The sequence below is a fragment of the Roseateles sp. genome, from assembly GCF_039595595.1.
Lineage (GTDB): Bacteria > Pseudomonadota > Gammaproteobacteria > Burkholderiales > Burkholderiaceae_C > Roseateles.
Map to the genome: position 1 here is coordinate 1 of NZ_JBCNLG010000013.1, position 112,472 is coordinate 112,472.

Annotated in this window: 104 protein-coding genes and 2 tRNA genes (1 of these 106 running past the window's edge); 73 read left to right on the forward strand and 33 right to left on the reverse strand. The window is 68.4% G+C overall.

The window, feature by feature from the left end; translation table 11 throughout:
* The 6 genes from ABDW61_RS16020 to nadB form a co-directional block, all read left to right on the forward strand.
* Window positions 1-2,072, forward strand: a 2,072-nt coding sequence (locus ABDW61_RS16020) for an RHS repeat-associated core domain-containing protein (protein ID WP_343640044.1), incomplete at its 5' end; no start/stop codon positions are given.
* 3 nt (window positions 2,073-2,075) lie between these two features.
* Entirely contained in the window at window positions 2,076-2,561 is a 486-nt protein-coding gene (locus ABDW61_RS16025) for a hypothetical protein (protein WP_343640045.1), read from the forward strand.
* 238 nt (window positions 2,562-2,799) lie between these two features.
* A complete protein-coding gene (locus ABDW61_RS16030; RefSeq protein ID WP_343640046.1) occupies window positions 2,800-3,207 on the forward strand; it encodes a DUF4240 domain-containing protein in 408 nt (135 codons plus the stop codon).
* A gap of 470 nt (window positions 3,208-3,677) precedes the next feature.
* Window positions 3,678-3,824, forward strand: a complete 147-nt coding sequence (locus tag ABDW61_RS16035; protein WP_343640047.1) for a hypothetical protein — start codon at window positions 3,678-3,680, stop codon at window positions 3,822-3,824.
* Between the two features lie 132 nt (window positions 3,825-3,956).
* A complete protein-coding gene (locus ABDW61_RS16040) occupies window positions 3,957-4,331 on the forward strand; it encodes a response regulator transcription factor (protein WP_343640049.1) in 375 nt (124 codons plus the stop codon).
* A 104-nt stretch (window positions 4,332-4,435) separates the two neighbouring features.
* Window positions 4,436-6,049 carry an L-aspartate oxidase gene (gene nadB / locus ABDW61_RS16045; RefSeq protein WP_343640050.1) on the forward strand — a complete coding sequence of 538 codons (1,614 nt, stop codon included), beginning with the start codon at window positions 4,436-4,438 and terminating at the stop codon, window positions 6,047-6,049.
* A gap of 53 nt (window positions 6,050-6,102) precedes the next feature.
* Here the strand turns inward: nadB and ABDW61_RS16050 are convergent, their stop codons facing one another.
* The 3 genes from ABDW61_RS16050 to ABDW61_RS16060 form a co-directional block, all read right to left on the reverse strand.
* Window positions 6,103-6,390 (reverse strand): late competence development ComFB family protein, encoded by a 288-nt coding sequence (locus tag ABDW61_RS16050; protein WP_343640052.1) that lies wholly within the window; start codon window positions 6,388-6,390, stop codon window positions 6,103-6,105.
* 178 nt (window positions 6,391-6,568) lie between these two features.
* Window positions 6,569-7,678, reverse strand: a complete 1,110-nt coding sequence (gene nadA / locus ABDW61_RS16055) for a quinolinate synthase NadA (RefSeq protein ID WP_343640053.1) — start codon at window positions 7,676-7,678, stop codon at window positions 6,569-6,571.
* A gap of 11 nt (window positions 7,679-7,689) precedes the next feature.
* Window positions 7,690-8,538: a helix-turn-helix transcriptional regulator gene (locus tag ABDW61_RS16060; protein ID WP_343640054.1), complete on the reverse strand. Its 849-nt coding sequence runs from the start codon at window positions 8,536-8,538 to the stop codon at window positions 7,690-7,692.
* A 92-nt stretch (window positions 8,539-8,630) separates the two neighbouring features.
* On the opposite strand from ABDW61_RS16060, the gene ABDW61_RS16065 reads away from it, so the two are divergent.
* From ABDW61_RS16065 to rraA, 6 genes are all read left to right on the forward strand, one after another.
* Window positions 8,631-9,875: an MFS transporter gene (locus ABDW61_RS16065; protein ID WP_343640055.1), complete on the forward strand. Its 1,245-nt coding sequence runs from the start codon at window positions 8,631-8,633 to the stop codon at window positions 9,873-9,875.
* A 188-nt stretch (window positions 9,876-10,063) separates the two neighbouring features.
* Entirely contained in the window at window positions 10,064-10,537 is a 474-nt protein-coding gene (locus tag ABDW61_RS16070; RefSeq protein ID WP_343640056.1) for a type II toxin-antitoxin system antitoxin SocA domain-containing protein, read from the forward strand.
* Complete coding sequence (locus ABDW61_RS16075; protein ID WP_343640057.1) at window positions 10,534-10,746, forward strand: hypothetical protein; 213 nt, start codon at window positions 10,534-10,536, stop codon at window positions 10,744-10,746. The genes ABDW61_RS16070 and ABDW61_RS16075 overlap by 4 nt, the downstream gene beginning before the upstream one ends.
* Before the next feature lie 130 nt (window positions 10,747-10,876).
* The gene (locus ABDW61_RS16080) at window positions 10,877-12,601 is read left to right on the forward strand and encodes a thiamine pyrophosphate-binding protein (RefSeq protein ID WP_343640059.1); all 1,725 of its coding nucleotides are present in this window, start codon (window positions 10,877-10,879) and stop codon (window positions 12,599-12,601) included.
* Between the two features lie 16 nt (window positions 12,602-12,617).
* Window positions 12,618-12,845, forward strand: a complete 228-nt coding sequence (locus ABDW61_RS16085) for an RNA-binding S4 domain-containing protein (protein WP_343640061.1) — start codon at window positions 12,618-12,620, stop codon at window positions 12,843-12,845.
* A gap of 46 nt (window positions 12,846-12,891) precedes the next feature.
* Window positions 12,892-13,416 carry a ribonuclease E activity regulator RraA gene (gene rraA, locus ABDW61_RS16090; protein ID WP_343640062.1) on the forward strand — a complete coding sequence of 175 codons (525 nt, stop codon included), beginning with the start codon at window positions 12,892-12,894 and terminating at the stop codon, window positions 13,414-13,416.
* A gap of 20 nt (window positions 13,417-13,436) precedes the next feature.
* Here rraA and ABDW61_RS16095 read toward each other — a convergent pair whose 3' ends face one another.
* The 5 genes from ABDW61_RS16095 to mfd all read right to left on the reverse strand — a co-directional run bounded on the left by ABDW61_RS16095 (window position 13,437) and on the right by mfd (window position 20,817).
* Window positions 13,437-15,290 carry an EAL domain-containing protein gene (locus ABDW61_RS16095; RefSeq protein ID WP_343640063.1) on the reverse strand — a complete coding sequence of 618 codons (1,854 nt, stop codon included), beginning with the start codon at window positions 15,288-15,290 and terminating at the stop codon, window positions 13,437-13,439.
* 119 nt (window positions 15,291-15,409) lie between these two features.
* On the reverse strand, window positions 15,410-16,129 hold the full coding sequence (gene serB / locus ABDW61_RS16100; RefSeq protein WP_343640064.1) for a phosphoserine phosphatase SerB: 720 nt from the start codon (window positions 16,127-16,129) through the stop codon (window positions 15,410-15,412).
* 117 nt (window positions 16,130-16,246) lie between these two features.
* A complete protein-coding gene (locus ABDW61_RS16105; RefSeq protein ID WP_343640065.1) occupies window positions 16,247-16,798 on the reverse strand; it encodes a type II toxin-antitoxin system VapC family toxin in 552 nt (183 codons plus the stop codon).
* 10 nt (window positions 16,799-16,808) lie between these two features.
* Window positions 16,809-17,237 carry a hypothetical protein gene (locus tag ABDW61_RS16110; protein WP_343640066.1) on the reverse strand — a complete coding sequence of 143 codons (429 nt, stop codon included), beginning with the start codon at window positions 17,235-17,237 and terminating at the stop codon, window positions 16,809-16,811.
* A gap of 112 nt (window positions 17,238-17,349) precedes the next feature.
* Entirely contained in the window at window positions 17,350-20,817 is a 3,468-nt protein-coding gene (gene mfd, locus ABDW61_RS16115; protein ID WP_343640067.1) for a transcription-repair coupling factor, read from the reverse strand.
* A 358-nt stretch (window positions 20,818-21,175) separates the two neighbouring features.
* On the opposite strand from mfd, the gene ABDW61_RS16120 reads away from it, so the two are divergent.
* The 4 genes from ABDW61_RS16120 to ABDW61_RS16135 are packed head-to-tail and all read left to right on the forward strand — an operon-like array spanning window position 21,176 to window position 34,547.
* Complete coding sequence (locus ABDW61_RS16120) at window positions 21,176-22,753, forward strand: ShlB/FhaC/HecB family hemolysin secretion/activation protein (protein ID WP_343640068.1); 1,578 nt, start codon at window positions 21,176-21,178, stop codon at window positions 22,751-22,753.
* 11 nt (window positions 22,754-22,764) lie between these two features.
* The gene (locus tag ABDW61_RS16125) at window positions 22,765-26,517 is read left to right on the forward strand and encodes a filamentous hemagglutinin N-terminal domain-containing protein (RefSeq protein WP_343640069.1); all 3,753 of its coding nucleotides are present in this window, start codon (window positions 22,765-22,767) and stop codon (window positions 26,515-26,517) included.
* Window positions 26,518-26,548: 31 nt separating this feature from the next.
* Window positions 26,549-30,643: a filamentous hemagglutinin N-terminal domain-containing protein gene (locus ABDW61_RS16130; RefSeq protein WP_343640070.1), complete on the forward strand. Its 4,095-nt coding sequence runs from the start codon at window positions 26,549-26,551 to the stop codon at window positions 30,641-30,643.
* A 13-nt stretch (window positions 30,644-30,656) separates the two neighbouring features.
* A complete protein-coding gene (locus ABDW61_RS16135) occupies window positions 30,657-34,547 on the forward strand; it encodes a filamentous hemagglutinin N-terminal domain-containing protein (RefSeq protein WP_343640071.1) in 3,891 nt (1,296 codons plus the stop codon).
* Between the two features lie 3 nt (window positions 34,548-34,550).
* Here ABDW61_RS16135 and ABDW61_RS16140 read toward each other — a convergent pair whose 3' ends face one another.
* Complete coding sequence (locus ABDW61_RS16140; RefSeq protein WP_343640216.1) at window positions 34,551-35,603, reverse strand: RNA methyltransferase; 1,053 nt, start codon at window positions 35,601-35,603, stop codon at window positions 34,551-34,553.
* Between the two features lie 177 nt (window positions 35,604-35,780).
* On the opposite strand from ABDW61_RS16140, the gene ispD reads away from it, so the two are divergent.
* From ispD to ispF, 3 genes are read left to right on the forward strand one after another with little or no spacing between them, the layout of a single operon-like run.
* A complete protein-coding gene (ispD, locus tag ABDW61_RS16145) occupies window positions 35,781-36,518 on the forward strand; it encodes a 2-C-methyl-D-erythritol 4-phosphate cytidylyltransferase (protein ID WP_343640072.1) in 738 nt (245 codons plus the stop codon).
* Window positions 36,515-37,270, forward strand: a complete 756-nt coding sequence (gene map / locus ABDW61_RS16150) for a type I methionyl aminopeptidase (protein ID WP_343640074.1) — start codon at window positions 36,515-36,517, stop codon at window positions 37,268-37,270. Before ispD ends, map begins: the two co-directional genes overlap by 4 nt.
* A gap of 34 nt (window positions 37,271-37,304) precedes the next feature.
* Entirely contained in the window at window positions 37,305-37,793 is a 489-nt protein-coding gene (gene ispF / locus ABDW61_RS16155; RefSeq protein ID WP_343640075.1) for a 2-C-methyl-D-erythritol 2,4-cyclodiphosphate synthase, read from the forward strand.
* Window positions 37,794-37,859: 66 nt separating this feature from the next.
* Here the strand turns inward: ispF and ABDW61_RS16160 are convergent, their stop codons facing one another.
* Both ABDW61_RS16160 and ompR read right to left on the reverse strand, forming a co-directional pair.
* Window positions 37,860-39,185, reverse strand: a complete 1,326-nt coding sequence (locus ABDW61_RS16160) for an ATP-binding protein (RefSeq protein ID WP_343640076.1) — start codon at window positions 39,183-39,185, stop codon at window positions 37,860-37,862.
* A gap of 4 nt (window positions 39,186-39,189) precedes the next feature.
* On the reverse strand, window positions 39,190-39,918 hold the full coding sequence (ompR, locus tag ABDW61_RS16165) for a two-component system response regulator OmpR (protein WP_279759072.1): 729 nt from the start codon (window positions 39,916-39,918) through the stop codon (window positions 39,190-39,192).
* A gap of 228 nt (window positions 39,919-40,146) precedes the next feature.
* On the opposite strand from ompR, the gene ABDW61_RS16170 reads away from it, so the two are divergent.
* Window positions 40,147-40,884 carry an SIMPL domain-containing protein gene (locus ABDW61_RS16170; protein ID WP_343640077.1) on the forward strand — a complete coding sequence of 246 codons (738 nt, stop codon included), beginning with the start codon at window positions 40,147-40,149 and terminating at the stop codon, window positions 40,882-40,884.
* Here ABDW61_RS16170 and ABDW61_RS16175 read toward each other — a convergent pair whose 3' ends face one another.
* Window positions 40,885-41,655, reverse strand: a complete 771-nt coding sequence (locus ABDW61_RS16175) for a 3-hydroxybutyrate dehydrogenase (protein WP_343640078.1) — start codon at window positions 41,653-41,655, stop codon at window positions 40,885-40,887. It lies immediately after the preceding gene.
* Between the two features lie 48 nt (window positions 41,656-41,703).
* On the opposite strand from ABDW61_RS16175, the gene ABDW61_RS16180 reads away from it, so the two are divergent.
* From ABDW61_RS16180 to phaR, 11 genes are all read left to right on the forward strand, one after another.
* The gene (locus tag ABDW61_RS16180; protein WP_343640080.1) at window positions 41,704-42,570 is read left to right on the forward strand and encodes an alpha/beta hydrolase; all 867 of its coding nucleotides are present in this window, start codon (window positions 41,704-41,706) and stop codon (window positions 42,568-42,570) included.
* Window positions 42,571-42,699: 129 nt separating this feature from the next.
* The gene (locus ABDW61_RS16185; protein ID WP_343640217.1) at window positions 42,700-44,889 is read left to right on the forward strand and encodes a bifunctional (p)ppGpp synthetase/guanosine-3',5'-bis(diphosphate) 3'-pyrophosphohydrolase; all 2,190 of its coding nucleotides are present in this window, start codon (window positions 42,700-42,702) and stop codon (window positions 44,887-44,889) included.
* A 132-nt stretch (window positions 44,890-45,021) separates the two neighbouring features.
* Window positions 45,022-45,098 (forward strand) — tRNA-Val (locus ABDW61_RS16190).
* Between the two features lie 112 nt (window positions 45,099-45,210).
* Window positions 45,211-45,287: transfer RNA gene (locus ABDW61_RS16195), tRNA-Val, on the forward strand.
* 220 nt (window positions 45,288-45,507) lie between these two features.
* Window positions 45,508-47,400 (forward strand): ATP-binding protein, encoded by a 1,893-nt coding sequence (locus ABDW61_RS16200; protein ID WP_343640082.1) that lies wholly within the window; start codon window positions 45,508-45,510, stop codon window positions 47,398-47,400.
* Window positions 47,401-47,578: 178 nt separating this feature from the next.
* Window positions 47,579-47,986 carry a hypothetical protein gene (locus ABDW61_RS16205; RefSeq protein ID WP_343640083.1) on the forward strand — a complete coding sequence of 136 codons (408 nt, stop codon included), beginning with the start codon at window positions 47,579-47,581 and terminating at the stop codon, window positions 47,984-47,986.
* Between the two features lie 152 nt (window positions 47,987-48,138).
* On the forward strand, window positions 48,139-50,250 hold the full coding sequence (locus tag ABDW61_RS16210) for a TonB-dependent siderophore receptor (protein WP_343640084.1): 2,112 nt from the start codon (window positions 48,139-48,141) through the stop codon (window positions 50,248-50,250).
* A gap of 24 nt (window positions 50,251-50,274) precedes the next feature.
* Window positions 50,275-51,471, forward strand: coding sequence for a heparan-alpha-glucosaminide N-acetyltransferase domain-containing protein (locus ABDW61_RS16215; protein ID WP_343640085.1), 1,197 nt, complete (start codon window positions 50,275-50,277; stop codon window positions 51,469-51,471).
* Window positions 51,472-51,511: 40 nt separating this feature from the next.
* The gene (locus ABDW61_RS16220) at window positions 51,512-52,543 is read left to right on the forward strand and encodes a LacI family DNA-binding transcriptional regulator (protein WP_343640087.1); all 1,032 of its coding nucleotides are present in this window, start codon (window positions 51,512-51,514) and stop codon (window positions 52,541-52,543) included.
* Between the two features lie 179 nt (window positions 52,544-52,722).
* Window positions 52,723-53,718: a tripartite tricarboxylate transporter substrate binding protein gene (locus ABDW61_RS16225; RefSeq protein ID WP_343640088.1), complete on the forward strand. Its 996-nt coding sequence runs from the start codon at window positions 52,723-52,725 to the stop codon at window positions 53,716-53,718.
* Between the two features lie 90 nt (window positions 53,719-53,808).
* Window positions 53,809-54,393, forward strand: a complete 585-nt coding sequence (phaR, locus tag ABDW61_RS16230) for a polyhydroxyalkanoate synthesis repressor PhaR (RefSeq protein WP_343640090.1) — start codon at window positions 53,809-53,811, stop codon at window positions 54,391-54,393.
* A 30-nt stretch (window positions 54,394-54,423) separates the two neighbouring features.
* Here the strand turns inward: phaR and ABDW61_RS16235 are convergent, their stop codons facing one another.
* Entirely contained in the window at window positions 54,424-54,891 is a 468-nt protein-coding gene (locus ABDW61_RS16235) for a GFA family protein (protein WP_343640092.1), read from the reverse strand.
* Between the two features lie 209 nt (window positions 54,892-55,100).
* Between ABDW61_RS16235 and ABDW61_RS16240 the strand changes: the two genes are divergently transcribed.
* The 3 genes from ABDW61_RS16240 to ABDW61_RS16250 all read left to right on the forward strand — a co-directional run bounded on the left by ABDW61_RS16240 (window position 55,101) and on the right by ABDW61_RS16250 (window position 58,360).
* Window positions 55,101-55,340: a hypothetical protein gene (locus ABDW61_RS16240; protein WP_343640094.1), complete on the forward strand. Its 240-nt coding sequence runs from the start codon at window positions 55,101-55,103 to the stop codon at window positions 55,338-55,340.
* A 71-nt stretch (window positions 55,341-55,411) separates the two neighbouring features.
* Complete coding sequence (gene rimO, locus ABDW61_RS16245; protein WP_343640095.1) at window positions 55,412-56,821, forward strand: 30S ribosomal protein S12 methylthiotransferase RimO; 1,410 nt, start codon at window positions 55,412-55,414, stop codon at window positions 56,819-56,821.
* 324 nt (window positions 56,822-57,145) lie between these two features.
* The gene (locus ABDW61_RS16250) at window positions 57,146-58,360 is read left to right on the forward strand and encodes a PLP-dependent transferase (RefSeq protein WP_343640096.1); all 1,215 of its coding nucleotides are present in this window, start codon (window positions 57,146-57,148) and stop codon (window positions 58,358-58,360) included.
* A gap of 3 nt (window positions 58,361-58,363) precedes the next feature.
* Here the strand turns inward: ABDW61_RS16250 and smpB are convergent, their stop codons facing one another.
* A complete protein-coding gene (gene smpB / locus ABDW61_RS16255; protein WP_343640098.1) occupies window positions 58,364-58,828 on the reverse strand; it encodes an SsrA-binding protein SmpB in 465 nt (154 codons plus the stop codon).
* 36 nt (window positions 58,829-58,864) lie between these two features.
* On the opposite strand from smpB, the gene ABDW61_RS16260 reads away from it, so the two are divergent.
* Both ABDW61_RS16260 and ABDW61_RS16265 read left to right on the forward strand, forming a co-directional pair.
* Window positions 58,865-59,329: a type II toxin-antitoxin system RatA family toxin gene (locus tag ABDW61_RS16260; RefSeq protein WP_343640100.1), complete on the forward strand. Its 465-nt coding sequence runs from the start codon at window positions 58,865-58,867 to the stop codon at window positions 59,327-59,329.
* Window positions 59,316-59,639, forward strand: coding sequence for an RnfH family protein (locus ABDW61_RS16265; protein ID WP_343640102.1), 324 nt, complete (start codon window positions 59,316-59,318; stop codon window positions 59,637-59,639). The genes ABDW61_RS16260 and ABDW61_RS16265 overlap by 14 nt, the downstream gene beginning before the upstream one ends.
* 111 nt (window positions 59,640-59,750) lie before the next feature.
* Here the strand turns inward: ABDW61_RS16265 and ABDW61_RS16270 are convergent, their stop codons facing one another.
* The gene (locus ABDW61_RS16270) at window positions 59,751-60,251 is read right to left on the reverse strand and encodes a DUF4124 domain-containing protein (protein ID WP_343640103.1); all 501 of its coding nucleotides are present in this window, start codon (window positions 60,249-60,251) and stop codon (window positions 59,751-59,753) included.
* 60 nt (window positions 60,252-60,311) lie between these two features.
* Here ABDW61_RS16270 and guaB point away from each other — a divergent pair, with 60 nt between their 5' ends.
* From guaB to guaA, 3 genes are read left to right on the forward strand one after another with little or no spacing between them, the layout of a single operon-like run.
* Entirely contained in the window at window positions 60,312-61,784 is a 1,473-nt protein-coding gene (gene guaB, locus ABDW61_RS16275) for an IMP dehydrogenase (RefSeq protein WP_343640105.1), read from the forward strand.
* A gap of 5 nt (window positions 61,785-61,789) precedes the next feature.
* Complete coding sequence (locus ABDW61_RS16280; protein ID WP_343640107.1) at window positions 61,790-63,097, forward strand: MFS transporter; 1,308 nt, start codon at window positions 61,790-61,792, stop codon at window positions 63,095-63,097.
* 2 nt (window positions 63,098-63,099) lie between these two features.
* Window positions 63,100-64,704, forward strand: coding sequence for a glutamine-hydrolyzing GMP synthase (gene guaA / locus ABDW61_RS16285; protein ID WP_343640109.1), 1,605 nt, complete (start codon window positions 63,100-63,102; stop codon window positions 64,702-64,704).
* Window positions 64,705-64,752: 48 nt separating this feature from the next.
* On the opposite strand, the gene ABDW61_RS16290 is transcribed toward guaA, so the two are convergent.
* Both ABDW61_RS16290 and ABDW61_RS16295 read right to left on the reverse strand, forming a co-directional pair.
* Window positions 64,753-65,256 carry a type II toxin-antitoxin system VapC family toxin gene (locus ABDW61_RS16290; RefSeq protein WP_343640218.1) on the reverse strand — a complete coding sequence of 168 codons (504 nt, stop codon included), beginning with the start codon at window positions 65,254-65,256 and terminating at the stop codon, window positions 64,753-64,755.
* On the reverse strand, window positions 65,243-65,458 hold the full coding sequence (locus tag ABDW61_RS16295) for an AbrB/MazE/SpoVT family DNA-binding domain-containing protein (RefSeq protein WP_343640111.1): 216 nt from the start codon (window positions 65,456-65,458) through the stop codon (window positions 65,243-65,245). Before ABDW61_RS16295 ends, ABDW61_RS16290 begins: the two co-directional genes overlap by 14 nt.
* Window positions 65,459-65,704: 246 nt before the next feature.
* On the opposite strand from ABDW61_RS16295, the gene ABDW61_RS16300 reads away from it, so the two are divergent.
* The 4 genes from ABDW61_RS16300 to ABDW61_RS16315 all read left to right on the forward strand — a co-directional run bounded on the left by ABDW61_RS16300 (window position 65,705) and on the right by ABDW61_RS16315 (window position 67,293).
* On the forward strand, window positions 65,705-66,091 hold the full coding sequence (locus ABDW61_RS16300) for an NIPSNAP family protein (RefSeq protein ID WP_343640113.1): 387 nt from the start codon (window positions 65,705-65,707) through the stop codon (window positions 66,089-66,091).
* Window positions 66,092-66,096: 5 nt separating this feature from the next.
* Window positions 66,097-66,444, forward strand: coding sequence for a hypothetical protein (locus ABDW61_RS16305; protein ID WP_343640115.1), 348 nt, complete (start codon window positions 66,097-66,099; stop codon window positions 66,442-66,444).
* 73 nt (window positions 66,445-66,517) lie between these two features.
* Complete coding sequence (locus ABDW61_RS16310; protein WP_343640116.1) at window positions 66,518-66,742, forward strand: hypothetical protein; 225 nt, start codon at window positions 66,518-66,520, stop codon at window positions 66,740-66,742.
* Complete coding sequence (locus tag ABDW61_RS16315; RefSeq protein WP_343640117.1) at window positions 66,739-67,293, forward strand: 2'-5' RNA ligase family protein; 555 nt, start codon at window positions 66,739-66,741, stop codon at window positions 67,291-67,293. Before ABDW61_RS16310 ends, ABDW61_RS16315 begins: the two co-directional genes overlap by 4 nt.
* 27 nt (window positions 67,294-67,320) lie before the next feature.
* Here the strand turns inward: ABDW61_RS16315 and ABDW61_RS16320 are convergent, their stop codons facing one another.
* Entirely contained in the window at window positions 67,321-68,460 is a 1,140-nt protein-coding gene (locus ABDW61_RS16320) for a DUF72 domain-containing protein (RefSeq protein ID WP_343640119.1), read from the reverse strand.
* A 48-nt stretch (window positions 68,461-68,508) separates the two neighbouring features.
* On the opposite strand from ABDW61_RS16320, the gene tadA reads away from it, so the two are divergent.
* From tadA to ABDW61_RS16385, 13 genes are all read left to right on the forward strand, one after another.
* Window positions 68,509-69,165 (forward strand): tRNA adenosine(34) deaminase TadA, encoded by a 657-nt coding sequence (gene tadA, locus ABDW61_RS16325; RefSeq protein WP_343640121.1) that lies wholly within the window; start codon window positions 68,509-68,511, stop codon window positions 69,163-69,165.
* Window positions 69,162-70,169, forward strand: a complete 1,008-nt coding sequence (locus ABDW61_RS16330) for an LD-carboxypeptidase (RefSeq protein ID WP_343640122.1) — start codon at window positions 69,162-69,164, stop codon at window positions 70,167-70,169. The genes tadA and ABDW61_RS16330 overlap by 4 nt, the downstream gene beginning before the upstream one ends.
* Before the next feature lie 135 nt (window positions 70,170-70,304).
* Window positions 70,305-72,629 (forward strand): ABC transporter substrate-binding protein, encoded by a 2,325-nt coding sequence (locus tag ABDW61_RS16335; RefSeq protein WP_343640124.1) that lies wholly within the window; start codon window positions 70,305-70,307, stop codon window positions 72,627-72,629.
* Window positions 72,629-73,612, forward strand: coding sequence for an ABC transporter permease (locus ABDW61_RS16340; RefSeq protein WP_343640126.1), 984 nt, complete (start codon window positions 72,629-72,631; stop codon window positions 73,610-73,612). The genes ABDW61_RS16335 and ABDW61_RS16340 overlap by 1 nt, the downstream gene beginning before the upstream one ends.
* Window positions 73,613-73,646: 34 nt before the next feature.
* Entirely contained in the window at window positions 73,647-75,092 is a 1,446-nt protein-coding gene (locus ABDW61_RS16345) for an ABC transporter permease (protein WP_343640128.1), read from the forward strand.
* A 10-nt stretch (window positions 75,093-75,102) separates the two neighbouring features.
* Window positions 75,103-77,028: an ABC transporter ATP-binding protein gene (locus tag ABDW61_RS16350; RefSeq protein ID WP_343640129.1), complete on the forward strand. Its 1,926-nt coding sequence runs from the start codon at window positions 75,103-75,105 to the stop codon at window positions 77,026-77,028.
* A 532-nt stretch (window positions 77,029-77,560) separates the two neighbouring features.
* Entirely contained in the window at window positions 77,561-80,245 is a 2,685-nt protein-coding gene (locus ABDW61_RS16355; RefSeq protein WP_343640131.1) for a TonB-dependent receptor, read from the forward strand.
* Window positions 80,246-80,353: 108 nt separating this feature from the next.
* Window positions 80,354-81,055, forward strand: a complete 702-nt coding sequence (locus tag ABDW61_RS16360) for a 2OG-Fe(II) oxygenase family protein (protein ID WP_343640133.1) — start codon at window positions 80,354-80,356, stop codon at window positions 81,053-81,055.
* A 576-nt stretch (window positions 81,056-81,631) separates the two neighbouring features.
* Window positions 81,632-82,270: a hypothetical protein gene (locus ABDW61_RS16365; RefSeq protein WP_343640134.1), complete on the forward strand. Its 639-nt coding sequence runs from the start codon at window positions 81,632-81,634 to the stop codon at window positions 82,268-82,270.
* 101 nt (window positions 82,271-82,371) lie between these two features.
* Window positions 82,372-83,226, forward strand: a complete 855-nt coding sequence (locus ABDW61_RS16370; protein WP_343640135.1) for a MotA/TolQ/ExbB proton channel family protein — start codon at window positions 82,372-82,374, stop codon at window positions 83,224-83,226.
* Window positions 83,227-83,251: 25 nt separating this feature from the next.
* Complete coding sequence (locus ABDW61_RS16375) at window positions 83,252-83,680, forward strand: biopolymer transporter ExbD (protein ID WP_343640136.1); 429 nt, start codon at window positions 83,252-83,254, stop codon at window positions 83,678-83,680.
* 12 nt (window positions 83,681-83,692) lie between these two features.
* Window positions 83,693-84,124, forward strand: a complete 432-nt coding sequence (locus tag ABDW61_RS16380; protein WP_343640137.1) for a biopolymer transporter ExbD — start codon at window positions 83,693-83,695, stop codon at window positions 84,122-84,124.
* Between the two features lie 84 nt (window positions 84,125-84,208).
* Window positions 84,209-85,459, forward strand: a complete 1,251-nt coding sequence (locus ABDW61_RS16385; RefSeq protein WP_343640139.1) for a hypothetical protein — start codon at window positions 84,209-84,211, stop codon at window positions 85,457-85,459.
* A gap of 97 nt (window positions 85,460-85,556) precedes the next feature.
* Here the strand turns inward: ABDW61_RS16385 and ABDW61_RS16390 are convergent, their stop codons facing one another.
* The 7 genes from ABDW61_RS16390 to ABDW61_RS16420 form a co-directional block, all read right to left on the reverse strand.
* Window positions 85,557-86,315: a 3-hydroxyacyl-CoA dehydrogenase gene (locus tag ABDW61_RS16390; RefSeq protein ID WP_343640140.1), complete on the reverse strand. Its 759-nt coding sequence runs from the start codon at window positions 86,313-86,315 to the stop codon at window positions 85,557-85,559.
* 153 nt (window positions 86,316-86,468) lie between these two features.
* On the reverse strand, window positions 86,469-87,122 hold the full coding sequence (gene adk / locus ABDW61_RS16395) for an adenylate kinase (RefSeq protein ID WP_343640142.1): 654 nt from the start codon (window positions 87,120-87,122) through the stop codon (window positions 86,469-86,471).
* A 231-nt stretch (window positions 87,123-87,353) separates the two neighbouring features.
* Window positions 87,354-88,112 (reverse strand): 3-deoxy-manno-octulosonate cytidylyltransferase, encoded by a 759-nt coding sequence (gene kdsB / locus ABDW61_RS16400; RefSeq protein ID WP_343640143.1) that lies wholly within the window; start codon window positions 88,110-88,112, stop codon window positions 87,354-87,356.
* A complete protein-coding gene (locus tag ABDW61_RS16405) occupies window positions 88,109-88,312 on the reverse strand; it encodes a Trm112 family protein (protein ID WP_343640144.1) in 204 nt (67 codons plus the stop codon). Before ABDW61_RS16405 ends, kdsB begins: the two co-directional genes overlap by 4 nt.
* Window positions 88,293-89,348, reverse strand: a complete 1,056-nt coding sequence (lpxK, locus tag ABDW61_RS16410; protein ID WP_343640146.1) for a tetraacyldisaccharide 4'-kinase — start codon at window positions 89,346-89,348, stop codon at window positions 88,293-88,295. The genes ABDW61_RS16405 and lpxK overlap by 20 nt, the downstream gene beginning before the upstream one ends.
* A 22-nt stretch (window positions 89,349-89,370) precedes the next feature.
* Window positions 89,371-89,784 (reverse strand): biopolymer transporter ExbD, encoded by a 414-nt coding sequence (locus ABDW61_RS16415; protein WP_343640148.1) that lies wholly within the window; start codon window positions 89,782-89,784, stop codon window positions 89,371-89,373.
* Complete coding sequence (locus ABDW61_RS16420) at window positions 89,781-90,479, reverse strand: MotA/TolQ/ExbB proton channel family protein (RefSeq protein WP_343640150.1); 699 nt, start codon at window positions 90,477-90,479, stop codon at window positions 89,781-89,783. Before ABDW61_RS16420 ends, ABDW61_RS16415 begins: the two co-directional genes overlap by 4 nt.
* Between ABDW61_RS16420 and ABDW61_RS16425 the strand changes: the two genes are divergently transcribed.
* The 3 genes from ABDW61_RS16425 to ABDW61_RS16435 all read left to right on the forward strand — a co-directional run bounded on the left by ABDW61_RS16425 (window position 90,466) and on the right by ABDW61_RS16435 (window position 92,872).
* Window positions 90,466-90,696: a hypothetical protein gene (locus ABDW61_RS16425; protein ID WP_343640152.1), complete on the forward strand. Its 231-nt coding sequence runs from the start codon at window positions 90,466-90,468 to the stop codon at window positions 90,694-90,696. The genes ABDW61_RS16420 and ABDW61_RS16425 overlap by 14 nt on opposite strands.
* Before the next feature lie 168 nt (window positions 90,697-90,864).
* Complete coding sequence (xseA, locus tag ABDW61_RS16430; protein ID WP_343640154.1) at window positions 90,865-92,172, forward strand: exodeoxyribonuclease VII large subunit; 1,308 nt, start codon at window positions 90,865-90,867, stop codon at window positions 92,170-92,172.
* Window positions 92,173-92,287: 115 nt separating this feature from the next.
* A complete protein-coding gene (locus ABDW61_RS16435; RefSeq protein WP_343640156.1) occupies window positions 92,288-92,872 on the forward strand; it encodes a Fe-Mn family superoxide dismutase in 585 nt (194 codons plus the stop codon).
* A gap of 104 nt (window positions 92,873-92,976) precedes the next feature.
* Here ABDW61_RS16435 and ABDW61_RS16440 read toward each other — a convergent pair whose 3' ends face one another.
* Window positions 92,977-93,453: a DUF192 domain-containing protein gene (locus ABDW61_RS16440; RefSeq protein WP_343640157.1), complete on the reverse strand. Its 477-nt coding sequence runs from the start codon at window positions 93,451-93,453 to the stop codon at window positions 92,977-92,979.
* A 35-nt stretch (window positions 93,454-93,488) separates the two neighbouring features.
* On the opposite strand from ABDW61_RS16440, the gene ABDW61_RS16445 reads away from it, so the two are divergent.
* The 8 genes from ABDW61_RS16445 to ABDW61_RS16480 all read left to right on the forward strand — a co-directional run bounded on the left by ABDW61_RS16445 (window position 93,489) and on the right by ABDW61_RS16480 (window position 100,981).
* Complete coding sequence (locus ABDW61_RS16445) at window positions 93,489-95,828, forward strand: cation-translocating P-type ATPase (protein ID WP_343640158.1); 2,340 nt, start codon at window positions 93,489-93,491, stop codon at window positions 95,826-95,828.
* An 18-nt stretch (window positions 95,829-95,846) separates the two neighbouring features.
* A complete protein-coding gene (ccoS, locus tag ABDW61_RS16450) occupies window positions 95,847-95,993 on the forward strand; it encodes a cbb3-type cytochrome oxidase assembly protein CcoS (RefSeq protein WP_343640159.1) in 147 nt (48 codons plus the stop codon).
* Between the two features lie 76 nt (window positions 95,994-96,069).
* Window positions 96,070-97,530, forward strand: a complete 1,461-nt coding sequence (ccoN, locus tag ABDW61_RS16455) for a cytochrome-c oxidase, cbb3-type subunit I (RefSeq protein WP_343640160.1) — start codon at window positions 96,070-96,072, stop codon at window positions 97,528-97,530.
* Between the two features lie 25 nt (window positions 97,531-97,555).
* On the forward strand, window positions 97,556-98,182 hold the full coding sequence (ccoO, locus tag ABDW61_RS16460; RefSeq protein ID WP_343640161.1) for a cytochrome-c oxidase, cbb3-type subunit II: 627 nt from the start codon (window positions 97,556-97,558) through the stop codon (window positions 98,180-98,182).
* A gap of 12 nt (window positions 98,183-98,194) precedes the next feature.
* On the forward strand, window positions 98,195-98,371 hold the full coding sequence (locus ABDW61_RS16465; RefSeq protein ID WP_343640162.1) for a cbb3-type cytochrome c oxidase subunit 3: 177 nt from the start codon (window positions 98,195-98,197) through the stop codon (window positions 98,369-98,371).
* Window positions 98,364-99,266 carry a cytochrome-c oxidase, cbb3-type subunit III gene (gene ccoP, locus ABDW61_RS16470; RefSeq protein WP_343640163.1) on the forward strand — a complete coding sequence of 301 codons (903 nt, stop codon included), beginning with the start codon at window positions 98,364-98,366 and terminating at the stop codon, window positions 99,264-99,266. The genes ABDW61_RS16465 and ccoP overlap by 8 nt, the downstream gene beginning before the upstream one ends.
* Window positions 99,253-100,671 (forward strand): cytochrome c oxidase accessory protein CcoG, encoded by a 1,419-nt coding sequence (gene ccoG, locus ABDW61_RS16475; protein ID WP_343640164.1) that lies wholly within the window; start codon window positions 99,253-99,255, stop codon window positions 100,669-100,671. Before ccoP ends, ccoG begins: the two co-directional genes overlap by 14 nt.
* Before the next feature lie 31 nt (window positions 100,672-100,702).
* On the forward strand, window positions 100,703-100,981 hold the full coding sequence (locus ABDW61_RS16480; RefSeq protein WP_343640165.1) for a hypothetical protein: 279 nt from the start codon (window positions 100,703-100,705) through the stop codon (window positions 100,979-100,981).
* Between the two features lie 7 nt (window positions 100,982-100,988).
* Here ABDW61_RS16480 and fnr read toward each other — a convergent pair whose 3' ends face one another.
* Window positions 100,989-101,735: a fumarate/nitrate reduction transcriptional regulator Fnr gene (gene fnr / locus ABDW61_RS16485; protein WP_343640219.1), complete on the reverse strand. Its 747-nt coding sequence runs from the start codon at window positions 101,733-101,735 to the stop codon at window positions 100,989-100,991.
* A gap of 108 nt (window positions 101,736-101,843) precedes the next feature.
* Here fnr and hemN point away from each other — a divergent pair, with 108 nt between their 5' ends.
* From hemN to icd, 3 genes are all read left to right on the forward strand, one after another.
* Window positions 101,844-103,295: an oxygen-independent coproporphyrinogen III oxidase gene (hemN, locus tag ABDW61_RS16490; RefSeq protein WP_343640167.1), complete on the forward strand. Its 1,452-nt coding sequence runs from the start codon at window positions 101,844-101,846 to the stop codon at window positions 103,293-103,295.
* Window positions 103,296-103,314: 19 nt separating this feature from the next.
* Window positions 103,315-104,037 (forward strand): sulfite exporter TauE/SafE family protein, encoded by a 723-nt coding sequence (locus ABDW61_RS16495; protein ID WP_343640168.1) that lies wholly within the window; start codon window positions 103,315-103,317, stop codon window positions 104,035-104,037.
* Between the two features lie 107 nt (window positions 104,038-104,144).
* Entirely contained in the window at window positions 104,145-105,398 is a 1,254-nt protein-coding gene (gene icd / locus ABDW61_RS16500; protein ID WP_099862086.1) for an NADP-dependent isocitrate dehydrogenase, read from the forward strand.
* Between the two features lie 155 nt (window positions 105,399-105,553).
* Here the strand turns inward: icd and ABDW61_RS16505 are convergent, their stop codons facing one another.
* Entirely contained in the window at window positions 105,554-105,835 is a 282-nt protein-coding gene (locus tag ABDW61_RS16505) for a cold-shock protein (protein ID WP_343640171.1), read from the reverse strand.
* Window positions 105,836-106,013: 178 nt separating this feature from the next.
* Between ABDW61_RS16505 and clpS the strand changes: the two genes are divergently transcribed.
* Together clpS and clpA are read left to right on the forward strand one after the other, a co-directional pair.
* A complete protein-coding gene (gene clpS / locus ABDW61_RS16510; RefSeq protein ID WP_343640173.1) occupies window positions 106,014-106,382 on the forward strand; it encodes an ATP-dependent Clp protease adapter ClpS in 369 nt (122 codons plus the stop codon).
* Window positions 106,379-108,703: an ATP-dependent Clp protease ATP-binding subunit ClpA gene (gene clpA, locus ABDW61_RS16515; protein WP_343640174.1), complete on the forward strand. Its 2,325-nt coding sequence runs from the start codon at window positions 106,379-106,381 to the stop codon at window positions 108,701-108,703. The genes clpS and clpA overlap by 4 nt, the downstream gene beginning before the upstream one ends.
* A gap of 96 nt (window positions 108,704-108,799) precedes the next feature.
* On the opposite strand, the gene ABDW61_RS16520 is transcribed toward clpA, so the two are convergent.
* The 5 genes from ABDW61_RS16520 to ABDW61_RS16540 form a co-directional block, all read right to left on the reverse strand.
* Window positions 108,800-109,591, reverse strand: a complete 792-nt coding sequence (locus ABDW61_RS16520; protein WP_343640175.1) for a M90 family metallopeptidase — start codon at window positions 109,589-109,591, stop codon at window positions 108,800-108,802.
* Window positions 109,588-110,415 (reverse strand): UDP-2,3-diacylglucosamine diphosphatase, encoded by an 828-nt coding sequence (locus tag ABDW61_RS16525; protein WP_343640176.1) that lies wholly within the window; start codon window positions 110,413-110,415, stop codon window positions 109,588-109,590. Before ABDW61_RS16525 ends, ABDW61_RS16520 begins: the two co-directional genes overlap by 4 nt.
* A complete protein-coding gene (locus ABDW61_RS16530) occupies window positions 110,412-110,915 on the reverse strand; it encodes a peptidylprolyl isomerase (RefSeq protein WP_343640178.1) in 504 nt (167 codons plus the stop codon). The genes ABDW61_RS16525 and ABDW61_RS16530 overlap by 4 nt, the downstream gene beginning before the upstream one ends.
* A 12-nt stretch (window positions 110,916-110,927) precedes the next feature.
* Complete coding sequence (locus ABDW61_RS16535; RefSeq protein ID WP_343640180.1) at window positions 110,928-111,497, reverse strand: peptidylprolyl isomerase; 570 nt, start codon at window positions 111,495-111,497, stop codon at window positions 110,928-110,930.
* Between the two features lie 68 nt (window positions 111,498-111,565).
* Window positions 111,566-112,099, reverse strand: a complete 534-nt coding sequence (locus ABDW61_RS16540; RefSeq protein ID WP_343640182.1) for a tetratricopeptide repeat protein — start codon at window positions 112,097-112,099, stop codon at window positions 111,566-111,568.
* A 203-nt stretch (window positions 112,100-112,302) separates the two neighbouring features.
* Between ABDW61_RS16540 and cysS the strand changes: the two genes are divergently transcribed.
* Window positions 112,303-112,472 carry the 5' portion of a cysteine--tRNA ligase gene (cysS, locus tag ABDW61_RS16545; RefSeq protein WP_343640184.1) on the forward strand. Its footprint extends 1,228 nt past the window's final position, so the window shows 170 of its 1,398 coding nt (coding positions 1-170); its start codon is at window positions 112,303-112,305; its stop codon lies off the right edge, out of view.

A 112,472-nucleotide genomic window follows, 5' to 3' on the forward strand; every position in this document is an offset into this window, starting at 1 on the left:
ATCCGACCAAGGTGATCAAGGCCAAGGGCGTGTCCGGCTTTGGCTTTGCGACATCCAACGCGTACGACGCACTCGATCGCGTGAAGACCAACACCGATGCCCGCAACGGCGTGACGACGCTGGGCTATGACGGGCTCGATCAGCTCAAGCAGGTCACGGATCCAAGGCAGCTCGTGACCTCCTACCAGCGCAACGGCCTGGGCGACCTGAACCAGCTCACCAGCCCCGACACCGGCACCGCCAACAGCACCTTCGACGCGAACGGCAACCTGCTCACGCGGACCGACAGCCGCGGCGTGCTCGGCACCTACGTCTATGACGGCCTGGACCGGATGACCTCGGCGGTCTACACGAAGAGCGGCCAGACGACGGTGAGCTACTCGTGGACCTACGACCAGACGGGCGCCACCTTCGGCGCTGGCATTGGCCGCCTGACGACGGCCACCAGTCCGGCCGGGAACACGAAGTACGGCTACGACGGTTTCGGTCGAGTCATCAGCGTGATCCAGACCGTTGGGTCTGTCGTGCTCACGACGCGCTACGGCTACGACCTCGCAGGGCACATCACCAGCATCACGTATCCCTCGGGACGCGTGTTGACCATCGCCTATGCCAACGGCGTGCCGGTCGGCATGAGCCTGGCCAAGGACGCCAGTAGCACAGCCAGCCCGCTGATCAGCCAGATCCAGTGGATGTCCTTCGGCGCAGTCCAAAGCTGGCAGATGCAGCTGAACTCCGGAGCCAAGCTGCAGGAGCGGGTCTACGACCAGTACGGACGCCTCGTCCGTTATCCGCTGGGCTCGGTGGTGCGCGACATCACCTACGACGCAGCCGACCGCATCGTCAGCTACACGCACCTGGACGCGACGACGGGCCAGGTGACCGCCGAAGCCCAGGCGATGAACCAGAGCTTCAGCTACGACGAGATGGGCCGGCTCACCGGCATCGTCACGCCCGCCAACTCCTGGACCATCGGCTACGACGCCAATGGCAACCGGACCAGCGTCAAGCTCAACGCCGCGACGCGGACCTACACGACGGCCAGCAACAGCAACCGGCTCACGAGCATCGCCAACCCCACGCGCAGCTTCGGCTACGACGCGGCGGGCAACACGCTGAGCGACACGGGCCTCGCCTACACGACGACGTACCGGCTGGACAACCGGCTGGGCACGCTCACCAAGAACAGCCTGACGACGACCTACCAGTACGACGCCGGCGGACGGCGGGTGCACAAGGAGCACAGCGCGGGACTGCGGGACTTCGCGTACGACCAGCAGGGGCATCTGCTGGGCGAGTACAACACCGCAGGGGTCGTGCAGGAGTTCGTCTGGCTGGGCGACACGCCGGTGGCGGTGATCGTTGGATCGGTGGCGTCCCCGCTGCCTCTGCTCGCGTACTCGGATCATCTGGACGCACCGCGGGTGCTCATCGACAAGACCGGTGCCGCACGCTGGCGCTGGATCAGCGAGCCCTTTGGCACGACACAGCCGGAGCAGGCGCCGGCGGGGCTCTCGCCGATCACGTTCAATCTGCGCTTCCCGGGGCAGTATTACGACAGTGAGTCGGGGCTGAACTACAACTACTTCCGGGACTACGATGGAACGACTGGACGGTATGTTCAGAGTGATCCAATAGGGCTGGATGGTGGCATCAATACGTATGCGTATGCTCTTTCGTCCCCTTTGATTTACTGGGACCGGTTTGGTCTGCAAACCTCACTACAAGCCTGTTATTCGAGTCCTGCAAATGCTGCGGAATGCAACGCTGCTGGAATGACGCCGCGGCCCATCGTTTTACCGCCGCCGATTGTCTTTCCCGACGACTGCAATGATCTATGCCGACAAGCCATCGTTGACGCTTCAAATGCATACTGGAAACTGACTACAAAGCGCTTGCCGCAATATGAGACAGGTGGAACCCGGGGTAGAGATCCGGGTCATGCCAAGGCGGTCAAACAGCTGCAAGTCGCTTTGCAGAAAGCAACTAATCGTGTGCGACATCATTGCAAAACGCTACCTGCTCAGTTGCCGGAGTGGGAACGGGCGGCCAAAGAACCCATACCAGAGTAAAGCATGCTGAATATCTCCTTGTGGACCTCATTTGAGCAGCAACTCAGCGAGAAGGACGTTGCCGACATCGATGGTCGTCTGGCCTTTCTTCGGGATATTCTTGAAGACGCGGCGCGACAATACGACGTTGAAGACGTTCGTTCAGAGTTGGATCTCAATCTCCATATCTACCTCGCCTACTTCGAGGCGGCAGGCAATGAGGAACTCAGCGCTTGGCAGATTCACCAATCGTGGTTTGACTATCACAAGTCCGGGAAAGGGGCTAATCCCGAACTCTTGCGCGTACTAAAGGCGGCGTACCAGCGACCAAAGACTACTCTTCGCGCGGAGATCGATGTTTTCCTGGAATGCTTGAACTTCGAAGATCTGATTCATGGGGAGGCAGACGCTGTGATCTGGATGTCATTTCTAGATTACTCCGCGTCCAAATTGCTCTGCAGACTGAGTGCAGATCGAATGGAGCCTCTTTTCGGAGGGGCTGAGAAATGAGCGCCACTGCCACGGCTCTTGTTGTCGATGGCTAGGCTCGCTGCCCACTCACCTTCACGTCGGTCCACGAGTACTCGACCCGTTCTGAATGCGAGAGTGCGGAAACTCGCGAGATCGTGGCACTTCGACCTTTTGGCAAAGATCGGAAGAACCCGGATAGTGCGACTGTTCGTTATGGCAAGTATAGAGAGTGGTTCTCCAGAGTGTGCTTCGAATGCCATTGAGCAAAGGAGTTGACGTGTTTGATCATCTTTGGGGTCGGCTCGGAAAATGCGCGAGAACCACTGAGCTTCCGGATTTGATCTGTTTGGAAGTTGAGTTCGATCAACTGCCGAAGCATGAGCGAATTGAGGTCGCCAGGGAGTTCGGAGAAGCAGTTTCAATGCTTGACGACCCGGCCGTTTGGACTGTTGGCGGTTTGGTTTTTGGTCAGCCCTTGGGGGATGACTCGTTCAAGGATTTCAGACGATGGTTGATACTGCAAGGCATGGAAGTCGCAGTTCAAGCAAATAATGCCCCGGATGGTTTGGCAAGCACTTTCAACTTGAAGGCAGGCGACGATCGGATCTTCTTGGAATCCATGGCATGGCTGGAGGCTCCCACGTCTGAATTGGCTTCGAGATCAGAGCATTCAACAGCTACGTGAACAACCCCCGATCTATGCCAGATGCAGACGCCGGCTCCCAAAACCTTCGCGGCCTTTTCGACGTCCTTTCGGACCGATCATTTAGATGTCGCCGACATAAACCATTTTTCAATTGAAGGACTCGGTATCCTGAAAGTTGGAGATCGAATTGGACCACTTTCGAGGCGTCCGGCGAGGTATTTCAGCAGCCTGCTAGGTCGGTCAAGCTCTTTTCGCCTTTTGCGCCAACTCCTTCACCGCGTAAATTCGCTGACTGACATGGCTCGTGAAATGGGATTGATGTTTCTCCCCCCGGAGTACTTGCCTGTCAGCCGCCTCAAAGCAGAGGCTAGCGCCGCGAGGCCGCAGCCCTCGTCAAAGCCGAAGTTGCCCGATGAAAACTCGATCTTGAGCGGATGCGGCCGGCCGCCCACACTGCCGCCTCCCGTCCACTCCCGCATCGAGTCGCCTTGAACGAGCTCAGTTCCCCCGTGATCGCCGGCCTTCTGTTCACCCTCACGCTGGCCCTCGTCGCCCTGATGGCCTGGAAGGGCGGCAGCGAGCGGCGCGACGTGACCTTCCTCGCCTCGGCCGCCAGCGTGGGGGGCCTGTGCTCCGCGATCGCCGCCGCCTTCTGACGCGCGCGAACCTCGCACCGCAGGTCCGCAGTCGATACGCCCCGTTGCGATCTCGACGCCCCTGACGCCTTCCGGCCCTTCGCCGCCGCGCCAGAATGCGGCGATCGATCCAGCGTCATTGAAAGGGAGGGCATGCGAGTTCTGCTCGTCGAGGATTCCGAGTTCGTCCGCACGCAATTCCTGCGGCTCTTCGAGGGCCTGTCCTTCGTCGATGTCGTCGGCTACGCGGACAGCGAGGAAGACGCCGTGCAGGCGATCGCGGCGCTCAAACCCGACGTCGTCCTGGTCGACCTGAACCTCCCGGTCGGCTCCGGCATGCATGTGCTGCGCCGCGCCCGCCAGGGCGGCTACACCGGCAAGCTTTGGGTGCTCAGCAGCCGCGATCCCGACTTCTATCGCACGCTCTGCGAAAAACACGGCGCCGACGGCTTCTACGACAAGGCGCATGAACAGCTCAAGCTGCTCGACGACCTGCGCGTGCTGGCCGGGGAACGGCCGGTCTTCTAGCCCGGCCACGGCCGTCAGCGAAGGGCGGCCCCGGCGCCGCCGGTTCGCCGCTCGTAGAATCCGCGGCTTCCTGGCGATGACGCCCCGATGACCGGGCGATGACGATGACAGCAGCTGTTCGGACCGATGCCGCGCTGGCGCCCGTGGTGATCGTGGGGGCCGGCCTGGCCGGATTGACGGTGGCCTTGCACCTCGCCGACCGCGTGCCGGTCATCGTGCTGGCCAAGCGCGAACTCACCGAGGCCGCCACCGCCTGGGCCCAGGGCGGCATCGTCGGCGTGCTCGGCTCCGACGACAGCATCGACAGCCATGTGCGTGACACGCAGGAAGCCGGCGCCGGCCTCGTCGACGAGGCCACCGCCCGCCACATCGCCGAGCGCAGCGCCGACGCCGTGGGCTGGCTGGTCGCGCAGGGCGTCCCCTTCACGCCCGACGAGCGCGGCCCGCTGGGCCTGCACCTGACCCGCGAGGGCGGCCATGCGGTGCGCCGCATCGCCCACGCCGCCGATGCGACCGGCAAGGCCATCCACGACGCGCTGCTGGACAAGGCCCGCGCCCATCCCAACATCGAACTGCGCCAGCGCTGGATGGCGCTGGACCTGATCACGTCGCGGCACGTGCAGCGCGACGAGCCGTCACGCTGCTACGGCATCTACGCGCTCGACATGGACGCGCAGCGCGTCGAGGCGATCGCCGCGCGCGCCGTCGTGATGGCCACCGGCGGCGCCGGCAAGGTCTACCGCTACACGACCAACCCGGACACATCGACGGGCGACGGCATCGCGATGGCCTGGCGCGCCGGCTGCCGCGTCGCCAACATGGAGTTCATCCAGTTCCACCCGACCTGCCTGTACCACCCGCAGGAACGCAGCTTCCTGATCACGGAAGCGCTGCGCGGGGAGGGCGGTCATCTGAAGCTGCCCGACGGCACGCGCTTCATGGCCGCGCATGACGACCGCCTCGAGCTGGCGCCGCGCGACGTGGTGGCCCGGGCCATCGACTTCGAGATGAAGAAGCACGGCCTGGACCATGTGTGGCTGGACGCCACCCACCTGGGCGAGGCCTTCCTCAAGGAGCACTTCCCGACCATCCACGCGCGCTGCCTGGCGCTGGGCATCGACATCGCGCGCCAGCCCATCCCGGTGGTGCCGGCGGTGCACTTCACCTGCGGCGGGGTCGTGTCCGACCTGCACGGCCGCGCGGATCTGCCGGGGCTCTACGCCGTCGGGGAGACCGCCTACACCGGCCTGCATGGCGCCAACCGCCTGGCGAGCAACTCGCTGCTGGAATGCGTGGTGCTGGGCCGCGGCTGCGCCACGGACATCCTGGCCCAGCCCGAGCCCGAGCCCGCGCCGCTGCCAGCCTGGGACGAGAGCCAGGTGGAAAACGCCGACGAGCAGGTCGTGATCGCCCACAACTGGGACGAGCTGCGGCTGCTGATGTGGAACTACGTCGGCATTGTCAGAACGACCAAGCGGCTGGAACGCGCGCTGCATCGCATCGACCTGCTGCGCGCCGAGATCGACGACTACTACGCCAACTTCCGCGTCAGCCGCGACCTGCTCGAACTGCGCAACCTGGTCGACTGCGCCGAGCTGATCGTGCGCTCGGCGCTGCTGCGGCATGAAAGCCGCGGGCTGCACTACAGCCGCGACTATCCGCGCACGCTGCCCGCCAGCCTGCCGACGGTGCTGGTGCGCAACGGCAATACGCGTTGAAGACGCGATGACGGCGCGATGACGCCGCGCTCAGGACGCGCCGACGACGCGCGCTAGCGCTGCTTGGTCCGCAGGTCGGTGCGGGCCTGCACGAAGTTGAAGGCGTAGCCGACGGCTTCCTTGATCGCGGCGTCGACGTCCAGCCGTTCCTGCTCGGTCAGGTAGAACGAGTAGTCGACCTCGTGCCGGATGTAGCGCGGCGGGAGCCGGTTCAGGGCGACACAGGCGACGTCGACCAGCAGCTCGTTGTTGCCGTCGATCGCGGGGTAGTCCTTGGAGGTGGCCAGCACGGTGGCGAAGACTTCGCGTTCGTGGTGGTTGTAGAGCGAGGAGAAGTCCATGGGCGGGTCCTGCGGATTGACCGGGGATGGTGACCGGGGATGGGTCACAGCATCGCGCGCCCTCGCGCAAATGAAAAGCCCCCCGGCGACCCTTGTTCGCGTGGGGGGAGCGCGGGGAGAGGCCCGAGAGAGCGGAGACAGGCCTCCGCAGAGAGACCGGAGTGCGGGCCAGCCGCCTTCAGGCGGCGCCGATGCCCGGCACCATCGCACCGGCCTGCGCCTTGCACGCCTTCAGCCGCGCCGTGAAATCCAGCATGCGCTCGATGCACGACAGCGCCTGGGCCCGCGTCGGCTCCTCGACGAAGATCTCGCCGGTGCCGCGCTCCAGGCAGTCGACGATGCCCTGCAGCCCGTTCATCGCCATCCACGGGCAATGCGCGCAGCTCTTGCACGACGCGCTGTTCCCCGCCGTCGGCGCCTCGATCAGCACCTTGCCCGGCGCCATCTGGCGCATCGCATGCAGGATGCCCTTGTCCGTCGCCACGACGTACTCGCGCGCCTTCCCCTCGACCACTGCCTTGATCAGCGCCGAGGTCGAGCCCACCACGTCCGCCTGCGCCACCACCGCGGCCGGGGATTCCGGATGGACCAGGATCATCGCGTCCGGATGCTGCTCGCGCAGCAGCTCGAGCTCCAGCCCCTTGAACTCGTCATGCACGATGCACGCGCCGTTCCACATCAGCATGTCGGCGCCGGTCTGCTCCTGGATGTAGCGCCCCAGGTGCCGGTCCGGTGCCCACAGGATCTTCTCGCCGCGGGCCTTGAGCTCGGACACGATCTCCAGCGCGCAGGAGCTGGTGACCATCCAGTCGGCGCGCGCCTTCACGGCGGCGCTGGTGTTGGCGTAGACGACCACGGTGCGATCCGGATGCGCGTCGCAGAAGGCCGCGAAGTCCTCGGCCGGGCAGCCCAGGTCGAGCGAGCAGGTCGCGTCCAGGTCGGGCATCAGCACGCGCTTCTCGGGGCTGAGGATCTTGGCGCTCTCGCCCATGAACCTCACGCCCGCCACGACCAGCGTCCGCGCCGCGTGATCGCGCCCGAAGCGCGCCATCTCGAGCGAATCGGAGACGATGCCGCCCGTTTCCTGCGCCAGGTCCTGCAGGTCGCCATCGACGTAGTAATGGGCGACCAGCACCGCCCCCTTGGCCTTGAGCAGTTCGGCCGCGCGGGCCTTGAGTTGTTGGCGCTGGCTGGGCGTCAGCGGCGCCGGCACCTTGGCCCAGGCGTGGGCGGTGCAGGTGGCGCCATCCGCGTCCTGGCGGTCGAAGTCGTACAGAACCTGATCCATGGGCGCGGATTCTAGGTCTGGCCGAAAAACCGGCTTGGCGGCATGCCGACCGTCCTCGTGACCATCGCGGTGAAGGCGCTGGCGCTGGCATAGCCGAGCTCCGCCGCGATCAGCTGCATCGGCTTCCTCTGCGCCGCCAGGCGCAGCGCCTCGGCCAGCAGCGCCTGCTGGCGCCACTGCGCGTAACTGCTCCCCAGCTCCTGGCGGAACAGCCGCGAGACGGTGCGCGCGCTGGCGCCGACCTCGGCCGCCCAGTCGTCCAGGCTGGCGTGGCGCATCGGCGCGGCCAGCACGGCCTCGCACAGCTTGCGCAGCCGCTTGTCCGACGGCAGCGCCACGCCCAGCTGCAGGCTGCGGGCGCGGCCGATCTCGTCCAGGATCAGCCGGCCGATCCAGACCTCGCGGTCCTTGACCGCGTCCTCGTTCTGCAGCTCCTCGCGCGCGAGCTGCAGCACCAGCTCGCGCAGCAGCGGCGAGACCTCGAGCACCCGGTTCTCCGCCCACACCGCCTCGTCGCCGGGCGCGGTCCACAGGTAGAGCGTGCGCAGCTCGCAGCGCTCGACGGCGGTGACGGCGTGGACCACGCCGGGCGGGATCCACACCGCGCGCGAGGGCGGCACCAGGAAGGTCGCCCGGTCGGTGCTGACCCGCACCACGCCCGAGACCGAGAACACGAGCTGGCCCCAGGTGTGGAAATGCGCCTGGATGTCCATGTTCCCGTCCATCGAGCGCGACTTGGCGCGCACCGGCCGCTGGCTGCTCGGCGCGTAGCGGCGCGGGTCCAGCGGCGGCACGCTGGCGCGGCCGGGCGGGTGGATCAGGCCCGAAGGGGGGCGGCGCGAGGCAGCGGTGCGTCTCATGGCGGAGCTGTTGCGGAGCTGGTGGCGGAAATTCGACAGAACTTGTCCGGCTATCGTAATTCCGTCGCGGCGGCCCTGTCACCATCTCGGCCATGAACACCGCCACCACCACCGCGGACGGCCTCGCGCCGAATGCCGCGCAGAGCGCCAAGCGAGACATCCAGACCATCAGCCTGATCGGCCTGGCCCACGGGACCTCGCACTTCTTCCACATGCTGCTGCCGCCGCTGTTCCCCGTGTTCATGCGGGAGTTCGGCCTGAGCTATTCGGAGCTGGGCCTGCTGGTGACGATCTTCTTCGTCATCTCGGGCGTGGGGCAGGCGCTGTCGGGCTTCCTGGTCGACCGCACCGGCGCGCGGCCGGTGCTGTTCGTGGCGCTGGGCTGCTTCGTGCTGGCGTCGCTGGCGGCGGGCACGGCACAGGGCTTCGCGGGGCTGGCGCTGGCCGCGGCGCTGGCGGGGCTGGGCAATTCACCGTTCCATCCGGTGGACTTCACCATCCTGAACAAGCGGGTCTCGCAGCAGCGGCTGGGGCATGCGTTCTCGGTGCACGGCATCACCGGCAACCTGGGCTGGGCGGTGGCGCCGGTGCTGCTGATCTCGATGCACGAAGCGACCGGCCAGTGGCGGCTGGGCTATGTGGCGACGGCGTGCTGGGCGCTGTTCGTGATCGCGCTGCTGGCCTTCAAGCGCGACGCGATCGACGACAGCCAAGGCTCGTGGGGGCATGAGAAGGCGGGCGCGAAGGCGCCGGCCGGAGAGCACCCGATGGCCTTCCTGAAGCTGCCATCGGTGTGGCTGTGCTTCTCGTTCTTCTTCTTCACGACCTCGGCGCTGAGCGCGATCCAGAGCTTCGCGTCGCCGGCGCTGTCCGCGATGTACGGCGTGAGCCTGGCGAGCACCGCCTTCGTCGTGACCGGCTACATGCTGGCGGGCGCGGCGGGGATGATCGTGGGCGGCTTCCTGGTGGCGAAGTCGCAGAACCTGGAGCGCAACATCGCTGGCGCGATGTTCGTGGCGGCGGCGCTGCTGGCGCTGACGGCGACGGGCTGGCTGCCGGCCACGGCGGCGCTGATCGCGGCGGCGACGGCGGGCTTCGGCACGGGGCTTGCGGGGCCCTCGCGCGACATGCTGATCAAGCGCGCGGCGCCCCCGGGCGCGACGGGGCGGGTGTATGGCACGGTGTACTCGGGGCTGGACACCGGCTTCGCGGTGGCCGCGCCGGTGTTCGGCGCGCTGATGGACCGGCAGTGGAGCAACGCGGTGTTCTTCGGCGCGTCGATCGCGCTGCTGATGGGCATCGCGGCGGCGAGCCTGGTGAGGCAGGGGAAGCGCTGATCGAGCCACCCGATCGGGCCATTGAAACAAGCGATCGGATGACTGGGACAAGGAGTCATCCGCCGCAGCGAGATGCATCGAGGTCGGTCGTTTCGCTTGCATCGCGTCGCCGGCGCAACAGTGCGATGACCTTCGCGGGGGAGCGCATGGCGAGCGCCTAGAGTAGTCGGCTCCGGAGGTTGCCGACCATGCCCTATCCCCCTGCGATCGTTGCCAATGCCGTTCTCTATCGGGCGCGCCAGCGCGGCCTGCCCATCAGTCACCTGAAGCTGCAGAAGCTGGTGTTCTTCACGCATGCGTGGTGCCTGGCCATCGACGGCTCGCCAGCAGTCGATGAACGGCCGGAAGCATGGGAGTACGGTCCGGTTTTCAACTCGCTGTATCACCGGCTCAAAGGATGTGGTCATGAGGCCATCAAAGCGTTCATCGAGACCGTCGACTCGAGGTCAAACGCCTATGCCGCGCTGATGCCGTCGCCGGCACACGGCGCCTTCTGGCGCATCCTGGATCAGGTCATGGATCGTTACGGAACGCTGACCGCGCTGCAGCTCTCGACCCTGAGCCACGAGCCCGGCGGGCCATGGGCGCAGGCGAGGAAGGTGAACCAGGCGGTCATCACCGATGAGGCCGTCAGGCAGTTCTATCGGGGGATGCTGAAATGATCGACCTTGTCCCGGAAGCTTCAGGGGACCCGGTGCCGCCGGTCATCATTCCCCCGGTGGATGGCCCGGCCGGCATTGAACTGAACAGGTTCGATCCCTCGGTCCTTGACTACAAGATCAAGCGCGCCGGCACCTTCGGCGGATTGAGCGTCGCGGGTGTGCTCTACACGGTACCAAGGGCGTTGCCGGCAAGTCCTGACCCTGAATGACTTGCACGAGGGATCGCGGCGGCGAATCCCACCGATCGAGGCCGGTCCGCTTCGCGCGGCGCGTCCGCGCCGCAACAAGGGACATGGGGTTTGCTTGCAATGGGCGGCGTGCTCGCTACAGTCGGCGGCCATGGACCAGCACCGCACCGTCTCCCGTCCCGCCGGTCACGCGCTTGTCGAGGCGCTGATCGAACAAGGCATCACCGATGTCTTCGGAGTCCCCGGAGAAAGCTATCTGGCCGTCCTCGACGGCTTCCATGAGCACCGCGAACGCATCCGCTTCGTGGCCTGCCGGCAGGAGGGCGGCGCCTCGTTCATGGCCGAGGCCCAGGGCAAGCTGACCGGCCGCCCCGGCATCTGCTTCGTCACCCGCGGCCCCGGCGCCACCAACGCCAGCATCGGCCTGCACACGGCCTTCCAGGACTCGACGCCGATGATCCTGTTCATCGGCCAGGTCGCCTCGGACCAGCGCGACCGCGAGGCCTTCCAGGAAGTCGATTACCGCCAGATGTTCGGCCCCGGCACGCTGGGCATGGCCAAGTGGGTCGGCGAAGTCCAGGACCCGCATCGCCTGCCCGAATACGTGGCGCGCGCCTTCCACACCGCGACCCAGGGACGCCCCGGCCCCGTGGTGCTGGTGTTGCCCGAGGACATGCTCACGCAGCCCACCGGCGCACCCGTGCTGCCGCGCGCCAAGCCGGCCGTGGCCTGGCCCGCGCCGGCCGATCTCGTCGAGCTGCAGGCCCGGCTCGAAGCCGCGCAGCGGCCGTTCGTCATCGCTGGCGGCGGCGGCTGGACCGCCCAAGCCTGCGCCGCGCTGCAGGACTTCGCCCATGCCTGGCAACTGCCGGTCGGCTGCGCCTTCCGCTTCCAGGACCTCTACGACAACCGCGACCCGTTCTACGCCGGCGACGTCGGCATCGGCATCAATCCAGCCCTCGCCAGGCGGATCGGCGAGTCGGACCTGATCCTGGCCATCGGCCCGCGCCTGGGCGAGATGACCACCGGCGGCTACACGCTGCTGAAGGCCCCGCGGCCGGCCCAGCAGCTCGTGCACATCCACGCCGGGCCGGAGGAACTGGGCCGCGTCTACGCGGCCGACCAGATGATCCAGGCCAGCATGAGCGGCGCCGCGCTCGCGCTGCAGCAACTGCACCCGCCCGGCGGCGGCGAGGACCTGCCCTGGCTCGAATGGGCCCGCGCGGCCCATGCGGACTACCAGCGCAACCAGCAGGCGCTGCCCGTCGGGCCCATGGACCTCGCGGAGGTGATGCACCTGCTGGATCGGCTGCTGCCGGCCGACACGATCTTCACCAACGGCGCCGGCAACTACAGCGGCTGGCTGCACCGCTTCCATCGCTACACCGCGCTGCACCAGGGCGGGCGCACGCAGCTCGCGCCCACCAGCGGCGCGATGGGCTATGGCTTCCCGGCGGCGGTCGCGGCCTCGTTGCTGCAGCGCGAGCGCTGGGTCGTCAACATCGCCGGCGATGGCGACTTCCTGATGACCGGCCAGGAAATGGCCACGGCGATGGCCCACGGCGCGCGGCGGCTGATCTGCCTGGTCGTGGACAACGGCAGCTACGGCACGATCCGCATGCATCAGGAGCGTGAATACCCCGGCCGCGTCAGCGGCAGCGACCTGCACAACCCCGACTTCGCCGCGATGGCGCGGGCCTTCGGCTGGCAGGCGTTCAGCGCGTCCCGCACCGAGGAGGTCGAGCCCGCGCTGCGCCAGGCGATCGTGCTGCAGTCGCCGACGCTGATCCATCTGAAGCTGCCGGTCGAGATCTCCACCAGCCGCGCCACGCTCAGTAGCATCCGCGACGCGGCGCTCAAGAGACAAGGCAGCTGACGGAGAATCGGCGGCTATGTCCGCATCCGCCATTCCCTTCGCCCTGCGCGGCGACTTCATCGAACTCGACAAGCTGCTCAAGGCCACCGCGCTGACCGGCAGCGGTGGCGAGGCCCGGCACTTCATCTCCGAAGGCCAGGTGCGCGTCGACGGCCAGATCGAGCTGCGCAAGACGGCCAAGATCCGCGCCGGCCAGGTCGTCGAGTTCAATGGCGAGCGCATCGAGGTGCAAGCGCCCGCCTGAGCCCTCGCTCGCGCCACACCGTCCTCGATCCTCCAGGAGTCTCCAGATGACCACGCCCGTTCCGTCGATCCGCTTCTCCACCTGCGATCTCTGCGACTCCTTGAAAGCCGACACCAGCGGCGACACCCGCTGGCTGCCCGGCAGCCGCTATCGCAGCTACGGCGCGTTCGCGCGCTTCGCCGGACCGGTGGCGACGGTGCGCTGTCTGGACGACAACACGCAGGTGAAGGCCGCGGTCGAGAGCTTCGGCGCCGGCCGCGTGCTGGTGGTGGATGGCGGCGGCTCGCTGCGCCGCTCGCTGGTGGGCGGCAACCTGGCCGCCAGCGCCGCGAAGAACGGCTGGGCCGGCGTGCTGGTGCATGGCGCCGTCCGCGATCTCGAGGAGTTGCGCGCCACCGCGCTCGGGCTGTTCGCGCTCGGGCATGTACCGATGCCCACGGAACGCCGCGATCAAGGTCTGGCCGACCTGCCGGTGCAGATCGAGGGCGTCTGGATCCGCCCGGGCGATTGGCTCTACGCGGACGAGGACGGCATCGTCATCGCGCCCAAGCCGGTGCATCCGGCGGGGTGATGGCGGCCCGCCGCCCTCGATCACTCGCCCGGCGCCGGCGCTCGCTCGCGCATCCAGCCCGCGAGCGCCTCCGCCGCCATCGGTCTGCCGAACAGCCACCCCTGGGCGTCGTCGCAACCCAGGCCGACCAGGATCTCGCGCTGGCCCTCGGTTTCGACGCCTTCCGCGACCACCGTCAGTCCGAGTGAGCGCCCGATGCCGATCACGGCGCTCGACAGCGCGCGGTCATCGGCGTCGTGTTCCAGGTCGCGCACGAAGCTCTTGTCCAGCTTGAGCTCGGTCACCGGCAAGCGCTTCAGGTAGCTCAGGCTCGAATAGCCGGTGCCGAAGTCGTCCACCGACACGCCGACGCCCATCTCATGCAGTTGCTGCAGTTGCTCGCGCGGGCGGCTGGTGTCGTCGAGCATGAGGCGCTCGGTGACTTCCAGCGTCAGGTCGGACGCGGCCAGTCCGTGACGGGCCAGCAGCGCGCGCGCGTGCGCCGCGACGTCGTCCTGGTGGAAGCGCTGCGGCGACACGTTGACCGACAGACCAGGCACCGCCACGCCGGCCGCGCGCCACTGCGCGAGCTGCGCGCAGGCCTGCTCCAGCACCCACGCGTCGAGGGCGTTGATCAGGCCGCTCTCCTCGGCCACCGGGATGAAGCGGTCCGGCGGCACCCAGCCGCGCTGGGCGTCGTGCCAGCGCAGCAGCGCCTCGACGCCCACCAGCCCCCGGTCCGAGAGACGGACCTTGGGCTGGAAGTGCAGCTGGAGCTGCTGCTGCGACAGCGCCTGGCGCAGCGCCGCCTCGATGTCGAGCCGCTCATCCAGCGCCTGGTTCATCGCATGCAGGAAGAAGCGCGCACAGTCGCGGCCGGCGCGCTTGGCCTCGTACATCGCGATGTCGGCGTTCTTCAGCAACTGGTCCAGGTCCTGGCCGTCCTTGGGGAAGGCGCACACGCCGATGCTGGCGGTCATCTGCACGCGGGCATGGCTGCCGTCGAGCGGGATCGGCGCCTCGAGCGCGGCGCGCAGCTTGCCGGCGACATGCATCGCATCCTCGGCGCTGCAGCCCGGCAGCAGCGCGACGAACTCGTCACCGCCCAGGCGCGCCAGCGAGTCGCTGTCGCGCAGCGCGCCCAGCAGACGCCGCGAGATGTGCCGCAGCACCTCGTCGCCGACCGCATGCCCCAGCGAGTCGTTGACGGTCTTGAAGCGGTCGATGTCCAGCAGCAGCAGCGCGGCCGGCGAACCGGCGCGCGAGGCCAGCAGCAGCGTCTGCCGCGCGCGGTCGGCCAGCAGCGTGCGATTGGGCAGGCCGGTGACGCCGTCGAAGTAGGCCAGGCGCTCGATCTCGCGCTGGTGGCGGTCGTGCATGAAAGCGATCTGGCACAGCTGGGCGCAGGCCTGCACCATGCGGCGGTGGAAGGGGGCCGCGCCGCGCGGCTCCCGGTAATAGAGCGCGAAGGTCGCGACCACCTGATCGGCGCCCAGCAGGATCGGCGTCGACCAGCAGGCGGCCAGGCCGTGTGGCAATGCGAGCGCGCGGAAATCGGCCCAGAGCGGATCGCTCGCGATGTCGGTGACCTCGACCGGCTCGCGGCGCCAGGCGGCGGTGCCGCAGGAGCCCGCCTGCGGGCCGATCTGGAAGCCGTCCAGCGCGGCGCTGAATACGGCCGGCAGGCTGGGCGAGGCCAGCGGATGGACGCGGCCGTCCTCGTCGACCGACAGCACTGAGCAGATCACCTCGGGCGCCAGCCGCTCCACGGCGCGGCAGAGCAGGTCCATCACGGCCGTCAGCGGGCGCCCGAGGGCGACGGCCTCGAGCACGTCGCGCTGCAGATGGTCGATGGACGCCTGCTCGTCGGTTCTGGTCGCGTGCTGTTCCCGCATCGCTGCTCCCTGTGATCCCGCGGAGCATGGCAGGGTTGGCGCGCCGCTTCAAGAGTGGCGGCCGCCTTCAGCGGCGCTGGATCCCGCGGCTGGCGTGAGGATTCCGCGCGCCAGCCGGCTCAGCGCAGGACGTCGAGCAGCCGGTCCAGCCCGCCGTCGTTGATCGCGACCATGGCCTGCTCGCGCACCTTGGGCTTGGCGTGGTACGCGACCGAGAGGCCCGCCGCGCCCATCATCGGCAGGTCGTTCGCGCCATCGCCCACCGCGATGCACTGCGCCGGCGTCGCGCCGATGCGCTCGGCGCAGGCCAGCATCATGCGGCGCTTCTCCTCGCCGTCGCAGATGTCGCCCCAGTCCTGCATCACCAGGCCGCCGGTCAACTTGCCGTCGACGATCTCCAGCTCGTTGCTGCGGACGAAGTCCATGCCGAGCTCGGCCGCGACGAAGCGCGTGAAGTAGGTGAAGCCGCCCGACACCAGCACCAGCTTCAGGCCCGCCGATTTCAGCGCCGCGCAGAGCTCGCGCGCGCCGGGGTTGAATCTCAGCCGGTCGCGCAGCACTTGCGCCAGCGCGTCCTCGCCAACGCCCTGCAGCAGCGCCAGCCGGCGGCGCAGGCTGTCCTTGAAGTCGGTGATCTCGCCGCGCATCGCGGCTTCGGTGATCGCGGCGACCTCGGCCTTGCGGCCCGCGGCGGCGGCGATCTCGTCGATGCACTCGATCGTGATCAGCGTCGAGTCCATGTCGAAGGCGGCGAGCTTGAAGTCACGCAGCGCCAGCGGCACGGTGAAGCCCTGCAGGACGAGCGGGGAGAGCGGGGCGGGGGACGTTGAGGAGGTCATGCGGACGGCAGGCGGCAGGAGGCGGGCAGGGCTTGAATGCGGAAGGTCCCCGCCAGCGGTCAGCATGACCGGTCAGCGGGGACGGGCGGGAGCTTAGCGCAGTCGCCGAGGCGAGCGTCAGCGCGCATGGGCCGTGGCGTAGCTGGCACCGGGCGCGCAGATCGTCCAGGCGGCTGCCGGCACGTTCAGGCCAAGGCCCGCGATGTCCCGCTGCGAGCGATACACGGCAGCCGGCTCGGCGACACCGTCCCGCCGGTGAACGAACCCGGCGACATTCCAGGACTCCAACTTCAAACCCTCGATGCGCGACAGCGCCTTGTCGTCGCTCACCAAGGTGGCGTCGAGCGCCATCGCATGCGCAGCGATCGCGATGTCGAACTGCTCCTTGGGCATGCCCCGCCGTTCTTGCGAGGCCTTGATGCCAGCGAAGAGATCGGAGAACCACAGGTCCGGGCTGAGGTACTCGACTCGGATGCGGCGCATCAACTCACGCAGACGCAGCTCCTTGCCTGGCGAGGGATTCTTCTCAAGCCCGGCAAAGACCTCCGCCTGAACGATCACGCTGATGGCGATCTGTCCTCGCAGGGCTGCGAATCGCTCTTCGCAGTAGACGCGCTGCGCCCGCTCTTGAGGATCCATCATGTAGCTCAGGATGTTGGTGTCGAGCATGTAGAGCGGTTCAACGTGTGCCATGTTGCACCTCCCAGGCTTCGAATCGCGCGCGTCGGATGCGCTCGACTTCAGGGCCGTCTTCCCAATCGTCGAGTCCGCCCACGCGGGCCCGCACCGGCTTGCCGTAGTTCTCCGGCAGATACGGGCAGGTCTCGCAGCCTTCGCGCGCATGCACGATGAGGCGCGCGATGCGCTTGCTCTCGCAGATCGTGCGGATGAACGAATTCGGGTCCGTCAGCCGCTCGTCCGGCGGCAGATGGCGGCAGTCGAAGCAGGTCATCGCGTAGGCGCATCCCCGCGCCTTGGCTGCGATCTCGGCGTCGCGCTCGGCCTCCCAGGCGTCATCCTCCGCGTCTTCCCGCGCCTGACGGGCCGCCGCGGCCTCGATCGATTCAGCGACGTCGATCAGCGGTGAAAGTGGCGTGTGCTGATGCATCGGCATCTCCAGCAGTTGAGAAGCCGTCAGTCTAGGAAGCGGTTCGATCCGGGTCACTGACCCGGACGCGTGGATCTGCGTGGCGTCTTCCAGCAGTTCAAGCGATGACTGATCAAGGCTGCGACAAAGGAGCGCCCAGCAGCCGCAGCACCTCGCGCACCGCATGGGCGCGGTCCTTGGGATCGGTCAGCGCCTTGTCGATGCGCAGCTTCTCGTTGCCCACCAGCTTGATGTTGCGGTTCTTCTGCACGAGCTCGATCACGCGCATCGGATCGATCGGCGGATTGGGCCGGAAGTTGATGTTGATGACGCTGGGCGCCGCGTCGATCTTCATCACGCCGTAGGGCTTGGCCAGCACCCGCAGCCGGTGCGTGTCGAACAGCGTCTGCCCCTGCGCCGGCAGCTTGCCGAAGCGGTCGGTGATCTCTTCCAGCATCGCGTCGATCTGCTCGGCGCGGTCGGCCGTGGCCAGCCGCTTGTACAGCGACAGCCGCTGGTGCACGTCGCCGCAGTAGGCATCGGGCAGCAGCGCGGGCGCGTGCAGGTTGATCTCCGTCGTCGCCGACAGCGGACTGAGCAGGTCCGGCTCGCGGCCGGCCTTGAGCGAGCGCACCGCCTCGGACAGCATCTCGTTGTAGAGCTGGAAGCCCACCTCCATCATGTTGCCGCTCTGGTGCTCGCCCAGCACCTCGCCGGCGCCGCGGATCTCCAGGTCGTGCATCGCCAGGTAGAAGCCCGAGCCCAGTTCCTCCATCGCCTGGATCGCTTCGAGCCGCTGCGCCGCCTGCTTGGTCAGTCCCTCGATGTCGGGGACCATCAGGTAGGCATAGGCCTGGTGGTGCGAGCGCCCGACGCGGCCGCGCAGCTGGTGCAGCTGCGCCAGGCCGAACTTGTCGGCGCGGCTGATGACGATGGTGTTGGCCGAGGGCACGTCGATGCCGGTCTCGATGATGGTCGAGCACAGCAGCAGGTTGTGCTTGCCACCGACGAACTCGCGCATCACGCGTTCCAGCTCGCGCTCGGGCATCTGGCCGTGGGCGACGACGATGCGCGCCTCGGGCAGCAGCTCCTGCAGCTTCATGCGGCGGTTCTCGATGGTCTCGACCTCGTTGTGCAGGAAGTAGACCTGGCCGCCGCGCTTGAGCTCGCGCAGCACCGCCTCGCGGATGGTGCCGCTGGTCTCGCTGCGCACGAAGGTCTTGATCGCCAGGCGCCGCTGCGGCGCGGTGGCGATGACGCTCAGGTCGCGCAAGCCCTCCAGCGCCATGCCCAGCGTGCGCGGGATCGGCGTGGCGGTCAGCGTCAGCACGTCGACCTCGGCGCGCATGGCCTTCATCGCCTCCTTGTGGCGCACGCCGAAGCGGTGCTCCTCGTCGATGACGAGCAGGCCCAGGCGCTTGAACTTCACGTCGGCCGAGAGCAGCTTGTGCGTGCCGATGACGATGTCGATCGAGCCGTCGGCCAGGCCCTCCATCGCCGCCTTGATCTCCTTGGCGGAGCGGAAGCGGCTCATCTCGGCGACCTTGACCGGCCACTTGCCGAAGCGGTCGGCGATGTTCTGGTAGTGCTGCTCGGCCAGCAGCGTGGTCGGCGCGAGCAGCGCCACCTGCTTCCCGCCCATCACCGCGACGAAGGCCGCGCGCAGCGCGACCTCGGTCTTGCCGAAGCCGACGTCGCCGCACACCAGCCGGTCCATCGGCTTGGGGCTGATCATGTCCTGGATGACGGCGTGGATCGCGGCGCGCTGGTCGGGCGTCTCCTCGAAGCCGAAGCTCGCGGCGAAGGCCTCGTAGTCGTGCGGCGAATAGCGGAACGCATGGCCCTCGCGCGCGGCGCGGCGGGCGTAGAGGTTGAGCAGCTCGGCGGCGGTGTCGCGCACCTGCTCCGCGGCCTTGCGCTTGGCCTTGTCCCACTGGCCGGAGCCCAGCTTGTGCAGCGGCGCCTCTTCCGCGCTGACGCCGGTGTAGCGGCTGATCAGGTGCAGTTGCGCGACCGGCACGTAGAGCGTGGCCTTGTCGGCGTACTCCAGGTGCAGGAACTCGCTGGGGCCATCGCCAAGATCGATGTTGATCAGGCCCAGATAGCGGCCGATGCCGTGGTTGGTGTGCACCACCGGGTCGCCGACCTTCAGCTCCGACAGGTCCTTGATCAGCGCGTTGACGTCGCTGACCTGCTCCTGCTTGCGGCGCCGGCGCGTGGTCGGCGTCGTGGCGAACAGCTCGGTCTCGGTGAAGAGCTGGATCTGGCGGCCCTCGTCGGGCTCGTTCCAGAAGAAGCCCGCGGCCAGCGGCGCGGCGGTGATGGCGAAGCGCTCATCGCGGTTGGCTTCGAACTCGGCGAGGTCCTTGACCGAGGGCGGATCGATCCGGTTGTCGCGCAGCAGCTCGAGCAGGCTTTCGCGGCGGCCCTCGCTCTCGGCCAGCAGCAGCACGCGGAAGGCCGTGTCCTTCAGATGGGCCGCCAGCCGCGCCAGCGGCTCCTGCGCGCCGCGCTCGACGCTGACGTCGGGCAGCGGCCGCGCGTAGTCGACCGGCTCCTGGCCGCGCACCGACAGCACCGCGTGGCGGTGCGTCGCGGTGAAGAACTCCTCGGGCCGCAGGAAGATCTCCTCGGGCGGCAGGATGGGCCGGTCCGGGTCGTGCTGCAGGAAGCGGTGGCGCTCGCGGGTGTCGGTCCAGAAGCGCTGCAGCGCCTCGTCGACCTCGCCGTGCAGCGCCAGGCCAGTCTCGGCGGGCAGGTAGTCGAAGATGCTGGCCACCTGGTCGAAGAACAGCGGCAGGTAGTACTCGATGCCGGCGGTGGCCAGCCCGGTGTCGATGTCCTTGTACAGGCGCGACCGGGTCGGATCGCCGTCCATCTTCTCGCGCCAGCGCGCGCGGAAGGCCTTGCGCGAGGCCTCGTCCATCGGGAACTCGCGCCCCGGCAGCAGGCGCACTTCGGGGACCGGATAGAGCGAGCGCTGCGAGTCCGGATCGAACACGCGGATGGAGTCGACCTCGTCGCCGAACAGGTCGACGCGGTAGGGCACGGGCGAGCCCATCGGGTACAGGTCGATCAGGCCGCCGCGCACGGCGTATTCGCCGGGCGAGACGACCTGGCTGACGTGCTGGTAGCCGCCCAGCGTCAGCTGCTGCTTCAGGCCGGCCTCGTCCAGGCGCTGCTTCTGGCGGAAGTTGAAGGTGGTGGCGGCCAGGAAGGACGGCGGCGCCAGGCGCGTGAGCGCCGTCGAGGCCGGCAGCAGCACGGCGTCCAGGTCGCGCTCGGCCACCGGCTTGCCGCCCGCCTGGATCAGCCGCCACAACGTGGCCAGGCGCTCGGAGATCAGGTCCTGGTGAGGACTGAAGCTGTCATAGGGCAGGGTCTCCCAGTCGGGGAAGACGGCCACGCGCAGCTCGGGCGCGAAGAACTTCAGCTCGTCCTCCAGGCGCTGCGTGTCGCCGGGCTCGGCGGTGACGATCAGCGTGAGGCGTCCCGCGTCGCGCTGCTGCCGCGCGAAGCGGGCGAGCAGCAGCGCGTCGGCGGAACCGAGGGGACGGGAGACGGTGAAGCGTTTGCCGGGGGAGATCGTGGACAGCTGCATGGCGCACAAATGAGGACAGCCCCGGGAAGGGGCCTCGGGGAATTGTAGGGAGATGGCAAGGCCAGGTCCTGACAGCAGCGCGCGGGGCGGCGCGAGCGCTGATGGTCCGCGTCCTGGCCGGGGGCGGCGGTGCGGGCAAGACCTGTCCCCGAACGCGGGCGGCGGTTCCTGATGGGAAGCGGGAGCGTCGCGACTCCGATCAGCGATCTGGCGCGGGAAACGCCCTGCTCGCGGTGATTGGCGGTTGCGGCGGCGCTCCGAAGAATGCCGGGCTTCCTTGATCTCACGCCTGTCGAGCCTGAAAACGATGATCCGAGCATTTCCGCGTCCGATGTCCCCGCCCGCGCTTGCGGCTTTCATGCTGTGTGCCGCGGGCCCCTGGGCGCAGGCCAGCGCCGCGCCCGCCGCGGACGCCCAGGTCGGCGAGCGGCCCGGCCCGCAGGCAGCCCGCGCCGCGGAGCGGGTCGCGCCGCGCCTTCGCATCGAGGGCGTGACCGTGACCGACGCCGGCGAGCTGACCCGCGCGGGGCAGGCGGCGCTCGATGAAGACGCCGGCCCGGGGGCGATCGAGGCGCTCGCGCGCGTCATCGAAGCCAAGGTGCGCCAGGCGGGGCGTCCGTTCGCGCGGGCCTATGTGCCGGCGGGCGGCGCCATGGGCGGCATCGTTCGCGTGGTGGTTGTCGAGGGCCGCTACGGCCGGGTGGATCTGCGCGGTGGCGCGGCCGGCGACGCGGCCCAGTGGTTCGATGCCCTCCAGCCGGGGCGTCCGATCGGCGACGAGCTGGCGCGGCAGGTCGAGGCCGTGTCGCGCCTGCCCGGCGTGACGGTCACGGCGGGGCTCGGACCTGGCGACGAAGCGGGCGAGGGCGATGTCGACGTCACGGTGGAGCAGGCGCGGCGCTGGGCGCTGGACCTGCGCGCGGACAACCACGGCAATCCGTACGCGGGGCGCTGGCGCGGCAGCGCGGCCGGGCATGTGAACGGGCTGCTGCGCTTCGGTGACCGGCTGACGGCGAGCGCCGGCGGCAACAACGGCCGCGGCTGGGAGGGCGCGGCCTCGTACCAGACGCCGCTGGGCCGGCGCGGCGCGCGCGCGGCGCTGTCCGCGAGCCGTCATCACTACCAGCTGGGCGGCGAGTTCGAGCGGCTGGGCGCGCAAGGTCAGGTGGAGGCGGGCGGCGTGACCGTGACGGTGCCGCTGACGACGCGCGCGCCGGCGCGGCTGACCTGGCAGATCGGCGCGGAGGCGCGGCGCATCACCAACCGGCAGACGGCGGTGGGGCTGTCGGACCGCAGACGGGCGCTCGCGGTCACGACGGGGCTGCAGACGGTGCTGTTCCCGTCCGCGGGCACGGTGGCCTGGGGCGGCCTGTGGATGGAGATGGGCCACGTGCGGCTGAAGGACGCCTCGGCGGCGGCCTTCGATGCGAAGACGGTGCGCGCCGCGGGCGAATACCTGGTGCTGTCGGCCGACGCGGCGCTGTTGCGGCAGTGGGATGCCTGGGGACTGCTGCTGCGCGGCAGCGGGCAGATGTCGGACAAGAACCTGGACGCGTCCAGGAAGTTCTCGATCGGCGGCGCACGCAGCGTGCGGGCCTGGCCGCTGGGCGAAGCCTCCGGCGACGACGGCGCGCTGGCGCAGACGGAGCTGCGCTACCGGTGGCGGGGCTTGGAGCCGTTCGCGTTCGCGGACATCGGCCGGGTGCGTTTCAACCACACGCCGTGGGAAACGGGCTTGCAGGGCGCGCGGGCGAAGGCGGCGCCCACGGGCCGGACACTGGCCGGCGCGGGCCTTGGCCTGCGCTGGCAGCGCGGGCACTGGAGCGCCGAAGGCACGGCGGGATGGCGCCTGGGCTCGGCGGCGCAGCGCGTGTCGACCTCGGATCCGAAGGGCCGGCAGCCGCAGCTCTGGATCAGCGTCGCCTATTCGCTGTGAGGAGCGCGGTCATGAAGACATCGATGCATGCGCTGCTGCGCGCGGTCGCGGCGGGCATGGCCGCGGCGGGGTTGCTGACGGTCACGGGGCCGGCGATGGCGCAGGCCACGCCAGCGGTGGCGGCGGTGCTGCCACAGGATCACCACGTCCGCTCGGGCCTGGCGGACGTCCGGACCGATGGCAAGACGATGACGATCGAACAGGCCTCGATGGCGGCCAAGCTGGATTGGAAGCGCTTCGACATCGCCGAGGGACACACGGTGCGGATCCAGCAGCCGGGGCCGGACGCGTTCATCGTCAACCGGGTGACTGGCGACGCGGCAAGCAAGATCAGCGGGTCCCTGATCGCCAATGGCGGCGTCTACGTGGTCAACCCGCATGGGGTGGTGTTCGGCAGCACCGCGCAGGTCAATGTCGGCAGCCTGCACGCGTGGGGGGCGCCGCTCGCCGACGCGCAGATGGACGGGGCAGGGCTGCCGGCGCTGCCGGCGAGCGCAGGCTCGAAGGTCGTCCACTCGGGAGCGATCGTCGTGCGGGACGGCGGCGTGGCGGCCCTGGTCGGCAAGGACCTGCGGCTCAAATCGGGCAGCAGGATTCATGCGCCAGGCGGCCGGGTGGAGTTGCACGTGCCGCGTGGTCCCGGATCGAGCCAGGGCTCGCTGGTCATGAAAGAGGGCGCGCGCATTCACGCCTTTGGCGGAGCGGTGCAGGTGGACGCGCCAGGAGCCAAGGTCACGCTGGGCCGGGTGGAGACCCATGACCTCACGGTCAGACTGGACGCCCCGCCCCTGGTCTCGATCGCCACGAAGGACTACGACGGCAAGCGTCTGGTTGGTGACCTCAAAGAGGAAGACGGCCTGCAGTTCACCAGTGACAGCACGCTCCGGCTGTCCCTGTTCGCCACCAGCCCCGAGCCGGGACGTCAGGGCGGCGTGTATCGATTGGAGTTTCGCGACTGGCTCGGCACCGTGGAATCGGACCTCGTGTCGGATTCCTTTCGGAGCAGAGTGACCATCGAGGAGCCCGATGACGGCGCGCGGGCGCGGATCGATCTTCCCGTTTTCGACAAGAAGCTGGTCGGCGAGGTCAGCGTCGGGGACGCGGCCGGCCAGACGATGACGATCGAGCAGAAGAGCGACTACGCGGTGCTCGACTGGAAGTCGTTCAACATCGCCGAGCACGTCCGGGTGAAGTTCGTGCAGAAGGACGCCGCCTCGACGATGGTCAATCGCGTCTTCGACACGGAAGGCAGCCAGATCCACGGCAGGCTCGAAGCGACCGGCAAGGTCTTCGTGTTCAACCCGAGGGGCGTGCTGCTCGGCCGGACCGCGCAGGTGCAGATCGGTGGCGGCGGGTTCCTTGGCTTCGCGTTGAGCGACGAGCAGGCGATGGCATCGGACCAGGCGTGGGATCTCTCCAGCGATTCGATGAACGCCGATGTCAGGAACGAAGGCACGGTCACGATCGCGAACGGGGGCGTCGCGATACTGGCCAGTCCATCTTCGCTTGTTCAGTCGGGGCTGATTCACACACCGCAGGGCACCGTGAACTTGGCCGGTGGGACGTCCGGACTGTCGATCGATGGACGGGAGATCGAGATATCGGGCGCCAACCAAGGACGTCTGATACATCGCGGACGGACGATTGCTCCCGGCGGGACCGTGAAGCTCTGGGGCATGGGTGAGGCCGGACTCGAGGCTTCGGGATTGATCTCCGCGGAGTCGGGCAAGGTGAGCCTCTCCGCTTGGACATGGATCGGACTGTCCAACGTGAATGCCAAGACGCTGGAGATCGATGTCCCGCTGACGGCCGGCTTCGATGCCAAGGACAAGGTCTACGACGGCACGATCCTGGCCGACGTGGAGAACGAGACGTTCGAGGGGATCACGCTGAACGAAGGCAGCAACCTCACGCTGCACAAGACCTATCGCTTCGACAGCGCGGAGCCTGGCGAACGCGCCGTCACCCCTCACGTCGAGATCTCCGGCTTCGGCGGCACCCCATTGCCGCTGAGCGTGCGCGTTGCCGACGGAGCAGAGAACACGGCCCGCATCGAGCGCAGACCGCTCCCCGTGCAGAACCCGTACGTCCAGGCCTCCGGCGGCGCCCAGCCCGAAGTGACGGACAAGACCATGACCATCCGCCAGACCGAGCCGCTGATGTTCATCGACTGGGAGTCCTTCGATGTCGGCGCGGGTCACGAAGTGAAGTTCGAACAGTCCTCGCCGGACTGGTGGGCGATCAATCGCGTCGCCGCCCCGTCGCAGATGACGATCACGGGCAAGGTCCACGCCGATGCGGGATTGATGTTCCTCGTTCCCGGCGGCGCGGAGATCCATCGCGGAGCCACGGTGAGCGCCGGCCGGTTCGTCATGACGACGATGACGCCGGAAGGCGATTCCCTTCGCAAATGGACGAGCTCATTGCCGTTGTCTGGCGGTGACGATGCGTCGATCCGCAACTTCGGGACGATCCAGGTGAAGGAGGGCGGCGTGGTGACGCTCGCTTCGTCCAAAGAGCTGGAGCAGGACGGAACGATCCGGGCGCCCAAAGGTGCCGTCCATCTCGCGGGCGCCGACCGCATGGCGATTGACCGCGATGGCCGCGTCCTGGTGGTCGCGGGCGTCAGGAGCCACTTTGGCCATGAAGGCGATACGTCGGCCAACGATGGCCGGATCGCGATCTGGGGAGCTTCCCTCCAACTCGACGGCACGATCAAGGCAGGCGGGACGGGCGAGATTCGTCTGATGGGAGGCCATCGCGGATGGACCTCGATCGCCGCCTCCCTCGAGCCGGGTGCCAGGATCCTGCTTTCCGACGTCGTGGCGAGGATCGACCACGCCCGTGAGTCTGACGAGAGCGACTCCATCAATTCCGGCACTGTTGCCACATGGCTGGACGAAGGCATCGACGTCGAAATCGCGTCGACCCTCGATCCCATCGATGCCTCCGGCCCGATCACGGCCAAGGCCGATGCGAAGGGGACGCTGACGCTCGCGAGTCCCGGCCTCAAGCTCGGTGCCCTGCGCGTGCCCAAGCTCGTGATCGACGCGCCGCTGGTGGTGGGCTTCGACGCCCTGGACAAGCGCTTCGACGGGACCACCGCGGCCAGCGTCACCAACAAGTCGTTCGGCAACATCGAACTGCTGCCTGGCAGCGGGCTGCGGTTCGTCGACCGCTACGAGTTCGACAGCCCCGACGTGGGCGATCGGCTGGTGTCGGCGAAGGTGTTTCTCGCCGGCCATCACGATGACGCGCAGAGCGAGCTCCAGGTGGCGGCACCGGGCGAGGCGGAACTGCAGCGGCACCGCGCGCGCATCCTCGCGGTGGAGCCGGCACCCACGCCGCAGCCGAAACCGGATCCCACACCGCGTCCAGAGCCCACACCGGAGCCGAAGCCCGATCCGAAGCCAGAGCCGGAGCCAGAGCCCGAGCCTCAGCCTCAGCCTCAGCCTCAGCCTCAGCCTCAGCCTCAGCCGGGGCCCGAACCGGCCCCAGGCCCTGAGCCGAAACCGGATCCTGCGCCAACGCCAACGCCAACGCCAACGCCAACGCCAACGCCGCCCAGCCCTTCACCGCGTCCGGCGCCCGTGCCCGGGCCGCAAGCACCGGCCGTTCGCGCCGCCATGGCCTGCGAGCAGGGCCGCGGTGCGCAGGGCCACCAGGCCTGCGATGCAGCGCGGCGGCCACAGCCGCCCAGCGCCGGTCCGGCGCTGATGGACCGCGGCATCCGTGTTCCGGGCGGCTCGCCGTCATCGCGTTGACGGGCGCTGCCCGATTCAGGAGAAGCAGATCATGAGTTTGAAGAGGAAGTCCGCTTTGCCCAGCCTGGTCGCGGCGCTGGCTGCCGCAGGCCTGCTCACCGTCCCGCACAAGGCGATGGCGCAGGCCACGCCCTCGGTGGCCGCGGTGCTGCCGCAGGGCCACCACGTCCGGTCGGGCCAGGTGGAGGTCCGGAGCACCGGCACGACGATGACGATCGAACAGGCGTCGATGGCGGCCAAGCTGGACTGGAAGCGCTTCGACATCGCCGAGGGCCACACGGTGCGGATCCAGCAGCCGGGGCCGGACGCGTTCCTCCTCAATCGCATCACCGGCGACACGGTCAGCGCGATCAACGGGTCCTTGATCGCCAATGGCGGCGTGTACCTGGTCAACCCGAATGGGATCGTGTTCGGCAGTACCGCGCGCGTGGATGTCGGCAGCCTGCTCGCCTGGGGAGCGCTGCTTTCCGACGCGGAGATGGATGCCGCCCGGGCCCCAGAGCTGCCGGAGCAGCCTCGCTCGCAGGTCGTCAACCGGGGGACGATCATCGTGAGGGACGGTGGCGTGGCGGCGTTGGTGGCCAAGGACCTGCGTTTGGCCTCGGGCAGCAGCATCCGGGCACCGGGCGGCTTGGTGAACCTGGCGGCCACGGACCTCGGCGAGCCCGGCTCGGGCTCCGGCTCGCTGCTGATGGAGGAGAACGCCCCCATTCATGCCTTTGGCGGGGAGGTGGAGGTGTACGCGTCGGGGAAGGTCACGCTGGGGCGAGTGCAGACCCATGACTTCGTGATCAACAGGCGCGACATTCCCCTGCCGTCGGCCAGCGCGAAGGGCTACGACGGCGGGCGATTCGTGCGCGGTCTCGGGAACACGGAGGCGCTCTCGTTCACCAGCGACAGCACGCTGCAGCTGTCGCTCGTCGCCAGCGGCTCCGAACCTGGACGGCATGTCGGTGAGCCTCGGCTTGAGTTTCGGGACTGGCTCGGCGACGTGCGCGCGGATGTCGTGCCCGAGCGCGGGCGCAGCGCGGTGACGGTCGCGCCGCCCAGTGACGCTGAGCGGGCGCGGATCGATCTTCCCGTGTTCGACAAGAAGCTGTTGGGCGAGGCCAGCGTCGGCAGTGTGACCGACAAGACGATGACGATCGAGCAGCACAGCGACTACGCGGTGCTCGATTGGAAGTCGTTCAACCTCGCCGAGGACTTCGGGGTGAAGTTCGTGCAGAAGGACGCCTTCTCGACGACCGTCAATCGTGTCTTCGACACGGAAGGAAGCCGCATCCACGGCAGGCTCGAGGCGAACGGCAAGGTCTTCGTGTTCAACCCGAACGGCGTACTGCTCGGCCGGACCGCGAAGGTGCAGATCGGTGGCGGGGGCTTCCTCGGGTTCTCGCTGAGCGACAAGCAGGCGATGGATCCGACGCAAGAGTGGCATCTCTCTAGCGGGTCCGAGCGCGCCGACGTCAGGAACGAGGGGACGATCACGATCACCGGCGGCGGTGTCGCAATGCTGGCCAGCCCGTCTTCGCTCGTTCAGGCGGGGCTGATTCACGCGCCGCAAGGGACCGTGAACCTGGTCGGCGGGACCGCGGCGATGTCCATGGCGTCACAAGGCGCCACGGTGGCCTTGACCGAGTTCGGCGAGGGCGGTATCTGGCATGTCGGACGCACGCGCGCGCCGGGCGGTACGGTGCGAGCCTTGGCCAGGGCTCCTGAAGTGGTGGCATCGGGGCTGATCGACATCAGCGATGGCGGACAGCTGGAGGTCCGGGGCTTCTACGGAGGAATCCTTGATGCGCACGTCCGCCCCGGCGCCGGGATTTTCGTCGAGGGCTACGGGTGGCATGTACCGATCGATCCGGACGGCCTTGGTCGCGGGCAGATTTCCGCCAAACGGATTTCGTCGTGGCTGGAAGCCGGCAGCCACGTCCACATCTCAACGTGGGGCGAGACGCTCAGCGTTGGTGCGCCCATCCATGCCACCGGCAGGCGCGGAGCCCGGTTGACACTGGCCAGCGGTGGCGATCGCGCCATCCTTGTGGATGCGGACATCAGCCTCGGACAGGGAGACCTGAGCTTCGCGTCGGAGGGAGAGATTCGCATGGCACCGGACGCCGGCATCTCCGCGAAGTCGGGCAAGGTGCGCTTCGCCGCGAAGAAGGATGTTTCCCTGTCGCGCGTGAAAGCCAAGGCGCTGGAGATCGATGTCCCGCTGACGGCCGGCTTCGATGCCAAGGACAAGGTCTACGACGGCACGGCCTGGGCCGAGGTGGAGAACGAGGTTTTCAACGGGATCACGTTGAACGAGGGCAGCGACCTCGCGCTGCACAGGGCCTATCGCTTCGACAGCGCGGAGCCTGGCGAACACGCCGTCAAGCCGCACTTCGAGATCTCCGGCTTCGGCGACGCTCCGTCGCCGCTCAATGTGCTCACCGCGGAGGGAGCGAAGAACACGGCCCGCATCGAGCGCAGACCGCTGCCCGAGCAGAACCTTGAGGGCGTGTTCTTTGGCGGAGATGGGCCGTCCGTGACGGACAAGTCCATGACCATCCGCCAGACCCAGGCGCTGATGTTCCTCGACTGGAAGACCTTCGACGTCGGCGCCGGCCATGAGGTGAAGTTTGAACAGTCCCAGCCGCACTGGTGGGCGATCAATCGCGTCGCCGGTTCGTCGCAGATGACGATCACGGGCAAGGTCAACGCCGGTGCGGGACTGATGTTCCTCGTGCCCGGAGGCGCCGAGATCCATCACGGAGCGGAGGTGACGGCCAGCCGGTTCGTCATGACGGCGATGGCGCCGCATGACGATGAGCTCCGCCAATGGACGGGCCCATTGACGCTCGCCGGCGGTGGCGATGCGTCGATCAGGAACTTCGGGACGATCCAGGTGAAGGAGGGCGGCGTCGTGACGCTGGCATCGTCCAATGAGCTGGAACAGGGCGGAACGATCAGCGCGCCCAAAGGCGCCGTTCATCTCGCGGGCGTCGACCACATGACGATCCAGCGCGACGGGCGCGTGCTGAATTTCCGCGGCATCGGCGGCGCGCTCTCCCACCTGGGCGAGACGTCGGCGAAAGAGGGCGATATCCGGATGTTTGCCTCCGACGCCGCATTGGAGGGCACGATCGATGCAGGCGAGAAGGGCGACGTGCATCTGATCGGAGTAGGCGAAGGGTGGTCTTCGTATGCCACCTTGAACCCGGGCCGCCGGATCGCGCTGACCGACGTCGTTGCCGGCATCGGCGAGGTCGGGCAGTTCGTCGATATCAACGACGAGGTCCTTGCATCCACGAGAGTGTCCCGATGGCTGGACGACGGCGTCGACGTCGAAGTCGCGTCGACCATCGAGCCGCTCGACGCCTCCAGGCCGATCACGGCCAAGGCCGATGCGAAGGGGACGCTGACGCTCGCGAGCCCCGGCCTCAAGCTCGGTGCCCTGCGCGTGCCCAGGCTCGCGATCGATGTGCCGCTGGCGATGGGCTTCGACGCCCAGGACAAGCGCTTCGACGGGACCACCGCAGCCAGCGTGACCAACAAGTCGTTCGGCAACATCGAACTGCTGCCTGGCAGCGGGCTGCGGTTCGTCGACCGCTACGAGTTCGACAGCCCCGACGTGGGCGATCGGCTGGTGTCGGCGAAGGTGTTTCTCGCCGGCCATCACGATGACGTGCAGAGCGAGCTCCAGGTGGCAGCACCGGGCGAGTCGGAGCTGCAGCGCCACCGCGCGCGCATCCTTGCGGTGGAGCCGGCACCCACGCCGCAGCCGAAACCGGATCCCACACCGAGCCCGGACCCCACACCGGAGCCGAAACCCGATCCAAAGCCGAAGCCCGATCCGGAGCCGAAACCGGAGCCGAAACCGGAGCCGAAACCGGAGCCGGAGCCGGAGCCGGAGCCGGAGCCGAAACCGGATCCTGCGCCAACGCCCAGCCCTTCACCGCGTCCGGCGCCCATGCCCAGGCCGCAAGCACCGGCCGTTCGCGCCGCCGTCGCGTGCGAGCAGGGACGCGGCGTGCAAGGCCGCCAGGCCTGCGACGCCGTGCGGCCGACGCAGCCGCCCAGCGCCGGCCCGGCGCTGAGGGATCGCGGCATCCGCGTTCCGGGCGGCGCACCGTCACCGCGTTGAGGAGCTCTCCCCAATGAAGGACATGCAGATCATGAAGCTGAAGAACAAGGCCGCGTTGTCCGGCCTGGTGGCGGCGTTGGCCGCCGCGGGCCTGCTGACCCTGCCGCGCGGGGCGGCGGCGCAGGCCGCCGCGGCATTGCCGCAGGACCACGCCGTCCACGTCGGCCGGGTCAGGGTCGAGACCGCCGGGACGACGATGACGATCGATCAGACCTCGATGGCGGCCAAGCTCGACTGGAAGCGTTTCGACATCGCCCGGGACCACGCGGTGCGGATCCTCCAGCCGGGGCCGGACGCGTTCATCCTGAACCGGGTCACCGGTCCCGACCCGAGCCGCATCGATGGCGCGCTGAGCGCCAATGGCCGGGTGTACCTCGTCAATCCGAACGGCATCCTGTTCGGGGCCGGATCGAAAGTGGACGTGGGCTCGCTGTTCGCCGCGGGCAGCCGGCTCGACGACGCGGCGATGAAGCGCGAGCGCGTGCCCGCGCGGCTCGGAACGCACACCGCGCAGGTGACGCACGCCGGCCTCATCATGGTCAGGGACGGGGGCGTGGCCAGCCTGCAAGGCTCACAGGTGGAGATGAAGACCGGCTCGTCCATCGAGGCTTTCGGCGCGGCCGTGAAGATCGCCGCGGACGAATCGGCGACGCTGGGGCGCTTGAACACCCACAGCCTCGAGATCGACGTGCCTTGGCGCGTGAAAGTCCTGCCCGGGAGCAACAGCGAGGAGGGCGGCTCCGGCGGCTCGCCGATCCTGCAGATGTCGGGGCTGCATTTCACCGCGGACAGCACGCTGGGTCTGGACCCGCGGTCCCGGCCTCCCAGGCGCGGCACCTGGGAGACCTGGCGGGATCTGCTGCGGGTCGATTTCAAGGACTGGCTGGGCGAGGTGGCTGTGAAGCAGCACGCCGTCGTGGACGCCCACTCGATGAAGGACGCGCCCGGCCCATCGGCCGAGGCGCCCGGCCACTCGGTCCCCGATCTGCCGGTGCTGGACAAGGAACTGATCGGCGGGATCGAGGTCCGCAGGTCGGGCGACCGCACGATGACCGTCACCCAGAAGGCGCGCCATGCCGTCCTGGACTGGAAGTCCTTCAACGTCGGCGAGGACCACCGGGTCATCTTTCAGCATGTCGGCGCGCGGGGCGAGGTCCTGCCGGGCTCGGGGTGGACGGCCGTCAACCGCATCGCCGACACGCAGGGCAGCCGCATCCACGGCAGACTCGATGCGGCGGGCACGGTCTTCCTGTTCAACCCGAATGGCCTGCTGTTCGGCCGCACCGCGCGCGTGCAGGTCGGCGGCGGCGCGTTTCTGGCCTTCTCGCTGCGCGACGATCAGGCGAAGCAACCCTCGGTGCCGTGGGATGTCTTGAACCCGCTCAGCAAGGCCGAAGTCAGGAATGAAGGCGCGATCACGGTCGCCAGGGGCGGCATCGCAACGCTGGGCAGCCCGTTCTCGCTCGTGCAGAACGGCTTGATCGACGCGCCATCCGGCACGGTGAATCTGGCGGTCACGACCTCGCCGACGATCGGCGCGAACGGCAATGTGATCGGTGTGCATCCCACGCTGGAGGGCGGCCGGCTCGTGCATCGCGGGCGCACGCTCGTGCGCCGCGGCCGCGCGTTCGTCTACGGAGCCGGCAACGATCTGGAGCTTTCCGGGCTGGTCGATGCGACCGCCGCGCAGCTGGACGTCTTCGCCCGCCGCGATGGTCTGCTCAATGGGCAGATCCGTCCCGGCTCGACGATTGCGATCCGGGGCCACTTCTGGCACATCCCGAAAGACCCCGAAGCGCGCGGGCCGCGGGAGATCGCCGCCAGAAGCATCGAGTCGTGGCTGGATGCGGGCAGCGACGTGGTGATCGAACCGCGGGGCGCGATCGAGGGGGCGATCCATGCGACCGGCGCGCCCGGCAGCAGGCTGACCCTGGATGCCCGCCACGCCGACACGGGAGAGTCCCCGGACATCGAGCTCAAGGCCGACGTCCGGCTGCGGGAGGGCGACATCCGCCTGCGGTCGGGACGCGGCGCGATCAGGATGAGCGCCGGCACCACGCTCGCGGCGGACAAGGGCGTGGTGGCCCTCGATGCGGCGGGCGGGCTGGTGCTCGGCAGCGTGAAAGCGAGCACGCTCGACATCAAGGCCCCGCTGGTGCTCGGCTTCGAGGCCATGGACAAGGCGGGCGATGGCACCACGCGGGCGGAGGTGCGCAACGAGACCTTCAGCGGCCTGGATCTGCTCGAGGGCAGCAACCTGACGCTGCACAAGACCTACCGCTTCGACAGTCCCCAGTACGGCGAGCGCGCCGTCACGCCGAGCGTCTCGGTGACCGGTTTCAACGGCGATGCCGAGTTGCCGCTGACGCCGGAACTGTCGCCGTCGACGCGGGACATCGCGACCATCGCGCATCTGCCGGTGCTGGACAAGGTCGTTGCCGGCGGCACGGCGCCCGAGGTGTCTGGCAAGACGATGACCATCCGCCAGAGCAGCGATCTGATGCTGCTGGACTGGAAGTCCTTCGAGGTGGGCGAGGGGCATCAGGTGCGCTTCATCCAGTCCCAGCCGCATTGGTGGGCGATCAACCGGGTCGCCGAGACGGCCGGGACGAAGATCTCGGGCGAGGTCCATGCCGATGCGGGCGTGATGTTCCTGTCGCCGGGAGGCGCCGAGATCCATCGCGGCGCGACGGTGACGGCCGGCCGCTTCGTCACGACGACGATGAAGGCCGACGATCCGGACCTGCTCGCGTGGCGCTCGACGCTCCGGCTGAGCGGCGAGCGATCCACGCCGATGAGTCACCTCGGGACCATCCGGGTCAAGGAACAGGGCGCCGCGATCCTGGCGGCGACGGGCACCTTGCACGTGGACGGAACGATCGAGGCGCCTCGCGGTGAGGTCCATCTCGCGACCACCGAGCAGGGGAGGATCGACCGCGAAGGCCGCTTCGCGGCGAGCGAGCGCAGGAGCCACCTGATTGTTCACGATGAACGCGCGAGGACCAGCGCCCCCGATGGCACGGTCTCGTTCTGGGGCAGCAGCATCGGACGCCTGGACGGCACCGTCGAGGCGGACGGCACGGGCGAGATCCACGTCCGCGCAACGGGCGCGCGCTGGGATCTGCCGGGCCAGATCAAGCCGGGAGCAAAGCTTCGGCTGGTCCGCGCCGTCGACAGGCTGGAGGTGCCCGAAGGAGACGGCGCGATCGGCGCGGCGAGGGTCTCCGAATGGCTCGAGGCCGGTGTCGACGTCCAGATCGAGAAGCCCGACGGGACCTTTCTGACGATAAAGCCTGAGCCCGGGCACGAAGCGGAATCCGAAGCGGAACCCGAAGCGGAATCCGGACCGGAATCCGGACCGGAATCCGGACCGGCACCCGTGCCCGAGGAGAAGTCTGCCCCTGAGCCGGCGCCAGAGCCCGGGCTCAAGCCCGATGCAGCCGCTGATTCCGAAACCGATCCGAAGCCGGACCCTGTGCTCAAGCCCGAGCCGGAGCCGGAGCCGGAGCCGAAGCCGGAGTCTGTGCTCAAGCCGGAGCCTGGGCCTGAGCGTGCACCGGCTGCGACCTCCGCAGGAGATCCGATGAACGCGGCGCGCCCGAACGAAACGGAACGCCGGCCCGTGATCGAGCCTCAGACCCGGCCAGACATCAGACCGGACATCAGACCGGACGTCGGGACGGAGGTTGCGCCGGACATCGCGCCGGACGCGGTGCCGGCGACGCCGCGCCAGCGTGCGCTGGCGCCCAAGGCCGTCGAGCGCCTCGCCTGCGAGGAGCGGCGCGGGATGGCGCCGCAGGACCGCTGCGACCGCGCGCCGATGCCGGTGCCCCAGGCGCAGCGCCCCGCGCTGTCCGATCGCGGCGTGCGGCTGCCGGCGGAGCCGCCGCGCCTGCCGCGATGAGCCTCATCCCGCCGGCGCGATCGGGATCGCCCGGCGGGCGTCCCGCATCGGCGCGGGCGTCGACAGGCTGCGCGCCCGCAATTGCCCGCAGCCGCCGTCCACGTCCTGGCCGGCGGAGTCGCGCAGCTTCGTCAGCACGCCGCGCTCATGCAGCCGGCGCGCGATGTCGCGGGCCTGGTCCCAGGCCGGGCGCGCGTACGGCAGCTCCGGCACGCTGTTGTAGGGAATCATGTTCAGCACGCCGTACTTGCCCTTGAGCAGGTCGACGATGCCGTCCAGCTCGTCCTCGCCGTCGTTGACGCCCTCGATCAGCGTCCACTGGTACTGGATCGGATAGCCGGTCGAGCGCGCGTAGCGCTCGCCGAAATCGACGATCTCGCGCGGCGTGAGCCGCGGGGCGCGCGGCAGCAGCTCGCGCCGCAGCTCGGGCTTGGTGGTGTGCAGCGACAGCGCCAGCGCCGGCTTGACCGGACCTTCGGCCAGGCGCTCGAACGCGCGCGGATCGCCGACCGTGGAGAACACCAGCTGCTTGTGGCCGATGTTGCCCTCGGTGCCCAGCAGCGCGATCGCCTCCAGCACCGCGTCCAGGTTGTGCGAGGGCTCGCCCATGCCCATGAACACGACCTTCCTGACCGCGCGCTCGCGCCGCGCCAGCGCCACCTGCGCGACGATCTCGGCGCTGCTGACCTGGCGCAGCAGCCCGTCCTTGCCGGTCATGCAGAAGCGGCAGCCCACCGCGCAGCCGACCTGGCTGGACACGCACAGGCCGTCGCGCGGCAGCAGCACGCTCTCGACGGTCTGGCCGTCGGTCAGCCGCACCAGCAGGCGCGCGGAGCCGTCCTCGCCGGGGTGACGCTCGGCCAGCGTCGCCAGGCCGTGCAGCTCGTCCATCAGCGCCGGCAGCGCGTCGCGCACCGCCAGCGGCAGGTAGTGCTCGAGCTTGCGCCGGCCTTCGGTCAGCGGCTTGGCCTGGACCCAGTGGCGCAGCACGCGGCCCACGTGGGCGTCGTTCGCGCCGAGCGCGCGCAGGCGGTGGTGGAGGTCGGAGAGGGCGATCACGGCGGCGATGGGCAGAGGAGGGAACGGTGGAGAGGGAAGGGCGAAGAGGGAACGGTGGAGAGGGAAGGGCGAAGAGGGAATGGTGGAGAGGGAAGGGCGAAGAGGGAATGGTGAGAAGAGGAGGGAGGGGGAAGGACGGATTTTGGCCGAAGGCCCTCCCTACAATCGCGCCCCATGACTTCCTTTCCGATCGGCCCCGCGGGCCTGCAGCCCCGGTGCTTCGCGCTGGTGCCCGCCGCGGGCGTCGGCAGCCGCTCCGGCGCCGGCCAGCCCAAGCAGTACGTGCCGCTCGCCGGCCAGGCGCTGATCGCGCACACGCTCGCAGCGCTGGCCGCCGTGCCTCGCATCGAGGCCACGCTGGTGGTGCTCTCGCCCGAGGACGATCAGTTCGAGTCCGCCGTGCCCGGCTTCGCCGGCGAGCGCGGCTGGATCGCGCGATCCGGCGGCGCGACGCGCGCCGACTCGGTCGCCGCCGGCCTGCAGGCGCTGCGCGAGCGGGGCGTCCAGGCGCATGACTGGGTGCTCGTGCACGACGCGGCGCGCTGCCTGGTGCGTGCCGAGTGGATAGACGCGCTGATCGACGCCTGCGCCGACGACGAGGTCGGCGGCCTGCTCGCGCTGCCCGTGGCCGACACGCTCAAGGACGCCGTCAGCGCGGGCGAGGGCGGTGCGCGTGTCGCCGCCACCGTCGACCGCCGCGGCAAGTGGGCCGCGCAGACGCCGCAGATGTTCCGGCTTGGCCTGCTCGCGCCGGCGCTGGCCGGGCCGCTGGACGGCATCACCGACGAGGCCAGCGCCATCGAGGCCCTTGGCCATGCGCCGCGCCTGGTCGAGGCGTCCATGGAAAACTTCAAGGTCACCTATCCCGCCGACTTCGCGTTGGCTGAACGCCTGCTGAGGAGCCGCGCATGACCATCGAATCCGACGACGACATCCAGGGCCTGAAGGCCGTCGGCGAGGCCGTCGCCACCGTGCTGCGCCGCATGCTGGACGCCATCCGGCCCGGCATGACCACGCGCGAGCTCGACGACATGGGGGCGCGCTGGCTGGAGGAATTCGGCGCGCGCTCGGCGCCGCGCGTGATGTACGACTTCCCCGGCGCCACCTGCATCAGCATCAACGAACAGGCCGCCCACGGCATTCCCGGCGACCGCGTGATCAAGAAGGGCGACATCGTCAACGTCGACGTCTCGGCCGAAATGAACGGCTACTTCGGCGACACCGGTGGCACGCGCATCGTGCCGCCGACCACGCCGACGAAGACGCAACTGGTCTTCGCCGCGCAGTACGCGCTGGAGCAGGCGATGAAGGAAGTGAAAAGCGGCGCGCGGCTGAACCGCATCGGCCACGCGATCGAGCGCGTGGCCAAGGCGCACAAGTTCAAGATCATCGAAAACCTGTGCAGCCATGGGGTGGGGCGCTCGCTGCACGAGGAGCCCAAGACCATCCCCGGCTACTACGACCCCAGCGACACGCGCATCCTGGAGGAGGGCATGGTGATCACCATCGAGCCCTTCCTGTCGACCAAGAGCCGCTGGGTCGACGAGCAGGCCGATGGCTGGACCCTGTCCGGCGTGAAGGGCAACCTCTCGGCGCAGTTCGAGCACACGATGATCGTGACCCGCAACGGGCCGATCGTGGTGACGAACGCGCTGCCGCACTGACGGCTCTCTCATTCGTTTTCAGATCGACGATTCCATGGCATTGAATTTCCGCATCGGTGAAGGCTGGGACACCCACCAGCTCGTCACGGGCCGCCCGCTGATCCTGGGGGGCGTCACGATCCCGCACACGCATGGCCTGCTGGGGCATTCGGACGCCGATGCGCTCGCGCATGCGATCACGGATGCGCTGCTGGGCGCCGCGGCGCTGGGCGACATCGGCAAGCTGTTCCCCGACACGGCGGCCGAGTTCAAGGGGGCCGATTCGATGGTGCTGCTGGCCGAGGCCTATCGGCGGGTGAAGGCGCTGGGGTGGGAGATCGGCAACGTGGACAGCACGATCGTGGCGCAGCATCCGAAGATGGCGCCGCACATTCCGGCGATGCGGGAGCGCCTGGCGCAGGTGCTGGGCATCGACGCGGGGCAGATCAACGTGAAGGCCAAGACGGCCGAGAAGATGGGGCCGGTCGGCGAGCTCAAGGCCATCGAGGCGCGCGCGGTCTGTCTGCTGGTGCGCGGCGGCTGACCGCGTCAGCTCTCGCGCAAGAACTCCTTTGCCCCGCTGGGACGAGGGAGTCCTGCCGCGCGGCGCTCAAACGCTCGCGCGCTTGAGTCTGAGCTGCGCGACGAAGCCGCTGTCGTCCGCATTGGCCAGGCGCAACTGCGCGCCCAGCCGCTGCACCGACTTCTCCACGATCGCCAACCCGAGCCCCGCGCCCGTGGCCGCGGTCCGCGCCGTGTCGCCGCGATAGAACGGCGTCGTCAGCTTCGCCAGCTTGTCCGGCGGCACGCCCGGGCCATGATCGCGCACCGTCAGCAGCACCCAGGCGCTGTCCGCCTCCGCCGTGACGTCCACCCGCGTGGGCTCATCGTCGTGATGCCCGTAGCGGCGCGCGTTCTCGAACAGGTTCAGCAGGATCCGCCCCAGTTCCGTCGGGTCCGTCCAGATGCGCAGCGCCGCCGACAGCCTCACGCTGATCTGGATCTGCTGCGGATCGCGGAAACCCTGCGCCTCGCGCTCCACCAGCTCGCGCAGGTTCAGCGCCTGCAGCTGCAGCTCGCTGGGCCGCGCATAGTCCATGAACTTGTTGATGATCGCGTCGAGCTGGTCGATGTCCTGCGCGATGTAGGTCCGCGCCTGCTCGTCGTTGACGCTCATCTCCGCCTCCAGCCGCAGCCGCGCCAGCGGCGTGCGCAGGTCGTGCGAGATGCCCGCCAGCATCACGCTGCGGTCCTCTTCCATCTTCGCCAGCTCGCGCGCCATCCGGTTGAAGCCCATGTTGACCTCCCGGATCTCGCTGGTCAGCGTGCTCTCGTCCAGGCGCGAGTCGTACTCGCCCTCGCGGATGCGGCTGGCGGCGATCGACAGCTCGCGCAGCGGCTGGTTGATCAGCCGCGCGATCGCGGCCGCGCCCAGCAGCGACGCGCCCAGCGCGATCGCGATCCACCACCAGTTGCTCGAGAAGTTCGCCTGCAGCGGCGCCGGATTGGTCTGCAGCCAGAACTGGTCCGGCCCGACGTCGAAGCGCACCCACAGCCCGGGCACGCCGTTCAGGCCGCTGGCCAGCACCGTCTGCGGCCCCAGCCGCGACACCAGCTCCTTGCGCAGCCGCTGCGCGAAGGGCGAGTTCTCGTACGGCAGCCAGCGGTCCGTGGCCTCGGCCACTTCGACCGACACGGCCTCGCTGCGCGCCAGCGACTTCACGACGGCGACGCGGTTGATCGCGTCGGTGCTCGAGAGCGCCACGCGCGACAGGTTCACCAGGCCGGCGAGCTGCTGCGCCGCCTCGAGCGCCTTGGGCTCGGCCTCCAGGGCCTTGAAGGTCTGCTGCCAGGCCAGCACGCCCGCCGCCAGCAGCAAGGCCAGCAGCGCGAAGGTGCGCCAGAACAGGTTCAGCGCCAGACGCGGGGGAGTCACGGGATCAGGCCGCCTCGTCCGGAACGAACACGTAGCCCACGCCCCACACCGTCTGGATGAAGCGCGGCTGGGCCGGATCCTCTTCCAGCAGCTTGCGCAGGCGCGAGACCTGCACGTCCAGACTGCGGTCGAAGGGCTCGAACTCGCGGCCGCGGGCCAGCATCGCCAGCTTGTCGCGCGACAGCGGCTGGCGCGGGTGGCGCACCAGGGCCTTGAGCATCGAGAACTCGCCCGTGGTCAGCGGCACCGGCTCGCCGTTCTTGGCCAGGCGGCGCAGCGCCAGGTCGAACTCGAACGGACCGAACTGGACCGTCATCGGCTCTTTGGACGGCGCGCCCGGCGCTTCCGGCGGCGGGCGGCGGCGCAGCACCGCGTTGATGCGGGCCAGCAGCTCGCGGGGATTGAACGGCTTGGCCAGGTAGTCGTCCGCGCCGACCTCCAGGCCGACGATCCGGTCCACTTCCTCGACCTTGGCCGTCAGCATGATGATCGGCGTGTTGTCGCCCGCGGCGCGCAGCCGGCGGCAGATCGACAGGCCGTCCTCGCCCGGCAGCATCAGGTCCAGGACGATCAGGTCCACCGTCTCGCGCGTCAGCTGCTTGTTCAGCGCCTTGCTGTCCTCGGCGAGCAGGACCTCGAATCCTTCCTGGGCCAGGTAGCGGCGCAGCAGGTCGCGGATGCGGGCGTCGTCGTCCACGACCAGGATGCGGTTGGGGCGGGTTGGGCTTTGCATGGCGGCCACTCCTGAATTTGTAACAGCGGCACTGTAAGGGCAGTTTTTCGACCCGTTTGCGGGATGCAGCAGTCCTTACGGGATGGTTACATCTTTTGTAACAGCGCCACCAAACAACCACAAGTGATGAACGGATGGCTAACGAATGGGACGCGGAGGCTGTCTGCCGTGACGGATGTCTCACCCGTTATGCTGATCCCTTCTCAGGACTTTCCCCTAGGAGCCTCCATGATCCGAACCTCCAAGAAGCTCGCCCGAACCCTGATCGCCGCCGGCGCGGTGGCCATGGTGCCCGCGCTGTCGTACGCCGATCCGGCACGCACGGACCTGCTGTCGCTGAGCGCCTCCGCCACCACCGAGGTGGCGCGCGACCTGCTGCAGCTGCGCTTCTCCACCACCCGCGAGGGCAAGGACGCGGGCGCGGTCCAGAACGAGCTCAAGCAGGCGCTCGACGCCGCGCTGACGGAGGCACGCAAGGTCGCCAAGCCGGGGCAGGTGGACCTGCAGGCGGGCAATCTGTCGATCTATCCGCGCTACGGCCAGCCGAAGTCCAGTGCCAGCGCCGCGCCGCAGATCACCGGCTGGCAGGGCAGCGTCGAGCTGCTGGTGCAGGGCCGCGACATGGAGGCGATCTCCAAGCTGAGCGGCCGGATCCAGTCGCTCTCCATCGCCAGCGTCAGCTACGGGCTGTCGCGCGAGGCGCGCGAGAAGGCCGAGGGCGATGTGGTGGCCCAGGCGATCGCCAGCTACAAGGCCAAGGCGGCCGTGTACGCGCAGCAGTTCGGCTACGCCGGCTACCGGATCGGCGAGGTCAGCGTGAACGCCGACCAGCCGCCGATGCCGATGATGGCCGCGGCGCCGCGCTTCAAGGCGATGTCCGCGAGCGCCGACGAAGCCCTGCCGGTCGAATCCGGCAAGGCGACCGTGACGGTCAACGTCAGCGGCAACGTCGTGATGACGCGCTGATCACTGCGCGGTCCAGCCGCCGTCCATCGCCCAGGCCTGGCCGCGGACGTTGACGGCGGCGTCCGAGCACAGGAACACCGCCAGCGCGCCGAGTTCTTCGGGCGTCGTGAACTGCAGCGAGGGCTGCTTCTCGGCGAGCAGCTGGCGCTTGGCCTCGGCGGGGTCGAGCTTCTCACTGGCGGCGCGGGCGTCGATCTGCTTCTGCACCAGCGGGGTCAGCACCCAGCCGGGGCAGATCGCGTTGACGGTGACCGGGACGGTGGCCGTCTCCAGCGCCGCCGCCTTGGTCAGGCCGACCAGGCCGTGCTTGGCCGCCACGTAGGCCGACTTGCCGGCCGAGGCCACCAGCCCGTGCGTCGAAGCGATGTTGATGACGCGGCCCCAGTTCTTCTTCTTCATGCCGGGCAGGGCCAGGCGCATGGTGTGGAAGGCCGAACTCAGGTTGATGGCGATGATGGCGTCCCAGCGCTCGGCGGGGAACTCGTCGACATTGGCGACGAACTGGATGCCCGCGTTGTTCACGAGGATGTCGCAGCCGCCGAACTCCTGGTCGATGTAGGCCATCATGGCCTCGATCTCGGCGGGCTTGCTCATGTCGGCGCCGTGAAAGCCGACCTTCACGCCCTTGGCCTCGACTTCGGCCTTGGGGCCCTCATGGTCGCCGAAGCCGTTGAGCACGATGTTCGCGCCCTGTTCGGCCAGGGTCAGGGCGATGCCCAATCCGATGCCGCTGGTCGAGCCGGTGACCAGGGCCGTCTTTCCTTTCAACATGCCGCGTCCTCTTCAGGGTTGTTAGGATGGGTGCAAAGGATACGAGCGATGTCTGAACCCTTGTTGAAAAAAGTCCAGGCGCTGAGCCCGTGCGGCCTGCACCGGGTCGCCTATTGGGAGTGGGGGCAGTCCGACAACCCGCGGGTGCTGGTGTGCGTGCACGGGCTGTCGCGGCAGGGCCGCGATTTCGACGTGCTGGCGCGCCGGCTGAGCGGCCGCTACCGGGTGATCTGCCCGGACGTGGTGGGCCGCGGGGAGTCCGACTGGCTGGGCGATCCGCGCAACTACCAACTGCCGCAGTACGTCTCGGACATGGTCACGCTGCTGGCGCGCACCGGCGCGGCGCAGGTGGACTGGCTGGGGACCTCGATGGGCGGGCTGATCGGTCTGGCGCTGGCGGCGATGCCGTTCAGTCCGATCCAGCGGCTGATCCTCAACGACGTGGGACCGACGATCGAATTCGTCGCGCTGCAGCGCATCGCGGGCTATTTGGGCAGAGCGCCCCAGTTCGAGAACTGCCAGCAGGGCGCCGACTACCTGCGCGGCATCTCGGAGGGCTTCGGCCCGCACACGGACGAGCAATGGCTGGCGCTGTCGCGGGCGATGTTCAAGCCGGACGGCGACCGCTGCCGGCTGCATTACGACCCGCGCATCGGCCAGGGCCTGGCCGGACTGACGCCGGAGCTGGCCAAGGCCGGCGAGGCGCAGCTGTGGGCGGCCTATGACGCGGTGCGCTGTCCGACGCTGCTGCTGCGCGGCGGCGAGTCGGACCTGCTCACCCGGGCCACCGCCGAGCTGATGACGCAGCGCGGCCCGCGCGCCGAGCTGCATGAGTTCCCCGGCGTCGGCCACGCGCCGACGCTGGTGCAGGAGAACCAGATCCAGGTGGTGGAGCGATTCCTCGACCGCGGATGACGTCCCGGCGGCCGCCAGTGCCGCGTGGACACGGATGAACGACGAATGAAGACGGAATTGGGGCTGCGGCAGGACCAGGCGGCGCCCATCGTGGCCCTGCTGGACGGGGACCTGCCCAGCCGGCTGCCGATGGCGCAGCCGCGTGCCGCCGAAGCGGCGGACCCGGTGCATCGCGCGCGCGCCTTCGCGGAGCCGCTGCTGGCCGGGCATGTGCTCGGCACGGGCGAGCCCGCGCTCGATCACGCGGATGGCGTGGCGGCGATCCTGGCGGGCGTTGGCGCGGCGCCGTCGATGCAGGCGGCGTCCTACCTGGTGTATGCCGGGGACTATCTGAACAAGCCCGAGGAGATCGTCGCCAAGGCCTTCGGCGAGAGCGCCGCGAGCCTGGTCGCGCACACGCGCCGCCTGGTGCAGATCCAGCGCGCGGCGCGCGAGGCGCAAGTCGAGGAGCAACGCCGGCAGGAGCAGACCGAGCTGGTGCGCAAGATGCTGTTGGCGTTCTCGCGCGACTTGCGCGTGGTGCTGCTGAGGCTGGCGTCACGGCTGCAGTCGCTGCGCTGGTTCGCGGCGACGAAGACGGCCTGTCCGCGCGAGCTGGCGGCGGAGTCGCTGCAGGTCTTCGCGCCGCTGGCCAACCGGCTCGGCATCTGGCAGATCAAGTGGGAGCTGGAGGACCTGGCCTTCCGCTTCCTGGAGCCGGAGCAGTACCACCAGCTCGCCAAGGGCCTGCACGAGAAGCGCGTCGAGCGCGAGCAGTCGGTCGAGGCGGTGCGGGCGGCGCTGGAGCGCGAACTGCAGTTGCTGGGCATCGACGCGCAGGTGCAGGGGCGTCCGAAGCACCTGTACAGCATCTGGAAGAAGATGCGCGGCAAGGGCCTGGCGCTGGAGCGGGTCTTCGACCTGCGCGCGATGCGCGTGATCGTGCCGGAGGTGGCCGACTGCTACGCGGTGCTGGCGCGGCTGCACGAGCTCTACAAGCCGGTCGATGGCGAGTTCGACGACTACATCGCGCGGCCCAAGGCCAATGGCTATCAATCGCTGCACACGGTGGTGATCGCGGCGGACGGCCGGCCGATGGAGGTGCAGATCCGCACGCGCTCGATGCACGAGCACGCCGAGCACGGCGTGGCCGCGCACTGGGCCTACAAGGAGGCCGGCACCAAGGGCTATGCCGGGGTGACGGCGGCGGGCGAGTTCGAGGAACAGGTCGCGCAGGCGCGCAAGGCGGTGCTGCGGCAGCTGCTGGCCTGGGAGCGGGACTATGTGGCCGAGACCGGCCCGGCCTTCGACGACCGCATCTATGTCTTCACGCCGCAGGCCAACGTGGTCGAGCTGTGCGCGGGGGCGACGGCGGTGGACTTCGCCTACGCGGTGCACACGGACCTGGGGCATCGCTGCCGCGGGGCGAAGGTCGACGGCCAGATGGTGCCGCTGAACACGCCGCTGCAGAGCGGGCAGACGGTGGAGATCGTCGCGCTGAAGGAGGGCGGTCCATCGCTGGACTGGCTCAATGCCGAGCTCGGCTATCTGCAGAGCCCGCGCAGCAAGGCGAAGGTGCGGGCCTGGTTCAACGCGCAGGTGCAGTCGCACACGATCGCCAAGGGACGTGAGCTCGTCGAGAAGCTGCTGCAGCGCGAAGGCAAGACGGCGATCAAGCTGGAGGATCTGGCGGCGCGGCTGGGCTTCAAGAACGCGGATGCGCTGTTCGAGGTGGTGGGCAAGGACGAGTACTCGCTGCGCAACATCGAGACGCTGCTGCGCCCGCCGGTGCAGGAGGCCAACGAGGAAGAGCTGCTCGTCCAGAAGCACACGAAGGGCGAGGTCGGGGAAGGGCGCACGCCCAAGGGCGGGGTGCTGGTGGTGGGGGTGGACTCGCTGCTGACCAGCCTGGCGCGCTGCTGCCGGCCGGCGCCGCCGGACGCGATCACGGGGTACGTGACGCGAGGCAAGGGCGTGGCGATCCATCGCAGCGACTGCGCGAACCTGCGGCAGATGGCGCAGTCGGCGCCGGAGCGAGTGATCGCGGTGGCCTGGGGCGAGCCGGCGCCGGACCGTGCGGGCAAGGGCGCGATGTACCCGGTGGATCTGGTGGTCGAGGCCACGGACCGGCCGGGGCTGCTGCGGGACGTGCTGGAGCTGTTCGCGAAGGACAAGCTCAAGGTGGTCTCGGTGAACCAGCAGAGCGGCAAGGGCAAGCCGGCGCGCAATGACCTGTCGCGGATGAACTTCACGGTGGAGGTGAGCGATGCCCAGCGGCTGCAGCAGACGCTGGTGGCGGTGTCGCAGGTCTCGGGGGTGAGGAGCGCGCGGCGGCGGTGATGCGGAGCGCGTTGCCGGTTCCGTTGGAAGCGTGTGGTGGCGCGAAGGAGTGGACGTTGGTGCGTTTATCGCTCTTTTTCTTGCGGATTCATCGACGGGACGCGGAATCCGGCATATACTGCGAGGCTCTTCAGGCGCGTAGCTCAGTTGGTTAGAGCACCACCTTGACATGGTGGGGGTCGTTGGTTCGAATCCAATCGCGCCTACCAGAATTGGTAGGCAAGTCCTTCGGGACACCTCAGAAGATCGCCCGCTTCAAAATGAAGATCGGGCGATTTGTTTTCCGGACCAGTGGATTGACCACCATTGGCCGCGTATTTCAGGCGCGTAGCTCAGTTGGTTAGAGCACCACCTTGACATGGTGGGGGTCGTTGGTTCGAATCCAATCGCGCCTACCAAAAGGACACCCCGGGTGAGTCGGAAGACTCTCCGGGGTTTTTTGTTTTGCGTGTGTGCTTCCCCTTGCTTGCCCGCGACAAGGCTTTGGTCAATCGCCCGGAATTTTTCCAACATGTCGCCACCCGGGAGGCGCGGGCCAATGGTAAAACTGGGCGCTTGAGCCCAGCAGTTGTCGCTTCGGACAACTTCAATCATCCTGAGAAATCACGGGAGTGAACTTTGGACATTGAGACCACCAGTGCCATCAGGCTGTTCTTTCCCAATCCCTCCATCGTCCTCGTGTACTTCGAGGCGATTGCGAACGCTCTGGATGCTGGGGCGACTGAAATCGGGATCGACATCTCGATCGATTCTTTCGGCGCTCCCGAGACGCTCAGTATCGCGATCAGCGATAACGGTGCTGGATTCAATGAAGAGAATTTCGCGCGCTTTCGCACGCTCCTGAAGCCCAAGGATCGGTTCCACAAGGGCGTTGGACGCCTGGTCTACCTCAATTACTTTGAAAATGTCGAGGTGATCAGCGAGTGGGGCGACTCGCGCAGGGATTTCGTGTTCAAGGATGGATTCTCCGGAGCATCGAATCTTCGCAGGATCGATTCACCGAGGAATACCGGGCTGACTACGCTTCGATTCCTGAAGTTCTTGAAGGATAAGGTGAAGTCTTATGACGATCTGCGCCCTTCGAGTCTCAAGGACCGGATCATCTTCCATTTTCTGCCTTCACTGAATGCACTGCGGTCGCGGCAAGTTCCATTCAAGATCACGCTCGATCTCAAGACGAGGGAGAGCAATGCCCAGCGGGAATTCATTTCAAGTCAGGTGCGGATCACTGCCGAAGACCTGCCGGAATTCCAGCACCTCGCGCTGAGGGACGATAGTCTGGATCCGTATGCGCCGATCGACATGCATTACATCATCCGCAAGACTTCGGTGGCGGGTGATCTCATGACGGCGGTGAGCATCGATGGACGAGCGATTCCCGTCAATCTGTTGTCGGCGTCCGCCGTGCCCTTCGGTCATTCGGCCATATTTCTGTTCTCGTCGTCGCTTGTGGGCGTCAGCACCGATACCTCTCGCCAGAAACTGGTGCTGCCGGAGAGCGTTTCAGAATCGGCGTTCTATGGCCTGTTGCGGCGCGGCATTGGAAGCGTGCTCGCCGATGAAATTCCCAAGATCGCCGAGACCAATCAGCGGACGCGGAAAGAGTTCGAAGACCGGTTTCCGCACCTGTTCGGATTCTTCGACGAATCCGTGGTGGGTCTCATCGACAAGGAAGATGCGCTGAATACTGCGCAGCAAAAGTTCTTCGGCGTGCAGAAGGAGATTCTGCAATGCAGCCATCTCAGTGACGCCGCCTATGCGCGGTCGCTGGATATATCTTCCAGGACGCTGACGGAATATATTCTGTATCGCGAGAAGATCATCGAAAAGATGAGGAGCATGACCCCTCACAATTCGGAAGAAGAGATCCATGGCTTGATTGTCCCGCGCTATCGGGAATTTGATGGCCGGCAACTCTCGGATGAGGTGTATCGGAACAACGCGTGGTTGCTCGACGATAGGTTCATGACCTTCCGGACGATTCTGAGCGAGGCTCGCATGGAGGCGGTCATCGACGCCATCCTTCTGGAAGGCGAGGCGCCGACCGAGAGTGGCCGGCCCGATATCGCCATGATCTTCTCCGCGGATCCGAAGGACGCCGGACCGGTCGATGTCGTCGTCGTCGAACTGAAGAAGAAAACCGACGATGAAAAAGAAAATCAATATGCGGTGAGTCAACTGCTTGATCGAGCGGACAAGCTGGCTCGCTATTGCCCTAATATTCAGCGCATTTGGTACTACGCGGTCGTCGACGTGAGCCCGTCTTTTGCGAGGAGTCTCCGTCAGCAGAAATGGATTCCACTCTTTTCGAAAGGGAAGACGTATTACCAGGAGTTCATGACCTATCGGGAAGACGAAACGGTCGTGCCGACGCCGATATTCATACTGACCTTTGATGCCGTGGTCGCGGATGCGCAAGCAAGGAACCATACCTTCCTGGAAATCCTGAAAGCGGCCATCCGGCGAAATTCGAGGCCGCTGATGAAAGAGGGCGCGCCAAAGCTCGACTAGAAAGGCGTCCCGTCATGCAGGCAAGACGGCCTGGCTCGCGCGGCTCATGCCGAACGTGACATGCCCTTGCATCCCGGAAACTCGCTCAAACTCGCGCAGAATCCGGGACTTCGCGAGCGCCGCCGCCATCGCGCCGCCTGGCTTCTCCCCGATGTCTCGATCCCCTCCATCGCGCCGATTGCGTTCCACCTGGCTGCTGCTGTTCGTGCTGGCCTGCGCCCTGCTGGGCCGGCCGCTGCATGAGGCATGGCACCTGGCGCAACCGAACGGCGCGCCGGCTGGCGTCCTGGCGATGTCGCCCGGCGCCGCTCTGGCCGTGCAGGTAGCCGGCGACGAGGACCGCCATGATGGCCGCGATGACGACGGCGATGAGGACTTCGACGAGCGGTCCGCCAGCAAGGACGGCATGAAGGCGGACGGCTGCGCGTGGTGCCTGTTCCACGCGCAAGCCGCTGCGCCCGGAGGGACGCCGCAAGCGCTGCTGGCCCATGCCGAGGCGAGTCCGCCGCCCGCCGCCTTGCCCTGCGGATGGGTCCGCTCCCGCGACTGGACCGTCGCGAAGCCGCGAGGCCCGCCGGCCGCCTGAACCGCCGCGCGCATCAGGCGCGCCTTCGTTCATCCGGTTCACCTCGCCCAAGCCGCGTCGACCTGCCGTCACGCGCGCCCGGCCGTCACTCCCTGTCCGTCATGTCTGCTTCTCCCGCTCCGCGCGCCTTTGTCGCGCGCTCGTCTTCGTCCATGTCGGTGAAGACCGTCCTCCTCCTTGAACTGGCGCTCGCCGCGGCCGGCCTCCAGGCCCAGGAGAACCCCCTCGCCGCGCCCGCCGCCGATGCCGCCCTCGACGCGGTCACCGTCGACGGCGCCCGCCAGCCCTATCGCACGCTGGTCGTCACCGGCGCGATGAAGACCGATACGCCAGCGCGCGATCTCCCGCAGAGCGTGCGGGTCCTGTCCAGCGCCTTGCTCTCCGACGCCGGCGTCACCCGCCTCGATCAGGCGCTCGACCTGGCCAGCGGCATCGCGCGCCAGAGCAACCTCGGCGGCCTGTGGGACAGCTACGCGATGCGCGGCTTCACCGGCGATCCGAACTTCGGCTCGGACTACATGGTCAACGGCTTCACCTCCAGCCGCGGCTACAACGGCCTGCGCGACACGGTGAACACCGCGTCGGTGGAGGTGCTCAAGGGGCCGGCGTCGGCGCTGTATGGCCGCGGCGAGCCCGGCGGCACCGTCAACATCACCACGAAGAAGCCGCTGTTCACGCCCGCGTACGCGCTGCAGGTCTCGGCCGGCAGCCACGACTTCTGGCGCACCACGGCGGAGGCGACCGGCCCGCTCGGCGAGCGCGTCGCATACCGCCTCGGCGCCGCGCGCGAGGGCAGCGCCAGCGACCGCGACCACGTCCAGGCCCGGCGCTCGATGATCTCGCCGTCCTTGCTGTGGATGGCCGGCGACGACACGACGGTGAGCTACGAGCTCGAGATCGCGCGCCAGAAGGCAACCTTCGATCGCGGCGTCGTCGCGGTCGGCGGCGAGCTCGGCCGGGTGTCGCGCCACGCGTTCTACGGCGAGCCGGACGATGGTCCGATCGCGACCGAGAGCACCGGGCATCAGCTCTTCGTCCAGCATCAATTGAGCGACGACTGGTCGCTGCAGACCGGCCTGAGCTATCGCGAGAGCTCGCTGGCCGGCACGGCGACCGAGGCCCGCTTCGTGCAGGCGGACCAGCGCACGCTGGCGCGTCAGCGCCGCGCGCGCGACTTCTCGGCGAACGACCTGTCCGCCCGCTTCGAGGTGCTCGGCACGGTGCGCGCGGCCGGGCTGCGGCATCACCTGCTGGCCGGGGTCGATGGCTACCGCTTCGTCGACCGGCGGCAGCAGCTGCGCGTCGCGACGTCGACGCCGATCGACCTCTTCGAGCCCGTGTACGGCGCCGCGCCCCCGCCGATGTCGCTCAGCGCCTGGACGCGCGAGACGCAGAAGGCCCATGCCGTCTACGCGCAGGACCAGATCGACATCGGCGAGCGATGGAAGTTGCTGCTGGGCCTGCGCCACGACCGTTACGACCAGTCGGTGCTCAATCGCCGCAGCGGCATCGCGACCGATCAGTCGCTGGGCGCAACCTCGCCGCGCGCCGGCGTCGTCTACCAGCCCAGCGCCACCGTGTCGCTGTACGCCACCGCGTCACGCAGCTTCCGGCCCAACAGCGGCGTGAGCCGCGACTACACGGCGTTCCCCGCGGAGCAGGGGCGGTCGCGCGAGATCGGCGCCAAGTACGACACCCCGGGCGGCCGCCTGTCCGCGACGCTCGCGCTCTACCGCATCGAGAAGAACAACGTGCTGACGCCCGATCCGCAGGCGCCGAGCGAGTTCTCCGTCGCCGCCGGCGAAGTGCGCAGCCAGGGCGTGGAGCTCGATGTCGGCGGAGAACTGACCCGCGGCCTGCGGCTGTCCCTCGCCTATGCGTTCACCGACGCGCGCGTGACCGAGGACAACAACGTCTTCCTCGTCGGCCGGCAGCTCGCGAACGTGCCGCGGCACAGCGCGAACCTCTTGTTGGTGCAAGGCTTTGCGCTCGGCGGCGGCCAAGCGACGGCGGGCGTCGGCTTGAACGTCGCCGCCCGCCGTGAAGGGGCAGTCGCGCCGCTCGCCGCGAGCGACGATTTCACGCTGCCCGGCTACGCGACGGTGAAACTGCTGGGCAGCTATCGCGTCGACCGGCACTGGCTGGTGTCGGTCGACGTCGACAACCTGTTCGACAGGACCTACTACGCCAGCTCGTACAGCCAGGTCTGGGTCGCGCCGGGAATGGGGCGGCGCATGGTGGCGTCGATCCGCTACGGCTTCTGAACGCGGACTGCCCCGATCAACACGATGAATGCGATGAATGCGATGAACACGGCGGATCCGGCCGTCGCGGTGCGCGCGGCGCGGATCGCCTCGATCGATGCGCTGCGCGGGCTGGTGATGATCGTCATGCTGCTCGACCATGTGCGCGAGACCTTCTTCCTGCACCTGCAGGTCACCGACCCGATGACGCTGCCCGGCACGCCGGCCGCGCTCTTCTTCTCGCGGCTGGCCGCGCATCTGTGCGCGCCGGTGTTCGTGTTCCTGACCGGGCTGTCGGCCTGGCTGTACGCGAACCCGGACGGCGCCGCGCCGCGTGACGTCCGCGGCTTCCTGCTCAAGCGCGGCCTGCTGCTCATCGGTCTGGAGCTCACGCTGGTGAACTTCGCCTGGGCCGGCCGCGTCGACGTGATCTACCTGCAGGTGATCTGGGCCATCGGCTTGAGCATGCTGGCGCTCGCGCTGCTGTCCGGGCTGCCGCGCTGGGCGCTCGTCGCGGCCGGCCTCGTGATCGCCGCCGGGCACAACGCGCTGGCGGGCGTCGTGGTGCCGCCCGACAGCCCTTGGCACGCGGCATGGACGCTGATGCTGCATCGCGACTGGCTCATCGCCGACGGCCCGCTGCGCGTGCGCGTGAGCTATCCGGCGTTGCCGTGGGTGGGCGTGATCCTGCTTGGCTTCGCGATGGGGCCGCTCTTCGCGCGGGCTCAGGATCCGCGCCGGCGTTGGCGCGCGCTGCTGGCGCTCGCGATGCTCTGCCTGTCCGCGCTCGCCGTGCTGCGCGGATTCAATCTCTACGGCGAGCACGCGCCCTGGGTGCGCGGCGACTCGGCACTCGCGACGGCGATGTCCTGGCTCAACTTCACGAAGTACCCGCCGTCGCTGGACTTCCTGCTGCTGACGCTGGGCCTGGGCCTGATGCTGCTTGTCGCGCTGGAGAGGCCGGGCGGCGCGTTCGCGCGGTGGTGCGTGCGATGGTGCGCGGTGTTCGGCGGCGCGCCGATGTTCTTCTACCTGCTCCACCTGTACGTCTTGCTCATCCTCTACCGCACGCTGCTCGCGGTGCTCGGTCCCAACCAGGGAACGCGGCTGGGTGTCGACGCGGACTGCTTCCCGCTGATCTGGCTGATCTGGATCGCGCTGGTGCCGCTGCTGTACCCGCCGGTGAAGGCCTTCGCCGCCTACAAGCGGCGCACGCAGCGGGCCTGGGTGAGCTACTTCTGAGGAAAACCCGGCGAGGGCCGCCCCTATGATCGGCGCCCATATGTCCGAGACCGAGAGCTTCCCTCGTCCCCGCCGCCGCAAGGGCAGCGGCGCCGTCACGCTGCGCGACGTCGCGCAACTCGCGGGCGTGGCGCCGATCACCGCGTCGCGGGCGATCAACACGCCGTCGCAGGTCTCGGCCGAGGTGCGCGAGCGTGTCACCGAGGCGGTCCGCAAGACCGGCTACGTGCCCAACCTGCTGGCGGGGGCGCTGTCGTCGATGAAGAGCCGCATGGTGGGCGTGGCGGTGCCGACCATCGCCGGACCGGTGTTCCTCGACACCGTGCAGAGCCTCACCGAGGCGCTGTTCGAGGCCGGCTACCAGGTGCTGCTCGGCCAGACCGGCTACGACAACGCGCGCGAGGACGCCTGGCTCGACGCGATGATCGGCCGCCGTCCCGATGGGCTGGTGCTCACCGGCACCAGCCATTCGGAACAGGCCCGCACGCGGCTGCGCGCCGCCGGCGTGCCGGTGGTCGAGACCTGGGACCAGAGCGACGATCCGATCGACATGCTGGTGGGTTTCTCGCATGTGGCGGTGGGCCGCCAGGTCGCCGCCTGGCTGCATGAGCGGGGCTATCGCCGGCTCGCCGGCGTCGCCGGCAGCGACGAACGCGCGATGCGCCGCTTCCACGCGTTCCAGGAACAGGCGGGCGCGCTCGGGCTCGCCGATGTGCCGGTTGCCAGCGTCGCGACGCCGACGACGCTCGGCGGCGGCAGACGCGGATTGGCCGAGTTGCTCGCGCGGCCGCAGGGCATCGACGCGGTGTTCTGCAGTTCCGACTCGCTCGCGCTGGGCGTGCTCATCGAGGCGCAGGCGCGTGGGCTGCGCGTGCCGCAGGACCTCGCGATCGTCGGCTTCGGCGACCTGGCGCTGGCGCGCGACCTCGAGCCCGCGCTGACCACCGTGCGCATCGACGGCCTCGCCATCGGCCGCCAGGCCGCGCGCTTCATCCTGGATCGCGCCGGCGGGCCCGTCGAGCGGCGCGCCATCGACATCGGCTTCGAGCTGATCCAGCGCGCCAGCGCCTGATCGCCCACTGACGCGCCTTCGGCACCGCGGCCGCGCGCCGCGCGTCCCGGTGTAATCCCTCATCCGCGCCGTCTTGACGCTCAATGCGGTACCGATACCATCGCCGTCACTACGAAGATGGTATCGGTACCACGCCGCCTTGGCGGGGCTGGATGCCGTCCTGGATGGAGACAAGCGAGATGAATTCGGTGAAGCGGGGCCGCGTGCGGCTCGTGGCGGGCGCTGCGGCGGTGCTGGCCTTCGGATCGATGGCCATGGCGGCGCAGGCCGCCGACAACTGGCCCAGCCAGCCGGTGAAGCTGGTGGTGCCGTTCGCGCCGGGCGGCACGTCGGACGTGCTGGCGCGCGAGATCGCGGCGCGGCTGCAGGTCGCGCTCAAGCAGACCATCGTCGTGGACAACAAGGCGGGCGCGGGCGGCGTGCTCGGCGCGGACAGCGTGGCCAAGGCCGCGCCGGACGGCTACACGGTGCTGCTGGGCACGATCGCGACGCACGCGATCAATCCGTCGCTGCTGCCCAAGGTGCCGTACAAGGCCGACAAGGACTTCGCGCCGGTGATCCTGCTGGGCAAGATCTCCAACGTGCTGCTGATCGGGCCGGGCTCGCAGGCCAAGACCGTCAAGGACATCGTCGCCGCCGCCAAGGCCAGGCCGGGCGACCTGACCTTCGCGTCGGCGGGGCAGGGCACCTCGCAGCATCTGTCGGGCGAGATGTTCCGGCTGCTGACCGGCGCGCAACTGACGCACGTGCCCTACAAGGGCAGCGCGCCAGCGATCCAGGACGTCATGGGCGGTCAGGTGCCGATGAGTTTCGAGACCGTCACCGTCGCGCTGCCGCAGATCAAGGCCGGCAAGGTGAAGGCGCTGGCGGTGACCTCGGCCCGGCGCAGCGCGCAGCTGCCCGACGTGCCGACGCTGGCCGAATCTGGCGTGCCGGGCTTCGACGTGTCGAGCTGGCAGGCGCTCTACCTGCCGGCGGGCACGCCGGCAGCGATCGTGAACCGGCTCAATGCCGAGGTGCAGAAGGTGGCCGCGCAGCCCGAGGTGAAGGCCAGGATGGAGGCGCTGGGGCTGGAGTACACGCCCAATTCGCCGGCGCAGTTCGCCGAGTTCCAGAAGGCCGAGCAGGCCAAGTGGGCCAAGGTGATCAAGGACGGGAACGTCAAGCCGGACTGATCCGTCTCCCGCACAGCAAGGGAAATCACTCGGCGGGGCGCTCGCCGGGCGCCTCCTAGAATGGGTTTCGAGACCCTCAGAGGAGACAGCATGGTGACGGCCCGACGCGGGAAGAACGCCCCTGGCAGCGACGATCCCGCGCAGCCCAAGGGGCCGCGGGTGCTGAAGAAGTACCCCAACCGGCGGCTCTACGACACCCAGACCAGCAGCTACATCACCTTGGCGGACGTCAAGAAGATGGTGCTGGAGGCGCAGGACTTCGAGGTCCGCGACGCCAAGTCGGGGGAGGAGCTGACGCGCTCCATCCTGCTGCAGATCATCCTGGAGGAGGAGATGGGCGGGATGCCCATGTTCTCCACGCCGCTGCTGGCGCAGATCATCCGGTTCTACGGCCATGCGATGCAGGGGCTGATGGGGGCCTACCTCGAGAAGAACCTGCATGCGTTCGCGGAGATGCAGGCGCGCTTCGCCGAACAGAGCAAGGGCGCGGGCTTCGATCCGCAGCTGTGGTCGCAGTTCATGAGCGGCCAGGCGCCGATGATGCAGGGGCTGATGGGGAACTACCTGGAGCAGTCGCAGAAGCTGTTCCTGCAGATGCAGGAGCAGTTCCAGAACGCCGGGACGATGTTCCCTGGCATGCCCGGGGTGCCCGGCTTCACGCCGCCGAAGAAGTGAGCGCCTGAGCGCCGGGCCGGCGCTCGCTGGCTACAGCCCATGCCGCCGGTGCCAGTCGGCGAGCGACTCGTCCGGGAACTGCTCGAAGCGCGGGTCGCCGGGCTTTCCTTCGACCTGGACCCAGGGCGCCTTGGAGTCGAGCAGTCCGTGCACGTTCTCGGGCGGCTCGGGCAGCGGGGTGTCGATCGCGCTCGCGTGCGGGTGGATCAGGTCGGGCCAGCGCTCGTCGTACATCCAGAGCGCGGTGCCGCAATGGCAGCAGAAATGGCGCTGGCCGGGGCTCTTCCTGCCGTCGATGACGGCGTGGTAGACCTTGAGGTCGTCCTTCCCCTGAAGCAGCTTGAAGCTGCGATGGTCCGCGCCGATGTTGATCGCATAGCCGCCCGTGCCGGCGGTCTTGCGGCAGATCGAGCAGTAACAGCGCAGGTAGGGGCAGGGCTCGGTCGACTCGACGGTGAAGCGGACGCGGCCGCAGTGGCAGGATCCTTCGAGGTGCATGAGAAACCTCCATTCCGATCGACTTCGGCAGCAAGCGGCATGCCGCATTCGGAAGGTGAGGGGGCATCGATGCACCGCGCCGCTCCGCTGACCTATGGACGGCACAGGAGTACCGAATCCAGGGGCTGGTGGGCTGCGGCGTGCAAGTGGAGGTGAGGCGCGAGTCTCGGGAGCGAACCTAACATCCCGCAAAAGTTGAAAGGCAACTGATGACGTTGAAGCTGAACTTCAGCCGGATCGCCAAGGAATCCGCCATCGATTTCTTCGCGCCGCTGACCGCCATGTACAAGGTGCTGACTTCCGATCTGGCGACGGCCTCCGCAAACAGGCGTCCGGAATGCGACGATCACGCGGTGAAGGTCAAGGCCCACGGGCGACGCGCTGCACGACCTGCGGCGAACAGGTCTCTGGCCACCTCGGCGGTGCTCAGGGGCCAGGCAAAGGGCTGAAAAGGTTCGATTCGAGGGACTGTCGTAGAATGCCGCCCCAGCTCCCAGCCAGGCCCTCCGGCGGAATTCAAATGGAATCAACAACTTACGACCCCTCCGCCGCCAGGCAGGCCACGGCTCCCAAGATCGGCTTCGTCAGCCTGGGCTGCCCGAAGGCCCTCACCGACTCCGAACTGATCCTCACGCAACTGCGCGCCGAGGGTTACGAGACCTCCAAGACCTTCGCCGGCGCCGATCTGGTGATCGTCAACACCTGTGGCTTCATCGACGACGCGGTCAAGGAATCGCTCGACACCATCGGCGAGGCCCTGGCCGAGAACGGCAAGGTCATCGTCACCGGCTGCCTCGGCGCCAAGGCCGGCGCCAAGACGGACAACATGGTCCGCGAGATCCACCCCAGCGTCCTCGCCGTCACCGGCCCGCATGCGACGCAGGAAGTGATGGACGCCGTCCACACCCACGTGCCCAAGCCGCACGACCCCTTCATCGACCTCGTCCCCGAGGCGCGCGGCGTCGCCGGCATCAAGCTCACGCCCAAGCACTACGCCTACCTGAAGATCTCCGAAGGCTGCAACCACCGCTGCAGCTTCTGCATCATCCCCAGCATGCGCGGCGACCTGGTCTCGCGCCCGATCGGCGACGTGCTCTCCGAAGCCAAGGCGCTGTTCGAATCCGGCGTCAGGGAACTGCTGGTCATCAGCCAGGACACCTCCGCCTACGGCGTCGACGTCAAGTACCGCACCGGCTTCTGGGACGGCAAGCCGGTCAAGACCCGCATGTTCGACCTCGTCGCCCAGCTCGGCGAGATCGCCAAGCCTTACGGCGCCTGGGTCCGACTGCACTACGTCTATCCGTACCCGCATGTCGACGAGGTGCTGCCGATGATGGCCGAAGGCCTCATCCTTCCGTATCTCGACGTGCCGTTCCAGCACGCCCACCCGGACGTGCTCAAGCGCATGAAGCGCCCCGCCAACGGCGAGAAGAACCTGGAGCGCATCCAGCGCTGGCGCGAGATCTGTCCGGAGCTGGTCATCCGCTCGACCTTCATCGCCGGCTTCCCTGGCGAGACCGAAGCCGAATTCCAGTACCTGCTCGACTTCATGCGCGAGGCCCAGATCGACCGCGCCGGCTGCTTCGCCTATTCGCCGATCGACGGTGCGCCGGCGAATGCGCTCGAGGGCGCGCTGCCCGACGAGGTCCGCGAGGAGCGCCGCGCGCGCTTCATGGCGGTGGCCGAGGAGGTCTCGATCGCCAAGCTGCAGCGCCGCATCGGCGCGACGATGCAAGTGCTGGTCGATTCCGCGCCGGCGCTGGGCCGCAAGGGCGGCGTGGGGCGCTCCTACGCGGACGCGCCGGAGATCGACGGCACCGTCCGCCTGCTGCCGCCCGAGAAGGCCAGCAAGCAACTGCGCGTCGGCGAGTTCACGCGCGCCCGTATCGTCGGCGCCGAGGGCCACGACCTGATCGCGCTGCCGATCTGATCGCTCATCGGCGCGACGCGCGGGCCGCGGGGCGATCCACGAGGCCCCAGCCCTCGTCGTCGCCCGCGTCCTCGGGCGCCTCCACGACGCCCCATTCGTCGTCCGGCGCCGCGCGGACCGTCACTGGCGCCCACGGGAACGGGGCGATCGGCTTCGGAAGTCGCGAGCGAGGACGGCGAGGGCGGCACGGGGAGGAGGGAGGACGGACGAATCATGGACATGAAGAGCACCTGGTCGGAAGTGAGCGGCACAGGTCCGGGGAACGGACCCTGCTCGGTCGCCCCGGCAGAATGCATGGTTCCGTCCATCGAACGAAAGTTGCCTGTGACCAAGCCCGGCCCGTCCACCGCTTTGATCCATCACCCGTTCCGTGCGCCCGAGGGCTGGGACGCCGTGCCGGTGCCCGTGCACAAGGCGTCGACGATGCTCTTCAAGGACACCGCGCAGCTGAACACGCCCAAGACCCGCGACGGCATCAGCTACCGCTACGGACTGCCCGGCACCCCCACGACCTACACGCTGGCCGCGCGCATCGCGACGCTCGAACACGCCGAGCACTGCGTGCTCACGCCCAGCGGGCTGGCGGCGATCACGCTGACCAGCCTCGCGTTCCTCAAGCCCGGCGACGAGGTGCTGCTGCCCGACAACGCCTATGGCCAGAACCGGCACATCTCGGGCAGCCTGCTGCGCCGGCTCGACATCTCCCACCGCTTCTACGATCCCCTCGATCTGCCCGCCTTCCAGGCGCTGCTGTCCGAGCGCACGAAGCTGGTGTGGATCGAGGCCGCCGGTTCGGTGACGCTGGAGTTCCCCGATGTCATCGGCCTGCTGAAGGCCAGCCGCGCGCACGGTGGCGTGCGCGTCGCGCTCGACAACACCTGGGGCGCCGGCCTCGCGTTCAACGCCTTCGACCTGCTGCCCGACGCCGAGCCGGGTCTGGGCGTCGACCTCTCGATGCAGGCGCTGACGAAGTACCCCTCCGGCGGCGCCGACGTCCTGATGGGCGCGGTCTGCACGCGCGACATCGCGCTGCATCGCGAGCTCGTCGCGATGCACGAGAACCTGGGCTACGGACTCGGCCAGAACGATGTCGAGGCCGTGCTGCGCGGCCTGCCGACGATCGCCCTGCGCTATCGCGCGCAGGATGCCGCCACGCGCGAGCTCGCCCGCTGGATGGCCGCCCGGCCCGAGGTCGCGAAGGTGTTCCATCCGGCGCTGCCGGACTCGCCCGGCCACGCCCATTGGCGGCAGGTGAGCCCCGAGGGCGCCGCCTGCCTGTTCTCGGCGCTGTTCAAGCCGGCGTTCAGCCCTCAGCGCATCGACGCCTTCGTCGACGCGCTGCAGTGCTTCGGGATCGGGTATTCGTGGGCCGGGCCGATGAGCCTGGCCGTGCCGCATGACATGAGCCGCAGCCGCTCGCTGGGTCTGCCGTGGACGGCCGAGGAGGGCGGCACGCTGGTGCGCTTCGCCATCGGACTGGAGGACGTCGAGGATCTGCGCGCGGACCTGGCGCGCGCCCTCCAGACGCTGGCCGGTTGAGCCTCAGTCCTTCGCCGGCCCCGAGACCTTGTGCCGCATCAGGCGGCCCTTTTCGCGCTCCCAGTCGCGCTTCTTCTCGGTCTCGCGCTTGTCGTGCTGCGCCTTGCCCTTGGCCAGCGCGATCTGCGCCTTCACGCGGCCGTTCTTGTAATGCAGGTCCAGCGGCACCAGCGTGAAGCCGCGCTGCTCCACCTTGCCGATCAGCCGGCGGATGTCGGCGCGGCTCATCAACAGCTTCTTCGTGCGATCCGCTTGCGGGTGCACATGCGTGGAGGCCGTGCGCAGCGGATTGATCCGGCAGCCGATCAGGAACAGCTCGCCCTCGCGGATCATGACGTAGCCGTCCGGCAACTGGACCTGGCCGGCGCGGATCGCCTTGACCTCCCAGCCTTCCAGGACGATGCCGGCCTCGTACTGCTCTTCGATGTGGTACTCGAATCGGGCCCGGCGGTTTTCTGCGATCGACATGCGCTCTCCTACAATCCCGCCATTCTAAGAACCGCCATGAAGCACGTCCGGAAGACAGTCCTCCTTTGGTACTCGCCGCGCGAGATGTACGACCTGGTCACGCAGGTCGAGCGCTATCCGGAGTTCCTGCCCTGGTGCTCGGCCGCCGACGTCCTGGAGCGCCACGACAACGGCATGACCGCCAAACTGTCGCTGCACTACGCCGGGCTGCGCCACGCCTTCACGACTCGCAATTCGCATGAGCCGGTCGAGCGCGTGCGCATGGAACTGGTCGACGGCCCGTTCTCGATGCTCGACGGCGACTGGCATTTCCTGCCGCTGAACCGCCCCGGCACGCCCCCGGGCGACGAGCCCAAGGCCTGCAAGATCGAGTTCGAGCTGCGCTATGCGTTCTCGAGCTTCGCGCTCGAGGCCGTGGTGAGTCCCGTGTTCGATCGCATCGCCAACACCTTCGTCGACAGCTTCGTCAAGCGGGCCGAGCAGGTCTATGGCGCCCGCTGATCTGTCCATCGAGATCTTCTGGAGCCCCGCGCCCGGCGAGTTGCGTGAGCAGCGCCTGACGCTGAGCGGCGGCGCGACGCTGCGCGATGCGCTCCAGGCCAGCGGCTGGTTCGAGGCGATCGATCTGGAGGCGCTCAAGGCCGGCATCTGGGGCCGGATGCAGCCGCTGGAGACGCCGCTGCGCGAGCGCGACCGCGTCGAGGTCTATCGGCCGCTGACCGTGGATCCAAAAGAGGCGCGCCGTCAGCGCTATCAGGCCACGGGGCGGCGCATCGTCACGCGGCACCGGCCGCTCGGGCGCAAGGCCTGAGCAGGCGCCGCATCCCGCGGCGCCAGGAGAGCAGGGGAGCTCATCGGCTGCTCACCCGCTCACCCGTCATGCGCTCACATCACTTCACGTTGCTTGCAATTCACTTGCAGTTCATTTGCAGTTGGCCGTGATGACCGCCTGCATCTGACGCGTGCGATCGGCCCGCATCGCGTCGGTCATCGGTTGCGACTCGCCACCGGGGGTGCCCGCGCGCAGCCGCACGCCCGACTCCAGCAGACGCATCTGGTTCTGTGCTTCGCGGCAGTTCTCGGCCATCGCGTCGTTGCGCGCCTTGTCTTCCTGCGCCTTGCGCTCGCGCTCGATCTTGTCGCGCGAGGACGCCTCGCTGGCCGGCCGGCCCGGTGCGGACGCGGCCGACGCGGCGCCCGAGGCACCCGTGGCCATCGGGGTTGCCGCGATGCGCGTCACGTTGGACGGGCGCTGCAGGATGTCCTTGTCCGCGACGTTGAGCGGCGGCGGGCGATCGCTGTATTGCACGCGGCCGTCCGCGTCCTTCCACTTCCATTGGGCCTGCGCGAGCGGCGTCAGCGCCAGCAACGCCAGCGCGCAGATGACGCCGGCAGAGCGTCGCGGGAGAGGGTGAATCTTCATGGGCGTGGAGTGTACTGCCGCGCTTCTCTATAATGCGCCTTTGCGTCTGGAGCTTCCCTCATGCGCCTACTCGGAAAAGCGCTCACCTTCGACGATGTGTTGCTGGTGCCGGCGTTCTCCCAGGTGTTGCCGCGCGACACCAGTCTGGCCACGCAGTTCACGCGTGGCATCCGCCTGAATCTACCGCTCGTGTCCGCCGCGATGGACACCGTCACCGAAGCGCGGCTGGCGATCGCCATCGCCCAGGAGGGCGGCATCGGCATCGTCCACAAGAACCTGACCCCGCAGCAGCAGGCGTCGGAAGTGGCCCGAGTCAAGCGCTACGAGTCCGGCGTGCTCCGCGACCCGATCACGATCACGCCCCAGACCACCGTCCGCCAGGTCAAGCAGCTCAGCGAGCAGCATGGCATCTCCGGCTTCCCGGTGCTCGAGGGCAAGAAGGTCGTGGGCATCGTCACCGGCCGCGACCTGCGCTTCGAGACCCGCATGGACGCCCCGGTCAGCGAGATCATGACCCCGGCCGAGCGCCTGATCACCGTCAAGGAAGGCGCCTCGCTGAACGACGGCAAGGCGCTGATGCACAAGCACAAGCTCGAGCGCGTGCTGGTGATCAACGACGCGTTCGAGCTGCGCGGCCTGATGACCGTCAAGGACATCACCAAGCAGACCAACTTCCCCAACGCCGCCCGTGACGACCACGGCAAGCTGCGCGTCGGCGCCGCCGTCGGCGTGGGCGAGGGCACCGAGGAGCGCGTCGACCTGCTGGTGAAGGCGGGCGTCGACGCGATCGTCGTCGACACCGCGCACGGCCACAGCAGCGGCGTGATCGAGCGCGTGCGCTGGGTCAAGAAGAACTACCCGCAAGTGCAGGTCATCGGCGGCAACATCGCCACCGGCGCCGCGGCGCTGGCGCTGGTGGAAGCGGGCGCGGACGCGGTCAAGGTCGGCATCGGCCCCGGCTCGATCTGCACCACCCGCATCGTGGCCGGCGTCGGCGTGCCGCAGATCGCGGCGATCGACTTCGTCGCCACCGCGCTCAAGGGCACCGGCGTGCCGCTGATCGCGGACGGCGGCATCCGCTACTCGGGCGACATCGCCAAGGCCATCGCCGCCGGCGCCAGCACGGTGATGATGGGCGGCATGTTCGCCGGCACCGAGGAAGCCCCGGGCGAAGTGATCCTGTACCAGGGCCGCAGCTACAAGAGCTACCGCGGCATGGGCTCGATCGGCGCGATGAAGGCCGGCTCGGCGGACCGCTACTTCCAGGAAAACGACGAGACGACCAATCCGAACGCGGACAAGCTGGTGCCCGAGGGCATCGAGGGCCGCGTCCCGTACAAGGGCTCGATGGTTGCGATCGTGCACCAGATGGGCGGCGGGCTGCGGGCCTCGATGGGCTACTGCGGCTGCGCCAGCATCGCGGACATGCACGAGAAGGCCGAGTTCGTCGAGATCACCTCGGCGGGCATCCGTGAGAGCCACGTCCACGACGTGCAGATCACCAAGGAAGCGCCCAACTACCGTCTGGAGTGACGCCCTTGTCCGACCCGGCGCAGCGCGACGGCTCATCCGTCGCAGCCTCGACCACGCATGGCGGCCGCAAGGCCGCCATGTCGTTCATCCTGATCGCGGTGCTGATCGACATGGTGTCGATCGGCCTGATCATCCCGGTGCTGCCGCCGCTGGTCGGAACCTTCACGCACGGCGAGACCGAGCACACGCTGGCGCAACTGGCGGTGGCCTTCGCCTTCGGTCTCGCGAATTTCTTCGGCTCGCCCATCCTGGGCGGGCTGTCCGACCGCTTCGGCCGCCGCAAGGTGATGCTGATCGGGTTCAGCGGGCTGGCGCTCAGCTTCTTCGTGACGGCGCTGGCCGACGCGCTGTGGATGCTGGTCGTGGTGCGGCTGTTCTCCGGCGCGATGCAGGCCAACGCCGCGGTCGCCAACGCCTACGTGGCCGACATCACCCCGCCCGCGGACCGCGCCAAGCGCTTCGGGATGCTGGGCGCGGCCTTCGGCATGGGCTTCATCCTGGGGCCGGTGATGGGCGGGCTGCTGGGCAGCATCGACCTGCACCTGCCGTTCCATGTCGCGGGCACGCTGGCGCTGATCAACTGGCTGTACGGTTTCTTCGTGCTGCCGGAATCGCTGGCGCCGGAGCACCGCCGCCCCTTCGACTGGCGCAAGGCCAATCCGGTCGCGGCGCTGGGCCGCTTGCGGGCGCTGCGCGGCGTGGGCCCGCTGATCTACGTGATCGCCTGCTCGGGCCTGGCGCAGCTCGTGATCCAGACGAGCTGGGTCCTCTACAACCAGCACAAGTTCGGCTGGGGGCCGCGCGAGAACGGCCTGTCGCTGTTCGCCGTCGGCGTGATGTCGGTGCTGGTGCAGGGTGTGCTGCTGCAGCCGTTGATGCGCTGGCTGGGACCGCGCCGGCTGGTGCTGATCGGGCTGGTGACCTCGGTGATCACGAACGTCGTCTGGGGCCTGGCGACCGAGGGCTGGATCATGGTCGGGGCGATCTTCCTGAACATCGCGGGGGTCGCCGCGGCCCCGGCGATGCAGAGCCTGATCTCCAACGCCGCCGACGCCCGCACGCAGGGCGAGACCATGGGCGCGGTCGCCGCGATCAACAGCCTGATGGCGGTGATCTCCCCTGTCGCTGGCCTGGGCCTGATGGCGCTGGTGGCGGAGCTGCCGAAAACCGACTGGCGCCTTGGCGCCCCGTTCTATCTGTGCGCGCTGCTGCAGCTGGCCTCGTTGGTCTTCGCGTGGCGCCACTTCAGCATGGGGCCGCCGGCACAGGCCGCCGCGGCCCACCAAGAATCCCCAAGCATCGCTAGAAGCTGACCATGCACGACAAAGTCCTCATCCTCGACTTCGGCTCCCAGGTGACCCAGCTGATCGCGCGCCGCGTGCGCGAAGCCCACGTCTACTGCGAGATCCATCCCAACGACGTCAGCGACGATTTCATCCGCTCGTTCGCGCCCAAGGCGATCATCCTGTCGGGCAGCCACGCGTCGACCTACGAGGATCACGAACTGCGCGCGCCGCAGGCGGTGTGGGACCTGGGCGTGCCGGTGCTGGGCATCTGCTACGGCATGCAGACGATGGCGGTGCAGCTGGGCGGCAAGGTCGAGTGGAGCGATCACCGCGAGTTCGGCTACGCCGAGGTCCGCGCGCATGGCCACACCAAGCTGCTGGCCGGCGTGCAGGACTTCTCGACGCCCGAGGGCCACGGGATGCTGAAGGTCTGGATGAGCCACGGCGACAAGGTCACCGCGCTGCCGCCGGGCTTCGTGCTGATGGCCTCGACGCCGAGTTGCCCGATCGCCGGCATGGCCAACGAGGAGAAGGGCTACTACGCGTTCCAGTTCCACCCGGAGGTGACGCACACGGTGCAGGGCGCCGCGATGATCACGCGCTTCGTGCGCGACATCGGCGGTTGCCGCGGCGACTGGATCATGGGTGACTACATCGAAGAGGCCGTCGCGAAGATCCGCGAGCAGGTCGGCGACGAGGAAGTGATCCTGGGCCTGTCGGGTGGTGTGGATTCGTCGGTGGCGGCGGCGCTGATCCACCGCGCGATCGGTGACCAACTGACCTGCGTGTTCGTCGATCACGGCCTGCTGCGCCTGAACGAAGGCGACATGGTCATGGACATGTTCGCGGGCAAGCTGCACGCGAAGGTGATCCGTGTCGACGCGAGCGAGCTGTTCCTCGGCCAACTGGCGGGCGTGACCGACCCGGAGCGCAAGCGCAAGATCATCGGCGGCCTGTTCGTCGACGTGTTCAAGGCCGAGGCGGAGAAGCTCAAGGCCAGCGGTCAAGGGCACAAGGGTGCGACCTTCCTGGCGCAGGGCACGATCTACCCGGACGTGGTGGAGAGCGGTGGCACCAAGACGAAGAAGGCCACGACGATCAAGAGCCATCACAACGTGGGTGGTCTGCCGGAGCAACTGGGCCTGAAGCTGCTGGAGCCGCTGCGGGAGCTGTTCAAGGACGAGGTCCGCGAGCTGGGTGTCGCGCTGGGCCTGCCGCCGGAGATGGTCTACCGCCATCCCTTCCCGGGCCCGGGCCTGGGTGTGCGGATCCTGGGCGAAGTGAAGAAGGAGTACGCGGATCTGCTGCGCCGCGCCGACGCGATCTTCATCGAGGAGCTGCGCAATACGCGCGATGAGGCGACGGGCAAGACCTGGTACGAGCTGACGAGCCAGGCTTTCACGGTGTTCCTGCCGGTGAAGAGCGTGGGCGTGATGGGCGACGGCCGGACCTACGACTACGTCGTCGCGCTGCGCGCGGTGCAAACCAGCGACTTCATGACGGCGGACTGGGCGGAGCTTCCCTACAGCCTGCTCAAGCGCTGCTCGGGCCGGATCATCAACGAGGTGCGCGGCATCAACCGCGTGACCTACGACGTCTCCAGCAAGCCGCCGGCAACGATCGAGTGGGAATGATCGCTCCTCCCAATGAACAAGGGCCCTACGGGCCCTTGTTGGTTACTGCTATTGCACTGTTGGTGTCAGCTGCTTCGCGGTCGGCCAGCGCTCCCATCGCCCAGTGGTGTCGGGCGCTGCAACGGCACTGCCTGTCGCAGCTCCTTTGGCGAAAAGCCTGACCAGCGGAAGGCTTTTGAAATGAGCGTCGCAGGCGAGAACTTCTGCGCCGAGTCGCTGCGCAGTGGCATAAATCACCGCATCCGCAGTCGCGAGCTTGTGTTCCAGATTGGCCCTTGCCGCGAGCGCTGCGGTTTCGGAATCGAGCAGTTCCACTTGACAGTCTTCCAGCGATTCTTCGAGCCGCTCGCGTTCTTCTTCCGTCAGTTCGCGCAAGGCCCATTTGGAGAGTTCAAGCTGCACGATTGTCGGAACGATGCAGTGTTCCCTGGCTGGGAGCACAGACGCAATCCGTTGCCCCAGGGCGGTTTGGGAGAAGCACTCGATCCACGCAGACGTATCAATCACGATCTGACTACCCGGAACCTCCGGATGCGTGCTAGTAGCGGTCATTGCGATCACGGTATCCCTCCGTATTGGCGCCCTTGGCAATCCCGAAGAGGTCTTGCGGCGTGACGTGCGGGCAGATGAAGATGCCGTTGCCCCGGCGGATGAACATCAGCTTTTGACCGGACTTCCACTTGAGGGTGTCCCGAAGTTCCTTCGGTAATTCGATGCGGTGGCGGGGAGAAAGTTCTCCGGTTGGTGCGGGCATGTGTCCTCCGTGGCGATCGGTGAAGTGAAGAGCCGCCGATTCTTCTCTTCCAGTTCTCCTCGAACCACGACCTCGACGAGTGGCCGGCATGCCGTGATTGCCCAGGACCTGCGTCCCTCCGACTCTCATGAGCCGTTGAAGTTCGCCATCGCCGTGAGAAGGGGCTTGGCCCTTGCTGACACGCGATGTCAGCGCCGCTCTCCAGAATCGCGCGATCACTTCGACCGCCCGATCCGGGAGACCGCCATGGCCGACGATCACCCCATCTACGAACTGCGCCAGTACAAGATCGCCAAGGGCCAGCGCGAGCGCTTCATGCGGCTCTTCGACGAGGCTTTCGTCGACTCGCAGGAGGCCGTTGGCATGCGGCTCTACGGGCAGTTCGCCGACCTCGACGACCAGGACCGGTTTGTCTGGATCCGCGGCTTCGACGACATGGCCTCGCGCCAGCGCGCGCTGACCGAGTTCTACACGGGCCCGGTCTGGCAGGCTCGCCGCGGCGAGGCGAATCCGCTGCTCGTCGACAACGACAACTCCTGTTGCTGCGTGGCGCCGGCGGCGCGTCGTCGCCCGCACGCATCGACATCGCACGCGAAGCCAGCCGCGCGTCGCCCGGCCGCGCGCCGGGACTGATCGCCTTGCAGCTCTGCCATCTGTGGAAGGACCCGGCCGATCCGGAGGACGGCTTCGCGGCCTTCTTCGAGCGCGAGCTCACGCCGGTGATCGAGGCCGCCGGCCTGCCGGTGATCGGCAGCTTCGTCCCGGAGCGTTCCCTCAACAACTTCCCGCGCCTGCCGGTGCGCGAAGGCGAGAAGGTCTTCATGTGGATGACGCGTGCCGCCGATGCCGACGACTGGGCGCTCAAGTGGAGCGCGTGCCGCCATTCCCCCGCTTGGCGCGCGCTGGAGCCGCGCTGGCGCGACGCCCAGGAGCGCGCGCCGCAGATCCTGCGGCTGCGACCGAGTGTCGCCTCGGTCCTGCGCTGAGGGCCGCGCGAGCGGGCATTCCGCGCCAGCGTGGCTATGCTCCTGGCCATCCCTTCGTTTTCCGGACGTCTCCATGCGCAGCGCCTTCTCCATCCTCGCCCTCGTGATCGTGCTGACGATCGTGATGCTCAGCGCGAAGAAGCAGATGGAGGCGATGAAGCCTCGCGCGCCGGCGGCCTCCGCCGCGGCGCCGGGCTCGGCCGCGCCGGCCTTGCCGCAGCCCGAGGCCGTCGGCCGCCAGGTCCAGGACCTCATGAAGCAAGGCGAGCAGCGCGCCTCGGGCGCCGACAGCCAATGACCGTTCACGCGCTCTTCTTCTGCCTGCGGCCCGACCCGGCCACCGCGGCGAGACTGAGCGAGGTCTCCGCCGACGTGGCACGGCGTTTCGGCCTGCGCCTGCGGCCTCCCCGCACCGAGCGCCTGCACGTGACGCTGCATCACCTCGGCTGGTATGACGACCAGACCGACCAGGCCCAGGCGATGGCCGAAGTGCGCCGGCTCGCCGAAGACGCCGCCGCCACGCTGCGGCAGGGGCCGGTCCGCGTCGATTTCGACCAGTTGCTGAGCTTCACGCGCAAGCCGCGCAACCTGCCGCTCGTGCTGAGCGGCGGCGCGCGCCTGGATGGCGTGCGCGCGATGCGGGCCGCGCTCGGCGAGCGGCTCCAGGCCGCCTGCCTGCGGACCGATCCGCACTTCACGCCGCACCTGACGCTGTTCTACGACGACTTCGCCGTCGAGCCGCAACCCTTCGTCGTCCCGGGCTGGACCGCGACCGAGTTCCTGCTGCTGGACAGCCTGCAGGGCCAGTCGACGCACGTCGACCTGGCGCGCTGGCCGCTGGCGGCCTGAAGCCCCGAAGGGGCAGGCGCGCGGCGATCAGGCGGGATCGACGATCTCCCGCGCCAGCGCGCGCAGGCTCAGCGGCGCCGAACCCTCGGCGTGATTCGACACCGTCACGTAGACCGGATGACCCGCGTCCGCCGTCGCGCGGATCACCTTCGCCAGCACGGCGCGCGTCTGCGGATCGGGATCCATCATCTCGGCGTACTCGCCGTACTTCTTCTCCGCGTCCTCGTAGCCGAAGGGGCCATGAATGCGGTGCAGGTTCCAGCGACAGACCAGCGGCCCGGGCCACATCGCCCGCAGCAGCGGCAACTGCTCCTGGATGGGCGGCAGCTTCGGATGCAGGCCGAGGCAGTAGCGCGTGCCGGTCTCCTTCAGCACCGCGACGAAGTCCGGCGTCAGCCATTCCGGATCACGGACCTCGACCGCCACGACCGCCTCGGGCGCGACATCGCGCAGCGAGGGCAGGGTGGTCAGCATCGCGTGCAGCCGGTCGAGCTGCTCGGGCATCCGGTCCAGCATCGCCAGCGGCAAGGGGCTGAGCTGGAACACCAGCGCGCCGATGCGCGCGCCCAGTCCCTCCATCGCCGGCTCGAGGAATTCCTGGATCGCGAGCCGCGGATCGAGGAAGGCCGTGTTGGCCTGACGGCCGCGCCCGTCCTCCGCGCGCACCTGCGCATCGGTGATCACGCTGGGCGCCTTGACCGTGAAACGGAAGTCCTCCGGCACCTGCTGCGCGTAGCGCTCGTACTGGCTGGCGGTGAGCGATTGGTAGAAGCCGCGGTCGATGCTCACCGCGCGGTGCAGCGGCTGCTGCGCATAGGCGTTCAGGCCGTTGCGCGACAAGTTGGACTCGCCATGCCGGCCCGCCCAGACGATGCCTTGCCAGCCCGGATAGCTCCACGACGAGGTGCCGAGCCGGATCCGCGGCGACAGCGCGGCCGCCAGCGCGATCTGCGACTCGTCCACCGGCTGCGGCTGGATGCCGGCGCGGCGGCGCTTCGGTCCGGGCCCGGCCGCCGCGGCATCGCCGTCGGCATCTTCGTCGCGGTCGAGCTCGCGGCCGTCATGGCCGTCGGCATCTTCATCCCGCCCGGCGGTGGAGGGCGCCGGCTGCGCCGGCAGCAACTCGCCGAAGAGGTCGTCCTGATGAGCGTCATGCGCCTGTTCCATGGGGCGGCAGCATAGCGGGCGCGGCTACACTGCCGCGCGAGCTCCGCCATGACCACCGAGTCCCCCCCGATCCTTCCCGCCGACGACTACGCGATGCGGCTTGCCCTCGATCAGGCCCAGAACGCCTGGCTCGTCGGCGAGGTGCCCGTCGGCGCCGTCATCATGCGCGCCGGCCAGGTGATCGCCACCGGCTACAACCGCCCGATCACGACGCACGACCCGACCGCCCACGCCGAGATCGTCGCGCTGCGCCACGCCGCGCAACTGCTGGGCAACTACCGGCTGCCCGAGTGCGAGCTCTACGTGACCCTGGAGCCCTGCGCGATGTGCGCGATGGCGATGATGCATGCGCGGCTCAAGCGCGTGGTCTTCGCGGCGCCCGATCCGAAGACCGGGGTCGCGGGCTCGGTGCTGGACCTGTTCGCGCAGAAGCAGCTGAACCACCACACCGCGCTGCACGGCGGCGTGCTGGCCGAGGCCTCCGCGAAGCTGCTGCGCGAATTCTTCGCCGAGCGCCGCGAGGCCGCGCGCCAGGCCCGCGATGCGCGCCGCCGCGCCGGCGGGCAGACACCGGGCCTGGAGGCCGACGGCCTGGCCGCAATGGCCGCGCTGCCCGAGGTCCAGGAGTTCCCCGAGATCCCGGTCGGCGACGCGCACTACCTCCCCTTGAATGTCGATCCCCCGCAGGACGACCCGCAGCGATGAGCTCCCTGACCCTCTACACCCCTTCCGGCGTCCTGGCCCAATCGCAGCCGCTCAAGCGCGCGGCCAAGCGGCTGACGGCGCTCGGCTTCGACGTGACGATCGACGAGACCGCGCTGGCGAAGCATCAGCGCTTCGCCGGCGACGACGACACGCGCCTGGCCGCGCTGCACCGCGTCGCCGAGGCGGCGCCCTCGGTGGCGCTGGCCACGCGCGGCGGCTACGGCCTGACGCGGCTGCTCGACCGCATCGACTGGGCGTTGATGGCGCGCAGCGTGGAGCGCGGCACCCGCTGGGTCGGCCTCAGCGATGTCACCGCGCTGCAACTGGCGCTGCTGGCCCACACGAAGCAGACCAGTTGGGCCGGTCCGATCGCCTGCGATGACTTCGGCCGCGCTGAGGCCGACGGCGGCGTCGACGAGATCACGCGCGACTGCTTCCTCGAGGCGATGGACGGCTCGCTCGAGGCCATCGGCTTCCGCACCGAAGCGGGCCTGGACGGCGTCGAGGCGCGCGGCACGCTGTGGGGCGGCAATCTCGCGGTGCTGTGCTCGCTGCTGGGCACGCCCCACTTCCCGAAGATCAAGGGCGGCCTCCTGTTCCTGGAGGACGTCAACGAGCATCCCTACCGCGTCGAGCGCATGCTGCTGCAGCTGTGGCAGGCCGGCGTGCTCGACGCGCAGAAGGCGGTCATCCTGGGCAGCTTCAGCGGCTGGAAGAAGTCGCCACTGGATCGCGGCTATTCGATGAAGAGCTGTGTCCAGGCGCTGCGCGAGCGCGTCAAGGTGCCCATCCTCACCGGGCTGCCCTTCGGGCACGTGCCGACCAAGGTCTGCCTGCCGGTCGGCGCGAAGGCCGAGATGATGGTCGAGGGCCGCGACGTGATCGTCGCCTGGGGCCATGTCGGCCCGGGGCACGACCACGATCATGCGCACGGCCATGACGACGCTCCTCACGGCCACGATCACGCCCACGATCGCGGTCACGACGGTCACGATCACCGCTGACCGTCGTCACGCGCGGGCGGCGAACGGGGCCGCTATGATGCGCCCCGGCATCGGCCGGCCCCCACGAGAGGCCCGGCCTTGGCAACAATCTGGCAATGCCGCATCCGGACGATGCGGCGTTTGCTTTTTGGAAGGATGACGATGTCGTCGGGGCTGTGGAACGCGTCGCTGCACGCGGCTGGAGGCTGGCGCGGAGCGTGGGCACCCCTGGCGCGCCGGATCGCGCGGCTGAGCGCGGGACTGCTCGCCGCGGCGCTGCTCGCGGCCTGCAACAACAGCCCTTATCCGGCCGGCGCGGCCAAGGACAACACGCTCTACCTGTCCTTCGACGAACGCTCGCCGCGCTACCTCGATCCGACCGCGTCCTACACGGCGCCCGAGTCGGTCTACACCTACCAGATCACCGAGCCGCTCTACGGCTACCACTACCTGAAGCGGCCCTACGCGCTGATTCCGCGCGCGGCCGCGGCAGTGATCAAGCCCTACTACCTGGACGCCGCCGGCAAGCGCCTGCCCGACGACGCGCCCGCCGAGCAGATCGCCCTCAGCGTCTACGACGTGCCGATCCGCCCCGGCGTGATGTACGCGCCCAGCCCCGCCTTCGCCAAGGACGCGCAGGGCCACTACCTCTATCACCACCTCACGGCCAAGGACCTCGGCGACAAGCGCTCGCCGTGGCAGTTCGAGCATCAGGGCACGCGTGAGCTCGAGGCCGCGGACTTCGTGTTCGCGCTCAAGCGCCACGCCACCACCCGCGTCGAGGCGCCGATCTTCGGCCTGTTCTCCGAGCACGTGCTGGGCCTGAAGGAGTACGGCGCGCTGATCCGCGAGGAGAACGCCAAGCTGCTCAAGGGCCTGCCGGAGAACTCGCCCGACAAGCCGTTCCTGGACTTCCGCCGCTGGCCGCTGGCTGGTGCCGAGGCGGTCGACAAGCACCTGCTGCGCGTGCGCATCAAGGGCAAGTACCCGCAATGGTCGTACTGGATGTCGACGACCTTCATGGCGCCGATCCCGTGGGAGGTGGACCTGTTCTACGCCCAGCCCGGCATGGCCGAGCACGGCCTGTCGTGGAACCAGTGGCCGGTGGGCACCGGGCCTTACATGATGACGGAGTACCAGCAGGACCGCCGCCATGTGATGTCGCGCAACCCGAACTACCGCAAGGACGACCTGTACCCCTGCGAGGGCATGCCCGACGACGGACCGGCGGGCCGCCTGGCCGACTGCGGCAAACCGATGCCCTTCATCGACAGGATCGTCGCCACGCTGATCAAGGAGCGGGTGCCGCGCAAGGAGATGTTCAAGCAGGGCTACCTCGACATTCCCGACCTGGAGCGCGGCGACTGGGGCGTCGAGTTCTACGCCGACGCCAGCGACTCCGCCGAGACCGAGGCCTTCTTCAACAAGCGCGGCTTCATGTTCCCGCGCTCGACCGATCCCAACAACTGGTACCTCGGCTTCAACATGCTGGATCCGGTGATCGGCAAGGGCGCAACGCCCGAGGACGATGCCCGCCACCGCAAGCTGCGCCAGGCGCTGTCCATCGCGATCGACTGGGAGGAGGGCTACGGCCGCATCTTCAAGAACCGCGGCGGCGTCACCGCTTACGGGCCGGTGCCGCCGGGCGTGTTCGGCTCGCGCGAGGCGCAGCCGGGCTTCTTCAATCCGGTCACGCACCGGCTCGTGAACGGCAGGATCGAGCGCCGTCCGCTCGAGGACGCGAAGCAGCTGCTGGCCGAAGCCGGCTACCCCGATGGCCGCGACGCGAAGACCGGCCAGCCGCTGGTGCTGAACTACGACTTCATGCGCACCGTCACGCCCGAGGTGAAGGCCGAGAACGACTGGCTGGTGAAGCAGTTCGCCAAGCTGGGTATCCAGCTCGACGTGCGCGCCACCGACTACAACCAGTTCCAGGAAAAGGTCCGCCAGGGCAAGCACCAGGTCTTCTGGTGGGGCTGGTTCGCGGACTATCCGGACGCCGAGAACTTCCTGTTCCTGCTCTACGGCCCGAACAGCAAGTCGCTGCATGAGGGCGAGAACTCGGGCAACTACGAGAACGCCGAGTTCGACCGCCTGTTCAAGCAGGTGCAGGTGCTGGACGACGGGCCGCAGAAGCAGCAGGTGATCGACCGCATGGTGGCGATCACGCAGCAGGACGCGCCCTGGGCCTTCGGCTACTGGGCCTGGACCGGGCAGGCGTATCAGAGCTGGGTGCACAACGGCAAGCCCAGCATCGTGATCCGCGATCCGGTGCGCTTCTACCGCATCGATCCGGCGCGCCGCGCGCAGTTGCAGGGCGAGTGGAACCGCCCGGTGTGGTGGCCGCTGCTGGTGCTGGTGATCGGCGCCGGCGTGATCGCCTGGACCACGCGCCGCAGCTTCCGCCTGCGCGAGACCGCCACGGCGCGCGGCACCGCCGCGGCCATCCCCGCAGAGAACGCCCCGCGCGGCGCCGACTGATGCTCAAGTACCTCGCACGGCGGCTGGCCTACGGGCTGGCCATCCTGGTCGGCGTGAACCTGCTGACCTTCTTCCTGTTCTTCACCGTCAACACGCCCGATGACATGGCGCGCCTGAACATCGGCGGCAAGCGCGTCTCGCAGGTGCAGATCGACAAGTGGAAGGCCGAGCGCGGCTACGACAAGCCGCTGTACTGGGACGCGTCGCGCCAAGGCGCCCAGCGGCTCACGCACACGGTGTTCTGGGAACGCTCGGTGTCGCTGATGCTGCTGGAGTTCGGCCGCTCCGACGCGCGCCAGGCCGTCGACATCGGCCACGAGATCAAGACCCGCATGGGCGTGAGCCTGCAGCTCGCGGTGCCGATCTTCGTGTTGCAGCTGATCATCAGCGTCGCCTTCGCGCTGCTGCTGACCTTCTTCCGCAACTCGCGCATCGACTTCTGGGGCGTCGTGCTGTGCGTGCTGATGCTGTCGATCTCCAGCCTCTTCTACATCATCGTCGGACAGTTCTTCTTCTCGCGGGTGCTGCGCCTGGTGCCGATCAACGGCTACGAGCCGGGCCTGGACGCGCTCAAGTTCCTGGCGCTGCCGATCGCGCTGTCGCTGCTGTCGCGGCTGGGCGGCGAGGCCCGCCTGTACCGCGCGATGCTGCTCGAGGAGGTCGGCAAGGACTACGTCCGCACCGCCCGCGCCAAGGGCCTGTCGGAGCCGGTGGTGCTGATGCGCCATGTGCTGCGCAACGCGCTGATCCCGATCATCACGAGCGCGGGCGCCTATCTGCCCTACGTGTTCCTGGGCAGCCTGGTGTTCGAGAGCTTCTTCGGCATCCCGGGTCTGGGCGCCTTCGTCATCGATGCGATCACCGGCCAGGACTTCGCCATCGTGCGCACCATGGTGTTCCTGGGCGCGGTGCTCTACATCGCGAGCAACGCGCTGATCGACGTGGTCTACACCTGGGTCGATCCGCGCGTGCGGCTGACCTGACGCGGCCTCGCGCCGATCCGACAAGAGATTCGACATGGGATTCAAGGTCGTCATCCTCTGGACCGACGTGGCGCTGTGGGCGATGTTCGCGGCGCTGGTGTTCTACATCGCGCGGCTGATCCGGCGCCCGCATCTGCGCGCGAACTGGCAGCGCGTGCTGCGCGATCCGGCCGCGCTCAGCGCCGGCGTGGTGCTGGCGCTGTTCCTGGGCCTCACGGCGCTGGACAGCCTGCACTTCCGGCGCGCGCTGGCGGACAGCCCGGCCGGCCAGCAGTTCTACGAGACCCGCACCGAATCGGTCCTGGACCTGCTGCTGGCGCGCCAGATCGAGATGCGCGAGACCAGCTACTCCGCGCCGCTGGCCTATCAGGGCTTCACGCTGGACAGCGTCGCCCACGGCAGCGAGATCGTGCGCGAGTTCCCGCGCCTGGCCTTCGGCGGCGCGCATCTGCAGGATCCGGCGCGCGACTGGTCCGGCGACGTGACGCGGCGCGCGCTGACCGGCCTGGCGCTGGGCGCCCTGGCGTCAGCGCTGATCGCGCTGGCGATGGCGGCGGCGCTGGCGCCGCATCACGGCGGCTTCCGCCAGGGCCTGAAGGACCTGCTGGCCGACCGCACGCACTACCCGTGGCGCGCGGCGCTGGGGACGCTGTCGGTCATCGCGCTGCTGGCGGGCCCGACGATCGCGCTGATGGGCCACTACCACGTCTTCGGCACCGACCAGACCGGCAACGACGTGCTCTACCAGGCGCTCAAGAGCATCCGCACCGCCTTCGTGATCGGCGCGCTGTCGACGCTGGCGACGCTGCCTTTCGCGCTGGTGCTGGGCATCCTCGCCGGCTACCTCAAGGGCTGGGTGGACGAGCTGATCCAGTACTTCTACACGGTGCTGACCTCGGTCCCGAACGTGCTGCTGATCGCCGCCTGCGTGCTGATGGTGCAGGTCTTCCTGGACAAGCACCCGGAGGCCTTCGAAACCGGCGCCGAACGCGCCGACCTCAAGATCTTCCTGCTCTGCGTGATCCTGGGCGTGACGGGCTGGGCGACGCTGTGCCGGCTGGTGCGCGGCGAGACGCTCAAGCTGCGCGAGGCCGACTTCGTGCAGGCCGCGACCGCCTTCGGCGTGCGCGACACGACGATCATGGTCCGCCACATCGTGCCCAACGTGATGCACCTGGTGCTGATCTCGCTGGTGCTCAACTTCTCCGACCTCATCCTCTACGAGGCCGTGTTGACCTACGTCGGCGTAGGCGTGGACCCGGGCATGAACAGCTTCGGCGGCATGATCAACCTGGCCCGCTCGGAGATGAGCCGCGACCCGGTGGTGTGGTGGAGCTTCGTCGCGGCCTTCGGCTTCATGGTGAGCCTGGTGCTGGCCGCCAACCTGTTCGCCGACGGCGTGCGCGATGCCTTCGACCCTCGCGCGCGCAAGCTGCGGCCGCAGGTGCTGTCGCTCAAGAAGAAGAACGCCCAGGCCTGAGGAGCGCCAGATGCTGAAGATCGACGACCTCCACGTGCACCTGGACGCCGACGCCGGCCTGGTGCGGGCCATCGACGGGATGCGGCTCACACTGGCGCAAGGACGCACCTTCGCGCTGGTGGGCGAGTCCGGCTGCGGCAAGAGCATGACCGCGCTGGCGCTGATGCGGCTGCTGCCCGACAACGGCCGCATCGCCGGCGGCCGGCTCGAGCTCGACGGCCAGGACCTCTTCGACCTGAGCGAGGCCCGCATGCGCGACGTGCGCGGCGGACGCATCGGGATGATCTTCCAGGAGCCAGGCACCAGCCTCAATCCAGTGATGAAGGTCGGCGACCAGATCGTCGAGGCCATCCAGGCCCACACGCCGCTGCGCGGCGAGGCCGCTCGCAAGAAGGCCGTCGACTGGCTGCGCCGCGTTGGCATCCCAGAGCCCGAACGCCGCATCGACGAGTACCCGTTCCGCCTCTCCGGCGGACAGAAGCAGCGCATCATGATCGCGATGACGCTGGCCGCGGAACCCGACTTCCTGATCGCCGACGAACCCACCACCGCGCTCGACGTCACCATCCAGGCCCAGATCCTGGAGTTGCTCAAGGACCTGCAGCGCGAACGCGGCCTCGGACTGCTGCTCATCACCCACGACCTGGGCGTGGTGTCCGGGATGGCCCATCAAGTCGCCCTGATGTACGCGGGACAGATCGTCGAGGTCGCGCCAGCCGACGAGTTCTTCAGCGCGCCGAAACACCCTTATGCGCGGCTGCTGCTTCGCGCGCTGCCGGATGCGCAGCGCCGCGGGGAACCGCTGGCCGCCATCCCCGGAACCGTGCCGCCGCTTTGGCAACACTTCAAGGGGTGCCGCTTCGCACCTCGATGCGACCGGGCCATGGTCCATTGCGCAAGCACGCCGCCAGCGCTGCAGCCCGTCTCTGGAGACGTCGCAGCGCATGAGGTGAGGTGCTTGCTCTATACAGATCCCAGGGAGACCGTGGACTTGACGGAGAGCGCCGGCGGTGCCGGTGCCCCTCCGCGCTCACAGTCTTCCCTTCGGTCAGGGTTCGCTCGGAGGGGCACCGGCACCGCCGGCGCCGAGCAGTCGCCATCATTGCTCCTCGAGGTCAAGGACCTGCGTGTGCGGTATCCGTTGGGGCGCGGAATGTTCGGCGGGATCAAACGCTGGTTCGACGCAGTGGATGGCGTCTCCTATGCCATCGAGGCAGGACGCACGCTCGCCCTCGTCGGCGAGTCCGGCTGCGGAAAAACCACCTCCGGCAAAGCCATCGTCCAGCTCCTGCGACGCACCGCCGTCATCGAGGGCCAGGCTTTGCTCCATCCGCCCCAAGGGCAGGGCGGGGCGCCCAGAGACCTCTTCCAGCTCGACGGAGACCCGCTGCGCGAGGCACGCCGCCAAGTCCAGATCATCTTCCAGGACCCCTTCGCCTCACTGAACCCGCGGCTGCGCGTCCAGGAAGTGCTCGAGGAAGGCCTGCTCGCGCTACGGCCCGAACTCGACGGACCCGCACGCATCGCACTGCTGCACGACCTCGTCGACCAGGTCGGCCTGCGCCGCGACGCACTCGCCCGCTTCCCCCACGAGTTCTCCGGCGGCCAGCGCCAACGCATCGCCATCGCCCGCGCACTCGCCGTGGAGCCCCGCCTGATCGTCTGCGACGAACCGACCTCCGCGCTCGACGTGTCCGTCCAGGCGCAGATCCTGAACCTGCTGCGCGAACTCCAGCGCAGCCGCGGCCTGTCCTTCCTGTTCATCACACACAACATCGGCGTCGTCGAATACATCGCCGACGAGGTCGCCGTCATGCAGGCCGGCCGCATCGTCGAGTCCGGACCCTGCGACACGGTGCTCGGCCAACCGGCCCAGGACTACACTCGCACCCTGCTGGCCGCCGTCCCGCGCGTGGAGCGGCGCACGCCCGCCTGACCTTTTTTCAACTCCGTTTCCATTCCCCAAAGGGTCGCGTCGCGACCCTTTTTTCTGCCCGAAACAGACGTTTCGAAACCCACGCACCATCCTGGAGCGCAGTGACATTCCTTCAAGCAACGGAAACCCCGTTGACCGAACTCGATGGGGCGCAAACGTCCTGTTGATCGCCTTTTCGCACGGACGCAGTGCGTGACGAATGGCCGGCCGGGCGATTGGTAATGCGGATGTTTGAAATAGGTGCCGCTTACAGGCTTTTACAAGCGAGAACCGAAGTTTTCGGGCGTTCAGCGCGCGTCGCGCGGCCGCAACGCGGAGCGATGTCCGCCCTTTGGTGTTTACCCGCGAAATGGCGTCCAGAAGTGGCTCCGGCCGCCGCCCATAGGGTGATTACGGGGATTCGTTTTCAAACCGGAAAAGAAACTGCCTCGGCCCCATCCCGGGAACACCGCTCGGAGGGCACTGGCCGATATCCCGGCCGCCCGTGTTCCCGGGGACACAACAACTGTGTTTCTGGTCTTAAGGAGTCTTCATGTTCAAACGCAAGAGCATCAATCTGGCAGCCCTGCTGGCGCTCGGCGCCGCGGCGCTGCCAGTGGCCGCCCAGCAGCAGCTGGACCGCGTGGAAATCACCGGCACGTCGATCAAGCGCATCGACGCCGAAACCTCGCTGCCAGTGAGCGTCATCAGCCGCGAATCGATCAACAAGTCCGGCGCGTCCAACGTGCAGGAACTGGTCGACCGCCTGAGCTACAACAACGGCGGCGGCCTGGCGCTGGGTCAGTCCATCGGCGACGGCTCGGCCAACGGCCAGGTCGGCGCGTCGCTGCGCGGCCTGGGCCGCGGACGCACGCTGGTGCTGCTGAACGGCCGCCGCCTGCCGGTGTATCCGTTCTCCGGCCAGGGCGTGGACCTGAACTCGATCCCGCTGGCCGCGATCGAGCGCATCGAGGTGCTGCGTGACGGCGCTTCGGCGACCTACGGCTCCGACGCCATCGGCGGCGTCATGAACTTCATCACCCGCAAGGACCTGCAGGGCGGCGACATCTCCGTCGGCCTGGAGATGCCGCGCGGCAGCGTGGGCGACGTCTTCTCGCTGGCCGCCGGCGGCGGCGTCGGCGACCTGGGCAAGGACGGCTGGAACCTGCTGGGTACGCTGAACTACCAGAAGTACGACGCGATCCGCGCGGCGGACCGCTCCTACGCATCCACCGGCAACCGTCCCGACATCGGCGTGGTGAAGGACTCGGGCAATACCTTCCCGGCCAACGCGTTCCTCGCCACGACCGGCCAGTACGTGCCCGGCGCCGCCGGCTTCCCGAACTGCGCGCCGCCTTACTCCTATGCCGGCGCGCGCAACTGCCGCTACGACTTCACCCACTTCATCGACCTGATCCCCGAGTCCGACCGCTACGGCGCATTGGTCAAGGGCACGCTCGCGGTGAACCAGGACAACACGCTGTTCGCCGAAGTGGCCTACAGCCGCAACGAGATCATCCTGGGCTCGTCGCAGACCCCGTCGACGACGACCGGCAAGCCGGACTACCTGTACCCGGGCGGCGGCAAGTACTACCCGACCGCCGCCGTGGACGCGGTGTCGCCGGGCTACCGCGGCGACCTGGTGCTGTCGTGGCGCATGGTGGACGGCGGCCAGCGCCGCACGCAGGTGACCAACCAGGTGACCCGCACCGTGCTGGGCGCCGAAGGCACGATGGGCGGCTTCGACTACAAGGCCGCCTTCGTCTACGCCGAGGGCAAGGCCCGCGAGGACTTCATCAGCGGCAACTACTCCGACGCCCGCCTGGTGCAGGCGCTCAAGACCGGCCTGATCAACCCGTGGGGCCCGAACGACGCCGTCGGCCTGGCCACGCTCAAGAGCGCCGAGCTCTCGGGCAACAACCGCAAGTCCAAGACCAGCAACACCGGCGGCGACTTCACGCTGTCGCGCGAGCTGTTCAACGTGGGCGCCGGCAACCTGGGCGTCGCCTTCGGCGGTGAGTTCCGCAAGGAAAAGTACCTGGACGGCTACTCCGACATCGCCGGCTCCGGCGACGTGGTGGGCGGCAACGGCACGGCCGGCCGCGTCGAAGCCAACCGCGACGTGAGCGGCCTGTTCGGTGAAGCCAACTTCCCGGTGCTCAAGAGCGTCGAGATCAACGCGGCGGTGCGCTACGACAAGTACAGCAGCACGCACGGCGGCTCGCGCGACGGTTCCTTCGACACCAAGGACCTGTCCGCCACCAGCCCCAAGCTGTCGGTCAAGTTCACGCCGATGACCGGCCTGCTGTTCCGCGCGTCGGCCGGCAAGGGCTTCCGCGCCCCGGCGCTGGACAACCTGTTCGCGCCGTCGTCGTTCACGAACACGGGCGGCAACTTCACCGACCCCAACTACGACCGCGTGAAGGGCTGCACCGGGTTCCCCAACACCAACTACTGCGACACGCAGCTGACGGTGCAGCAGAACAGCAACCGCAACCTGGAGCCGGAGAAGTCCAAGACCTTCACCCTGGGCCTGGTGTTCGAGATGATCAAGGACACCACGCTCAGCGTCGATTACTTCGACATGAAGATCACCAACGGCCTGCGCTTTCTGTCGGGCGATGACATCCTGCGTGACTGGTACAAGCACCAGGTGCCGGGCACGTTCACGAGCACGTCGATCTTCGCCGACCGCCTGGTCGTCGATCCGGCCACGGGCTACCTGAACTACGTCCGCGCCTCGTGGGAGAACGTCGGCAAGCTGCGCACCGCCGGCTTCGACTTCAGCGCCCGCGCCCGCATCCGCACCGACTACGGCGCGTTCACGCCGGGCTGGGAAGCCACGCTGCTGACCAAGAGCGAGGAGTCGATCGTGGGCACCGGCACGACCCGCGACAACCTGGGCAAGTACAACCTGGGCGGCCCGGTCGTGAAGCTGAAGCAGACCTTCACGCTGGACTGGGACAAGGGCAACTGGGGCGCCTCGCTGCGCTACTTCCGCCAGAACGGCTACGAGGACTACGACGAGGTGGCGCACGTCAAGGCGTATGACCTGTTCGACGTCCAGGGCCAGTACCGCGGCATCAAGGGCGTGACCATCACGGCCGGCATCCGCAACCTGTTCGACAAGAAGCCGCCGGTGACGAACCAGCAGGACTACTTCCAGGTGGGCTTCGACCCGACCTACGCGGCGGTCCAGCAGCGCTCCTTCTACGTCCGCGGCAACTACCGCTTCTGAAGCTGATCTGACTTAGATTAGCGTCCGGACCCGGACTCCCAGCAGGCCCTTCGGGGCCTGCTTCCGCTTCCGGACCCCCTCAGGCTGAACGCGGCCCGCCGCACGACCATGGACTATCTGAACCCCGCACTGGACTTCACCGCCCTGGGCCGCACGCTGCGGACCGAGGGGAGGGTGCTGATCCGCGATTTCTTCATCCCCGAGGTCGCCGACGCGCTCGACCGCGCGCTGCAGGCGATCGACTGGGAACTGGTCTACCGCGACCCGCAGGGCGACCAGCGGCTGACCGGCCCCCAATTGCGCGCGCTCACGCCGCAGCAGCGCATGCAGCTGACGGAAGGGATCCTCGCCGTGGCGCGCGAGCACTTCCAGTTCTCGTTTTTCTCGGACTCGATGGTGAAGGCGGTGCAGGACGGCCGCTCCGATCTGCTCGCGCGTTTCATGCGCTGGATGGCGGGGGAGGACTTCCTGTCACGCATGCGCGAACTCAGCGGCGATGCCTCGATCAACGGCGTCTACGCGCAGGCGACGATGTACTCGCGCGGTAACTTCCTGACCACCCATGATGACCATGTGGACCGCGAGGACCGCCGCATCGCCTATGTGATCAACCTCACGCGGCGCTGGCGTCCGGACTGGGGCGGGATGCTGCATTTCACCGCCGAGGACGGGTCGGTGCTGGACACCTTCTTCCCCCACTTCAATTCACTGTCGCTGTTCACGGTGCCGCAGCGACATTTCGTCTCTTATGTGCCGCCATTCGCCATGGCGGAGCGCCAGGCGATCACCGGCTGGCTGATCGCGGCCTGAGCGGGCACGGCGCTTGCTGCGTTCGCCCTGTAACCATCTCGGCGCCCGCTTGCGGGTTAGCCCTAGGCTGCCACGGACCGGCGGGAAAGGTCATACCAGTAGAATACCAGGACTGCTTTCATGACCTCCGGCTGTTGCGTCCGCTGTAACTCCCGGTGATCCGTGCGATGGGCGATGCCCGCATGCTGGGGCAAACCCCATGGCTTGCGGCTTGTGCATGTCGTTTATGATCAAGGTCGTGAAAGGTGGTTGAAATCTGTAGTTTTGCTACATTTTCTTGACCGATCCTTGAGACGCCCGCGGCCACAAGCTGACGGGCATTTTTGTTGAGTCGGGTTCGTATCGTGCCCTGGGTTTTCGAGTCTTCGTGTGTCCATCCTGCATTCGGCGGGTCGGCGGTCCGCGGCGCTCCGGCGTTATGGCACCAGCTGCATCCGTCGCTCGCACAGCCGGCAAGACAGGCGCTGCTGACCCCAGGTTGCGGCGCGAACGCCTGATCCGACCAGACGCTGTGTTGAGTCGAACTCCCCTTGTAGCTTCGATGAAAGAAATTCGCAGTTTGATGAAGGAGCGCGCATGAACTTTGCGCAGGATAAAGGCGGTTCCTCGCGCCTGACGGGCTTCGGCCTCGTCGTCTTGGTCCACGTCCTGATCATCGGCGCCCTGGCCAGCGGCCTGGCGACGAAGATCAAGGAGGCGGTGAAGGGTCCGATCGACGTCAAGGTCGTCGAGGAAAAGGTCAAGCCGCCTCCTCCTCCAGAGAAGGTCGTGCCGCCGCCCCCGGACATCAAGGCCCCGCCGCCGCCGTTCGTGCCGCCGCCGGAAGTGGTGGTGACGGCGCCGCCGCCGCCGACCCCCGCCGTGGCGGTGCAGTCGACGACGCCGCCGCCGGCCCAGGAATTCCGTCCGGCTCCGCCGGCCGCCGCGCCCGCGCCCCCGGCGCCGCCGTCGGACCGTCCGAAGTCGGCGATCGGCAACTGCTCCAAGATGGCCAAGCCCGAGATGCCGGCCCTCAACTGGAGCGGCACCGCGAGCTACAAGGCGACCTTCACCGTCAAGGGCGGCAAGGTGGTCGACGTGGCCTTCGCGACGCTGCGCGGCGCCAACGACCGCAAGGCCGAGCGCGCGCTCAAGAGCGCCATCCAGGCCGCGCTCGCCGACTACCAGTGCACGGACGCGGTCCTCGAACAGGAATTCGTGTTCAACATGGAATGATCCGCGGGCCGATCCGCCCGCGGTCGATCGAATACGGGGCGCAGCACCGCGCCCCGCCCTCTCAACCTGAGTTCAAGACTTTTTGCGTAGGAGCTAACTCCATGATCTCTCGTCTGTCTGCCTTGTTTGCGGCCCTCGCGTGCGCCGCGACCCTGGCCGTGTCCCCGCTGGCCGCCCAAGCGCAGGATCAGGCTGCCTCGGCCGCCGCTTCCGCCGCCGACACCGCCCCCGCTCCTGCTGCCGACATCGCTCCCGCCGCCGTTGCCGAAGCGCCCGCCGCCAAGCCGGTCGACAACCCCTACAGCCTGGGCAACATCGTCGCCCACGGCAACGTCGTCGACCAGGCCGTGCTGGTGATCCTGGGCATCATGTCCATGGGCTCCTGGTACATCCTGTTCACGAAGCTGTGGGACACCTCCAAGATCGCCCGTGAAGCCAAGGAAGTCCGCGCCTCGTTCTTCAAGAAGGCCTCCCTGCAGGAAGGCATCAAGAGCCTGAGCGAGACCGGCGCGTTCCGCTTCATCGCCCAGACCGGCGTGGAAGCTTCGGACCACCACGAAGGCGCCCTGACCGAGAACATCGACCACAACACCTGGGTCACGATGAACATCGACCGCGCCGTCGGCGAAGTGAACTCGCGCCTGCAAGGCGGCCTGGGCTTCCTGGCCACCGTCGGCTCGACCAGCCCCTTCATCGGCCTGTTCGGTACCGTGTGGGGCATCCTGCAGGCGCTGACCCAGATCGGCGTCGCCGGCCAGGCTTCGATCGACAAGGTCGCCGGCCCCGTCGGCGCCGCGCTGATCATGACCGCGATCGGTCTGGGCGTGGCCGTTCCGGCCGTGCTGGGCTACAACTGGCTGGTCAACCGCAACAAGTCGGTGATGGGCCAGGTCCGTGCCTTCGCTGCTGACCTGCACGGCGTCCTGATGGGCAGCCGCAAGGTCGCCGGCCGCTAATCCACAGCAGTCCCGGAGACGCAATATGGGGATGAACGTAGGTTCGTCCGGTGGCGACGACGAGGTGGTCTCGACCATCAACACCACGCCCCTGGTGGACGTGATGCTGGTGCTCCTGATCATCTTCCTGATCACCGTGCCGGTGGTGACGCAATCGGTGGGGGTGACCCTGCCGAAGGAGACGAACGTCGTCCGCGTCACCAAGCCGGAAAACATCGAGATCGCGGTGACCAAGGATGGCGACATCTACTGGGGCGTGCAGCCGATTCCGGATACGGAAACGCTGGTCACGCGCCTGAAGAAGGTGGCGGTTCTGAATCCTCAGCCGGAAGTCCACATCCGTGGCGACGAGAAGTCGCGCTACGAGAACGTGGGCAAGGTGATGGTCGCGTGCCAGCGCGCGGGCATCATGTCCATCAAGTTCGTCACCGAGCCGCCGGCTCGTGGTGGCTGAAGGAGCTGAAGAATGGGTATGAATGTCGGAAGCTCCAGCGGTGGTGACGATCCCGAAACCATGCTGGACGTCAACACGACGCCGCTGATCGACGTGATGCTGGTGCTGCTGGTGATGCTGATCATCACCATCCCGATCCAGCTGCACTCGGTCAACCTGGACATGCCGCCGCCCAACAACAACCCGCCGCCGCAGGATCCGGTCGTCCACGAAGTGGCGATCGACTTCGACGGCACGGTGTTCTGGGATGGCAATGCGGTGCCGAACCACGCGGCCCTCGAGGCCAAGATGGCCGAGGTGGCGGCGACGCCGGACCAGCCGGAAGTGCACATCAAGCCGAACAAGCTGGCCGAGTACGGCTATGTCGCCAACGTGATGGCGTCGGCGCAGCGCCTCGGCGTCAAGAAGATGGCGATGGTCGGGAACGAGCAGTTCCTGAACTGAGACCGGATGGCCGTCTGATCGATGTCTGAACGAAACGCGCTGCCCGCGAGGGTGGCGCGTTTTTCTTCGTAGGAGAGCAAGCGAATGAAACTCAAACTGCTGGCAACCGCCGCCGTCGGCGCCGCCGCGCTGGTGCTGGGCACCACGCCCGAGGGCAGCCTGAGCGTCCTGTCCCAGGCCGCCGCGCAGGTGCGTCCGCAAGTCGGCGGCGCGCTCAAGGCCGCGTCCGACCTGCTCAAGGCGGGCAAGGCGCAGGAAGCGATGGCCAAGATCCGCGAAGCCGAAGCCGTGCCCGGCCGCAACGCGGACGAGAACGCCACCCTGGAAGGCCTGCGCCTGTCCGCCGCATCCCGTCTGGGCGATGCCGACGGCATGGCCAAGGCCTACGACGCGCTCAGCGCCGCCGGCAAGATGCCCGCCGCCAACAAGCTGCTGACGATGGAGGCCATCGCCGGCACCTACCTGCGCGCGGGCAACGGCGCCAAGGCGCTGGAGTGGGTCAACAAGTACAACGCGGCGGGCGGCAACAGCCCGACGATGAAGCAGATCCAGAGCGCTGCGCAACTGCGCTCGGGCGACGTGTCGACGGTCCTGAAGGACACGATGGCCGAGATCGCCGCCGACGAGAAGGCCGGCCGTGCGCCCTCGCAGGAGAAGCTCAACACCGCGCTGTGGGCCGCCAACAAGAAGGGTGACGGCGCGACCGAGTCGGCGCTGATCCAGAAGCTGCTGAACTACTACCCGACGCAGAAGCTGTGGGCGCAGTCGCTGGGCACGCTGCAGAGCAAGAAGGGCTTTGCCGCCGGCCGCTATCAGGTCGACGTGCTGCGCCTGAAGCTGGTGACCGACAACATGCAAGGCGCCAACGACTACATGGAACTGGCGCAGCTGGCTGGCGCGGCCGGCTATCCGGACGAAGGCAAGAAGGTCCTGGACAAGGGCTTCGCCGCTGGCGTCCTGAAGCCGACCGATGACAACGGCCGTCCGAAGCGCCTGGCCGATCTGCTGGACAAGCGCATCGCCGAGGCGAAGGCCGGCGCGGCCGCCGCCGAACAAGCCGCGCGCAGTGCCCGCGAGGGCGACGAGCTGGTGAAGGTCGGCTTCGCCCAGGTGCAGCGCGGTCAGGCTGCCGCCGGCGTCAAGCTGATCGAGGAAGGCATCGCCAAGGGCAACCTGAAGCGTCCGGACGACGCCAAGCTCTACCTGGGCCTGGCGCAGTTCCTGGGTGGCGACAAGGCCAAGGCGCAAGCCACCTGGCGCACCGTGAAGGGCACCGACGGCTCGGCCGACCTGGCCGGCCTGTGGTCCGTCTACGCACGCAGCGCGAAGAACTGAGGGCCTGGCGGGCTGGTTCGCCAGCCTGCTGCGTACCATCAAGCAAAAGGCCTCCCGGCTCACGCCGGGAGGCCTTTGTCATTGGGCCCGCTTCAGTTCACTTCGGCGCCATGCGGATCGCGCCGTCCAGGCGGATCACCTCGCCATTGAGCATCTCGTTGGTGATGATCTGATGGACCAGCTTGGCGTAGTCCTCCGGGCGGCCCAGGCGCGAGGGGAAGGGGACGCTCGCGGCCAGCGCGTCCTGCACCTCTTGCGGCATCCCGAACAGCATCGGCGTGCCGAAGATGCCGGGGGCGATCGTCATGTTGCGGATGCCGTTGCGCGCCAGGTCGCGCGCGATCGGCAGCGTCATGCCGACCACGCCGCCCTTGGAGGCCGCGTAGGCCGCCTGGCCCATCTGGCCGTCGAAGGCGGCCACGGAGGCGGTCGAGATCATCACGCCGCGCTCGCCGGTGGCTTCGGGCTCGTTCTTGCTCATGGCCTCGGCGGCCAGGCGAATCATGTTGAAGCTGCCGATGAGGTTGACCGTGATCACCTTCGAGAAGGTGGCCAGCGGATGCGCGCCGTCCTTGCCGACGGTCTTGGCCGCGGGCGCGATGCCCGCGCAGTTCACCAGGCCCATCAGCTTGCCCATCGACACCGCCACGGCCACTGCCGCCTGCGCGTCGGTTTCCTGGCTGACGTCGCACTTGATGAACGTGCCGCCCAGCTCCTTGGCGAGCGCTTCGCCGCGCTCGGCCTGCAGATCGGCGATCACCACCGTCGCGCCCTCGCGCGCCAGCATGCGGGCCGTGCCTTCGCCCAGGCCCGACGCGCCGCCGGTGACGATGAAGACCTTGTTCGCGATGTCCATGGGATGTCTCCTTCCACGTTGTCCGTGAGTTGTCGATGTCGACGGCGGGTTGCCGTTGACGTAAACGTCAATTGTCGAGGAAAAAATGGCGGCCTCGCGGGCCGCCTTGTTCAATCGCCTGGCTGGATCGCCGCGGCGATCGGGCGTTGCCGTTCAGCTCAGCGCGGCGAGGGCGCGCGCGGTGATCTCGTCGACCGTGCCGATGCCCTCGATGCGGCGGTACTGCGGCGCCTGCGTATCGCCGGAGGCGGCCCAGCTCGAGTAGTAATCGACCAGCGGACGGGTCTGCGACTGATAGACCTCGAGCCGCTTGCGCACGGTCTCTTCCTTGTCGTCTTCGCGCTGGATCAGGTCCTCGCCGGTGACGTCGTCCTTGCCGGCGACCTTGGGCGGATTGAACTTGGTGTGGTACGTGCGGCCGGAGCCGACGTGCACGCGGCGGCCGCTCATGCGCTCGATGATGGCGGCGTCAGGGACATCGATCTCGAGCACGAAATCCAGCTTCACGCCCGCCGCCTTCATCGCGTCGGCCTGCGGGATCGTGCGGGGGAAACCATCGAAGAGGAAGCCGTTGGCGCAATCCGGCTGCGCGATGCGTTCCTTGACCAGGCCGATGATGATGTCGTCGCTGACGAGGCCGCCCGCGTCCATCACCTGTTTCGCGGCGACACCCAGTTCGGTGCCGGCCTTGACGGCGGCGCGCAGCATGTCCCCGGTGGAGATCTGCGGAATGCCGAACTTTTGGCAAATGAAGGCGGCTTGGGTGCCTTTGCCGGCGCCGGGCGCGCCCAGAAGAATCAGTCGCATGGGTCTCCTCGATACGTGGAGAGGGCGCGCCGCACGGGTCGACGCGCCCTCGAAAACTGCGGGCGAGGATAGCACGCGCTGGCCTACGGTCTGCTGACGCGGCGGCGGAATGAATTGAGGTGTAACCCTGTCGGGCCATGTGCCTGTGCCGGCCGGGAACCCCGATGGCAACGGCCCGGGCGCGAATCGGTGCCGAACCGCGGACCGATCGCCACGGCCCGGCGCGGACCGTCAGTGACCCATCAGCCGGCGCACCCGCTCGAGGTCCTCGGGCGTGTCGACGCCCGGGCCCGGACGCTCCGCGCTGACATGCACGGCGATGCGCTCGCCGTGCCAGAGCACGCGCAGTTGCTCGAGCGCCTCGATCTGCTCCAGCGGCGAGACGGCCAGCGTCGGGAAGCGCCGCAGGAAACCGGCCCGGTAGGCGTACAGACCCACATGACGAAGCACCGCCTCGGGCTTGACGCGGGCGCCGCCGCCAGGGGCGTCGCGCCACCAGGGGACGGGCGCGCGCGAGAAGTACAGCGCCAGACCCTGCGCGTCGGTGACCAGCTTGACGACGTTCGGGTTCGCGAACTCGGCGTCATCATCGATCGCGTGAGCGACAGTGGCCATCGCGCATGTCGGCTTGGCGGCGAGCAATTCGGCGCAGGCGCGGATCATCTCCGGCGCGATCAGCGGTTCGTCGCCTTGCACGTTGACGACGAGCGCGTCGTCGGGCAACCCGAGCAGCTCGACCGCCTCCGCCAGCCGGTCGCTGCCGCTGGCGTGGTCGGCGCGGGTCATCAGCGCGCGGATGCCATGGGCGTCACAGGCGCTGCGCACTTCCACCGCGTCGGTCGCGACGACGACCTGCGCCGCGCCCGCCAGCGCCGCGCGCCGCGCGACCTGGACGATCATCGGCGCGCCGGCGATGTCGGCCAGTGGCTTGTTCGGCAGCCGTGTCGAGGCCAGCCGGGCGGGGATGACGATGTGGAATCCGGTGCTCACGCCGCGTCGCCTTCGCCGTCGGTGGCGCGGGCCTCGTTGGCCAGCATCACCGGGATGCCGTCGCGGATCGGGAAGGCCAGCCGGTCGGCGGGGCACACCAGCTCGCGGTCCGGGAGCCCGGTCGCCGCGGCATTGCGGCGGTCTTCCAGCGGGCCCTTGCAGACGGGGCACACCAGCATCTCAATCAGTCGATGGTCCATGGGGGAGCAGCCGCCGCAGCTCGCGCTGCAGCGCCTCTTCAAAAGCGGGTTCGGGGCGGAAGTCTAGCGCCACCACCCAGATGCGGCAGCCTTGCAGCGCCTCGGGGCGCAGCTTGACGGCGTCCTTCTCGGTGATGACGACCTCGTCCGTGCGGGCCCAGGGCAGCGGGTCCAGCGTGGCGTGATCGGGCAGCGCCAGCGCGCGGAAGTTCAGGCCCTGTTCGCCGAGCATGTCGAAGAAGCGCTGCGGTCGCGCCAGGCCCGCCGCGGCGAGCAGCGGCTTGCCGCGCAGCGCATGCAGGCGGTCGAGCCGCGCCGGCTCGCCACGCCACCAGTCGGCCAGCGCGACCGCGCCGGCCAGGTGCCGGGTGCCGACGAAGCCGGGCAGGGCCGTGCTGGGCCGGCCAGTGCTGTAGAGCACCAGGGTGTCCGGCGACGAGCCGGGCGGCGGCGGCAGCGCGCGGGCTTGGCGCAGCGGCCCGGCCGGCAGCAGCCGGCCATTGCCCAGGCCCCGTTCATCGAAGACGAGCAGGCTCAGTTGCCGGGGAAGGCGCCAATGCTGCAGCCCGTCGTCGGACACCAGGATCTGCAGGTCGGGGCGCGCCTCGAGCAGCGCCCGGGCGGCCGCGATGCGGTCGCGGCCCACGGCCACCGGCACGCCGGCGCGCAGCTTGATCAGCAGGGGTTCGTCACCCACGTCCTCGGCACGGTCGCCCTCGGCGATGACGCGGACCTGCTCCTCGTCGGCCCGGCCGTAGCCGCGTGAGATGACGCCGGCGCGGAGCCCCTGGCGCTTGAGCGTCTCCAGCACGGCCAGTGTCGTCGGCGTCTTGCCGGCGCCGCCCACCACCCAGTTGCCGACCACGATCACCGGCACGGGCAGCGCTTCGCTCTTCTTCAAGCCGAGGCGGTAGAGCGCCACGCGCAGCCGCAGCACGAGCCCGTGCAGCGCGGCCAGCGGGCGCAGCAGATGGGCGAGGCGGTCGTCGTCGCGCCAGGCGCGCTGCAGCCGGTCCTCCAGGGCCGGCCGGGTCATGTCCGGTCCCGGGCCATGGCCGTCACTGGGGCTTGTTGGCCGCGAAGGTCAGTCGCGTGAGATTGGCGCGGCGGGCCGCGTCCATCGCGTTGACCACCGCCTGGTGCGGCGTCGCCGCGTCGGCGGAGATGATCACCACCGGCTCCTGCTTGCCCTGCGCCGCCTGCTGCAGCGCGCTGGTGAGCAGGTCCACGCTGCGGCCCTCGACCGCGCTGCGGTCGATCGCATAGCGGCCGTCGGCCGAGATGGCCACGATGATCTCCGCCGGCCGGTCCTTGAGCTGCTGGGCGTCGGCGGTGGGCAGCGTGAGCTGGAGTTCGGTGAACTTCGAGTACGTCGTGGACAGCATCAGGAAGATGAGCACCACGAGCAGCACGTCGATGAACGGGATCAGGTTGATCTCCGGCTCCTCGCTCTGACGGCGGCGGAATTTCATGCCTTGGCCTTGCCTTGTGCCGGGGCGGCCACCGGAGGAGGCACCGTGACCGGGCCGCTGTTCGCGGCGCCCGTGCCGGGCATCGCGCGGTTGGCCAGATGGGTCAGCAGGCGCTCGCTGGCCTGCTCCATGTCGACCACGTAGGCCTCGATGCGGCCGCGGAAGTAGCGGTAGAACATCAGCGACGGGATCGCGACGATCAGGCCGAACGCGGTGTTGTACAGCGCGATCGAGATGCCATGCGCCAGCAGCGCCGGGTTGTTGCCGTTCGGGCTCTGGCTGCCGAAGATCTCGATCATGCCGACCACGGTGCCGAGCAGGCCCAGCAGCGGCGCGGCCGCGGCGATCGTGCCCAGCGTGTTCAGGTAGCGCTCCATCTGATGGATCGCATGGCGGCCGGCGAGCTCGAAGGCCTGGCGCAGGCGGGCTTCGCCGGCGCGCGGATCGGCCTGCGAGGCGCGCAGCCCGGCGGCCAGCACCTGGCCCAGCAGCGAGTTCTCGGCCAGCTTGCCGACGACTTCGCCGCTTGGGATTTGCAGCTGGGTCACGCCCAGCACTTCCTCGATCAGGCTGGGCGGCGCCACCCGGGCGGCCCGCAGGCTGACGACGCGCTCGATGATCAGCGCCAGGGCCACCACGGAACACAGCAGCAGCGGCCAGATCGGCCAGCCGGCGGCTTGTATGATCGAAAACAAGGCTTTCCCTCCGTTCGGGCATCTCCGGCCCGGCGGCGCATTATGGCGCCACGCCGCCCTCGCGCAGCCCACCTTGGACCCTCATCACAAGCCCTTACAAACATCCACCGAACCTGTGGATAACTTTGTGGGCAACCGCCTGTGGAACCGCGCCAAGGCCCATCGGCAAACGGGAAGGATTAGGCTGCTCAAAAAACAGGCAGGAAAAAGCTTTTGAAAAACAAGCGCTTATCGATCTGTGACGCGGGCATGACAGCCCGAATGCCCCGCGGAGCCAGCATTGGCGCGGCTGTGGAGTTCCGGACCCGCGCCAATGCTGGGTTTGCGCATGATTGACGCCCCGAAACCCGCATCGCCACGGATGGTCTGGGGGGTGGCGGCCCTGTTGACGGCCCTTTCCGACGCATTGCAGTCGCGCTTCCCCGTGGTGGCGGTGCAGGGCGAGCTTTCCGGATTCACGCGCGCGGCCAGCGGCCATTGCTACTTCAGCCTGAAGGATGCCGAGGGCCAGCCGGCGATGCTGCGCTGCGCCATGTTCCGCCGAGCGGCGAGCCTGGTGGATTTCGCCCCCCGGGACGGCATGACGGTGGAATTGCGCGGCCGGCTGGACCTCTACGGCCCGCGCGGCGAACTGCAGTTCATCGTCGAGGCGATGCGGCGCTCCGGGGAGGGCGCGCTCTATGAGCAGTTCCTGCGCCTGAAGGCGCGCCTGGAGGCGCAGGGGTGGTTCGACGCCGGCCGCAAACGCCTGCCGCCGCCCTACGCGCGGCGGATCGGTGTCATCACCTCGACCGCCGGCGCCGCGCTCCACGACGTGCTGACCGCCTTGAGACGGCGCGCGCCGCATGCCCGGGTCTTCATCTATCCGACGCTGGTCCAGGGCGCCGACGCGCCGCCGGCGATCGCGCGGGCGCTGTCGATCGCCAACGAGCGCGCGGACGCCGAGGTGCTGCTGCTGGTGCGCGGCGGCGGCTCGCTGGAAGACCTCTGGGCCTTCAATGACGAGCGGGTCGTGCAGGCGGTCGGCGAGTCGGCGCTGCCGGTGATCTGCGGCGTCGGGCACGAGACCGACATCACGCTGGCCGACCTGGCTGCCGACCTGCGCGCGCCCACGCCGACGGCGGCGGCGGAGCTGGCCACGGTGGCCCGCCAGCAGTGCCTGGAAACGCTGGATGCGCTGGAACGCCAGTTGCTGCGCCGCGTCGAGCAGCGCCTGGACGGCGCGGCCCAGCGGCTGGACCGGCTGGCCCTGCGCCTGGCACGCCCCGGCGATGCGCTGGCCCGGCAACGGCGGCGGCTGGACCTGCTCGCGCAGCGATTGAGCCAGGTGGCGCCGCGCGCGATCGGGCTCCAGACGCAGCGGCTGGGGCTCCTCGAGCAGCGGCTCGGCCAGGTGGCGCCTCGCGCCGCGGCGATGGAAGCCCAGCGGCTCGGACATCTCGGACAGCGACTGGACCGCGCGCTGCCGCAGCAGGCGCAGCGCGCCGCCCATCGGCTGGAGGCGCTGGAGGCACGATTGCAGGGCCTCGATCCGCGCCAGGTGCTGGCGCGCGGCTATGCGTGGCTCGACGACGGCCAGGGGCGGGCGCTCAGTTCGGTGGACCAGCTCCGCGAGGGTCAGGACTTGCGCGCGGTGCTCGCCGACGGCCAGGCCGATCTGCGGGTGGGACGCGTGGTCCGCGGCGGCGGCTGAGGGGCGCCCGGCGCCCCGGCGCGGCGGGGTACGCGTGCTCCCGGCAGGGGCTTGATTTCGCTGCCTACAATCGCCCGCGACATCCGTCCCACCACCAACCGATTAGGAGTCCCTCATGGAACACGTCCTGCCCGAGCTGCCGTATGACAAGAAGGCGCTGGAGCCGCACATCAGCGCCGAGACCTTCGAGTACCACCACGGCAAGCACCACAAGGCCTACGTGGACAACCTGAACAACCTGCAGAAGGGCACCGAGTTCGAGAACAAGACGCTGGAAGAGATCGTCAAGACCTCCAGCGGCGGCATCTACAACAACGCCGCCCAGATCTGGAACCACACCTTCTTCTGGAGCTGCATGAAGCCCAACGGCGGCGGCGCGCCCACCGGCAAGCTGGCGGACGCGATCAACGCCAAGTGGGGCAGCATCGACGCCTTCAAGGAAGCCTTCCAGAAGAGCGCGGTGGGCAACTTCGGCTCGGGCTGGACCTGGCTGGTCAAGAAGCCCGACGGCTCGGTCGACATCGTCAACACCGGCGCCGCCGGCACCCCGCTGACGACCGCCGACAAGGCGCTGCTGACGATCGACGTGTGGGAGCACGCCTACTACATCGACTACCGCAACGCGCGTCCGAAGTTCGTCGAGACCTTTCTGAAGAGCCTGGTCAACTGGGACTTCGCGCAGGCCAACTTCGGCAACTGAGGCCCCGGCGCCCGTCATCCGGGCGCTGAAGGACGAACGGCCCGGGAGCGATCCCGGGCCGTTGCCGTTTCAGGGGAGGGTCCGGGGCGTGCGGACCCGGCGGCTCACTTGGGCCAGGGGCCGCCGCGCAGCTTGGCGCCGGCCTTCAGGCCGCGCTTGTCGAACCAGCCCTTGTTCATTTCCAGCACGTAGCGCACCGGCTTGACCGAGCAGTGCGAGGTGTCGGACAGCGGCTGCATCTCGACGATGTTGACGATGGTGCCGTCGTCGGCGACGAACGCGGCCGACAGCGGAATCAGCGTGTTGCGCATCCAGAAGCACTGCTGGGCGGGCTGCTCGAAGACGAAGATCATCCCGGCGTTCTGCGCCATCTCCTTGCGGGCCATCAGGCCGATGGCGCGCTGCTCGTCGGTGCGGGCCACCTCGGCGTGGATCAGGTGCATGCCGGCGCCGAGTTCGACGACCGGCAGTCCGGTCTGCGGAATCTGCTGGGCCGTCGCCGGAGCGGCCGCCAGCATCGCGGAAATCGACAGGAGGGCCGACAGGGCGGCGGACGATGCGGCGCGTTTGATATTGAGCATGTTGCGACCTCGAGGTTTCGCGGATTATCGCGGCCATGTTGCCCGCCCCAGCCGCCATCGCCTCTGCCGGCGCCCCGGGCGCTGATGCCGCTCCCGCCAATCGCCCCGGCCTCGACGCGTCGCTGACGCGCTCCGCCGCGCGTGACGCGGCTCAGCCCCTGGACGCGTTCACCGAGTGGCGCACGGCGGCTGACGGCACACGCCTGGGCCGCTCGCGGCTGAAGCTCTCCGGCATGCACTGCGCGGCCTGTGCCGGCCTCATCGAGGCGATGCTGCAAGCGCAGCCGGGCGTTCGCTCGGCGCAGGTGAATGCGGCGACGCAAGCCCTGACCCTGGACTGGGCGCCAGGCGCGATCACGCTGGACGAACTGCGCCACTCGCTGGCCGGCGCCGGCTACGACTTCGCGCCGGACCTGGCCGGCCCCGCGCGCGACCTGCGCCGCCGTGAGCACCGTCAGGCGCTGTGGCGGTGCTTCGCGGCCGGCTTCCTGATGATGCAGGTGATGATGCTGGCCTGGCCCTCGTACGTGGCCGCGCCAGGCGAGATCCCGCCCGATCAGGCCGCGCTGCTGCGCTGGGGTCAATGGGTGCTGACACTGCCGGTGATGCTGCTCTCGGCGGGGCCCTTCTTCCGGGCGGCGCTGCTGCAGCTGAGGACGCGGCGCCTGGGCATGGACGTGCCGGTGGCGCTCGGGCTCGCGGTGGCTTTCGTCGCCGGCAGCGGTGCGACGCTGGACCCCGGCGGGCCGTTCGGGCACGAGGTCTATTTCGATTCGATCACGATGTTCGTCAGCTTCCTGCTGGGGGCGCGATACCTGGAGCTGCGCGCGCGGCATCGCGCGGCCGAGGCGCTGGAGCAGGCGGCCGACGTGTTGCCCGGCAAGGTCGAGCGCTTGAGACCCGGCGGCATGACGGAATGGGTGGAGACCGGCCAACTGGCGCCCGGGGACCTCGTGCGGGTGGCCGCGGGCCAGCGCATTCCGGCCGATGCCCGCGTCGAGGGCGGGCGCGGCGCGGTTGATGAATCGCTGCTCACCGGCGAATCGCGCCCGGTGTCGAAGGCGCCTGGCGATGAGGTGCTCGCCGGCAGTCTGAACCTTGCAGGCGTGTTGACGCTGCGCGTGGTCCGGACGGGAGAGTCCACCCGGCTCGCCGGCATCGGCCAGTTGATGGCGCAGGCCTTCCAGGACCGGCCGGCGACGCTGCGCATGGCGGATCGCGTCGCCGGGTGGTTCCTGGCGGCCGTGCTGATGCTCGCGGCCGCGGCGGCGCTCGTCTGGCAGTTGCTCGATCCGTCGAAGGCCGTGGCGGTCGCGGTGTCGGTGCTCATCGTGACCTGTCCCTGCGCGCTGTCGCTGGCCGCGCCAGCGGCCTGGGTGGCCGCCGCGGGCTCGCTCGCGCGGCGCGGACTGCTGTTGGCCAGGTTGGAAGCGATCGAGGCGCTCTCGCAGGTCGACCGGATCGTCGTGGACAAGACGGGCACGCTGACCGACCCGGCGCCACGGATGTCGCGCCAGTGGCCGCTGACGCTCGATGCCGGGGCGACCGCAGCGGCGAAGGCGCTGGCGGGCGCTTCGCGCCATCCGTTGTCGCGCGCGCTGATGACTGCGCTGGAAAGGCTCGCCGCACCGATGGCCGAGGCCTTGACGTCGATCGAGGAACTCAGTGGTCGAGGTCTGCGAGGGGTCGACGCGGAAGGACGCGAATGGCGGCTCGGGTCGCCGCGCTGGGCAAGCGGGGAGACGGCTTCGCGGCTCGACGCCATCGGGGATGCGCAGATCGTCCTCAGCTGTGAGGGCGTGGTCCGCGCGGCCTGGACCTTCGATGAAGCGTTGCGCGAGGGCGCAGCCGCCGCGCTGGGCGCCTGGCGCGCGATGGGCATGGAGATCGACCTGCTGTCCGGCGATGCGCCGGCGCGAGTCGCCGCGATCGCGGAGTGCGCCGGCGGCCTGCGTTGGCGCGCTGCCGCGAGTCCGGAAGCGAAGCTCGATCACGTCGCCGCCTTGCAGGCGCGAGGTCATCGCGTGCTGATGATCGGCGACGGCATCAACGATGCCCCCGTGCTCGCCCGCGCGCAGGTGTCCATCGCGATGGGGCAGGGCGCCGATCTCGCGAAGGCCCAGGCCGACGCGCTGCTGCTGTCGGACCGGCTCGACGCGATCACCGCCGCGCTGCGTCTGGCCCGCCGGACGCGGCGCGTCGTGCGCCAGAACCTCGCCTGGTCGGCGCTCTACAACGCAGTCTGCGTGCCGATGGCGCTCGCCGGCTGGCTGCCGCCCTGGGCGGCGGGTCTGGGCATGGCGATGAGTTCGCTGCTGGTGGTCGGCAATGCCGCGCGGCTCGGCCGCGAGACGGCGCCGGATCGGGATCGTTGACGCGCGGGAGCCTGCGGCATGGACATCCTCTATCTCCTGATTCCGCTCTCGGTGGTGCTGGTGCTGGTGCTGCTGGCGGTGTTCGGCTGGGCCGTGAACGACGGCCAGCTCGAGTCGCTCGACCGCGAAGGACAACGAATCCTCGAGGACGACGTCCAAGCTTGATCGCCATCAACACGCGCCTGTGTGTGCCGCCAAACAATCGCCGCCATCCGCGCGACGAGCGCCACAAGGAGCCGATATGCCAAGCACACGAGGGTCGACGGGAGAAGGGGGCACAGGGCCCAGTTACGAGGACGGTGTCGTCCGCGCATTCGCGCTGGCCGCGGTGCTGTGGGGGGTGGTGGGAATGCTGGTCGGCGTCGTCATCGCCGCGCAGCTCGCCTGGCCGGCACTGAATCTGGGCATCCCCTGGCTCAGCTACGGCCGGCTGCGGCCGCTGCACACCAACGCGGTGATCTTCGCCTTCGGCGGCTGCGTGCTGATGGCCACCGCCTTCCACGTCGTGCAGCGCACCAGCCACGTCCGGCTCTTCGCCCCGGCGCTCGCGTGGTTCACCTTCTGGGGCTGGCAACTGGTGATCGTGCTGGCCGCGATCACGCTGCCGCTGGGCCTGACCACCGGCAAGGAGTACGCCGAACTCGAATGGCCGATCGACCTCCTGATCGCCGTCGTCTGGGTCGCCTATGCGATCGTCTTCTTCGGCACGATCGGCATCCGCCGCGTGCGCCACATCTACGTGGCCAACTGGTTCTTCGGCGCCTTCATCATCGCGGTCGCGCTGCTGCACATCGTCAACAGCGCCGAGATCCCGGTGTCCCTGACCAAGAGCTACTCGGCCTACGCAGGCGTGCAGGATGCAATGGTGCAGTGGTGGTACGGCCACAACGCGGTCGGCTTCTTCCTGACCGCCGGCTTCCTGGGGCTCATGTACTACTACATCCCCAAGCAGGCCAACCGGCCGGTCTACAGCTACCGGCTCTCGATCGTCCACTTCTGGGCGCTGATCTTCACCTACATGTGGGCCGGTCCCCACCACCTGCACTACACCGCGCTGCCCGACTGGGCGCAGAGCGTGGGCATGCTGTTCTCGCTGGTGCTGCTGGCCCCCAGCTGGGGCGGGATGATCAACGGGGTGATGACGCTCAGCGGCGCCTGGCACAAGCTGCGCGACGACCCGATCCTGAAGTTCCTCATCGTGGCGCTGTCGTTCTACGGCATGTCGACCTTCGAGGGGCCGATGATGTCCATCAAGACCGTCAACGCCCTGTCGCACTACACCGACTGGACCATCGGCCACGTCCACAGCGGCGCGCTCGGCTGGGTGGGCTTCATCTCGATGGGCGCGCTCTACCACCTGATCCCGCGCATGTACGGCCGCACCGAGATGTACTCGAAGCGCGCCATCGAACTGCACTTCTGGATCGCCACGCTGGGCATCGTGCTCTACATCGCCGCGATGTGGATCGCCGGCGTGATGCAAGGCCTGATGTGGCGCGCGGTGAACCCGGACGGCACGCTGACCTGGACCTTCGCCGAAAGCGTCAAGGCCACCTACCCGTTCTACGTCGTGCGCCTGATGGGCGGCCTGCTGTATCTGAGCGGCATGTGCCTGATGGCCTGGAACGTCGTGATGACGGTCCGCGCCGGCCAGCCCGCCCGCCATCCCATTCCCGGCGCCGCGCTCGCGGCTGCCGCCTGATCGCACGGACCCGAGGAACCACGTCATGGCCCACTCCCATGCCCCTGCCGCCGGCCACGAGCGCATCGAGACCAGCAACTTCCTGATGATCGTGCTGGTGCTGCTGACGGTGATCGTCGGCGGCATCGTCGAGATCGTCCCGCTGTTCTTCCAGCGCTCGACCACGCAGCCGGTCGAGAACCTGAAGCCCTACACGCCGCTGCAGCTCGCCGGCCGCGACGTCTACATCCGTGAGGGTTGCTACAACTGCCACTCGCAGATGATCCGGCCGTTGCACGCGGAGACGCTGCGCTATGGCCACTACTCGGTCGCCGGCGAGTTCGTCTACGACCATCCCTTCCAATGGGGCAGCAAGCGCACCGGCCCCGACCTGGCGCGCGTCGGCGGCAAGTACAGCGATGAATGGCATCGCCTGCACCTGACCAACCCGCGCGACCTCGTGCCCGAGTCCAACATGCCCGCCTACGCGTGGCTGGCCGGCGCGACGCTCGACCCGAAGGAACTGGCGCCCAAGATGCGCGCGCTGCGGACCGTCGGCGTGCCCTACACCGATGCGCAGATCGCCGCCGCCGGCGATGAGGTCAAGGGCCGGTCCGAGATGGACGCCGTCATCGCCTACCTGCAGGTGCTGGGCACCGCGCTGAAGAAGTGAGCGGAGGTCGACATGCACGACATGGATCTGAACGCCCTTCGCGCCGCGGTGACGGTGTGCTCGCTGCTCGTGTTCGTGGGGATCGTGGCCTGGGTCTACGCCCGCCGCAACCGCGAACGTTTCGAAGACCTGGGCGCGCTCGTCCTGATGGACGAGGCGCCGGCGCCCCAAGGAGGTCGTCATGAGTGATTTCGTTTCGAACGGCTGGGCGCTGTTCGTCGCCGCGGCGACGGTGCTCGGCCTGGCGCTGTGTCTGGCCCTGCTGATCATCGCCAGCCGGCGCAAGGTGATGGCGGAGGACAACTCCACCGGCCACGTCTGGGACGAGGACATCCGCGAGCTCAACAACCCGCTGCCGCGCTGGTGGATGGTGCTGTTCGTGCTGACGGTGGCCTTCGGCGGGCTCTATCTCGCGCTCTATCCGGGCCTTGGCAGCTTCTCCGGCTCGCTGCAGTGGACCAGCGTCTCGCAGTACCAGGACGAGCAGGCCAAGGCGCGCCAGGCGACGCAGGCGATCTACGCCAGGTTCGACGGCAAGGCGGTGGAGGCGCTGGCAAGCGACCCCCAGGCGACCGCGATCGGTGAGCGCCTCTTCGCCAACAACTGCGCGACCTGCCACGGCTCCGATGCCAAGGGCTCGAAGGGCTTTCCCAACCTCACCGACAACGACTGGCTGTATGGCGGCAGCGGCGACACCATCGTCGAGACCATCACCAAGGGGCGCGAAGGCACGATGCCGCCGATGGCCGCCGCGGTCGGCAACGGCGAGGACGTGCGCAACCTCGCCAACTACGTGCTGAGCCTGTCCGGCAGCCCGCACAACTCGGTGGCGGCGGCGCTCGGCAAGTCGAAGTTCTCGGCCTGCGCCGCCTGCCACGGCATGGACGGCAAGGGCAACCAGGCGCTCGGTGCGCCCAATCTCACCGACAGGATCTGGCTGCATGGATGGGGCGAGGGCGCGATCATCAACATGGTCAACAACGGCAAGCACAGCCACATGCCCGAGCACGGCTCGCGCCTGAGTCCCGAGCAGATCCGCGTGCTGGCCGCGTATGTCTGGGGGCTGTCGCATGAGCGGCCCTGAGCTCAAGACGATCTCGCTCTACGCATCCGAGGCGAAGATCTATCCCCGCGCCGTCCACGGCTGGTTCGCCGTGTGGCGCTGGGTGCTGGTGTGGGCCACGCAGCTGCTGTTCTACGGCCTGCCGTGGCTGTCCTGGAACGGTCGGCAGGCGGTGCTGTTCGACCTCGAGGCGCGCCGCTTCCTGATCTTCGACCTGATCCTGTATCCGCAGGACTTCATCTACCTGACCGCGCTGCTGGTGGTGTCCGCCTTCGCGCTGTTCTTCTTCACGGCGGTGGCGGGCCGGCTGTGGTGCGGGTACGCCTGCCCGCAGACCGTCTACACCGAGATCTTCCTGTGGATCGAGCGCCATACCGAAGGCGATCGCGCCTCGCGCATGCGGCTCGACCGGTCCGGCTGGACGGCGGAGAAGGCGCTGCGCAAGGGCGGCAAGCATGCGGCCTGGCTGGCGGTGTCGCTGTGGACGGGCTTCAGTTTCGTCGGCTACTTCGAGCCCATCCGCGCCCTGGCCGCCAGCACCGCGCAAGGGACGCTGGGCGGCTGGGAGATCTTCTGGATCCTGTTCTATGGGCTGGCGACCTACGGCAACGCCGGCTACCTCCGCGAACAGGTGTGCAAGTACATGTGTCCCTATGCGCGCTTCCAGAGCGCCATGATCGACCGGGACACGTTGATCATCAGCTACGACGCCGCGCGCGGGGATCCGCGCGGTCCGCGTTCGAAGAAGGCGGACCCGGCGGCGGCGGGCCTCGGCGCCTGCGTCGACTGCCACCAGTGCGTGCAGGTCTGCCCCACCGGCATCGACATCCGCAAGGGCCTGCAATACGAATGCATCGGCTGCGCCGCCTGCATCGACGTCTGCAACGACGTGATGGACAAATTCGGCTACGAACGCGGACTGATCCGTTACGCGACGCAGAACGGAATGCAGAAGCACTGGACCTCGGCTCGGCAATGGCGGCGCGTGCTGCGGCCCAGGGTCCTCGTCTACGGGGTGATCCTCCTGGCGGTGTCGGGCGCACTGGTGGGGAGCCTGGCGGTCCGGATGCCGTTCAAGGTGGACGTCGTGCGTGATCGCGCGTCGCTCGCCCGTGAGATCGAGGATGGCGTGATCGAGAACGTCTACCGCCTCCAGATCATGAACGCCGAGGAGTCGAGCCAGCGGTTCGTGCTCGATGCGGGTGGACTGGACGGCCTGCGCGTGGCCGTCCCCCGGGGCGAATTGACCCTGGCGCCCGCCGAGGCGCGCTGGGTCACCGTGTCGCTGCGTCTGTCGCCGGAGGCGGCGCGCGGGCTCGGCAGCGGCGCGCATCCGATGCACTTCTCGATCCGGAGGGTCTCGTTCGACGGCCATGCGCCGACGCGCGAGCTCATTGAGAAATCCACCTTCATCGTGCCGAGATGACGCCTCGTCGCGGGCCTCAACAGGAGCAGACATGAGTTCAACGACAACCGGCCGCACGGACAGCGAGCTCCCCGGCAGCGGGCCCTGGTGGCGGCATCCGATGATGTGGCTGGTGGTGGGCGGTCCCGGCATCGTCGTGGTGGCGGCGATCGCCACCTTGATGCTCGCGGTGATCCATCCGGACCCCGTGGTGAGCGACACGGGCGCCTCCGATCGCGCCCGCCTCGCGGCCGAGGACGTGTCCGACCCGGCGATGGCGCCCGCGATGAAGGCGCGCAACCATGCGGCCACCGGTGGCCAGACCCCCTGACGCCGCGCTAGGACGAGCGCCTCACCAGTTGAAGCAGCAGACGGGGCTTGAGGACGCGGACCTCGCGCGCCCGTACCTCGAGCAGTCCATCGTCCTGCATGCGCGAGAAGGTGCGGCTGACCGTCTCCAGCGTGAGACCGAGGAAGCTGCCGATCTCGTCGCGCGTCATGCGCAGGACCACGCTCGAGGACGAGAACCCGCGCGCGCGCAAGCGCCGCATCAGGTTGATCAGGAAGGCGGCGACGCGCTGCTCGGCCCGCATGGCGCCGAGCAGCATCATCACGGACTGGTCGCGCACGATCTCCCGGCTCATCAGGCGAAGGAACTGACGGCGCAGGCGATCGATCTCGCGCGTCAGGTCCTCCAGACGCCCGTACGGCACGACGCAGACCTGGGAGTCCTCCAGCGCCACCGCGCCGCAGGCGTGAGCCCCGCTGAAGATGCCATCCATGCCCAGCATCTCGCCGGCCATCTGGAAACCGGTGACCTGCTCGCGCCCGTCCTCGGCCGACGCGGCGGTCTTGAAGAAGCCGGTGCGCACGAGGTAGATCGCTTCGAAGGCATCTCCGGCCTTGAACAGCACCGTGTTGCGCGCGACGGGACGTCGTACGGCGACCATGCGTTCGAGCTGTTCGACCTCGGCGGCCGGCAGTCCCGTGGGCAGGCAGACCTGGCGCAGGGCGCAGGTCGAGCAGGCGACCTTGAAGCCTTCCTGCGGCGGTGGGAGAGGGGCGGGATTCGTCGTTCTCGGCATGAGTTCGGCGGACATGCGAGGAAGCGGCGGATTCTTTGTCGGGGCATCGAGGCCAGCAATGACATCAATCAATGACGCTCTGCCAACAAAGGGTGAGGATCGCGCCCCATGAGCCCTGACCCGACCCCCTGGGACCGCAGCATCCCCGATGCCGATCTGCTGCGCCGGTTCGACATCGCCGGACCGCGCTACACCTCGTATCCGACCGCGGACCGCTTCCACGCCGGTTTCGATGCCGAGCGTCATGGCGAGATGCTGGCGTTGCGCGCCTTCGGTCCGGCGGCGGCCCAGCCGATGTCCGTCTACGTCCACATCCCGTTCTGCGAATCGGTCTGCTACTACTGCGCCTGCAACAAGGTCGTCACCCGCCATCATGAGCGCGCTGCGGCCTATGTGGACGCGCTCGAAGTGGAGATGAGCCTGGTGCATCGCCGGCTTGGCGCGCGCGCACTGGTGTCGCAGCTGCATTTCGGCGGCGGCACGCCGACCTTCCTGTCCGATCGCGAGCTGTCGATGCTGATGGCGCTGTTGCATCGGCATTTCCGCCTTGCCGCCGACGCAGAGATCTCGATCGAGGTCGATCCTCGCACCATCGACTTCGGGCGTCTGCGCCATCTGCGCGGGCTCGGCTTCAATCGCCTGAGCTTCGGCGTCCAGGACTTCGATCCCGGCGTGCAGCGCGCCGTGCATCGCGAGCAGAGCCTGGAGAGCGTCGCCGCGCTGATCGCGGCCTCGCGCGATCAGGGTTTCACGTCGATCAATGTCGATCTGATCTACGGCCTGCCGTTGCAGACGCCGGCCTCGTTCGCGCGGACGATCGAACAGGTCGCCACGCTGCGGCCGGACCGCATCGCGCTGTACGGCTACGCCCATCTGCCGCACCGCTTCAAGCCGCAGCGCCGCATCGAGGCGTCCGCGCTGCCGCCGCCCGCGGACAAGCTGCGCATGCTGTCGGGCGCGATCGCTGGCTTCATCGCACGCGGCTACAGCTACATCGGCATGGACCATTTCGCGCTCGCGGACGATCCGCTGGCGGTCGCGAAGCGGGAAGGGCGGTTGCACCGCAATTTCCAGGGCTACAGCACCCAGCCGGACTGCGACCTCGTGGCGCTGGGCGTGTCGGCGATCTCCAAGCTGGGGGCCTCGTTCGCGCAGAACGTGAAAACCCTGCCCGAGTATTACGCCGCCCTGCGCGAGGGGCGCCTTCCCGTCGAGCGCGGCCTGGCACTGGATCAGGACGACCTCGTGCGGCGGGACGCGATCATGGCGCTGATGTGCCAGGGCCGGTTGGCCTTCGATCCGATCGAGCGCTCGCATGGGGTCGTCATGGCCGACTACTTCGCGCCGGAGATCGAGAGGCTGCGCCACATGGAGGCCGATGGCCTCGTGACCATCGAGCCGCGCGCCGTCCAGGTCACCCCGATGGGCTGGTTCTTCGTCCGGGCCGTGGCGATGGTGTTCGACCGCTATCTCAGGCCGTCCGGCGCAGGAGCGGCGGCGCCGCAAGGCGCGGCGGGGGGCGCGGCCGACACGCCGATCCGCTTCTCCCGCATCCTGTGAGACTCGACGGGAATCCGGCATGTTGACGCTCGCGCTGGCCGGCTCAGCCTTCCTGATCGGCATCGCCGGCAGCCTGCACTGCGCGGCGATGTGCGTCGCACCGTGCGCCGCCGTGACCGGCGGACGGCGCGGGGCGGAGCTCCTCTTTCAGGCGGGACGGATCCTGGGTTACGCCGCCGGTGGTGCGGTGGTCGCCGCCGGCGTCGGAGGGCTGCTGCGCTGGGAACTCGCGTCGGGAGCGCTCCGGCCTGTCTGGCTGGCGTTGCACTTGTCCGTGCTGGCATTGGGTGTCTTTCTGCTCTGGCGAGCCGAGGCGCCCCGCTGGGTCGCCCGTCTGTGGACGGCGAGAGCGCCTGCCGCGGCCGGCATCCCGGTGGCTGCCCTGGGCGTCGGCGCGGTGGCCCTGACGCCGGCACGCAGCGCCGCGGCTGGCGTCGCGGGTCTGGCCTGGCTCGCCTGGCCTTGCGGTCTGCTGCAGTCGGCGCTGACGGTGGCCGCGCTCGCGGAAGGCCCGTGGCAGGGGGGCGGCGTGATGGCGGCGTTCGCGGTCGGTTCGTCGCCGGGCCTGCTCGCCGGTCCCTGGCTGCTGCGCAAATTGAACGGCGCAGCCGGCAGCGCCGGGGCAGCGGGCAGGGCCGGCGTGCGATTCGCGACCCGCCTGTCCGGCGCGCTGCTCGCCGCGGGCGCGCTGTGGGCGCTCGGTCACGGTCTATGGGCGCAGATCCGCGCGTACTGCGGCTGAAGCCTCCAGGGCCATGGCCGGGGCATCAGCCGATTGAAAGTTTCGCTGTCATAGAATCGGCGCTTCCGGTTTACCCACCCACCTACGCGATTCGCGGAGACGACTCCATGTACCAGCACATCAAGGTGCCCGAGGGCGGGCAGAAGATCACGGTCAACGCCGACTTCTCGCTCAACGTTCCCAACAACCCGATCATCCCGTACATCGAGGGTGATGGCACCGGCTTCGACATCACTCCCGTGATGATCAAGGTGGTGGATGCGGCCGTGGCGAAGGCCTACGGCGGCGCCAAGAAGATCCACTGGATGGAGATCTACGCCGGCGAGAAGTCGACGAAGGTCTACGGCCCCGACGTGTGGCTGCCGGAGGAGACGCTGCAGGTCCTGAAGGACTACGTCGTCTCGATCAAGGGCCCGCTGACGACGCCCGTGGGCGGCGGCATCCGCTCGCTGAACGTCGCGCTGCGCCAGGAGCTGGACCTGTACGTCTGCCTGCGCCCGGTGCGCTGGTTCAAGGGCGTGCCCTCGCCGGTCAAGGAACCCGAAAAGACCGACATGGTCATCTTCCGCGAGAACTCGGAAGACATCTACGCCGGCATCGAATTCGAAGCCCAGAGCGACAAGGCCAAGAAGCTGATCAAGTTCCTGCAGGAGGAATTCGGCGTCAAGAAGATCCGCTTCCCGGAAACCTCGGGCATCGGCGTCAAGCCGGTGTCGAAGGAGGGCACGGAGCGCCTGGTCCGCAAGGCGATCCAGTACGCGATCGACAACGACAAGCCCAGCGTCACGATCGTGCACAAGGGCAACATCATGAAGTTCACCGAAGGTGGCTTCCGTGACTGGGCCTACGCGCTGGCGCAGAAGGAATTCGGCGCCGAGCTGATCGACGGCGGCCCGTGGTGCAAGTTCAAGAACCCGAAGACCGGCAAGGACATCGTGGTCAAGGACAGCATCGCCGACGCGTTCCTGCAGCAGATCCTGCTGCGCCCGGCCGAGTACTCGGTCGTCGCGACGCTGAACCTGAACGGCGACTACATCTCCGACGCGCTGGCCGCCCAGGTCGGCGGCATCGGCATCGCCCCGGGCGCGAACCTGAGCGACTCCGTCGCGATGTTCGAAGCGACCCACGGCACCGCGCCGAAGTACGCCGGCAAGGACTACGTGAACCCGGGTTCCGAGATCCTGTCGGCTGAAATGATGCTGCGCCACATGGGCTGGACCGAAGCGGCCGACCTGATCATCTCGTCGATCGAGAAGTCGATCCTGTCGAAGAAGGTCACGTACGACTTCGCCCGCCTGCTGGATGGCGCGACGCAAGTGTCGTGCTCCGGCTTCGGTCAGGTGATGATCGAGAACATGTGATCCCGCGCCGGCCTCGAGCCGGCACCGGACACCGAGAACCCCGGCCTCCTCCGCCGGGGTTTTTCTTTTCCGGCCCGGGATCGCGCCGGGCCCATGCGAAAGGCCCGCTTGCGCGGGCCTTCTTGAAGGGCGTGAGCCGGATCAGCCGGCGGGCGTCAAGCCGCGGCCTGCTGGCCCGCCTGGGCGTCCACGATCAGCGGCATGCCCACGCCCGGCTGAATCGTGTCGCCACCGTCCAGCGGACGGATGTCCTGGGCCAGTTGGCCTTTGGGACCCTGGACCAGCTCGTAGCTCACCCTGGAGCCCTGCTTGAGCGTGCGGAAGCCTTCCATCTGAATGGCCGAGAAGTGGGCGAAAACGTCCCCTCCGCCTTGTTCGGGTTCAATAAAGCCAAACCCCTTGGCATCGTTGAACCACTTGACCGTGCCTGTTGCCATCGTTCTTCTCCATCCCGGTGTCTTTCTCGCACCGGGGCGGATTCTCAAATCCGTGTCAAGTCAGTGTCAATTGAGGAACTCCCCGGGGTGTTGCGGCGCGAAGGTGACAAACTCGGGGCATTGACAGGCCCAGACCCGTCCCCATGTAGGGTGCTCCCGCTGTTTATAGAATCGGCTCATGCCTTTGTTTGCCCAACAGTCCCCCCCACCGGCGGGTCCGCCTGGCGCTTCGCCGCCGGGCACGGAGGATGGAGGGAACTCCACCACGCTGGAGCGTGTCGCTCAGAAGACGGAGCCGCCTCGCCTGTATCAGGTGTTGATGCTCAACGACGACTTCACGCCCATGGAGTTCGTGGTGATGGTCTTGCAGGAATACTTCCGCCATGACCTGGATACGGCCACCCAGATCATGTTGAAGATCCATCACGAGGGCCGCGGCGTCTGCGGTGTTTTCACCAAGGACGTGGCGGCCACCAAGGTCGAAATGGTGTCGGCGGCCGCACGGCGCGCCGGCCACCCCCTGCAGTGCATTATGGAGGCCGCATGATTGCGCAAGAGCTTGAAGTCAGCCTGCACATGGCGTTTGTCGAAGCGCGCCAGCAGCGCCACGAATTCATCACCGTGGAACATCTGCTGATGGCGTTGCTGGACAACCCGTCCGCGGCCGAGGTGCTGCGCGCCTGCGCAGCGAATATCGAGGACCTGCGCAAGTCGCTTGCGCAGTTCATCAAGGAAAACACGCCGACGGTCGGCGGCACCGACGAGGTCGACACGCAGCCCACGCTGGGATTCCAGCGGGTGATCCAGCGCGCGATCATGCATGTGCAGTCCACCGGCAACGGCAAGAAGGAAGTGACCGGCGCGAACGTGCTGGTCGCGATCTTCGGCGAAAAGGATTCGCACGCCGTCTACTACCTGCACCAGCAGGGCGTGACGCGGCTGGACGTCGTCAACTTCATCGCCCACGGCATCAAGAAGAGCGAGCCGCCCGAGCCCCCGAAGGGCCCGGAAGGCAACGGTGCCGAGTCGGAGCGCGAAGAGGGCGAAGGCGGCCAGGGGCAGGGCGGCGGCAAGGGCAGCCCGCTCGAGCAGTTCACCCAGAACCTCAACCAGCATGCCCGCGACGGCAAGATCGATCCGCTGATCGGCCGCGAGCTCGAGGTCGAGCGCGTGGTGCAGGTGCTGTGCCGCCGCCGCAAGAACAACCCGCTGCTGGTGGGTGAAGCCGGGGTGGGCAAGACCGCGATCGCCGAGGGCCTGGCGTGGCGCATCACCGAGGGCCAGGTGCCCGACGTGCTGGCCGAGGCGGTGGTCTATTCGCTGGACATGGGCGCGCTGCTGGCGGGCACCAAGTACCGCGGCGACTTCGAGCAGCGCCTCAAGGCGGTGATCAAGCAGTTGAAGGACCAGCCCGGCGCGATCCTGTTCATCGACGAGATCCACACGCTGATCGGCGCCGGCGCGGCCTCGGGCGGCACGCTGGACGCGAGCAACCTGCTCAAGCCGGCGCTGTCCTCGGGCCAGCTCAAGTGCATCGGCGCGACCACGTTCAGCGAGTACCGCGGCATCTTCGAGAAGGACGCGGCGCTGTCGCGGCGCTTCCAGAAGATCGACGTCGTCGAGCCGACGGTGGACCAGACCGTCGAGATCCTGAAGGGCCTGAAGTCGCGCTTCGAGGAGCATCACAGCGTCAAGTACGCGCTGGGCGCGCTGCAGGCGGCGGCGGAGCTGTCGGCCAAGTACATCAATGACCGGCACCTGCCCGACAAGGCGATCGACGTCATCGACGAGGCGGGCGCCGCGCAGCGCGTGCTGCCCAAGAGCAAGCAGAAGAAGACCATCACCCGCGCCGAGGTCGAGGACATCGTCGCCAAGATCGCGCGCATTCCGCCGGCCTCGGTCTCGTCGGATGATCGCGGCAAGCTCAAGAGCCTGGATCGCGATCTCAAGAGCGTGGTCTTCGGCCAGGATCCGGCGATCGACGCGCTGGCCGCGGCCATCAAGATGGCGCGCTCGGGGCTGGGCAAGCCGGACAAGCCGATCGGCTCGTTCCTGTTCAGCGGTCCGACCGGCGTGGGCAAGACCGAAGTCGCGAAGCAGCTCGCCTACATCCTGGGCATCGAGCTGATCCGCTTCGACATGTCCGAGTACATGGAGCGCCACGCGGTCAGCCGCCTGATCGGCGCGCCTCCGGGCTATGTCGGCTTCGACCAGGGCGGTCTGCTCACCGAGGCCATCACGAAGAAGCCGCACGCGGTGCTGCTGCTCGACGAGATCGAGAAGGCGCATCCGGACGTCTTCAACGTGCTGCTGCAGGTGATGGACCACGGCACGCTGACCGACAACAACGGACGCAAGGCCGACTTCCGCAACGTGATCATCATCATGACCACGAACGCGGGCGCGGAGGCGATGAACAAGTCGACGATCGGCTTCACGACCAAGCGCGAGCAGGGCGACGAGATGGCCGACATCAAGCGCCTGTTCACGCCTGAGTTCCGCAACCGGCTGGATGCGATCGTCAACTTCGGCGGCCTGAACGAGGACATCATCTTGCGGGTGGTGGACAAGTTCCTGCTGCAGCTCGAGAGCCAGCTGGCCGAGAAGAAGGTCGAGGTCACCTTCAGCGACACGCTGCGCAAGCATCTGGCGGCCAAGGGCTTCGATCCGCAGATGGGCGCGCGTCCGATGCAGCGCCTGATCCAGGACACGATCCGGCGCGCGCTGGCGGACGAGCTGCTGTTCGGCCGCCTGGTCGACGGCGGCCGGCTGAGCGTGGACGTGGACGACAAGGGCGAGGTCCAGCTCGACATCACGCCGACGAAGAAGGACAACAAGCCCAAGGCAGAGCCGGCGACCGCCGACTGACCCTTCCGGCCTGGCCCGACGAACGAAAGCCCGCTCTCGCGGGCTTTCTGCCGTCTGGCCGGGTGTTGTCTGGCCGGGCTTGCGGCTCGGCGCGGGTCAAGCGTGCGCCGGATCCTGCAGAAAGAACGCCGCGAAGAGCCGGTACAGCCGCGGCTGCTCGGCGAGCAGCTCGCGCGGCGCGACGAAGAAGGCCTCCACTGCGACGGCGAAGAACTCCTCCGGCGCCTCGGCGCCATAGGGATCGATCAGCGTCGCGACCCCCGCGTCGACCTGGTCGCAGAACCACTGCCACTCGGCTTCCATCGTCGCCGACCACTGCAGACGCAGTGCCGCGTCGGCGATCGGCGGCGCGCCATCGGGCTCGCCGTCGCGCATGTCCAGCACATGCGCGAACTCGTGGATGACGACGTTGTAGACGGAGTCGTGGCCCTCGACGCGCTCGGTCGCCTCGGGTGCGATCTCGCTCCAGGCAAGCATCAGCGGTCCGCCTTCCATCGCCTCGCCGGCCAGCGTCTCGTCGTACTCGTGGACCACGCCGTCCTCGTCCATCGTCTCGCGCGCGGCGACGACCTCGCCCTCGTGCATCACGATGCCGACGAAGCCGTCGTACCACTCGAGTCCCAGCCGCAGCACCGGCAGGCAAGCCTGCGCGGCGACCGCGACGGCGACCTCGTCGGTGACCTCGAAGCCGCCCGCGCCATGGAACTCCTTGGACGCCAGGAAGAGCGAGCACAGCCGGCGCAACTCGGCGCGGTCCGCCTCGCTGCGGCGCGCGATGAAGGGGTATCGCGTCAGCGTCAGCTGCCACAGCGGCTCGGGAATCGCGAAGGCCTCGAGCAGCTTGCGCTCGCGGCGTTCGCGCCAGCGCTGGAAGAGGCCGCCGATCATGCGTGCGCGGCGTCCGTCGGCGCCGTCATCGGGGCGATCCGGCGCAAGCCGTCGGCCTCGAGGATCAGCACGTCGCCGCGGCCAGGCCCGTGGTCGTAGTCCCAGTCGGACAGCACGGCACGGGTCAGGCCGCCGCCGAGGTCGTGCGTCGCCGGCCGGTGCGTGTGCCCGTGGATCAGCGTGTCGCAGCCGGAGGCGCGCAACCAGGCGCGCGCGGCGCCGTCGTCGACATCGGCCCAGGTCGATGGATCGGACTGGTGCATGCGGCTCTTCGCGCGCAGATGGCGCGCCAGCGCGCGCCGCGCGAAGAGTGGCATCGCGCGCAGCGCCGCCAGCACCTCGGGTCGGCGCACGACCGCGCGGGCGCGCAGGTAACCGACGTCCCCCAGGCAGAGCTGGTCGCCATGGCTCAGCAGCCAGGAGCGCCCGAAGGCGTCCAGCCGCGTGGGATCGGCGAGCTGCGTCATGCCGGCGTCGGCCGCCATCGGCTCGCCGAGCGCGAAGTCGCGGTTGCCATGCATGAAGAAGAGGGCCTTGCGCGCGGAGGTCTCGCGCAGCACCTCGAGCGCGAACTGCTCGAAGGTGCCGGCCTGCCAGCGCGCGTCGTCGCCGATCCAGGCCTCGAAGATGTCGCCGAGCAGGAACACGGCGTCGGCGGGCGTGGCCGCCAGATGAGCGCGAAACCGCGCCAGCGTCGCCGGCATGTCCGGCGACAGGTGCAGGTCGGACAGCAGGTCGATCCGCCGCCAGCCGGGCGCCGCGCGCAGCGGTGCCAGCGGCACCGCCGCTCGGGGCAGCGGGAAGGCGGCGGAACCGGGACTCACTCGACCGCGACGGCGCGCTCGATGACGACGGCCTCCACCGGCACGTCGTCGTGGAAACCGGAGCGGCCGGTCTTCACCTTCTCGATCTTGTCGACGATGTCCTGGCCGCCGATGACCTTGCCGAACACCGCGTAGCCCCAGCCCGACGGGCTTTCGCTCTTGAAGTTCAGGAAGTCGTTGTCGACGGTGTTGATGAAGAACTGCGCGCTGGCCGAGTGCGGCGCGTTCGTGCGCGCCATCGCGACCGTGTACTTGTCGTTCTTCAGGCCGTTGTTGGCCTCGTTCTGGATCGGGGCATCGGTGGGCTTCTGCTTCATGCCGGCCTCGAAGCCGCCGCCCTGGGCCATGAAGCCCTTGATGACGCGGTGGAAGATCGTGCCGTCGTAGTGGCCCTTGGCGACGTACGCCAGGAAGTTCTCGACGGTCTTGGGGGCCTTCGCGTCATCCAGCTCCAGCGTGATCAGACCCTGGTTGGTGTGCAGTTCGACTTTCTTGCTCATGTCGGTGACTCCTTATTTCTCGACGGTGGCCTTGTTGATGAGGATGGGGGTGGCGGGCAGGTTCTGGAACGCGAAGTTCTTCTTCACCGTCTCCGCCGCCTTGATCTTGTCGACGACCTCCATGCCCTCGGTCACGTAGCCGAAGACCGCGTAGCCGCGGCCGTCGGCGGCGTAGCCGGGATCCAGGCCCGGGTTGTCGACCACGTTGATGAAGAACTGCGAGGTCGCCGAGTTCGGATCGTTGGTGCGCGCCATCGCGACGCTGCCGCGGATGTTCATCAGGCCGTTGCCAGCCTCCAGCGGGATTGGCGCCTGGGTCGGGCGCTGCTTCAGGTCGGGCGTGTAGCCGCCGGTCTGGATCATGAAGTCGCCGATGACGCGATGGAAGATCACGCCGTTGTAATGGCCGGCCTTCACATAGGCCAGGAAGTTGGCGACCGTCTTGGGCGCCTTCTGCGCGTCCAGCTGGATCTTGATGTCGCCCGCGGTCGTGCTCAGCTTGACGACCTGCGCCTGCGCGAAGGTGCTGGCCAGGCTCAGCAGGGCGGCGCCGGCGGCGAGCAGCAGTGGGGATGTCCTCATGGTCGGGTGGCGGTGTCTGGTGGATGGGTGAGGGGGGCGGCACGCCGTCGGCGCGCCGGGCCGGACGCTCAGCGGGCCGGATTGACCCGCGCGTTGTTGAACGCAGTGACGCGCTGGAGCTTGACCTTCAGCGCGGTGTCGTCGCCCAGCGCCTGCTTGAGGGCGCGCTCATAGGACTGCTGGGCCAGGCGCATCAGCACGTCACCCATGTTCTCCTGCGCCTGCGAGTGGTCGGGCTGCAGCTCCAGCGCGCGCGTGAGCGACTGGCGGGCGGCTTCGTACTCGCCGCGCGCGGCGTGGATGACGGCCAGGTTGTTGTAGGGGTCGGCCAGGTCGGGGAAGTCCTCGGTCAGGCTGACGAAGATGGCCCGTGCGCGTTCGAGCTGCTGCTGTTCCATCAGCATCGTGCCGAGCGCGAAGCGCAGGCGCGGGTCGTCGGGCGAGGTCTTCAGGCCCGCTTCGGCGGCCTGGATGGCCTGGTCGCGCTTGCCGGAGGCCCACAGGGCCTGCGCGTCGTCGAGCGCGGCGGCCTGCGTCAGGGTCGCGCCGGTCATCGCCAGGGCGACGCAGCAGGCGCGGATCAGGGCGGGGAGTCTTGGCATAAGGGGGGCGGGGAGGGGGCCGCTATACTGCCGGGCATTCTAGAGCGAGCTTTCGTCTCCCGCTCGCCTCCCGGCCGGCCTCCCGCCCCACCCGCACCGCACCGTCGAACGCGCCGACGCTCGCGACTCGTCGCCAGAGCGGCGCTGACGGCGTCGGCATGCGCGCGGGGCCCGGCGCGAGGGGCACGCGGCGCGACACACGTATGTCCTCCTTGCGCATCTACAACACGCTGACCCGTCAGCAGCAGCCCTTCCAACCGATCGAGCCGGGCCGTGTCCGCATGTACGTCTGCGGCATCACCGTCTACGACCTGTGTCACATGGGCCACGCACGGATGAACATCGCGTTCGACGTCGTCTATCGCTGGCTCAA

Bases quoted from the DNA above. Each gene is read 5' to 3' on its own strand.
- serB (WP_343640064.1), bottom strand. From the start codon at position 16,129: ATGACCTCCTCAACGTCCCCCGCCCCGCTCTCCCCGCTCGTCCTGCAG.
- ABDW61_RS16520 (WP_343640175.1), bottom strand. From the start codon at position 109,591: ATGATCGGCGGCCTCTTCCAGCGCTGGCGCGAACGCCGCGAGCGCAAG.
- tadA (WP_343640121.1), top strand. From the start codon at position 68,509: ATGACCACCGAGTCCCCCCCGATCCTTCCCGCCGACGACTACGCGATG.
- ABDW61_RS16070 (WP_343640056.1), top strand. From the start codon at position 10,064: ATGCCCTATCCCCCTGCGATCGTTGCCAATGCCGTTCTCTATCGGGCG.
- ABDW61_RS16225 (WP_343640088.1), top strand. From the start codon at position 52,723: ATGAATTCGGTGAAGCGGGGCCGCGTGCGGCTCGTGGCGGGCGCTGCG.
- ABDW61_RS16385 (WP_343640139.1), top strand. From the start codon at position 84,209: ATGAAACTCAAACTGCTGGCAACCGCCGCCGTCGGCGCCGCCGCGCTG.
- ABDW61_RS16110 (WP_343640066.1), bottom strand. From the start codon at position 17,237: ATGCATCAGCACACGCCACTTTCACCGCTGATCGACGTCGCTGAATCG.
- ABDW61_RS16265 (WP_343640102.1), top strand. From the start codon at position 59,316: ATGGCGCCCGCTGATCTGTCCATCGAGATCTTCTGGAGCCCCGCGCCC.
- ompR (WP_279759072.1), bottom strand. From the start codon at position 39,918: ATGCAAAGCCCAACCCGCCCCAACCGCATCCTGGTCGTGGACGACGAC.
- ABDW61_RS16080 (WP_343640059.1), top strand. From the start codon at position 10,877: ATGGACCAGCACCGCACCGTCTCCCGTCCCGCCGGTCACGCGCTTGTC.
- ABDW61_RS16040 (WP_343640049.1), top strand. From the start codon at position 3,957: ATGCGAGTTCTGCTCGTCGAGGATTCCGAGTTCGTCCGCACGCAATTC.
- ABDW61_RS16295 (WP_343640111.1), bottom strand. From the start codon at position 65,458: ATGCCCGCACCAACCGGAGAACTTTCTCCCCGCCACCGCATCGAATTA.
- ABDW61_RS16380 (WP_343640137.1), top strand. From the start codon at position 83,693: ATGGGTATGAATGTCGGAAGCTCCAGCGGTGGTGACGATCCCGAAACC.
- ABDW61_RS16220 (WP_343640087.1), top strand. From the start codon at position 51,512: ATGTCCGAGACCGAGAGCTTCCCTCGTCCCCGCCGCCGCAAGGGCAGC.
- fnr (WP_343640219.1), bottom strand. From the start codon at position 101,735: ATGCCGAGAACGACGAATCCCGCCCCTCTCCCACCGCCGCAGGAAGGC.
- mfd (WP_343640067.1), bottom strand. From the start codon at position 20,817: ATGCAGCTGTCCACGATCTCCCCCGGCAAACGCTTCACCGTCTCCCGT.
- ABDW61_RS16130 (WP_343640070.1), top strand. From the start codon at position 26,549: ATGAGTTTGAAGAGGAAGTCCGCTTTGCCCAGCCTGGTCGCGGCGCTG.
- map (WP_343640074.1), top strand. From the start codon at position 36,515: ATGACCATCGAATCCGACGACGACATCCAGGGCCTGAAGGCCGTCGGC.
- ABDW61_RS16370 (WP_343640135.1), top strand. From the start codon at position 82,372: ATGATCTCTCGTCTGTCTGCCTTGTTTGCGGCCCTCGCGTGCGCCGCG.
- ABDW61_RS16135 (WP_343640071.1), top strand. From the start codon at position 30,657: ATGAAGGACATGCAGATCATGAAGCTGAAGAACAAGGCCGCGTTGTCC.
- ABDW61_RS16050 (WP_343640052.1), bottom strand. From the start codon at position 6,390: ATGGACTTCTCCTCGCTCTACAACCACCACGAACGCGAAGTCTTCGCC.
- ABDW61_RS16120 (WP_343640068.1), top strand. From the start codon at position 21,176: ATGCTGTGTGCCGCGGGCCCCTGGGCGCAGGCCAGCGCCGCGCCCGCC.
- ABDW61_RS16320 (WP_343640119.1), bottom strand. From the start codon at position 68,460: ATGGAACAGGCGCATGACGCTCATCAGGACGACCTCTTCGGCGAGTTG.
- ABDW61_RS16535 (WP_343640180.1), bottom strand. From the start codon at position 111,497: ATGAGGACATCCCCACTGCTGCTCGCCGCCGGCGCCGCCCTGCTGAGC.
- ispD (WP_343640072.1), top strand. From the start codon at position 35,781: ATGACTTCCTTTCCGATCGGCCCCGCGGGCCTGCAGCCCCGGTGCTTC.
- ABDW61_RS16365 (WP_343640134.1), top strand. From the start codon at position 81,632: ATGAACTTTGCGCAGGATAAAGGCGGTTCCTCGCGCCTGACGGGCTTC.
- ABDW61_RS16390 (WP_343640140.1), bottom strand. From the start codon at position 86,315: ATGGACATCGCGAACAAGGTCTTCATCGTCACCGGCGGCGCGTCGGGC.
- phaR (WP_343640090.1), top strand. From the start codon at position 53,809: ATGGTGACGGCCCGACGCGGGAAGAACGCCCCTGGCAGCGACGATCCC.
- ABDW61_RS16350 (WP_343640129.1), top strand. From the start codon at position 75,103: ATGCTGAAGATCGACGACCTCCACGTGCACCTGGACGCCGACGCCGGC.
- ABDW61_RS16445 (WP_343640158.1), top strand. From the start codon at position 93,489: ATGTTGCCCGCCCCAGCCGCCATCGCCTCTGCCGGCGCCCCGGGCGCT.
- rimO (WP_343640095.1), top strand. From the start codon at position 55,412: ATGGAATCAACAACTTACGACCCCTCCGCCGCCAGGCAGGCCACGGCT.
- ABDW61_RS16075 (WP_343640057.1), top strand. From the start codon at position 10,534: ATGATCGACCTTGTCCCGGAAGCTTCAGGGGACCCGGTGCCGCCGGTC.
- ABDW61_RS16215 (WP_343640085.1), top strand. From the start codon at position 50,275: ATGAATGCGATGAATGCGATGAACACGGCGGATCCGGCCGTCGCGGTG.
- ABDW61_RS16125 (WP_343640069.1), top strand. From the start codon at position 22,765: ATGAAGACATCGATGCATGCGCTGCTGCGCGCGGTCGCGGCGGGCATG.
- ispF (WP_343640075.1), top strand. From the start codon at position 37,305: ATGGCATTGAATTTCCGCATCGGTGAAGGCTGGGACACCCACCAGCTC.
- guaB (WP_343640105.1), top strand. From the start codon at position 60,312: ATGCGCCTACTCGGAAAAGCGCTCACCTTCGACGATGTGTTGCTGGTG.
- ABDW61_RS16310 (WP_343640116.1), top strand. From the start codon at position 66,518: ATGCGCAGCGCCTTCTCCATCCTCGCCCTCGTGATCGTGCTGACGATC.
- nadB (WP_343640050.1), top strand. From the start codon at position 4,436: ATGACAGCAGCTGTTCGGACCGATGCCGCGCTGGCGCCCGTGGTGATC.
- ABDW61_RS16340 (WP_343640126.1), top strand. From the start codon at position 72,629: ATGCTCAAGTACCTCGCACGGCGGCTGGCCTACGGGCTGGCCATCCTG.
- ABDW61_RS16415 (WP_343640148.1), bottom strand. From the start codon at position 89,784: ATGAAATTCCGCCGCCGTCAGAGCGAGGAGCCGGAGATCAACCTGATC.
- adk (WP_343640142.1), bottom strand. From the start codon at position 87,122: ATGCGACTGATTCTTCTGGGCGCGCCCGGCGCCGGCAAAGGCACCCAA.
- ccoP (WP_343640163.1), top strand. From the start codon at position 98,364: ATGAGTGATTTCGTTTCGAACGGCTGGGCGCTGTTCGTCGCCGCGGCG.
- ABDW61_RS16440 (WP_343640157.1), bottom strand. From the start codon at position 93,453: ATGCTCAATATCAAACGCGCCGCATCGTCCGCCGCCCTGTCGGCCCTC.
- ccoN (WP_343640160.1), top strand. From the start codon at position 96,070: ATGCCAAGCACACGAGGGTCGACGGGAGAAGGGGGCACAGGGCCCAGT.
- ABDW61_RS16270 (WP_343640103.1), bottom strand. From the start codon at position 60,251: ATGAAGATTCACCCTCTCCCGCGACGCTCTGCCGGCGTCATCTGCGCG.
- ABDW61_RS16095 (WP_343640063.1), bottom strand. From the start codon at position 15,290: ATGCGGGAACAGCACGCGACCAGAACCGACGAGCAGGCGTCCATCGAC.
- clpA (WP_343640174.1), top strand. From the start codon at position 106,379: ATGATTGCGCAAGAGCTTGAAGTCAGCCTGCACATGGCGTTTGTCGAA.
- ABDW61_RS16260 (WP_343640100.1), top strand. From the start codon at position 58,865: ATGAAGCACGTCCGGAAGACAGTCCTCCTTTGGTACTCGCCGCGCGAG.
- ABDW61_RS16505 (WP_343640171.1), bottom strand. From the start codon at position 105,835: ATGGCAACAGGCACGGTCAAGTGGTTCAACGATGCCAAGGGGTTTGGC.
- hemN (WP_343640167.1), top strand. From the start codon at position 101,844: ATGAGCCCTGACCCGACCCCCTGGGACCGCAGCATCCCCGATGCCGAT.
- ABDW61_RS16185 (WP_343640217.1), top strand. From the start codon at position 42,700: ATGGCGCAGCCGCGTGCCGCCGAAGCGGCGGACCCGGTGCATCGCGCG.
- ABDW61_RS16345 (WP_343640128.1), top strand. From the start codon at position 73,647: ATGGGATTCAAGGTCGTCATCCTCTGGACCGACGTGGCGCTGTGGGCG.
- ABDW61_RS16315 (WP_343640117.1), top strand. From the start codon at position 66,739: ATGACCGTTCACGCGCTCTTCTTCTGCCTGCGGCCCGACCCGGCCACC.
- ABDW61_RS16210 (WP_343640084.1), top strand. From the start codon at position 48,139: ATGTCGGTGAAGACCGTCCTCCTCCTTGAACTGGCGCTCGCCGCGGCC.
- ABDW61_RS16300 (WP_343640113.1), top strand. From the start codon at position 65,705: ATGGCCGACGATCACCCCATCTACGAACTGCGCCAGTACAAGATCGCC.
- ccoS (WP_343640159.1), top strand. From the start codon at position 95,847: ATGGACATCCTCTATCTCCTGATTCCGCTCTCGGTGGTGCTGGTGCTG.
- ABDW61_RS16290 (WP_343640218.1), bottom strand. From the start codon at position 65,256: ATGACCGCTACTAGCACGCATCCGGAGGTTCCGGGTAGTCAGATCGTG.
- clpS (WP_343640173.1), top strand. From the start codon at position 106,014: ATGCCTTTGTTTGCCCAACAGTCCCCCCCACCGGCGGGTCCGCCTGGC.
- ABDW61_RS16360 (WP_343640133.1), top strand. From the start codon at position 80,354: ATGGACTATCTGAACCCCGCACTGGACTTCACCGCCCTGGGCCGCACG.
- ABDW61_RS16065 (WP_343640055.1), top strand. From the start codon at position 8,631: ATGAACACCGCCACCACCACCGCGGACGGCCTCGCGCCGAATGCCGCG.
- ABDW61_RS16495 (WP_343640168.1), top strand. From the start codon at position 103,315: ATGTTGACGCTCGCGCTGGCCGGCTCAGCCTTCCTGATCGGCATCGCC.
- ABDW61_RS16235 (WP_343640092.1), bottom strand. From the start codon at position 54,891: ATGCACCTCGAAGGATCCTGCCACTGCGGCCGCGTCCGCTTCACCGTC.
- icd (WP_099862086.1), top strand. From the start codon at position 104,145: ATGTACCAGCACATCAAGGTGCCCGAGGGCGGGCAGAAGATCACGGTC.
- ABDW61_RS16530 (WP_343640178.1), bottom strand. From the start codon at position 110,915: ATGAGCAAGAAAGTCGAACTGCACACCAACCAGGGTCTGATCACGCTG.
- ABDW61_RS16405 (WP_343640144.1), bottom strand. From the start codon at position 88,312: ATGGACCATCGACTGATTGAGATGCTGGTGTGCCCCGTCTGCAAGGGC.
- lpxK (WP_343640146.1), bottom strand. From the start codon at position 89,348: ATGACCCGGCCGGCCCTGGAGGACCGGCTGCAGCGCGCCTGGCGCGAC.
- ABDW61_RS16105 (WP_343640065.1), bottom strand. From the start codon at position 16,798: ATGCTCGACACCAACATCCTGAGCTACATGATGGATCCTCAAGAGCGG.
- ABDW61_RS16465 (WP_343640162.1), top strand. From the start codon at position 98,195: ATGCACGACATGGATCTGAACGCCCTTCGCGCCGCGGTGACGGTGTGC.
- ccoG (WP_343640164.1), top strand. From the start codon at position 99,253: ATGAGCGGCCCTGAGCTCAAGACGATCTCGCTCTACGCATCCGAGGCG.
- ABDW61_RS16330 (WP_343640122.1), top strand. From the start codon at position 69,162: ATGAGCTCCCTGACCCTCTACACCCCTTCCGGCGTCCTGGCCCAATCG.
- ccoO (WP_343640161.1), top strand. From the start codon at position 97,556: ATGGCCCACTCCCATGCCCCTGCCGCCGGCCACGAGCGCATCGAGACC.
- ABDW61_RS16175 (WP_343640078.1), bottom strand. From the start codon at position 41,655: ATGTTGAAAGGAAAGACGGCCCTGGTCACCGGCTCGACCAGCGGCATC.
- nadA (WP_343640053.1), bottom strand. From the start codon at position 7,678: ATGGATCAGGTTCTGTACGACTTCGACCGCCAGGACGCGGATGGCGCC.
- ABDW61_RS16540 (WP_343640182.1), bottom strand. From the start codon at position 112,099: ATGCCAAGACTCCCCGCCCTGATCCGCGCCTGCTGCGTCGCCCTGGCG.
- ABDW61_RS16435 (WP_343640156.1), top strand. From the start codon at position 92,288: ATGGAACACGTCCTGCCCGAGCTGCCGTATGACAAGAAGGCGCTGGAG.
- ABDW61_RS16375 (WP_343640136.1), top strand. From the start codon at position 83,252: ATGGGGATGAACGTAGGTTCGTCCGGTGGCGACGACGAGGTGGTCTCG.
- ABDW61_RS16170 (WP_343640077.1), top strand. From the start codon at position 40,147: ATGATCCGAACCTCCAAGAAGCTCGCCCGAACCCTGATCGCCGCCGGC.
- guaA (WP_343640109.1), top strand. From the start codon at position 63,100: ATGCACGACAAAGTCCTCATCCTCGACTTCGGCTCCCAGGTGACCCAG.
- ABDW61_RS16085 (WP_343640061.1), top strand. From the start codon at position 12,618: ATGTCCGCATCCGCCATTCCCTTCGCCCTGCGCGGCGACTTCATCGAA.
- ABDW61_RS16425 (WP_343640152.1), top strand. From the start codon at position 90,466: ATGATCGAAAACAAGGCTTTCCCTCCGTTCGGGCATCTCCGGCCCGGC.
- ABDW61_RS16060 (WP_343640054.1), bottom strand. From the start codon at position 8,538: ATGAGACGCACCGCTGCCTCGCGCCGCCCCCCTTCGGGCCTGATCCAC.
- ABDW61_RS16240 (WP_343640094.1), top strand. From the start codon at position 55,101: ATGACGTTGAAGCTGAACTTCAGCCGGATCGCCAAGGAATCCGCCATC.
- ABDW61_RS16355 (WP_343640131.1), top strand. From the start codon at position 77,561: ATGTTCAAACGCAAGAGCATCAATCTGGCAGCCCTGCTGGCGCTCGGC.
- ABDW61_RS16480 (WP_343640165.1), top strand. From the start codon at position 100,703: ATGAGTTCAACGACAACCGGCCGCACGGACAGCGAGCTCCCCGGCAGC.
- rraA (WP_343640062.1), top strand. From the start codon at position 12,892: ATGACCACGCCCGTTCCGTCGATCCGCTTCTCCACCTGCGATCTCTGC.
- ABDW61_RS16025 (WP_343640045.1), top strand. From the start codon at position 2,076: ATGCTGAATATCTCCTTGTGGACCTCATTTGAGCAGCAACTCAGCGAG.
- ABDW61_RS16335 (WP_343640124.1), top strand. From the start codon at position 70,305: ATGACGATGTCGTCGGGGCTGTGGAACGCGTCGCTGCACGCGGCTGGA.
- ABDW61_RS16180 (WP_343640080.1), top strand. From the start codon at position 41,704: ATGTCTGAACCCTTGTTGAAAAAAGTCCAGGCGCTGAGCCCGTGCGGC.
- smpB (WP_343640098.1), bottom strand. From the start codon at position 58,828: ATGTCGATCGCAGAAAACCGCCGGGCCCGATTCGAGTACCACATCGAA.